The 111,257-nt window shown below is 71.1% G+C and carries 110 protein-coding genes and 2 pseudogenes (1 of these 112 running past the window's edge); 52 read left to right on the top strand and 60 right to left on the bottom strand.

Translation table 11 applies throughout. The annotated features are described in order from the left end of the window. From AB0H84_RS42665 to AB0H84_RS42655, 3 genes are all read right to left on the bottom strand, one after another. On the bottom strand, window positions 1-151 hold the start of the coding sequence (locus AB0H84_RS42665; RefSeq protein ID WP_357617714.1) for an ATP-binding cassette domain-containing protein. 341 nt of this gene lie to the left of the window's left edge; only the first 151 of its 492 coding nucleotides appear in the window; it begins with the start codon at window positions 149-151; the stop codon falls past the left edge of the window. 50 nt (window positions 152-201) lie between these two features. After that, on the bottom strand, window positions 202-1,509 hold the full coding sequence (locus AB0H84_RS42660) for a site-2 protease family protein (RefSeq protein WP_357617712.1): 1,308 nt from the start codon (window positions 1,507-1,509) through the stop codon (window positions 202-204). A gap of 107 nt (window positions 1,510-1,616) precedes the next feature. Next, window positions 1,617-2,732 carry a PP2C family protein-serine/threonine phosphatase gene (locus tag AB0H84_RS42655; protein WP_357617710.1) on the bottom strand — a complete coding sequence of 372 codons (1,116 nt, stop codon included), beginning with the start codon at window positions 2,730-2,732 and terminating at the stop codon, window positions 1,617-1,619. Between the two features lie 118 nt (window positions 2,733-2,850). Here AB0H84_RS42655 and AB0H84_RS42650 point away from each other — a divergent pair, with 118 nt between their 5' ends. Beyond that, window positions 2,851-4,080: a GNAT family N-acetyltransferase gene (locus AB0H84_RS42650; RefSeq protein ID WP_357617709.1), complete on the top strand. Its 1,230-nt coding sequence runs from the start codon at window positions 2,851-2,853 to the stop codon at window positions 4,078-4,080. Between the two features lie 15 nt (window positions 4,081-4,095). Next, the gene (locus AB0H84_RS42645; protein ID WP_357617707.1) at window positions 4,096-4,242 is read left to right on the top strand and encodes a hypothetical protein; all 147 of its coding nucleotides are present in this window, start codon (window positions 4,096-4,098) and stop codon (window positions 4,240-4,242) included. Here AB0H84_RS42645 and AB0H84_RS42640 read toward each other — a convergent pair. Beyond that, complete coding sequence (locus tag AB0H84_RS42640; protein WP_357617705.1) at window positions 4,239-4,706, bottom strand: ribose-5-phosphate isomerase; 468 nt, start codon at window positions 4,704-4,706, stop codon at window positions 4,239-4,241. The genes AB0H84_RS42645 and AB0H84_RS42640 overlap by 4 nt on opposite strands. Before the next feature lie 91 nt (window positions 4,707-4,797). Between AB0H84_RS42640 and def the strand changes: the two genes are divergently transcribed. Then, on the top strand, window positions 4,798-5,283 hold the full coding sequence (gene def, locus AB0H84_RS42635; protein WP_357617703.1) for a peptide deformylase: 486 nt from the start codon (window positions 4,798-4,800) through the stop codon (window positions 5,281-5,283). A 9-nt stretch (window positions 5,284-5,292) separates the two neighbouring features. Then, entirely contained in the window at window positions 5,293-6,024 is a 732-nt protein-coding gene (locus tag AB0H84_RS42630) for an SDR family oxidoreductase (protein WP_357617701.1), read from the top strand. A gap of 39 nt (window positions 6,025-6,063) precedes the next feature. On the opposite strand, the gene AB0H84_RS42625 is transcribed toward AB0H84_RS42630, so the two are convergent. Then, on the bottom strand, window positions 6,064-7,467 hold the full coding sequence (locus AB0H84_RS42625) for an aldehyde dehydrogenase family protein (RefSeq protein WP_357617699.1): 1,404 nt from the start codon (window positions 7,465-7,467) through the stop codon (window positions 6,064-6,066). Between the two features lie 126 nt (window positions 7,468-7,593). Continuing rightward, window positions 7,594-8,214: a disulfide bond formation protein DsbA gene (locus tag AB0H84_RS42620; protein WP_357617697.1), complete on the bottom strand. Its 621-nt coding sequence runs from the start codon at window positions 8,212-8,214 to the stop codon at window positions 7,594-7,596. A 90-nt stretch (window positions 8,215-8,304) separates the two neighbouring features. On the opposite strand from AB0H84_RS42620, the gene pepN reads away from it, so the two are divergent. From pepN to AB0H84_RS42605, 3 genes are all read left to right on the top strand, one after another. Continuing rightward, the gene (pepN, locus tag AB0H84_RS42615) at window positions 8,305-10,869 is read left to right on the top strand and encodes an aminopeptidase N (RefSeq protein WP_357617695.1); all 2,565 of its coding nucleotides are present in this window, start codon (window positions 8,305-8,307) and stop codon (window positions 10,867-10,869) included. A 105-nt stretch (window positions 10,870-10,974) separates the two neighbouring features. Next, window positions 10,975-12,252 carry a protein kinase gene (locus tag AB0H84_RS42610; protein ID WP_357617693.1) on the top strand — a complete coding sequence of 426 codons (1,278 nt, stop codon included), beginning with the start codon at window positions 10,975-10,977 and terminating at the stop codon, window positions 12,250-12,252. A 47-nt stretch (window positions 12,253-12,299) separates the two neighbouring features. Continuing rightward, a complete protein-coding gene (locus AB0H84_RS42605; RefSeq protein ID WP_357617691.1) occupies window positions 12,300-13,250 on the top strand; it encodes a hypothetical protein in 951 nt (316 codons plus the stop codon). Between the two features lie 169 nt (window positions 13,251-13,419). Here AB0H84_RS42605 and AB0H84_RS42600 read toward each other — a convergent pair whose 3' ends face one another. Both AB0H84_RS42600 and AB0H84_RS42595 read right to left on the bottom strand, forming a co-directional pair. After that, window positions 13,420-13,782, bottom strand: coding sequence for a DUF5130 family protein (locus AB0H84_RS42600; protein ID WP_357617689.1), 363 nt, complete (start codon window positions 13,780-13,782; stop codon window positions 13,420-13,422). Between the two features lie 7 nt (window positions 13,783-13,789). After that, window positions 13,790-14,080: a hypothetical protein gene (locus tag AB0H84_RS42595; RefSeq protein ID WP_357617687.1), complete on the bottom strand. Its 291-nt coding sequence runs from the start codon at window positions 14,078-14,080 to the stop codon at window positions 13,790-13,792. Window positions 14,081-14,285: 205 nt separating this feature from the next. Between AB0H84_RS42595 and AB0H84_RS42590 the strand changes: the two genes are divergently transcribed. After that, window positions 14,286-15,110 carry a nuclease-related domain-containing protein gene (locus AB0H84_RS42590; RefSeq protein WP_357617685.1) on the top strand — a complete coding sequence of 275 codons (825 nt, stop codon included), beginning with the start codon at window positions 14,286-14,288 and terminating at the stop codon, window positions 15,108-15,110. On the opposite strand, the gene AB0H84_RS42585 is transcribed toward AB0H84_RS42590, so the two are convergent. Next, complete coding sequence (locus AB0H84_RS42585; protein WP_357617683.1) at window positions 15,107-15,805, bottom strand: TetR/AcrR family transcriptional regulator; 699 nt, start codon at window positions 15,803-15,805, stop codon at window positions 15,107-15,109. The two genes, AB0H84_RS42590 and AB0H84_RS42585, sit on opposite strands and share 4 nt — an antisense overlap. Before the next feature lie 94 nt (window positions 15,806-15,899). On the opposite strand from AB0H84_RS42585, the gene AB0H84_RS42580 reads away from it, so the two are divergent. The 4 genes from AB0H84_RS42580 (at window position 15,900) to AB0H84_RS42565 (ending at window position 20,155) form a co-directional block, all read left to right on the top strand. Further along, window positions 15,900-16,682, top strand: coding sequence for a thioesterase family protein (locus AB0H84_RS42580; RefSeq protein WP_357617681.1), 783 nt, complete (start codon window positions 15,900-15,902; stop codon window positions 16,680-16,682). Between the two features lie 115 nt (window positions 16,683-16,797). Next, window positions 16,798-18,636, top strand: coding sequence for a dihydroxy-acid dehydratase (ilvD, locus tag AB0H84_RS42575; protein WP_357617680.1), 1,839 nt, complete (start codon window positions 16,798-16,800; stop codon window positions 18,634-18,636). 85 nt (window positions 18,637-18,721) lie between these two features. After that, on the top strand, window positions 18,722-19,216 hold the full coding sequence (locus AB0H84_RS42570; RefSeq protein WP_357617678.1) for a WYL domain-containing protein: 495 nt from the start codon (window positions 18,722-18,724) through the stop codon (window positions 19,214-19,216). Between the two features lie 66 nt (window positions 19,217-19,282). Next, complete coding sequence (locus tag AB0H84_RS42565; RefSeq protein ID WP_357617676.1) at window positions 19,283-20,155, top strand: serine hydrolase; 873 nt, start codon at window positions 19,283-19,285, stop codon at window positions 20,153-20,155. On the opposite strand, the gene AB0H84_RS42560 is transcribed toward AB0H84_RS42565, so the two are convergent. The 3 genes from AB0H84_RS42560 to AB0H84_RS42550 are packed head-to-tail and all read right to left on the bottom strand — an operon-like array spanning window position 20,152 to window position 21,709. Further along, on the bottom strand, window positions 20,152-20,355 hold the full coding sequence (locus tag AB0H84_RS42560) for a zinc ribbon domain-containing protein (RefSeq protein ID WP_357617674.1): 204 nt from the start codon (window positions 20,353-20,355) through the stop codon (window positions 20,152-20,154). The two genes, AB0H84_RS42565 and AB0H84_RS42560, sit on opposite strands and share 4 nt — an antisense overlap. A 3-nt stretch (window positions 20,356-20,358) precedes the next feature. Then, entirely contained in the window at window positions 20,359-21,156 is a 798-nt protein-coding gene (locus tag AB0H84_RS42555; protein WP_357617673.1) for a GNAT family N-acetyltransferase, read from the bottom strand. 46 nt (window positions 21,157-21,202) lie between these two features. Beyond that, window positions 21,203-21,709, bottom strand: coding sequence for an HNH endonuclease (locus AB0H84_RS42550; protein WP_344992955.1), 507 nt, complete (start codon window positions 21,707-21,709; stop codon window positions 21,203-21,205). 281 nt (window positions 21,710-21,990) lie between these two features. Here AB0H84_RS42550 and AB0H84_RS42545 point away from each other — a divergent pair, with 281 nt between their 5' ends. From AB0H84_RS42545 to AB0H84_RS42535, 3 genes are read left to right on the top strand one after another with little or no spacing between them, the layout of a single operon-like run. Beyond that, entirely contained in the window at window positions 21,991-24,048 is a 2,058-nt protein-coding gene (locus tag AB0H84_RS42545; RefSeq protein ID WP_357617671.1) for a prolyl oligopeptidase family serine peptidase, read from the top strand. Window positions 24,049-24,058: 10 nt separating this feature from the next. Then, window positions 24,059-24,850, top strand: a complete 792-nt coding sequence (locus AB0H84_RS42540; RefSeq protein ID WP_357617669.1) for an AraC family transcriptional regulator — start codon at window positions 24,059-24,061, stop codon at window positions 24,848-24,850. Between the two features lie 5 nt (window positions 24,851-24,855). Next, window positions 24,856-25,203 carry a VOC family protein gene (locus tag AB0H84_RS42535; protein ID WP_357617667.1) on the top strand — a complete coding sequence of 116 codons (348 nt, stop codon included), beginning with the start codon at window positions 24,856-24,858 and terminating at the stop codon, window positions 25,201-25,203. A 13-nt stretch (window positions 25,204-25,216) separates the two neighbouring features. Here AB0H84_RS42535 and AB0H84_RS42530 read toward each other — a convergent pair whose 3' ends face one another. Further along, complete coding sequence (locus tag AB0H84_RS42530) at window positions 25,217-25,345, bottom strand: hypothetical protein (protein ID WP_357617665.1); 129 nt, start codon at window positions 25,343-25,345, stop codon at window positions 25,217-25,219. A gap of 13 nt (window positions 25,346-25,358) precedes the next feature. Here AB0H84_RS42530 and AB0H84_RS42525 point away from each other — a divergent pair. Beyond that, a pseudogene (locus AB0H84_RS42525) lies at window positions 25,359-25,691 on the top strand (zinc-binding dehydrogenase); the annotation flags it as partial. A 63-nt stretch (window positions 25,692-25,754) separates the two neighbouring features. On the opposite strand, the gene purU reads toward AB0H84_RS42525, so the two are convergent. Beyond that, entirely contained in the window at window positions 25,755-26,609 is an 855-nt protein-coding gene (purU, locus tag AB0H84_RS42520; RefSeq protein WP_357617663.1) for a formyltetrahydrofolate deformylase, read from the bottom strand. 209 nt (window positions 26,610-26,818) lie between these two features. On the opposite strand from purU, the gene AB0H84_RS42515 reads away from it, so the two are divergent. Beyond that, window positions 26,819-27,769 carry an inorganic phosphate transporter gene (locus AB0H84_RS42515; RefSeq protein ID WP_357617661.1) on the top strand — a complete coding sequence of 317 codons (951 nt, stop codon included), beginning with the start codon at window positions 26,819-26,821 and terminating at the stop codon, window positions 27,767-27,769. A gap of 48 nt (window positions 27,770-27,817) precedes the next feature. Beyond that, complete coding sequence (locus AB0H84_RS42510) at window positions 27,818-28,450, top strand: DUF47 family protein (RefSeq protein WP_357617659.1); 633 nt, start codon at window positions 27,818-27,820, stop codon at window positions 28,448-28,450. Between the two features lie 38 nt (window positions 28,451-28,488). On the opposite strand, the gene AB0H84_RS42505 is transcribed toward AB0H84_RS42510, so the two are convergent. Further along, window positions 28,489-29,376 carry a TIGR03620 family F420-dependent LLM class oxidoreductase gene (locus AB0H84_RS42505; RefSeq protein WP_357617657.1) on the bottom strand — a complete coding sequence of 296 codons (888 nt, stop codon included), beginning with the start codon at window positions 29,374-29,376 and terminating at the stop codon, window positions 28,489-28,491. A gap of 33 nt (window positions 29,377-29,409) precedes the next feature. Between AB0H84_RS42505 and AB0H84_RS42500 the strand changes: the two genes are divergently transcribed. Together AB0H84_RS42500 and AB0H84_RS42495 are read left to right on the top strand one after the other, a co-directional pair. After that, the gene (locus AB0H84_RS42500) at window positions 29,410-29,769 is read left to right on the top strand and encodes an ArsR family transcriptional regulator (protein ID WP_357617655.1); all 360 of its coding nucleotides are present in this window, start codon (window positions 29,410-29,412) and stop codon (window positions 29,767-29,769) included. A gap of 22 nt (window positions 29,770-29,791) precedes the next feature. Beyond that, window positions 29,792-30,313, top strand: a complete 522-nt coding sequence (locus AB0H84_RS42495) for an NUDIX domain-containing protein (RefSeq protein ID WP_357617653.1) — start codon at window positions 29,792-29,794, stop codon at window positions 30,311-30,313. Window positions 30,314-30,346: 33 nt separating this feature from the next. Here AB0H84_RS42495 and AB0H84_RS42490 read toward each other — a convergent pair whose 3' ends face one another. The 8 genes from AB0H84_RS42490 to AB0H84_RS42455 form a co-directional block, all read right to left on the bottom strand. After that, the gene (locus AB0H84_RS42490; protein ID WP_357617651.1) at window positions 30,347-31,090 is read right to left on the bottom strand and encodes an MBL fold metallo-hydrolase; all 744 of its coding nucleotides are present in this window, start codon (window positions 31,088-31,090) and stop codon (window positions 30,347-30,349) included. Between the two features lie 29 nt (window positions 31,091-31,119). Then, entirely contained in the window at window positions 31,120-31,917 is a 798-nt protein-coding gene (locus AB0H84_RS42485) for a hypothetical protein (RefSeq protein ID WP_357617650.1), read from the bottom strand. A gap of 15 nt (window positions 31,918-31,932) precedes the next feature. Then, complete coding sequence (locus AB0H84_RS42480) at window positions 31,933-32,550, bottom strand: helix-turn-helix domain-containing protein (protein WP_357617648.1); 618 nt, start codon at window positions 32,548-32,550, stop codon at window positions 31,933-31,935. A 50-nt stretch (window positions 32,551-32,600) separates the two neighbouring features. Next, window positions 32,601-33,053 (bottom strand): hypothetical protein, encoded by a 453-nt coding sequence (locus tag AB0H84_RS42475; RefSeq protein WP_357617646.1) that lies wholly within the window; start codon window positions 33,051-33,053, stop codon window positions 32,601-32,603. Between the two features lie 22 nt (window positions 33,054-33,075). Further along, window positions 33,076-34,716, bottom strand: coding sequence for a tetratricopeptide repeat protein (locus AB0H84_RS42470; protein ID WP_357617644.1), 1,641 nt, complete (start codon window positions 34,714-34,716; stop codon window positions 33,076-33,078). 248 nt (window positions 34,717-34,964) lie between these two features. Continuing rightward, window positions 34,965-36,224: a DMT family transporter gene (locus AB0H84_RS42465; RefSeq protein WP_357617642.1), complete on the bottom strand. Its 1,260-nt coding sequence runs from the start codon at window positions 36,222-36,224 to the stop codon at window positions 34,965-34,967. A gap of 285 nt (window positions 36,225-36,509) precedes the next feature. Beyond that, a complete protein-coding gene (locus tag AB0H84_RS42460) occupies window positions 36,510-36,998 on the bottom strand; it encodes a GNAT family N-acetyltransferase (protein WP_357617640.1) in 489 nt (162 codons plus the stop codon). Beyond that, window positions 36,995-38,545, bottom strand: a complete 1,551-nt coding sequence (locus tag AB0H84_RS42455) for an XRE family transcriptional regulator (protein ID WP_357617638.1) — start codon at window positions 38,543-38,545, stop codon at window positions 36,995-36,997. The genes AB0H84_RS42460 and AB0H84_RS42455 overlap by 4 nt, the downstream gene beginning before the upstream one ends. 278 nt (window positions 38,546-38,823) lie before the next feature. Here AB0H84_RS42455 and AB0H84_RS42450 point away from each other — a divergent pair, with 278 nt between their 5' ends. From AB0H84_RS42450 to AB0H84_RS42435, 4 genes are all read left to right on the top strand, one after another. After that, window positions 38,824-39,108, top strand: coding sequence for a hypothetical protein (locus AB0H84_RS42450; protein WP_357617636.1), 285 nt, complete (start codon window positions 38,824-38,826; stop codon window positions 39,106-39,108). Window positions 39,109-39,585: 477 nt separating this feature from the next. Continuing rightward, entirely contained in the window at window positions 39,586-40,518 is a 933-nt protein-coding gene (locus tag AB0H84_RS42445; protein WP_357617634.1) for a mechanosensitive ion channel family protein, read from the top strand. A gap of 9 nt (window positions 40,519-40,527) precedes the next feature. Next, window positions 40,528-40,908 (top strand): globin, encoded by a 381-nt coding sequence (locus AB0H84_RS42440; RefSeq protein ID WP_357617633.1) that lies wholly within the window; start codon window positions 40,528-40,530, stop codon window positions 40,906-40,908. Window positions 40,909-40,925: 17 nt separating this feature from the next. Beyond that, window positions 40,926-42,434: a glycoside hydrolase family 13 protein gene (locus tag AB0H84_RS42435; protein ID WP_357617631.1), complete on the top strand. Its 1,509-nt coding sequence runs from the start codon at window positions 40,926-40,928 to the stop codon at window positions 42,432-42,434. On the opposite strand, the gene AB0H84_RS42430 is transcribed toward AB0H84_RS42435, so the two are convergent. Then, window positions 42,429-43,592 (bottom strand): MFS transporter, encoded by a 1,164-nt coding sequence (locus AB0H84_RS42430; RefSeq protein WP_357617629.1) that lies wholly within the window; start codon window positions 43,590-43,592, stop codon window positions 42,429-42,431. The genes AB0H84_RS42435 and AB0H84_RS42430 overlap by 6 nt on opposite strands. Then, window positions 43,589-43,960 carry a thioesterase family protein gene (locus tag AB0H84_RS42425; RefSeq protein ID WP_357617627.1) on the bottom strand — a complete coding sequence of 124 codons (372 nt, stop codon included), beginning with the start codon at window positions 43,958-43,960 and terminating at the stop codon, window positions 43,589-43,591. Before AB0H84_RS42425 ends, AB0H84_RS42430 begins: the two co-directional genes overlap by 4 nt. Before the next feature lie 225 nt (window positions 43,961-44,185). Between AB0H84_RS42425 and AB0H84_RS42420 the strand changes: the two genes are divergently transcribed. After that, complete coding sequence (locus AB0H84_RS42420; protein ID WP_357617625.1) at window positions 44,186-45,067, top strand: DMT family transporter; 882 nt, start codon at window positions 44,186-44,188, stop codon at window positions 45,065-45,067. Between the two features lie 239 nt (window positions 45,068-45,306). Here the strand turns inward: AB0H84_RS42420 and ettA are convergent, their stop codons facing one another. The 11 genes from ettA to AB0H84_RS42365 all read right to left on the bottom strand — a co-directional run bounded on the left by ettA (window position 45,307) and on the right by AB0H84_RS42365 (window position 61,387). Continuing rightward, entirely contained in the window at window positions 45,307-46,971 is a 1,665-nt protein-coding gene (gene ettA, locus AB0H84_RS42415; protein WP_357617623.1) for an energy-dependent translational throttle protein EttA, read from the bottom strand. A gap of 533 nt (window positions 46,972-47,504) precedes the next feature. Beyond that, a complete protein-coding gene (locus AB0H84_RS42410) occupies window positions 47,505-48,800 on the bottom strand; it encodes a GGDEF domain-containing protein (RefSeq protein ID WP_357617621.1) in 1,296 nt (431 codons plus the stop codon). Between the two features lie 425 nt (window positions 48,801-49,225). Further along, window positions 49,226-50,059 (bottom strand): single-stranded DNA-binding protein, encoded by an 834-nt coding sequence (locus AB0H84_RS42405; protein ID WP_357617619.1) that lies wholly within the window; start codon window positions 50,057-50,059, stop codon window positions 49,226-49,228. Window positions 50,060-50,308: 249 nt separating this feature from the next. Then, a complete protein-coding gene (locus tag AB0H84_RS42400; protein WP_357617617.1) occupies window positions 50,309-51,931 on the bottom strand; it encodes a GTP-binding protein in 1,623 nt (540 codons plus the stop codon). Then, a complete protein-coding gene (locus tag AB0H84_RS42395; RefSeq protein ID WP_357617615.1) occupies window positions 51,928-54,717 on the bottom strand; it encodes a dynamin family protein in 2,790 nt (929 codons plus the stop codon). Before AB0H84_RS42395 ends, AB0H84_RS42400 begins: the two co-directional genes overlap by 4 nt. Continuing rightward, window positions 54,714-55,946 (bottom strand): uroporphyrinogen-III C-methyltransferase, encoded by a 1,233-nt coding sequence (gene cobA / locus AB0H84_RS42390; RefSeq protein ID WP_357617613.1) that lies wholly within the window; start codon window positions 55,944-55,946, stop codon window positions 54,714-54,716. Before cobA ends, AB0H84_RS42395 begins: the two co-directional genes overlap by 4 nt. A gap of 80 nt (window positions 55,947-56,026) precedes the next feature. Further along, a complete protein-coding gene (speB, locus tag AB0H84_RS42385) occupies window positions 56,027-57,040 on the bottom strand; it encodes an agmatinase (protein WP_357617611.1) in 1,014 nt (337 codons plus the stop codon). 11 nt (window positions 57,041-57,051) lie between these two features. Beyond that, window positions 57,052-58,122 (bottom strand): nicotinate-nucleotide--dimethylbenzimidazole phosphoribosyltransferase, encoded by a 1,071-nt coding sequence (cobT, locus tag AB0H84_RS42380; protein ID WP_357617610.1) that lies wholly within the window; start codon window positions 58,120-58,122, stop codon window positions 57,052-57,054. Between the two features lie 13 nt (window positions 58,123-58,135). Further along, window positions 58,136-58,981, bottom strand: a complete 846-nt coding sequence (locus AB0H84_RS42375) for a sirohydrochlorin chelatase (protein ID WP_357617608.1) — start codon at window positions 58,979-58,981, stop codon at window positions 58,136-58,138. Between the two features lie 70 nt (window positions 58,982-59,051). After that, complete coding sequence (locus AB0H84_RS42370) at window positions 59,052-60,227, bottom strand: SAM-dependent methyltransferase (RefSeq protein ID WP_357617606.1); 1,176 nt, start codon at window positions 60,225-60,227, stop codon at window positions 59,052-59,054. Between the two features lie 80 nt (window positions 60,228-60,307). After that, window positions 60,308-61,387, bottom strand: coding sequence for a GNAT family N-acetyltransferase (locus AB0H84_RS42365; protein ID WP_357617604.1), 1,080 nt, complete (start codon window positions 61,385-61,387; stop codon window positions 60,308-60,310). A gap of 77 nt (window positions 61,388-61,464) precedes the next feature. Between AB0H84_RS42365 and AB0H84_RS42360 the strand changes: the two genes are divergently transcribed. Both AB0H84_RS42360 and AB0H84_RS42355 read left to right on the top strand, forming a co-directional pair. After that, window positions 61,465-61,875 (top strand): DUF2795 domain-containing protein, encoded by a 411-nt coding sequence (locus AB0H84_RS42360; protein ID WP_357617602.1) that lies wholly within the window; start codon window positions 61,465-61,467, stop codon window positions 61,873-61,875. Window positions 61,876-61,878: 3 nt separating this feature from the next. Further along, window positions 61,879-62,892, top strand: a complete 1,014-nt coding sequence (locus tag AB0H84_RS42355; RefSeq protein WP_357617601.1) for a Vms1/Ankzf1 family peptidyl-tRNA hydrolase — start codon at window positions 61,879-61,881, stop codon at window positions 62,890-62,892. On the opposite strand, the gene AB0H84_RS42350 is transcribed toward AB0H84_RS42355, so the two are convergent. Genes AB0H84_RS42350 through AB0H84_RS42340 form a run of 3 tightly spaced genes read right to left on the bottom strand, consistent with a single transcriptional unit; the run spans window position 62,882 to window position 65,545 of the window. Then, entirely contained in the window at window positions 62,882-63,439 is a 558-nt protein-coding gene (locus AB0H84_RS42350) for a lactate utilization protein C (protein ID WP_357617599.1), read from the bottom strand. The two genes, AB0H84_RS42355 and AB0H84_RS42350, sit on opposite strands and share 11 nt — an antisense overlap. Next, a complete protein-coding gene (locus AB0H84_RS42345) occupies window positions 63,426-64,817 on the bottom strand; it encodes a lactate utilization protein B (RefSeq protein WP_357617597.1) in 1,392 nt (463 codons plus the stop codon). The genes AB0H84_RS42350 and AB0H84_RS42345 overlap by 14 nt, the downstream gene beginning before the upstream one ends. Further along, on the bottom strand, window positions 64,814-65,545 hold the full coding sequence (locus AB0H84_RS42340) for a (Fe-S)-binding protein (protein WP_357617595.1): 732 nt from the start codon (window positions 65,543-65,545) through the stop codon (window positions 64,814-64,816). The genes AB0H84_RS42345 and AB0H84_RS42340 overlap by 4 nt, the downstream gene beginning before the upstream one ends. 86 nt (window positions 65,546-65,631) lie before the next feature. Here AB0H84_RS42340 and AB0H84_RS42335 point away from each other — a divergent pair, with 86 nt between their 5' ends. After that, window positions 65,632-66,333 carry an FCD domain-containing protein gene (locus AB0H84_RS42335; RefSeq protein ID WP_357617593.1) on the top strand — a complete coding sequence of 234 codons (702 nt, stop codon included), beginning with the start codon at window positions 65,632-65,634 and terminating at the stop codon, window positions 66,331-66,333. Here AB0H84_RS42335 and AB0H84_RS42330 read toward each other — a convergent pair. Next, window positions 66,327-67,694 (bottom strand): sulfatase, encoded by a 1,368-nt coding sequence (locus tag AB0H84_RS42330; protein ID WP_357617592.1) that lies wholly within the window; start codon window positions 67,692-67,694, stop codon window positions 66,327-66,329. The two genes, AB0H84_RS42335 and AB0H84_RS42330, sit on opposite strands and share 7 nt — an antisense overlap. 148 nt (window positions 67,695-67,842) lie before the next feature. Here AB0H84_RS42330 and AB0H84_RS42325 point away from each other — a divergent pair, with 148 nt between their 5' ends. Beyond that, window positions 67,843-68,844, top strand: coding sequence for an LLM class F420-dependent oxidoreductase (locus tag AB0H84_RS42325; protein WP_357617591.1), 1,002 nt, complete (start codon window positions 67,843-67,845; stop codon window positions 68,842-68,844). A gap of 195 nt (window positions 68,845-69,039) precedes the next feature. Here AB0H84_RS42325 and AB0H84_RS42320 read toward each other — a convergent pair whose 3' ends face one another. Both AB0H84_RS42320 and AB0H84_RS42315 read right to left on the bottom strand, forming a co-directional pair. After that, a complete protein-coding gene (locus AB0H84_RS42320; protein WP_357617589.1) occupies window positions 69,040-69,765 on the bottom strand; it encodes a DUF4328 domain-containing protein in 726 nt (241 codons plus the stop codon). A gap of 46 nt (window positions 69,766-69,811) precedes the next feature. After that, on the bottom strand, window positions 69,812-70,459 hold the full coding sequence (locus AB0H84_RS42315) for a response regulator transcription factor (protein WP_357617587.1): 648 nt from the start codon (window positions 70,457-70,459) through the stop codon (window positions 69,812-69,814). A gap of 92 nt (window positions 70,460-70,551) precedes the next feature. Here AB0H84_RS42315 and AB0H84_RS42310 point away from each other — a divergent pair, with 92 nt between their 5' ends. After that, the gene (locus AB0H84_RS42310) at window positions 70,552-71,232 is read left to right on the top strand and encodes an ABC transporter ATP-binding protein (RefSeq protein ID WP_357617585.1); all 681 of its coding nucleotides are present in this window, start codon (window positions 70,552-70,554) and stop codon (window positions 71,230-71,232) included. After that, window positions 71,229-73,175 carry an FtsX-like permease family protein gene (locus AB0H84_RS42305; RefSeq protein WP_357617583.1) on the top strand — a complete coding sequence of 649 codons (1,947 nt, stop codon included), beginning with the start codon at window positions 71,229-71,231 and terminating at the stop codon, window positions 73,173-73,175. Before AB0H84_RS42310 ends, AB0H84_RS42305 begins: the two co-directional genes overlap by 4 nt. A 190-nt stretch (window positions 73,176-73,365) precedes the next feature. Here the strand turns inward: AB0H84_RS42305 and dnaE are convergent, their stop codons facing one another. Beyond that, the gene (dnaE, locus tag AB0H84_RS42300; protein WP_357617744.1) at window positions 73,366-77,034 is read right to left on the bottom strand and encodes a DNA polymerase III subunit alpha; all 3,669 of its coding nucleotides are present in this window, start codon (window positions 77,032-77,034) and stop codon (window positions 73,366-73,368) included. Next, the gene (locus AB0H84_RS42295; RefSeq protein ID WP_357617581.1) at window positions 77,034-77,300 is read right to left on the bottom strand and encodes a DUF6504 family protein; all 267 of its coding nucleotides are present in this window, start codon (window positions 77,298-77,300) and stop codon (window positions 77,034-77,036) included. The genes dnaE and AB0H84_RS42295 overlap by 1 nt, the downstream gene beginning before the upstream one ends. 194 nt (window positions 77,301-77,494) lie before the next feature. Between AB0H84_RS42295 and AB0H84_RS42290 the strand changes: the two genes are divergently transcribed. Then, window positions 77,495-79,120: a serine/threonine-protein kinase gene (locus AB0H84_RS42290; protein WP_357617579.1), complete on the top strand. Its 1,626-nt coding sequence runs from the start codon at window positions 77,495-77,497 to the stop codon at window positions 79,118-79,120. On the opposite strand, the gene AB0H84_RS42285 is transcribed toward AB0H84_RS42290, so the two are convergent. After that, entirely contained in the window at window positions 79,117-79,704 is a 588-nt protein-coding gene (locus tag AB0H84_RS42285) for a TetR/AcrR family transcriptional regulator (protein ID WP_357617577.1), read from the bottom strand. The genes AB0H84_RS42290 and AB0H84_RS42285 overlap by 4 nt on opposite strands. A gap of 111 nt (window positions 79,705-79,815) precedes the next feature. On the opposite strand from AB0H84_RS42285, the gene AB0H84_RS42280 reads away from it, so the two are divergent. The 5 genes from AB0H84_RS42280 to AB0H84_RS42260 all read left to right on the top strand — a co-directional run bounded on the left by AB0H84_RS42280 (window position 79,816) and on the right by AB0H84_RS42260 (window position 84,553). Further along, window positions 79,816-80,688: a virginiamycin B lyase gene (locus AB0H84_RS42280; protein WP_357617575.1), complete on the top strand. Its 873-nt coding sequence runs from the start codon at window positions 79,816-79,818 to the stop codon at window positions 80,686-80,688. Between the two features lie 258 nt (window positions 80,689-80,946). Further along, window positions 80,947-81,894, top strand: a complete 948-nt coding sequence (locus tag AB0H84_RS42275; protein ID WP_357617573.1) for a quinone oxidoreductase — start codon at window positions 80,947-80,949, stop codon at window positions 81,892-81,894. A gap of 4 nt (window positions 81,895-81,898) precedes the next feature. Beyond that, complete coding sequence (locus AB0H84_RS42270) at window positions 81,899-82,513, top strand: LysE family translocator (protein WP_357617571.1); 615 nt, start codon at window positions 81,899-81,901, stop codon at window positions 82,511-82,513. A 123-nt stretch (window positions 82,514-82,636) separates the two neighbouring features. After that, on the top strand, window positions 82,637-83,491 hold the full coding sequence (locus AB0H84_RS42265; protein ID WP_357617569.1) for a patatin-like phospholipase family protein: 855 nt from the start codon (window positions 82,637-82,639) through the stop codon (window positions 83,489-83,491). 27 nt (window positions 83,492-83,518) lie between these two features. Further along, the gene (locus AB0H84_RS42260) at window positions 83,519-84,553 is read left to right on the top strand and encodes a 1-acyl-sn-glycerol-3-phosphate acyltransferase (protein ID WP_357617567.1); all 1,035 of its coding nucleotides are present in this window, start codon (window positions 83,519-83,521) and stop codon (window positions 84,551-84,553) included. 118 nt (window positions 84,554-84,671) lie between these two features. On the opposite strand, the gene AB0H84_RS42255 is transcribed toward AB0H84_RS42260, so the two are convergent. Next, window positions 84,672-86,159, bottom strand: coding sequence for a cobyric acid synthase (locus AB0H84_RS42255; RefSeq protein WP_357617565.1), 1,488 nt, complete (start codon window positions 86,157-86,159; stop codon window positions 84,672-84,674). Window positions 86,160-86,201: 42 nt separating this feature from the next. On the opposite strand from AB0H84_RS42255, the gene AB0H84_RS42250 reads away from it, so the two are divergent. Further along, window positions 86,202-87,002, top strand: a complete 801-nt coding sequence (locus AB0H84_RS42250) for an MBL fold metallo-hydrolase (protein ID WP_357617563.1) — start codon at window positions 86,202-86,204, stop codon at window positions 87,000-87,002. A 7-nt stretch (window positions 87,003-87,009) separates the two neighbouring features. On the opposite strand, the gene AB0H84_RS42245 is transcribed toward AB0H84_RS42250, so the two are convergent. Further along, entirely contained in the window at window positions 87,010-87,237 is a 228-nt protein-coding gene (locus AB0H84_RS42245) for an antitoxin (RefSeq protein WP_357617562.1), read from the bottom strand. A 114-nt stretch (window positions 87,238-87,351) separates the two neighbouring features. On the opposite strand from AB0H84_RS42245, the gene AB0H84_RS42240 reads away from it, so the two are divergent. Beyond that, the gene (locus tag AB0H84_RS42240) at window positions 87,352-88,254 is read left to right on the top strand and encodes a hypothetical protein (RefSeq protein WP_357617560.1); all 903 of its coding nucleotides are present in this window, start codon (window positions 87,352-87,354) and stop codon (window positions 88,252-88,254) included. Window positions 88,255-88,349: 95 nt separating this feature from the next. Further along, window positions 88,350-89,312 (top strand): D-glycerate dehydrogenase, encoded by a 963-nt coding sequence (locus tag AB0H84_RS42235; protein WP_357617558.1) that lies wholly within the window; start codon window positions 88,350-88,352, stop codon window positions 89,310-89,312. On the opposite strand, the gene AB0H84_RS42230 is transcribed toward AB0H84_RS42235, so the two are convergent. Then, window positions 89,296-90,195, bottom strand: a complete 900-nt coding sequence (locus AB0H84_RS42230; protein ID WP_357617556.1) for a nuclear transport factor 2 family protein — start codon at window positions 90,193-90,195, stop codon at window positions 89,296-89,298. The genes AB0H84_RS42235 and AB0H84_RS42230 overlap by 17 nt on opposite strands. Before the next feature lie 114 nt (window positions 90,196-90,309). On the opposite strand from AB0H84_RS42230, the gene AB0H84_RS42225 reads away from it, so the two are divergent. Continuing rightward, window positions 90,310-90,876 (top strand): helix-turn-helix domain-containing protein, encoded by a 567-nt coding sequence (locus AB0H84_RS42225; protein WP_357617554.1) that lies wholly within the window; start codon window positions 90,310-90,312, stop codon window positions 90,874-90,876. 95 nt (window positions 90,877-90,971) lie between these two features. Beyond that, window positions 90,972-91,166, top strand: a complete 195-nt coding sequence (locus AB0H84_RS42220) for a CsbD family protein (RefSeq protein ID WP_357617552.1) — start codon at window positions 90,972-90,974, stop codon at window positions 91,164-91,166. Between the two features lie 106 nt (window positions 91,167-91,272). On the opposite strand, the pseudogene tnpA reads toward AB0H84_RS42220, so the two are convergent. Further along, window positions 91,273-91,555: pseudogene (tnpA, locus tag AB0H84_RS42215) on the bottom strand (IS200/IS605 family transposase); the annotation flags it as partial. Between the two features lie 79 nt (window positions 91,556-91,634). Here tnpA and AB0H84_RS42210 point away from each other — a divergent pair. Next, window positions 91,635-92,948: a transposase gene (locus AB0H84_RS42210; RefSeq protein ID WP_357617550.1), complete on the top strand. Its 1,314-nt coding sequence runs from the start codon at window positions 91,635-91,637 to the stop codon at window positions 92,946-92,948. 106 nt (window positions 92,949-93,054) lie between these two features. Here AB0H84_RS42210 and AB0H84_RS42205 read toward each other — a convergent pair whose 3' ends face one another. Beyond that, window positions 93,055-93,843, bottom strand: coding sequence for a methyltransferase domain-containing protein (locus AB0H84_RS42205; RefSeq protein WP_357617548.1), 789 nt, complete (start codon window positions 93,841-93,843; stop codon window positions 93,055-93,057). A gap of 119 nt (window positions 93,844-93,962) precedes the next feature. Between AB0H84_RS42205 and AB0H84_RS42200 the strand changes: the two genes are divergently transcribed. From AB0H84_RS42200 to AB0H84_RS42185, 4 genes are all read left to right on the top strand, one after another. After that, on the top strand, window positions 93,963-94,328 hold the full coding sequence (locus tag AB0H84_RS42200) for a hypothetical protein (protein ID WP_357617546.1): 366 nt from the start codon (window positions 93,963-93,965) through the stop codon (window positions 94,326-94,328). Window positions 94,329-94,444: 116 nt separating this feature from the next. Continuing rightward, window positions 94,445-95,008 carry a hemerythrin domain-containing protein gene (locus AB0H84_RS42195; protein ID WP_357617544.1) on the top strand — a complete coding sequence of 188 codons (564 nt, stop codon included), beginning with the start codon at window positions 94,445-94,447 and terminating at the stop codon, window positions 95,006-95,008. Between the two features lie 121 nt (window positions 95,009-95,129). Then, window positions 95,130-96,344: a PP2C family protein-serine/threonine phosphatase gene (locus AB0H84_RS42190; protein WP_357617542.1), complete on the top strand. Its 1,215-nt coding sequence runs from the start codon at window positions 95,130-95,132 to the stop codon at window positions 96,342-96,344. Then, window positions 96,341-97,141 carry an SDR family oxidoreductase gene (locus AB0H84_RS42185; RefSeq protein ID WP_357617540.1) on the top strand — a complete coding sequence of 267 codons (801 nt, stop codon included), beginning with the start codon at window positions 96,341-96,343 and terminating at the stop codon, window positions 97,139-97,141. The genes AB0H84_RS42190 and AB0H84_RS42185 overlap by 4 nt, the downstream gene beginning before the upstream one ends. A 15-nt stretch (window positions 97,142-97,156) precedes the next feature. Here the strand turns inward: AB0H84_RS42185 and AB0H84_RS42180 are convergent, their stop codons facing one another. The 5 genes from AB0H84_RS42180 to AB0H84_RS42160 form a co-directional block, all read right to left on the bottom strand. After that, on the bottom strand, window positions 97,157-98,950 hold the full coding sequence (locus AB0H84_RS42180; protein WP_357617539.1) for a hypothetical protein: 1,794 nt from the start codon (window positions 98,948-98,950) through the stop codon (window positions 97,157-97,159). Window positions 98,951-99,036: 86 nt separating this feature from the next. Further along, window positions 99,037-99,618: an ATP/GTP-binding protein gene (locus AB0H84_RS42175; RefSeq protein ID WP_357617537.1), complete on the bottom strand. Its 582-nt coding sequence runs from the start codon at window positions 99,616-99,618 to the stop codon at window positions 99,037-99,039. Continuing rightward, window positions 99,599-99,949, bottom strand: a complete 351-nt coding sequence (locus tag AB0H84_RS42170; RefSeq protein WP_357617535.1) for a DUF742 domain-containing protein — start codon at window positions 99,947-99,949, stop codon at window positions 99,599-99,601. Before AB0H84_RS42170 ends, AB0H84_RS42175 begins: the two co-directional genes overlap by 20 nt. Beyond that, entirely contained in the window at window positions 99,946-100,371 is a 426-nt protein-coding gene (locus tag AB0H84_RS42165) for a roadblock/LC7 domain-containing protein (RefSeq protein ID WP_344989923.1), read from the bottom strand. Before AB0H84_RS42165 ends, AB0H84_RS42170 begins: the two co-directional genes overlap by 4 nt. Then, window positions 100,364-102,922, bottom strand: coding sequence for a nitrate- and nitrite sensing domain-containing protein (locus tag AB0H84_RS42160; protein WP_357617533.1), 2,559 nt, complete (start codon window positions 102,920-102,922; stop codon window positions 100,364-100,366). Before AB0H84_RS42160 ends, AB0H84_RS42165 begins: the two co-directional genes overlap by 8 nt. A 459-nt stretch (window positions 102,923-103,381) precedes the next feature. On the opposite strand from AB0H84_RS42160, the gene AB0H84_RS42155 reads away from it, so the two are divergent. Beyond that, a complete protein-coding gene (locus AB0H84_RS42155) occupies window positions 103,382-103,957 on the top strand; it encodes an ATP-binding protein (protein WP_357617531.1) in 576 nt (191 codons plus the stop codon). 24 nt (window positions 103,958-103,981) lie between these two features. Here AB0H84_RS42155 and AB0H84_RS42150 read toward each other — a convergent pair whose 3' ends face one another. Then, the gene (locus AB0H84_RS42150; RefSeq protein WP_357617530.1) at window positions 103,982-104,419 is read right to left on the bottom strand and encodes a hemerythrin domain-containing protein; all 438 of its coding nucleotides are present in this window, start codon (window positions 104,417-104,419) and stop codon (window positions 103,982-103,984) included. Continuing rightward, window positions 104,416-105,765: an MFS transporter gene (locus AB0H84_RS42145; protein ID WP_357617529.1), complete on the bottom strand. Its 1,350-nt coding sequence runs from the start codon at window positions 105,763-105,765 to the stop codon at window positions 104,416-104,418. Before AB0H84_RS42145 ends, AB0H84_RS42150 begins: the two co-directional genes overlap by 4 nt. A gap of 22 nt (window positions 105,766-105,787) precedes the next feature. On the opposite strand from AB0H84_RS42145, the gene AB0H84_RS42140 reads away from it, so the two are divergent. After that, entirely contained in the window at window positions 105,788-106,432 is a 645-nt protein-coding gene (locus AB0H84_RS42140) for a helix-turn-helix domain-containing protein (protein WP_357617526.1), read from the top strand. Here the strand turns inward: AB0H84_RS42140 and AB0H84_RS42135 are convergent. Together AB0H84_RS42135 and AB0H84_RS42130 are read right to left on the bottom strand one after the other, a co-directional pair. Beyond that, a complete protein-coding gene (locus AB0H84_RS42135; protein ID WP_357617525.1) occupies window positions 106,429-107,553 on the bottom strand; it encodes a Gfo/Idh/MocA family oxidoreductase in 1,125 nt (374 codons plus the stop codon). The two genes, AB0H84_RS42140 and AB0H84_RS42135, sit on opposite strands and share 4 nt — an antisense overlap. Further along, window positions 107,550-108,335: a ThuA domain-containing protein gene (locus AB0H84_RS42130; RefSeq protein ID WP_357617523.1), complete on the bottom strand. Its 786-nt coding sequence runs from the start codon at window positions 108,333-108,335 to the stop codon at window positions 107,550-107,552. The genes AB0H84_RS42135 and AB0H84_RS42130 overlap by 4 nt, the downstream gene beginning before the upstream one ends. 229 nt (window positions 108,336-108,564) lie before the next feature. Between AB0H84_RS42130 and AB0H84_RS42125 the strand changes: the two genes are divergently transcribed. From AB0H84_RS42125 to AB0H84_RS42115, 3 genes are all read left to right on the top strand, one after another. Then, window positions 108,565-109,578 carry a LacI family DNA-binding transcriptional regulator gene (locus AB0H84_RS42125; RefSeq protein ID WP_357617521.1) on the top strand — a complete coding sequence of 338 codons (1,014 nt, stop codon included), beginning with the start codon at window positions 108,565-108,567 and terminating at the stop codon, window positions 109,576-109,578. A gap of 126 nt (window positions 109,579-109,704) precedes the next feature. Next, window positions 109,705-110,001 (top strand): antibiotic biosynthesis monooxygenase, encoded by a 297-nt coding sequence (locus tag AB0H84_RS42120; RefSeq protein WP_357617520.1) that lies wholly within the window; start codon window positions 109,705-109,707, stop codon window positions 109,999-110,001. Window position 110,002: 1 nt separating this feature from the next. Further along, entirely contained in the window at window positions 110,003-110,827 is an 825-nt protein-coding gene (locus AB0H84_RS42115) for an isocitrate lyase/phosphoenolpyruvate mutase family protein (RefSeq protein WP_357617518.1), read from the top strand. A gap of 48 nt (window positions 110,828-110,875) precedes the next feature. Here the strand turns inward: AB0H84_RS42115 and AB0H84_RS42110 are convergent, their stop codons facing one another. Next, a complete protein-coding gene (locus AB0H84_RS42110; RefSeq protein WP_357617516.1) occupies window positions 110,876-111,061 on the bottom strand; it encodes a hypothetical protein in 186 nt (61 codons plus the stop codon). Window positions 111,062-111,257 lie beyond the last annotated feature (196 nt).

The raw sequence follows: 111,257 nt of genomic DNA, 5'->3' as shown, positions 1-111,257 counted from the left end.
CGCCGTCTCCCAGGGCCTTGCCGAGCCGGGTCTCCTCCCCCTCCGGCAGGCGGGCGAAGACCTGGGCGGCGCCGCCCCTCTCGGCGGCCTCCGCGATCTCGTGGATCCTGCGCAGGTCGCCCAGGAGGCGGCGCTTGGGGGATGCGGGCACAGCTCGGACCTTATCGGCGATCCAGCCGCTCCAGGGTGTCCGCGGAGCCGTCAGCCCGTCAGTGTGAGCGGGTTGACCAGGTCGGCGTAGACCAGCAGGCCCGCCATGATCATCATGACGAACGCGATCGCGTACGTCAGCGGCAGCACCTTGGCGATGTCCACGTAACCGGGCTCCGGCCGTCGCATGATCTTCGCGTACGCCCGCTTGAGTGCCTCCCACAGCCCGCCGGCGATGTGGCCGCCGTCCAGCGGCAGCAGCGGGATGAGGTTGAACATGCCGATCGCCAGGTTGAAGCCGGCCAGCAGGTTGACGAAGATGGCGATCTTCTTCTCGTTGGAGAGCTGGTCGGAGGCGAGGATCTCGCCGCCCATGCGGCCCGCGCCGACGACGCCGACCGGGCCCTCGGGGTCGCGCTTCTCGCCCGAGAAGGCCGCGTGCCAGACGCCGACCATCTTCTGCGGCAGGTTGATGATCGAGCCGGCCACCCGGCCCGTCAGCTCGCCCATGTAGCCGAGCACCTGGCCGATGCTCTGCTGCTGCATGACCTCGGTCGGCAGGACGCCGAGGAAGCCGACGTTCTTGTCGATCTTCTGCGGGTCCTGGAGGTTGGGCCGGTCCTGGGCGATGAGCGTGACGTTGAGCGTCATCGCCTTGCCGTCGCGGACGATGCCGAGCGCGACGGGGCCGGGGCCGTGGGAGCGGATCAGGCGCGTGGCGTCGTCCCACGAGTTGATCTTCTGGCCGTCGAAGGAGACCATGCGGTCGCCGGGCTTCATGCCCGCCTGGGCGGCCGGCGTGGGTCTGTCGGTGGGCTTGCACGCGTTGCGCTGCTCGGACATCGGGATCACGCACGTGTGGGTCTGGGGCGACACGATCGGCGCCCAGGTGGGCAGGCCGATGCCGACCAGCAGGATGCTGAAGAAGATGAACGAGAGCACGAAGTTCATCGCCGGTCCGCCGGACATGATGATGACCTTCTGCCACCACTTCTTCCGGTAGAAGACCCGGTCCTCGTCGCCCGGGCGGACCTCCTCCTGCGCGGCGTCGCGGGCCGACTCGATGAGGCCCTGGAACGGCCCCGTCGAGGTGCTCCTGAGCTTGCCGGGGTCGTCGCCAGGGCGTGGCGGGAGCATGCCGATCATCCGGATGTAGCCGCCGAGCGGGATCCACTTGATGCCGTACTCGGTCTCGCCCTTCCGCCGCGACCAGGCCGTGGCGCCGAAGCCGACCATGTACTGGGTCACCCTCACCCCGAAGATCTTGGCGGGCACCAGGTGGCCGATCTCGTGCAAGGCGATGGAGAACATCAGCCCGAGCAGGAAGATGACGATCCCCACGAGATAGAGCCAGTTCATCTATGCGCGCTCCGTAGCCGACGACAGGGGGCGGACGAAGGTCCGACAGCCCCAGGGTAGTCGAACGGGCCGCCTGTCACGGCTCTGCGCCTTTTACGGCATCAAACCTATGGCCGCCAGATCAGCACGAGCGCGCAGTCGTCGTTGTGCCCCGAGGCCATGGCGTTCACCAGCGCCCTCGCGCCGTCGCGGAACCCCGAGGGCAGCAGCCGCTCCGCCTCCCCGAGCAGCCGGTCGAGCCCCGCGTCGATGTCGCGGCCCGGCTGCTCGATCAGCCCGTCGGTGAACAGCAGCAGCGCGTCGCCCTTGCGCAGGGTGCCGCTGTCGGGCTCGCAGTGCAGATCGGGCACCACGCCGAGCACCACGCCCTTGGCCGAGGCGACCTGCCAGTTTCCGGTGCCCGCGTCGAACTTCACCACCGGCGGATGCCCGGCGGAGGTGATCGTGTAGTCGCCGGTGTCGAGGTCGAGGCGGAGATGGACCGCGGTCACGAACCCCTCGTCGCCCCGCTGCCGGTGTAGGTACGTGTTGCACGCGGGCAGGAAGTCGTCGACCGACCCCAGCAGCCCGCCGAACGTGCCCGACAGCAGCAGCGCCCTGGTGCCCGCGTCGACCCCCTTGCCGGACACGTCGACCAGCGCGATCTCGACGGAGTTGCCGTCACGCATGGAGACCAGGAAGTCGCCGCCGAACGAGGAGCCGCCCGCCTGCTTGAGCACCACCTTGGCGCCCCAGTCCTTGGGCATCGGGGGCAGCTCGCCCTGCCTCTTGAGCCGGTCGCGCAGCTCCAGCAGCATCGCGTCGCCACGCAGCCCCTGAACGCCCAGCTTGCCCCTGGTGCGGGCCATCAGCAGGGCGAGCACCGTGGTGAACCCGACCGTCACCATGAGCCCCAGCCCGATGCGCGCCACGCCCAGCGTGATCGCGATGTAGCCGAGCGCGAGCCCGACCGCCACCAGCAGCTTGATCAGGCTGCGCAGCCGGAGCTGGAGCCCGCCGACCAGCGTGACCAGGATGAGCAGCGACGGCGAGAACCACTCGGTCGAGACCTTCGCCGCCAGGAACCCGATGACCAGCGCCAGCGTGGCCAGCGTGATGAGCAGGTTGCGGTCACGGGCCAACGGTCCGCGACGGACGAACCGCACAGCAGCCACCAGAAAGGGCACCCGCGCCAGGACCGCACGGACCCGTGGCGGGATCAGCGGCGCCGGACGGGAACTCATGATGGCCCTGACTGTATCGGTCTGACCCGTGTTTGGGCAGCCCACTTGACCAATGCCTTGATCATTAAGCACGGATATTGGGTGGCTCTACCCCTTTGCCCGCTCCTACCGTGGACGAATGACGTACCCGATCCGTCCGATTGACGAATCCGAGTGGCCGGCGTACACGCGGGTGCTCGATGAAGGGTTCAACTTCAGGCCACACCCGCAGCAGGCGGAGCGGTGGAAGGCCCAGACCGAGTTCGACCGCACTCTGGCGGCCTTCGACGGCGACCTGGCCGTGGGGGTCGCCGCCGTCATGAGCTTCACCATGACGGTGCCCGGAGGCCGGCTGCCCGTCGCGGGCGTGACGAGCGTCGGCGTGCTGCCCTCGCACCGCCGCCGCGGCGTCCTGTCCGCGCTGATGCGCAGGCAGCTCGCCGACATCCGTGAGCGCGGCGAGAGCGTGGCCGCCCTGTCCGCTTCCGAGGCGGGCATCTACGGCAGGTACGGCTACGGCCGTGCCTCACAGAGCCTGTTGTTCCGCATCGACAAGACCCGCTCCGCATTCGTCGGGAACGCTCCGGCGGACCCGTCGCTCCGGATGCGGGTGGCCGAGCCGGCCGACGTACGCGCGGACCTGGAGACGTTGTTCGTCTCCGTGGCGGCCCGGCGGCCTGGACGCTACGACCGCGGGCCCTCGATCTGGGACGACGTCCTGGCCGACGAGGACGCCGACCAGCGCGGGGACGGGCCGCTGCGCTGCCTCCTCGCCGAGGACGGCGGCGGCCCGCGCGGCTACGCGCTGTTCCGCGTCAAGGGGAGCTGGGACGCCGACGGCATCCCCGCCGGACAGCTGAAGCTGACGGAGCTGGAGGCGACCGACCCGGCGGCCTACGCACTGCTCTGGCGCGGCGTCCTTGACCGCGACCTGGTCTCCACGGTCGATTCGGGCGCCAGACCGGTGGACGACCCCCTGATCGCGCTCCTCGCCGACCAGCGCCAGCTCCGCGCGCGAGTGTTCGACGAGCTGTGGGTACGCCTCGTGGAGGTCGACAAGGCGCTGACCTCGCGCGCCTATTCGGCGGCCGTGGACGTGGTGATCGAGGTCGAGGACGAGGTGTGCCCGTGGAACGCGGGGCGCTGGCGGCTCACCGCCGACCCGACGGGCTCGGAGTGCAAGCCGGTCGAGGACGAGCCGGACGTGACGCTGCCGGTGGCCGCGCTCGGCTCGGCGTACCTGGGCGCCGGCATGCTCACCGAGTCGCTGGAGGCCGGCCTGCTCCGCGAGCGCTCCACCGGCTCGGTGCGCGCGCTGGCCACCGCGATGTCATGGAGCCCGAAACCGTGGGCGGGTCTGGTGTTCTGACGTAGAGTCGAACGCATGGCACTGCAGAGCCTGCCGATCACCGCGACCATCGCCATGCGCGCCCGCGACGTGTCCAGGCCGTCGACGGAGCAGCAGGAGGCCGCCGACCGGCGGCCCCTGCGCGACGAGATGCCCAAGCGCGACGCCAAGCGCAAGGGTTAGGGCATCGAGGGCAGCTGGCCGATCGTCTCGTACGTGGTCAGCTGCGCGATGCGCCTGCTGTGCCGCTCGCTGCCGGAGAAGGTCGTGGCCAGGAAGACCTCGACGAACCTGGTGGCCTCCTCGACGGAGTGCATGCGCGCGCCGACGCTGACCACGTTGGCGTTGTTGTGCTCGCGGGCCAGCTTGGCCGTCTCCTCGCTCCAGGCCAGGGCCGCGCGGATGCCGCGTACCTTGTTGGCGGCGATCTGCTCGCCGTTGCCCGAGCCGCCGATCACCACCCCCAGGCTCGCGGGGTCGCCCGCGACGCCCTCGGCCGCGCGCAGCACGAACGCCGGATAGTCGTCCTCGGGGTCGTAGACGAAAGGACCGCAGTCGGTCACCTCGTGACCGTGGTCCTTGAGCCAGGACACGAGGTGGTTCTTGAGCTCATAGCCGGCATGGTCGGCACCGATGTAGACACGCACCCGCCCAGTCTTCCACAGGCCCCGCCGATGGCACTCGCTGGCTAGAGTAAGGACCCCGAGCGTTGTCCACTCCTTACGAAAGCAGAGACCCATGCGTGAGATCCGCGTCATCGGCGATCCGGTGCTGCGCACGCCCGCCGATCCGGTGACGGACTTCGACCGCGAGCTGCGCCGGCTGATCGACGAGATGTTCCAGGCCATGTACGCGGTCAACGGCGTGGGCCTGGCCGGCCCCCAGATCGGCGTGTCGCGGCGGCTGTTCGTGTACGACATCGCCGGCCGCAAGGGCCACGTGATCAACCCCGTGCTCACCGTCGACGACGACGAAGAGGTGCTGGACGAGGAGGGCTGCCTGTCCGTCCCCGACCGCCAGACGCGCCAGCCGATCTACGCCCCGGTCGGGCGGGCGGCGGGCGTGACCGTCGAGGGCGTCGACAGGCTCCAGCGCCCGGTACGGATCAAGGCCCGCGGCTCGCTGGCACGCTGCTTCCAGCACGAGACCGAGCACCTGGACGGCAAGCTGTACGTCGATCGCCTGCCACGAAACGAGGCGCGCAAGATCATGCTCAGAGCATAGGTTGGGCGAATGAGCATACTTTCCGGCAAAGGCGCATTGGTCACAGGGGGATCCAGAGGCATCGGCAGGGCCATCGTCGAGCGGCTCACCGCCGAGGGAGCAGAGGTGGTCTTCTGCTACGAGCGCTCGGCGGAGGCCGCCGAGCAGGTCGCCAAGGAGACGGGCGCGCACGCCGTACAGGCGGATCTGGGCAGCAAGGAGGATCTGGCGCGGCTGTTCGGGGAGGCCGAGTCGCGGCTGCCCGGGCTCGACATCCTGGTCAACAACGCCGTCGCCATGCTCGGGCAGAAGCCCATGGCGGAGGTCACGGACGAGGAGTACGAGCGGGTGTTCGCGGTCAACACCCGCGCGGTCTACCTCGCCATGCAGTGGGCCGCGCAGGTGATGCGCGACGGCGGGCGCATCGTCAACATCTCGACGCTCAACACCCAGGTGCCCGCGCCGGCCCTGACGCTCTACTGCGGCAGCAAGGGGGCCGTCGAGCAGTTCACCAAGGTGGCGGCGCGGGAGCTCGGCGTGCGGGGGATCACCGTCAACGCGGTCTCGTCCGGCGCCACCGACACCGATCTGCTGCGCGGCACCAATCCGCCGGAGGCGCTGGCGCAGACCGCGGCGCTCACGGCGCTGCAGCGGCTCGGGCAGCCCGACGACATCGCGTCCGTGGTCGCCTTCCTGGCCGGGCCCGACTCGCGCTGGATCACCGGCCAGAACCTGACCGCCAGCGGCGGCCTGCTCGTCTGACCGTCCCCGGGCGCGCCCTGCCCACCACAACGGCGGTGGTCAGAGCTGCAGGGCCTTGGTCTCGAGGTACTCCTCCAGGCCCTGCTCGCCCAGCTCGCGCCCCACCCCCGACTGCTTGTAGCCGCCGAACGGCGCCAGAGGGTTGAACCGGCCGCCGTTGATGGACACCTGCCCCGTCCGCAGCCGCCGGGCGACCGCGACCGCGCGCTCCTCGGTGCCCGACCAGACGGCTCCGGCCAGGCCGTACTTCGTGCCGTTGGCGATCTGGACGGCGACGTCCTCGGTCGTGTACGGGATCAGCGAGAGCACGGGCCCGAAGATCTCCTCCTGCTCGATCGTCATCCCGGGCTCCACCGCCGCGAACACCGTGGGCTCGACGTAGTAGCCGCGGTCGTGCGGCCGCTCGGTGCCCCCTGCCACCAGCCTCGCGCCCTCCTCCTGGCCCCGGTTGACATAGCGGACCACGCGGTCGCGCTGGGTGGCGGAGACCAGCGGGCCGATCCTGGTCGACTCGTCGAACGGGTCGCCGACGCGGTAACCGCGCGCCGCCTCGACGGCCAGCCCGACGGCCTCGTCGTACTGGTCGCGGTGGACGATCATGCGGGTCCACGCCGAGCAGGTCTGGCCGGCGTTGACGAAGCAGTTGGCCACGCCGACCTTGACGGCCAGCGCCAGATCGGCGTCGGGGAGGATGATGTTCGCCGACTTGCCCCCGAGCTCGAGCGCGACCCGCTTGACGGACTCGGCGGCCAGCGCGGCCACCCTGCGGCCGGCGGCGGTCGAGCCGGTGAAGGAGACCATGTCCACCTCGGGATGGGCGGCCATGGCCTCGCCGATGACCGGGCCACGCCCGCTGACCAGGTTGAACACGCCCGGGGGCAGCCCCACCTCGGCGAAGATCTCCGCCAGCGCGTACGCCGCCAGCGGCGCCACCTCGCTCGGCTTGAGCACCACGGTGCAGCCCGCGGCCAGCGCGGGGGCCACCTTGCACACGATCTGGTGCAGCGGGTAGTTCCACGGGGTGATCGCCGCCACCACCCCGATCGGCTCCTTGACCACCAGCGAGTTGCCGACGCGCGATTCGCGGGGGTGGCTCTCGGCCAGCTCGGCGTAGGAGGACAGCACGGTGGCCGGCATGAGCGTCTGCACCTTGAGCGCGAAGCCCAGCGGCGCCCCCATGTCGGTCGCGATGGTCTTGGCGATCTCCTCGGAGCGCTGCTTCAGCAGCTCGGCGGCGGCGCCGAGGAGCTTGCCGCGCTCCGAGGCGGCCAGGTCGGCCCAGCTGGGGAAGGCTCTCCTGGCAGCTGCCACGGCGACCTCGACATCGTCGGGGGACCCCGCGGGCACCCGGTCGATGATCTCTTCCGTGGCCGGGTTGACGACCTCGATGAACTCGTCCGACGCGGAAGCGGTCCAGGAGCCGCCGATGTACAGCTGACGCATACCCACCATCCTGTCAGCACGTCAGGACGCGGCGTAAGGTCTCGCCCCGATCAAGGGAGAAGACTCTTACACCGCAAGCAGCGTTCTTCCGTCAGCGTACGATGATTGACCCCGGAAATGAGATGATCAGTCGAATTGCGGGCGCTTTGTCCGGCTGCGCTTCAGCTCGAAGAAGTCGTCGAAGGACGTGACGGCCAGCACGCCGTCCCAGAGCTTGCCCGCGTCCTCACCCCGGATGATCTTGGTGATCACGGGACCGAAGAAGGCGTTGTCGCCGACGCGGATGACCGGCGTGCCGACCTCCTGGCCGACGAGGTCGATGCCCTCGTTGTGCGAGGCGCGGATGGCCTCGTCCCACTCCTCGGATTCGGCGGCGTCGGCGAGCTCCTTCTCGAGTCCGGCGGCCTCGAGCGCGCGCTCCCTGACCTCCCGCAGGCGCTCCGGCTCCTTGCTCAGGCCCTCGTTGTGGAGGAGGGTGCCGAGCTCGGTGTAGAGCCGGCCGATGACCTGCTCCCCGTGCTTGGCCGCGGCCGCGGCCACCACACGGACGTTGCCCATGGCACGCCTGGTCGACTCTCGGTACTCGTCGGGGATGTCCTTGTCCTCGTTCAGCACGAAGAGGGACATGATGCGCCAGCGCGGCTCAATGGGGCGTACCTTCTCGACTTCGAGAAGCCACCGTGACGTCACCCATGCGAAGGGGCAGGCAGGATCGAACCACAGGTCCACGGGAATCTTTTCAGTCACGTGGGGCCATAACCTGAGGTGGACCAAGGCATATTCCCATCACGGGTACATACCGGCAAACTTCGATGAAGTGGTGAAAAGGAGCGCAACTTGGCAGGCAACCTGACCCGGGACGAGGCTCGTGAGCGTGCCCGGCTGTTGAAGGTCGAGTCGTACGAGGTGGCACTCGACCTGACGGAGGGAGACGAGCGCTTCGAGAGCGTCACGACGGTCCGCTTCACCAGCAGCCACCCGGGCTCGTCCACCTTCATCGACCTGCACGGCGCCAACGTACGCAAGGTCACGCTCAACGGCGAGGACCTCGACGTGTCCGCGTACGACGCCGACAAGGGGCGCTTCCCGCTCCCCGCGCTGGCCGAGTCCAACGAGTTGCGCGTGGACGCCGACTGCAGCTACATGCGCACCGGCGAGGGCCTGCACCGCTTCGTGGACCCCGTGGACAAGAAGGTCTACCTGCACAGCCAGTTCGAGACGGCCGACGCGCACCGCATGTACGCCTGTTTCGACCAGCCCGACCTCAAGGCCACGTTCCAGCTCACCGTGCTGGCCCCCGCCGACTGGGAGGTCGTCTCCAACGCCGCCGCCTCCAAGGTCGCGGAGCTGCCCGAGCAGAGCGGCAAGCACGGCACGGTGCCGGCGGCCAGGCGGTGGGAGTTCCCGCCCACCGCGGTCATCTCCACCTATATCACCGCGCTCGTGGCCGGGCCGTACCACAAGGTGACCTCGGAGCACGACGGCATCCCGCTGGGGATCTACTGCCGCGCCTCGCTGGCCGAGCACCTCGACCCCGAGAACATCCTGGAGGTCACCCGGCAGGGATTCGACTTCTTCCACCGGGTGTTCGGGGTGCGCTACCCGTTCGGGAAGTACGACCAGTGCTTCGTGCCCGAGTTCAACGCCGGCGCCATGGAGAACGCGGGCTGTGTCACGTTCCTGGAGGACTACGTCTTCCGCTCCAGGGTCACCGACGCGGTGGTCGAGCGGCGCGCGGAGACGATCCTGCACGAGATGGCGCACATGTGGTTCGGCGACCTCGTCACCATGCGCTGGTGGGACGACCTGTGGCTGAACGAGTCGTTCGCCACCTACATGTCCATCCTCGCCCAGGCCGAGGCCACGAGGTGGGGCAAGGGCGCCTGGACCACGTTCGCGAACGTGGAGAAGTCCTGGGCCTACCGCCAGGACCAGCTCCCCTCGACCCACCCCATCTCCGCGGACATCCCGGACATGCAGGCGGTCGAGGTCAACTTCGACGGCATCACGTACGCCAAGGGCGCCTCGGTGCTCAAGCAGCTCGTCGCCTACGTCGGGCTGGACAACTTCCTGGCCGGCGTACGTGACTACTTCGCCGAGCACGCCTGGGGCAACACCGAGCTGAAGGACCTGCTCAACGCCCTGGAGCGGACCTCCGGTCGCGACCTGTCGTCCTGGTCGAAGGAGTGGCTGGAGACGTCCTGGGTGAACACGCTGCGCCCCTCGTTCGAGGTGTCCGGCGGCCGGTTCACCAGCTTCGAGGTGCTGCAGGAGGCGCCCGCCGAGCACCCGACGCTCCGCTCGCACCGGGTCGCGATCGGCCTGTACTCGCTGGTGGACGGCGAGCTGAAGCGGACCAAGCGGGTCGAGCTGGACGTGGTCGGCGCCCGTACGAGCGTGACGCAGCTGGTCGGCGAGGAGCAGCCGGACCTGGTGCTGCTCAACGACGACGACCTGACGTACGCGAAGATCCGCCTCGACGAGCGGTCGATGCGGACGCTGGTCGACGGCGGCATCACGGCGTTCACCGAGTCGCTGCCGCGGGCCCTGTGCTGGTCGGCGGCCTGGGACATGACCCGCGACGGCGAGATGGCCACCCGCGACTACGTCAAGCTGGTCACCTCGGGCGCCGGCACGCTCAAGGACATCACGGTCCTGCAGGCGGTGCTGCGCCAGGCGCGCCTGGCCGTGCAGCAGTACGCCGACCCCGCCTGGGAGTCCGAGGGCCTGGCGCTGCTGGCCTCGGAGCTGCGCTCGCTGCTCGGCTCGGCCGCTCCCGGCTCCGACCAGCAGCTCGCGTTCCTGCAGGCGTTCGCGCCGGTGGCCGTCTCCGAGGGGGACCTCGACCTGCTGCAGCGCATCCTGGACGGCTCCGAGGTCCCCGAGGGGCTCAGCGTGGACGCCGACCTGCGCTGGACGCTCACGGGCGCGCTGGTCTCCGGCGGCCGGCTGGGCGAGGCCGACATCGACGCCGAGCTGGAGCGGGACCCTACGGCGAAGGGTGAGCGGTCGGCGGCGCTGTGCCGGGCCGCGATCCCGACGGCCGAGGCCAAGGCCGCCGCCTGGGAGCGGGTCGTGGGCGGCAAGCTGGCCAACCACATCGCGCGCACGACGATCGCGGGGTTCCAGGACCCGCTCCACCCCGAGCTGCTGGAGCCGTACCGGGAGAAGTACTTCGCCGAGGTGGGGCGCATCTACCGGGAGTGGACGTTCGACCAGGCGTCGACGTTCGCGGTGGGGTGCTTCCCCGCGCTGCTGATCGAGCCGGAGACGGTGAAGGCGGCCGAGGACTACCTGGCGGCCGAGCAGCCGCCGCAGGCTCTGCGGCGGCTCATCCTGGAGGGCGCCGACGGCGTCAGCCGGGCCCTGCGCAACCGGGAGAAGGACGCCGCCTCCGCCTGACGCGCCGCTTTCACGGGCCCCCGGCACCGGCGGGGGCCCTCGCGCCCGGGAGAGGGTTCAAAGAGTTGACGATGGCAGCTGAGGTGCGATGTTAGCCTCGATACCGTGCTAGGCGCCGGGACCACCCTCAATGATCGCTACGTGCTCGCCGGCCGCCTGGGCGGCGGCGGCATGGGCGAGGTTTGGCGTGCCGACGACACGGTCCTCGGGCGCGCGGTGGCGGTCAAGGTGCTCATGCCCGCGCTGAGCGAGAGCCCGACGTTCACCCAGCGGTTCCAGAACGAAGCCCGTGCCATGGCCACCCTCCGGCACCCGGGCGTGGTGGACGTCTACGACTACGGCGTCTGCGAGGTCGAGGGCCGCCAGGTGAGCTTCCTGGTCATGGAGTACATCCAGGGCGAGTCGCTCGACCGCGTCCTGCGGCGCGGCCCGCTCGGATCCGCGGCCACCATGCGGCTGATCGCGGAGGTCGGCGACGCGCTGGCCGCGGCGCACGCGCAGGGCATCGTCCACCGCGACGTCAAGCCGGCCAACCTCATGGTCAGGCTCGACGGCAGCGTGGTGCTCACCGACTTCGGCATCGCGCACTCGGTCTCGGCCGGCCACCTGACTGCCACGGGCACGATGCTCTGCTCGGCCGGCTACTGCGCTCCGGAGATGGCCACGGCCAGCGACGTGACGCCCGCGGTCGACGTCTACGCCCTCGGGGTGGTGGCGTACGAGTGCCTGACGGGGCAGCTCCCGTTCCAGGGCGACACGCCCGTACAGATCATCTTCAAGCACCTCAACTCCCCCGTGCCGCGCCTGCCCGACGACGTGCCTCCCGGGCCGCGTCAGGTGGTGTCGCGGGCGCTGGAGAAGACACCCGACCGGCGCTGGATGACGGCCACGCTGATGTCGGAGGCCGCGCGCAAGGCGCTGGCCGCTCCGGAGACGCCGCCCACGCCGCGCGGCCGCCGCACGATGCGGGCGCTGCTCACCATGGCCGCCGCCGTGGTGGTGTCGGCGGCCGTGGCGGGCTCGGTCTGGCTGCGGCCCGCGCAGCCGACGACCAGCGAGGAGGTGCCGTCGCCCGCGGACTCCACCGTGGCCACCGTCTCCCCGCTGCCGCCGTCGAACGCCGCCCGGCCCGTCACCACGCCTCCGGCCAGGCGCGTCCCCACGTCCAAGCCGACCCGGGCCACGCACGTGCCGAGCCCCAGCGCCACGGTGAGCACGACCCCGACCAGGACGCCCACCCCCACGCCGACCACCTCGGAGCCCGACAAGCCGACCGAGCAGCCGACGACGCCCGGCCCCGAGGAGCCGCCCCCGACCGTCGAACCCACGGTCAGCGGCCCGCCGGGGGAGATCCAGTGCATCCGTTCCCCGTGCCCCGGGTGAGATCCGGCGGATAACGGACCGCTCGCCGGCCATGAGAGAGTCGTCGGGTGGACTCGACTCGTGACCTGTTCGTCGCCCTTGCCCGCCGCTACGCCTTCGCCGACCTCGGAGCGCTCGCGCCGGTCGCGGAGGTCGCCGAGGTGTGCGAGTTCGGCCACCGGCTGCTCTCACTCGACGCGGAGGACTTCGCGGCCGAGGCCAAGGGCGTCCCGGCCGACCTGCGGCGGCGTGCGCGGGCGTGCCACATGCCGCAGACGCCGCGCGAGCAGCCCCGCGGGGCGCTCGACTCGCTGCGGCCCGCGTACGGCCTGCTGCTCGAGGTGATCGCCGTACGGTGGCACCGGCGCGAGCTGAGCCCGATGATCGCCGCGGTCCACATCGCCAGCGAATACCTGCCGCTGCTGGCCTTCGAGCCCCACCTCGGCCACGCCGGCGACCCCGCCCGCTGGCCCGACGGGCTGAGCGCGCCGGGGAGCCGCTTCGGCGTGATCGGCGATCGGGAGTGCGACCACACCAAGTCCGAGCAGTCCGCCACCAACCGGACGCTGCGCGTGTCGACGGAGCCGGGCGAGGGCTGGCGCGCGTACTTCGACCGGCAGCACAGCCAGGTGGCCGGAGCGCTCGCCGTCTGCGTCGCCACCTGCCGCAACCCGTGCACGGCCATGGACTGGATCCCGCCCGTGCCGCGCGCCGACCTCCAGGTCCGCGCCCGCACGGCTCTCACCTTCGCCGACACCCCGCTCGTGCGGTTGCGGCACGCGGCTCCGGTGGGGCACGGGTTCGGGGTGCCGTCGCAGGAGGAGGTGCTCGACGCCTGGGAGCGCAGCCGCGCCGCGCTCGACAAGAACGCCGTCGGGGCCTCGGCCCTCAAGGACGACGGGTTCCCGCTGCCTGGGCTGCCCGCGCTCTTCTCGGCCGTCGCGGGCGCGCCGATCGAACCGGCGACGCTGCTGCGCGGGGTCAGCGAGCACATCGTGAAGCTGCTCGACCGCCCCTGACCGGCCCCGCCCGGCACTTCCACGCCTGTCGCCGTCCGTCCATGGGGATGCGCGAGCAAGGGGCCCGGTGCCGCCTCGCGCGGGGCTTACGGCACGCCCCGACAGCAACGCCGTCACGGGCGCGGGCGTCACGAGCAGCGCGCGGCGGCAGTAACGCGCGCCGTGGGGGTCAGTGGCGGGCGGTGGCCTGTTCGGCGAGGGCGGCGATGCCGTACAGGAGGCCGCCCACCAGGTCGCCCACGCTGAACGCCGTGGCCATCGACATCGCCGTCAACCGGCAGGCCCCGTCCGGCAGCCGCCTCCTGGCCCGCTCCCCCGTCACGATCTCCAGGGCGCGGCCGCGCAGGTCCACGAAGATCACCACGGCGCCGTCGGCCTCCTCGCCCAGTGCGGCGTGCAGGCGTTCGGCGAAGTGGCGGCGCGAGCCCACCGGCTCTCCGAGGAACACGCCGAACCGGAGCCCGCTGCGCCGTTCGGCGGCGTGCAGGGCCCGTCTGACGTCGTCGGCCTGGGCGACGCTCAGTCCTCGCATCGTCACCTCACCATCCGGCGGAGGCCCCGCCGACGTGTCTGCCGGGCTCGGCCGTCTCGGCGGCGGCCACCCAGTCGTGCTCGGGGACGTCCGCCCAGTGCGCCGTCCGGTCGGCGAGCACCAGGCCCGAGGTGCTCACGCCGCGCTCGCTCCTGGACGGGCCGCCCAGCCACACCGGGCCCGACTCGGACCGGCGCCGGGTGCCGCGCCCCGGCAGCATGACCAGCAGGCTGATCAACAGGAACAGCCCCAACGAAACCCCGATGAGGAAGAGCAGAATCTCGCCCGCGCTGTGCACACAACGAACGTAATCCCGATGCGCGCGCCGGGCCAGCCCCACCCTGGGAGTGTCCACCAGGTAAGATCAAAAGTGAGACGGCTTCTCTAGAGAAGAATGTAGAACATACCCGCATAACGCGCGTGGAACACGATGAGCTGGGCCATAAAACTATGGACAGGGCAACACTAGGAATCTTTCCGATCTCCGAGCTACGGTGAGTTACGTGGACTCCGACAACCAGCGAGAAGACGGTCACAACGCGTCACCGATCTGGGTGAGCGACCGGCCTGAGAGCGAGCAGACCGCCGCGCAGCCTTCGGCGCCCACCTCCACGTACGCGCCCGTCGAACGGGCGTCCGTACGTAACCTGCTGCAACAACCGAGCTTTCGCCGCCTGCGCAACCGCGCGCTGCTGGCGATCGCCGTCGCCGTGGTGGTGGGCTTCCTCGTGGGCGACTGGCGGGTGGGCGTGACCGCCGGCGTGGTCGCGGCCATCCTGGAGGCGGTCTATCGCGCGCGTTCGCACTCGTCCGTGCCCGCCTGGCGGCGCACGTCCGTGGCGGAGCGCCGCACGGAGGCACAGCTGCGCAAGCTCGAGCGCAGCGGCTACCGCACGCTCCACGCCAGGGCGATCCCCAACAGCGAGGCCCAGATCGACCATCTCGTGGTCGGCCCGACCGGTGTGTACGCGGTCGACTCCGAGAAGTGGGACAAGCGGCTGCCCGTACGCGTGCAGATGGGCAAGAAGCTCTTCCACGGCCCCTTCGACAAGAAGGCCCGCCTCACCGAGGCCAAGTGGGAGGCGTCGCAGGCCAGCGAGCTGATCACCAAGTCGTTCGGCCGCGAGGTGGCGGTCGTGCCCTCGCTCGCCATCTACGGCCCCCCGGTGCCGTGGAAGATCATGACCATCCGCGGCGTGGACGTCTACCAGGGCGACCGCGCCCGTAAGTGGATCACCAAGCGGGAGCGGGCGCTGACCAACAGCGAGATCGACCGGATCTACGACATCGCCGCCCAGGTGCTCCCCGCCCGCTACGGCGACGACTAGATCTCCGACCCCCCGGCGTCCGGCACCAGCCGGGCGCCGAAGTCGTCCAGGGCCTCGGCCAGCTCCGCGCTCGGCGGCAGCTGCTGCGGCAGGCGCGAGTAGAGCGCGGTGCCGAAGCCGGCCATGCGGACGATGTGGTCGATGAGCGCCTCCCTGTCACGCGGCCACGGAAACGACGGCTGGGCGATCAGCAGGGAGACGCAGCCGTGCACGGCCGACCAGAGGCCCAGCGCGAGTTCCTCGGGATCGCCCTCGAGCACGCGTGTCTCCACGCAGGCCGAGACCGCGTTCACCATGTGACGGAAGCACTCGGCGGCGGCCGGGGGCACGCCCGGCCCCGTCGAGGCCCGCATCATCAGCACTCTGTACTGCACCGGGTGGTCCAGGGCGAAGCGGGCGTACGCGCGCGCGCACTTGCCCAGGGCGATGAACGGGTCGCCGCCCAGGTTCTCGGTGAACATCCGGCCGAACTCGCCCCAGACCCGCATGCACACCGCCTCGACGAGCGCGTCCTTGTCGGCGAAGTGCAGGTAGACCGAGGGCGTGGACACCCCCGCGCGCATGGCGACCGCGCGCAGCGTGAGCGCGTCCTCGCTGCCCGACTCGTCCAGCAGGGCCTCCGCCGCCCGCAGGATCTCCTCCCGCAGCAGCACTCCCTCTCCGCGTCGTGCGCGCACGCGTCTGGTGGTGGTCATGGATCTCAGGTTGACGCCGTCAGGTTAACGATGTCAATCTGACTTCCCGCGGAGAGGATTACGAATAATGGGGAATTTTCGGGAAGCGACCGCATTGACCGCTCGCGGCGACGGCGAGTTCGGGGCCGTGCTGGACGCCCAGTGGAGCGTCGGCACCCGGCTGCACGGCGGCTACCTCCTGGCCGTGCTCGCCAGGGCCGCGACCGAGAGCGCGGCGGGCGCGGGTCATCCGCACGTCACGGCGGTCAGCGGCGCCTTCATCGAGCCGCCCGAGCCCGGCGAGGCCCTGGCGCGGGTGGAGACGCTGCGGATCGGCAGGAGCCTGGCCCAGGTCAGAGCCGCTCTGGTGCAGGACGGCCGGACGCGCGTCGAGTCGCACATCACGCTCGGCCTGCTGGACGACTCGGACCCCTGGTGGTCGGCGCACGAGCCGGTCGACCTGCCTCCCGAGGATGAATGCTTCCTGGCCCCGACCGATCCCCCGGGCACGGATCTCACGGTGCCGTTGATGTCCGTGATCGAGGAGCGCGTCGTTCCCGAGCACCTGTCCTTCGCGTTCGGCGCCCCCACCAGGCGCGGCGTCATCGCGAGCTGGCAGCGGCTGGCCGACGGCTCGGACTGGGACCCGCTGAGCCTGCTGGTGGCGCTCGACCCGGTCCCGCCCGTCTCGTTCGACCTGGGGCTGTCGGGGTGGGTGCCGACGATCCAGTTGTCGGCGTACATCCGCAGGCTGCCCGCCCCCGGGCCGATCAGGGTGCGGCTGTCGGCCACGGACGTCGGGGGCGACAGGATGGACGAGGCGGCCCAGATCTGGGACGACAAGGGGCGTCTGGTGGCCCAGTCGACCCAGCTCGCCGCCGTACGGCTCCCCGCTTAGCCACGCTCCTCCGGGCTCGATCCGATAACCGACCGTCCGATGTGTGGACACGTGTCTCAGTCGCCGGGCAGGTGGCCGTAACATGTGAAGACTCGCTAGCGATGGGAGATGCGCAATGCCCGCCCTCAGGTCACGTACAGTCACCCACGGCAGGAACATGGCCGGTGCCCGGGCCCTGCTCCGGGCGACCGGCGTAGCCGGGAGCGACTTCGGCAAGCCGATCATCGCGGTGGCCAACAGCTTCACCCAGTTCGTGCCGGGTCATGTGCATCTCAGGGATGTCGGTGACGTGGTCTCCGCGGCGATCAGGGAGGCCGGGGCGATCCCGCGGGAGTTCAACACGATCGCCGTGGACGACGGCATCGCGATGGGCCACGGCGGCATGCTCTACTCGCTGCCGTCGCGCGAGCTGATCGCCGACGCCGTGGAGTACATGGTCAACGCCCACTGCGCCGACGCGCTGATCTGCGTGTCCAACTGTGACAAGATCACCCCGGGCATGCTGCTGGCCGCGTTCCGGCTGAACATCCCGACGATCTTCGTCTCGGGCGGCCCCATGGAGGCCGGCAAGACGCCCGGCAAGAAGCTCGACCTGATCGACCCGATGATCGCCTCCGCCGACGACTCCGTCTCGGACGCCGAGCTGCTGGAGCTGGAGGAGAGCGCCTGCCCGACCTGCGGCTCCTGCTCCGGCATGTTCACCGCCAACTCCATGAACTGCCTGGCCGAGGCCATCGGGCTCGCGCTGCCGGGCAACGGCACGATCCTGGCCACGCACAAGGCGCGCAAGAAGCTGTTCGAGGACGCCGGGCGGCAGCTCGTCGAGATCACCCGCCGCTACTACGAGGACGGCGACGAGTCGGTGCTGCCGCGCTCGATCGCCACCCGCGACGCGTTCGAGAACGCCATGACGCTCGACGTCGCGATGGGCGGCTCGACCAACACGATCCTGCACATCCTGGCCGCCGCCCGCGAGGCCGGGGTGGACTTCGGGCTCAAGGAGATCAACGAGATCTCGCGGCGCGTCCCGTGCATCTGCAAGGTCGCTCCGGCCACGGCCAAGTACCACATCGAGGACGTCCACCGCGCCGGCGGCATCCCCGCCATCCTGGGCGAGCTCGACCGGGCCGGGCTGCTGCACCGCGACGTGTCCACCGTGAACGGCGGCACGCTGGCCGACATGGTGGCCTCCTGGGACGTGAAGTCGCCGACGGTGCTGCCCGAGGCCGTCGAGCTGTGGCACGCGGCTCCCGGCAACGTCCGCACGGTGAAGGCGTACTCGCAGGACAACCGCTGGGACGACCTCGACCTCGACCGCACGGCCGGATGCATCCGCGACCGCGAGCACGCCTACACCGCGGACGGCGGCCTGGCCGTCCTCTACGGCAACATCTCGCGTGACGGCGCGGTGGTGAAGACGGCCGGTGTGGACGAGTCGATCTGGAAGTTCAGCGGGCCCGCGGTGGTGTTCGAGTCGCAGGACGACGCGGTCGAAGGCATCCTCGGCGGGCGCGTCAAGGAGGGCGACGTGGTGGTCATCCGCTACGAGGGCCCCAAGGGCGGCCCCGGCATGCAGGAGATGCTCTACCCGACGTCCTTCCTGAAGGGCAAGGGGCTCGGCAAGGCCTGCGCGCTGGTGACCGACGGCCGCTTCTCCGGCGGCACCTCCGGCCTGTCGATCGGCCACGCCTCCCCCGAGGCGGCCGAGGGCGGCACGATCGCGCTGGTCGAGGATGGCGACATCATCGACATCGACATCCCCAACCGGTCGATGGAGCTGCGGGTGCCCGAGGCCGAGCTGGTCGCGCGGCGCGAGCGGCTCCTGGCGGACCTCGGCGGATACCGGCCGCGCGACCGCAACCGGCCGGTGAGCGTGGCGCTACAGGCGTACGCGGCGATGACGACGTCCGCGTCCACGGGCGCCTCGCGCGATCTGTCCCAGTTGTCGAAGTGAGTATGGCCTGTGCGGCAGGGCATAAGGTTGTCACCTGCCGCACAGGCTTTCGAAAAATGTCGGTCCTCATCCCTATTCTTGGGGTATGACGACAGTCGTGAAGCACGATACTCGCCCGCTGACGACCGCCGAGATCGCCGCCCTCGCCCTCTCCCTCGCTCACCTCGGAGCGGGCCCCCAGGCCGTCACCGCACGGCGTGGCCTGCAGCACGCGTTCGAGCACCTGGAGCTCGACGACGACGTCATCGCCACCACACTCACGACCCTGACCGAGCCGCTGCCCGTGGAGGTCGCCTCCAGGGCCAGGCTCATGGCCGACGCCATCACCAGCCGCCTCATGATCCGCCTGCACTACCGCGACGCCTCGGGCACCGTCACCACGCGCGACGTCGAGCCGGTGACGTGCCTGGTCCACCGCGAATACTGGTATCTGGTCGGCGTGTGCAGGATGCGCCGGGCGATCAGGGCGTTCAGGTTCGATCGGATCATCGCGGTCGAGCCCACGCTCACGCCGTCCCGCCCGCACCTGGCTGACCGGTTCCTCCCGTTCCAGCGCAGAAAGCGCCCCAGGGCCGCGTAGGAACTGGCCTTCGCTTTACCGGCCGCGCCCCCGGCCTTTGGGATGGTGAGTGGCAGGCTCCCGCACATGCGTGTTCGGACGCTCTGGCTCTCTGTCCTGCTGGCCGTGGCCGGCTGTGCCGCCCCGTCGATCGCCGTACCGCCCCCGGTCGCTCCCGTCCGGCCGCCGGTCGCGGTCGTCGTCGAGAGCGTGCTGCCCGTTGCCGCGCGGCGCGCTCTCGACCAGAGCCTGGATCGCTACCTGCGTGACCGTCCCGGCCGCGCGGCGCTGGCCGTCTACGACCGGACGACGGGCATCAGGTACGCCTTCCGCGAGCGCACGCCGTTCATGCTGGCCAGCGTGATGAAGGTGGACATCCTGCTGGCGTTCCTCCTCACCAAGCGCGGCGAGCTGAGCGACTACGAGCGCGACCTGGCCTCCCGGATGATCCGTGACAGCGACAACGACTGCGCGGGAGAGCTCTACATGACCATCGGCGGCCGGGACGGGTTCGCCAAGGTCCTGCGCCGGCTCGGCATCGAGCACACGGAGCCGGGACCGAGCCTCTACTGGGGAACGACCCTCAGCCGCCCGTCCGACCAGGTGAAGGTGCTGGAGCAGCTCACCGACCCGGAGGGCCCGCTGCCGGCCCCCGACCGGCGCTACGCGCTGAAGCTCATGTCGTCCGTGCAGCCGGCGCAGGCATGGGGGGTCAGCGCGGCCGGGGGCGAGGTGGCGCTGAAGAACGGGTGGCTGCCCGCCGACGCGCACGGCGGGCTGTGGACGATCAACAGCGTGGGCCGCCTGGACGTACGCGGGCACGAACTGCTCATCGCGGTGCTCTCGGAGCGCAGCCCGACCATGGAGACGGGAATCGCCACGGTCGAACGGCTCGCCCGGCTGGCCGTGGACGCGCTGACGGGGTCCGAGGAGACCGTCAGCGCCTCCAAGGTGTTCTAGGAGGCGCAGCACCCTCCGCCGCAGCAGCCGCCGCTCGCCTTGGGCGCGGCCGCGCCGCCCGTCATCGAGACCGTGGAGAGCAGCTTCACCGTGTCGTCGTGCCCCTCGGGGCAGGTCGCCGGGTCGTTGGAGGCCGACATGGGACGGGAGACCTCGAACGTGGAGCCGCAGGCGCGGCAGCGGAAGTCGTAACGCGGCATGAACTAAGAATAGGTCAGGTGCGCGTAGTCGGACACGGGCTCGTAGCCGATCGACTGGTAGATCGCGTTGCTGGTGGGGTTGTTGAGATCGGTGAAGAGCACCACCTCGTCGCAGTGCTCCGCCAGGCCGACCGCGCTGGCGTGCGCCGTGATCGCGGAGCCGTAGCCGTTCCTGCGGCACGAAGGCGGCGTGTAGACCGGGCCGATGCGGCAGACCCCGCCGGCCGCCGGGGAGAGCCCGGCCAGCGAGACCGGCGCCCCGCCCGCCTCCCAGACGAACAGCTCGCGGCCGGCCAGCCGCCGCGCCACCCGGTCGGCCACGTCGGCGTCGGGCATGCCCGCCTCGTCGCCGAACGCGTGATACCAGCTCACCACCAGCGGGAAGTCGGCCGGCACGGCGAGCCTGCCGTGGCCCGGCACGTCGGGCACGGAGAGCGTGCCCAGGCGGTAGAGGCGCTCCGGGACCACCCGCTGGGGCGCGCCCAGCAGCCGCTCGGCCTCCGCCGTCAGCTCGACCCGGCCCACCACGGCCGGGAGCGTGCCGCCGAGCGCCTCGATGAGCGGCGCGACGGCCTCGACGGGCATGTCCGCGAGCCCGACGGGATGCGGTGGCGTGTGGAAGAACGCGCCCCGCAGCTCGCCGTCGACGGTCCACCAGCCGAACCGGGGATCCTTGACGGGCATGCCGGCCCGCAGGCCGGCCAGCACGGTGAGCGCGACCGTGTTACGCACCGGGTCGCCGAGCAGGAAAGGCTCGGCGACCGCGGCGTACTCCTCAACGTCCGAGGTTAAGGTCCACATGCCTGCTCATGGTGTCAGGCAGCGGCCCTCAAGGACAAAACAGTTTTCAGGCAGCGGCCTCGAGGTAAGGCGCCCATTGGGGGTCCCCGGCGAGCGAGGCGCCGATGAGCCTCCAGTGGGCGCCCCTGGGCACCGACGGGTCGAAGCGGAGCGTCCACCCCAGCTCCTCCAGGTACTTGTCGGCCTTCCTGTGGTTGCAGGTGGTGCAGGAGGCGACGCAGTTCTCCCAGGTGTGGGTGCCGCCCCTGGACCGCGGGATGACGTGGTCGATGGTCTCGGCCCGCTGCCCGCAGTAGGCGCAGCGGTAGTCGTCGCGCCGCATGAGGGCGGCCCTGGTCAGGGGGATGCGGGACCGGTAGGGAATGCGGACATATCTCCGGAGCCTGATCACCGAGGGGACGTCGAGCGTGCGGCTCGCGGAGCGCAGCACCGCTCCCCTGCCGTCGCGGTGGACGACGTCGGCCTTCTCCCGCAGCACGAGCACCACGGCGCGGTGCAGCGAGAGGGTGGTCAGGGGCTCGTAGGTGGCATTGAGCAGCAGGACCTGGCGCATCATCGGGCCCCCTGCTGGGCGCGTATCAAAGGGGACATGCCGCGGCATGTCCCGGCTGTCGGCCCCTCCTGGGGCACTACTGCTTCCGTCACGTGGACCTCCGCCGGACGGTCCAGCGGATGGTCACCACGGCACCGTCCTGTCACCAAGTCTGGCGTCTGCAGCGTGGTCCCCGCCACCCCAAAAACCTCTAGCCGGAATGGACCAGAGGGACACGCGATACGTTTTATGCCCGCTTCACCAGCGCTTTACGCATGTCCTTTGGCAGTAGGGTTCCGAGCATGAAGCTGGAGCCGTACCCGACCGCACGCCGCGAAGACACCGTCGACATCCTGCACGGCACGCCCGTGCCCGATCCATATCGATGGCTCGAGGATCCAGACAGTCCAGAGACGAAGGGATGGCTGCTCGCGCAGGCCGAGCTGTTCAGCCGGCAGCGCGGGGAGCAGCGGTTCAAGAGCCGCATCGCCGAGCTGCTCAGGTCCGGCTCGGTGGGCGCGCCCGCCTGGCGCGGCGGGCGCCAGTTCTTCTCCCGCCGCACGCCCGACCAGGAGCACGCCGTCTACTACGTCGTCGAGCCTGACGGCACCGAGCGCGCGCTGATCGACCCGATGGCCATCGACCCGTCGGGTCTGACCACGCTCGACGCCGTGCAGCCCGACAAGGAGGGGCGGCTGCTGGCGTATCAGATCTCGGTAGGCGGCGACGAGGAGTCGATCCTCTACGTGATCGACGTCGCGACCGGCACGCGGATCGAGGGGCCGATCGACCGCTGCCGCTACTCCCCCGTCGCCTGGCTGCCCGGCGGGGAGGCCTTCTACTACGTACGCAGGCTGCCCAGCACCGAGGTGCCGGAGAACGAGACGCAGTTCCACCGCCGGGTCTACCTGCACCGCGTCGGCACCTCCACCGAGGACGACGTGATGATCTTCGGCGAGGGCCTGAAGATGACCAACTACTACGGCGTCTCCGTCTCGCGTGACGGGCGCTGGCTGCAGATCTCGGCGCACGAGGGCACCGCGCCGCGCAACGACATCTGGGTGGCCGACCTGACCGCGTCCCCGATCGACCGGCCCGAGCTGCGGGTCGTCCAGGAAGGCGTGGACGCGCAGGTGGGGCTGGTGTTCGGCCGCGACGGCCGGCTCTACGTCCACACCGACCGCGACGCGCCCAGGGGCCGCGTGTGCGTCACCGACCCGACGACGCCCGGCTTCGAGACCTGGCACGACCTGATCCCCGAGGATCCCGAGGCGGTGCTGAACGACTTCGCGATCCTCGACGACCTGGAGCGCCCGGTCATGCTGGTGGGCTGGACCCGCCACGCGATCAGCGAGATCACCGTTCACGACCTGCAGACCGGCGAGCGCGTCGGCGAGGTGCCCACGCCGGGGCTCGGCTCCATCGGCAGCATCACCGAGCGCCCCGAGGGCGGCTACGAGGCGTGGTTCGGCTACACCGACAACACCACGCCACCCACCGTCCAGCGCTACGACGCCAGGACCGGCGAGACCACGCTCTGGGCGGCCTCCCCGGGCGCGGTCGAGGTCCCCCCCGTGCGCGCCTCGCAGGTCGTCTACCGGTCCAAGGACGGCACCGACGTCCGCATGCTGGTCATCTCCCCCGCCGACGACACCCCGGGTCCGCGTCCGACCATCCTGTACGGCTACGGCGGCTTCGGCCTGTCCCAGACCCCCGGCTACTCCGCCTCCGTCCTGGCCTGGGTCGAGGCCGGCGGCGTCTACGCCATCGCCAACCTGCGCGGCGGCGGCGAGGAGGGCGAGGAATGGCACCGGGCGGGCATGCTCGGCAACAAGCAGAACGTGTTCGACGACTTCCACGCCGCCGCCGAGCACCTCATCGCCACTGGCGTGACCACGCCCGAGCAGCTCGGCATCTCCGGCGGCTCCAACGGCGGCCTGCTGGTGGGCGCCGCGCTGACGCAGCGTCCCGAGCTGTACGCGGCCGTCGTCTGCTCGGCGCCGCTGCTCGACATGGTCAGATATGAGAAGTTCGGCCTCGGCGCCACCTGGAACGTCGAGTACGGCACCGCCGAGGACCCCGAGCAGTTCGGCTGGCTGCTGGCCTACTCGCCCTACCACCACGTCAAGGAGGCGGTGTCGTACCCTGCGACGCTCTTCACCGTCTTCCAGTCCGACACGCGCGTGCACCCGCTGCACGCGTGGAAGATGTGCGCGGCGCTGCAGCACGCCTCGGCGGGTGACCGCCCGGTGCTGCTGCGCAACGAGACCGAGGTCGGGCACGGCGCGCGGTCGGTGAGCAGGATGGTCGACCTGTCGGCCGACACGCTCTCCTTCCTCGCGCGGCACACGGGGCTGTAATCTCGGCGGCATGAGCGAGCTGGGGCTGGCCATGGTCGAGGCCACCCCCAGCGCTGCGCTGCGGCCCTACGTGACGCGGCTGTGCGCGTACCGCGAGCATTACGCGGCCCCCGTCGTCCGCTCGCAGACGGCGATGCCGGGGGCCGTGCTCATCCTCGCGTTCGGCGCGCCGATGGAGGCGGACGGGCGGTGGGTCACGTCGTTCACCGGCGGGCTCGGCGACCGCTTCACGGTCACGCGCACGGTGGGGCTCAGCGAGGGCGTGGAGGTGGTGCTCACCCCGTTCGGGGCCAGGAGGCTGTACGGCGTGCCGATGCGGCACCTGACGAACCTCGTGCTGCCGCTCGACGACCTGCTGGGGCCGTGGGCCGGCACGGCGCTGGACCGGCTGGCCTCGACGCCGTCGTGGCGGGAGCGGCTGGCGCTGGTCGACTCCTTGCTCTGCGCGCGGATCTCGGCCGCGCCCTCCGTACGGCCCGAGGTGCCGTGGGCGTGGGCGCGGCTGCTGGAGTCGGGCGGCCGGCTGAGCGTGGCGTCGCTGGCGGAGTCGCTCGGCTGGAGTCGCCGGCATCTCGTCGCCCGGTTCCACGACGAGGTCGGGCTGCCGCCCAAGGCGGCGGCGCGGGTGATCAGGTTCGGCCGGGCTCTGCGGCTGCTGGAATCGGGCCGGGACATCGCGTCGGTCGCGGCGGAGTGCGGCTTCTACGACCAGTCGCACATGAACCGTGAGTTCCGGGTGCTGGGCGACACGACGCCAGGTCACATTCGTCCAAGATCCCGCGCTGCCGGCCCGGCATGCTGAGGCTCATGCGAACTGTTTACGCGCTGGCCCGCTACCAGGACTGCCAGGCCGCAGTCGACTTCCTGACCGGCGCCTTCGGGTTCCGGGTGCATGAGGTGTCCAAGGACGACGAAGGCGTGGTCAAGCACGCGGAGCTGCTGGTCGGGGACGATCTGATCATGATCGGACAAGGGAGGCCCGGTGGGCCCGGGATCTACGTCGCGGTCGAGGACATCGACGCCCATCATGATCGCGTCAGGGCCGCGGGGGCCGCGATCACCATGGAGCTCGTCGATCAGCCCTACGGGTCACGTGAGTACGCGTGCAAGGACCCCGAGGGCAACCCCTGGTTCTTCGGGACGTACCGGCCCTGACCCGCACGGGGCGTCAGCTCGGAGCCAGGGAGCGCGGGGCGGGGACGGGCAGCGGGCGGGCGGCCTCGGGGCGCAGACCGTCGAAGACCAGGCCCAGATAGCGCCTCCAGAGCTCTGGGGCCGCGTCACCGAGCGGGGCCACCGCCTGGACGACGATCGACTACCGCTCGGCCGACGTCGCCGCCGAGACCCTCAGCCGCCACCCCGGCGGCGTCGACGCCCTGGTCAACCTGGCCCTCCCGGGGTCGGCCCTGCCTGCCGTGGCCCGGGTCGTACGTCCGGGAGGCCGCCTGCTGAACATCGCCTTCCCCGCCCCCGACCCGGCGACCGGCTTCGAGACCGTCTACACCAACGCCCGTCCCGGCGACCTGGAGGAGGTGGCCACCCTCGCCCTGAAAGGCGTCCTGCCCTCCACCGTCACCCGCCGCTATCCGCTGGCGGAGGCGGTGCGGGCGTACAGGGACCTGGAACACACGCACGTGAGAGGAAAGCTGCTGGTCACGGCGGAAGGCGCGTCGTCGGCGATCCCGCCCGGAGCGGGCGTGTGCGCGTCAGCGCGGGAAGACGATCGTCTTGTGCCCGTCGAGCAGCACCCGCTGCTCGGCGTGCCACTTGACCGCCCTGGCCAGGGTCACGCACTCCACGTCGCGCCCGATCGCCGCCAGGTCCTCGGGAGAGTGGCTGTGGTTGACCCTGGCCACCTCCTGCTCGATGATCGGCCCCTCGTCGAGGTCAGAGGTCACGTAGTGGGCCGTGGCGCCGATCAGCTTGACGCCGCGGTTGTGGGCCTGGTGGTACGGCTTGGCGCCCTTGAACGACGGCAGGAACGAGTGGTGGATGTTGATCGCCCGCCCGGCCAGCTTCTCGCAGAGCTCCTGCGACAGCACCTGCATGTAGCGGGCCAGCACCACGAGGTCCACCTGGTAGTGCTCCACCAGGGCCAGCACCTCGGCCTCCTGCTTGGGCTTGGTCTGCGGCGTGACCGGAAGGTGGTGGTAGTCGATCCCGTACGACTGCGTGAGCGGGCGCAGGTCGGGGTGGTTGGAGACGACCGCGACGATCTCGATGTCCAGAGCCTTGGACCTGACCCGGTAGAGCAGGTCGTTCAGGCAGTGGTCGAACTTGCTGACCATGATCAGCACCCGCGGCTTCCTGGCCACGTCGCGGAGCTTGAACTCCATGGCGAAGTCCGGTGCGAGCGCGGCGAAGGCGCCGTTGAGCTCGTCCTCGCCGAGCGGCCCCGCGAACTGCACGCGCATGAAGAAGCGCTGCGCGACCCGGTCCCCGAACTGCTGGCTCTCGATGATGTTGCACCCTCTGCCGGCGAGCAGGCCGGAGACGGCGGCCACCACACCGGGCCGGTCGGGGCAGGACAGGGTCAGGATGTATTCAGCGGAGCTGGTCATGCGGTCACTCTCGCGGGGTCGGGGTCGTCGGCCGCCGCTTGACCGGTCGTGACGACGTACCGGGCGCGCGGCCATCACAGAGAGTACCCGACGGAGCTTCGCGGCTGACCGTCCATCATCGACCCGATCCCGGGTAGTTATCGAGCATCACGGGTTGGCGGAGGGGCGGCCCGGCCCTTCCGCCATGAGGGGGGATGGAGCGCGTCTCTTTGGGTGCCGTCGTACTGATCGTGGTCGCTGGCCTCTTCGCCGTCGTGTCCGGGATCAACGACGGGGGCGCGCTCCTCGCCACCGGGCTCAAGCTGCCCACGATCCGCCCGGCCACCGGCGTCCTCGTGCTCGTGCTGCTCGTCGCGACCGCCCCGCTGGTCACGCACCAGGTGGCGGTGACGTTCGTGACGAGGCTGGCCTCGTTCCACGCCCCCGGCGGGGCGACGGCGATGACCATCGCGGTGATCTCGTCGCTGGCGGTGGTGGCCTGGCTGAGCGCGAAGGGCCGCCCGACCAGCCTCACGCTGGCCATCGTGGGCGGGCTCACCGGCGCCGGGCTGGGCTGGGGGCTGCCGGTCTCGCCCAGGTCGGTGCTGATGGTGCTGGTGTTCGGGGTGGCGGCGCCCCTGGTGGGCGGGGCGCTGGCCTGGGTGCTCATCCGGGTGCTCCTGGTGACCACCTCGGCCCACGGGCTGTGGCGCTGGCACCAGGCGGGGTTCCTTTTGCAGACCGTCGCGTACGCGACCAACGACGGGCAGAAGATGCTGGCCGTCTTCATGGTCGCCTTCGGCTTCTCGGACGCGCCGCTGCCGTACACGTCGCTGGCGGCCGCCCTCTTCGCGCTCGGCACCCTGTACGGGCTCCCCAAGGCGGGCCGCTCGCTCGGCCGCGAGCTCATCGCCTCCCGGCCCCCGCACGGAGTGGCGGCCGAGCTGTCCGCCGGTGTGACGGTGATCGCGTGCGCGACCGTGGGTATGCCTGTGAGCATGAGCCAGGCCATCGCCGGTGGGCTCATCGGCGCTGGTGTGGCACAGGGCAGCGGCAGGGTCCGCTGGTACGCCACAGTCAAGATCGTCATCGCCTGGTGCCTGACGCTGCCGGCGAGCGCGCTGCTGGGCTGGGCGCTCGCGGTGCTCGTGCAGGGGTTCGCGAGCATGGGGGTCTCATGAAGGGACGGCGAACGTGAAGCTCCTTCGCTCTTCGACGGGGGCCGGGCGGTGAAGCGGCTGCGGCGGATCCGCGACCTCTTGACCGGCCGCATGGACAGCGCCCTCACGGAGGCCCTGCTCGGCCAGCTCAAGGCCACCAAGGAGGGCGCCTGGCTGGCGATGGCCATGATCGGCGGCGAGGTCGGCAGGACAGGGGCGCACGAGCAGATGCGCGCCATCGAGCACCTCGGCGACGAGGAACGCGCCCGCCTCATCGAGGAGCTCAAGACCGCCGTGGTCACGCCCATCGACCGCGAGGACCTGTTCCGCTTGTCGCGAGCGATCGACGACGTGCTGGACTCCCTGCGGGACTTCGTCCGCGAATCGCACCTGTATCGGGTCCCTGACCAGATCCGCTTCACTCCCCTGCTCGATCAGGTCATCGTCGGCATCGAGGCCCTGGAGAGCTCCGTCCGCGACCTCGCCTCCCGCCCGTCCGTCGTGGTCCGCGACGCCCTGGAGGCGAAGAAGGCCGGCGGGGCCATCCGGCGGATGTACCAGTACGAGATCTCCCGCATCTTCTCGGAGGAGCTGACGGCTGATGCCATGAAGGAGCGGGAGCTGGTACGCCGCCTGGAAATCGTCGGGGTGGCCATCGGCAACGCCGCGGACGCCATCGCCGACGGCGCGATGAAACGGTGACGGATTCGAGCGGCGTGCGCGGCGTGACCCGAACGGCGCTAAAGACCCAGAGGCCCCGCCAGGTCGGTCAGTTGTCTCAGGGCATCAGCGAGGTCGGGGGCGTCCGGGGAGAGCGGCTGGATGGCCACGTGGTCGGCGCCCGCGTCGAGGTGGGCCTGGACGCGCTTGGCGATGGCGCCCGCGTCGCCCCAGGCCACGATGGTGTCCGCCAGGCGGTTGCTGCCTCCGTCGGCGAAGTCGTCGTCCGTGAAACCCAGCGTGCGCAGGTTGTTGAGGTAGTTGGGCAGCTTCAGGTAGAAGGCCAGGTGGGCGCGGGCGATCTCGCGGGCGCGGGCCGGGTCGGACTCCAGGACGACGGCCTGCTCGGGGATCAGCAGGCGGTCGGGCCCGAGGATCTGACGCGCCTGGGAGGTGTGCTCCGGTGGGACGAAGTAGGTGTGGGCGCCGTCGGCCTGGTCTCTGGAGAGCTCCAGCATCTTGGGCCGCAGCGCGGCGAGGAGCCTGGGGGCCGGGGACGCGGGTGTGGGCAGGGTCTGGCCGGCCTCGTCCATGGCCGCCAAGTAGGAGCGCATCGCGGTCAGAGGCTTGGCGTAGTCGTGGCCGCGGCCGGCGACGAGGGCGCCGTGGCTGACCCCGATGCCCAGCAGGAAGCGGTCGGGAAAGGCGTCGGCCAGCGCGACCCGCCCTGCCTCCATCGCCGTGGCGTCGCGGGCCCAGAGGTTGGCGATGCCGGTGCCGACCGGGAGGCGCTCGGTGGCCGCCAGGAGCAGCGCGGACGTGGCGAGCGGCTCCTTGCTGCCGACACCCTCGTTGACCCAGAGCGAGCCGTAGCCCAGCTCCTCGACCCGGGCCGCCGCGCGCCGCGCCTCCTCGGCGGGGGCCTTGCTGATCATGGGATGCCACACTCCGACGCGCCCGATGTCCACGGCCGCTCCCCTCGAGTACGATGTTCGATCGAGATGGAACACTACACCGGTGTTCGACCGCCGTCGAACAGGACACGCAGTCTGACGCACACGTCCCCGCTCGAGGTCTCGCTGCAGGAGGCCCTCGACGCGCTGGGCGATCCGATCCGCCGCCGCATCGTGCGGGAGCTGGCGGGCGTCCCCGACTGGGCGCGGGCCTGCGGCACGTTCGCCCACCTGCCCGTGGCCAAGTCCACGCTCAGCCACCACTTCTCGGTGTTACGCAACGTGGGGCTGCTCGAACAGCGCGACGAGGGCGCCCGGCGGCTCAACCGCCTCCGCCGCGGCGAGTTCGACGACCGGTTCCCCGGGCTGCTCGCGCTCGTCCTGGACGAAGAGCAGTCTGACGGCTGAGACGCCGTGTAGCGTCTGTGCGGTGAGCGCCGCAGAGACAGCAGGCAGCAGCGACCGTCCCGCCGCTCGGGTCGTCTGCCTCGATCGCGACGGCAGGGTGCTGCTGCTGCACTGGTACGACACGGTCAGCCGCACGCACGTCTGGGAGCCGCCCGGCGGGGGCATCGACCCCGGCGAGACGGCGCTGGAGGCGGCCAGGCGGGAGCTGACCGAGGAGACCGGGCTGCCGGGATCGGCGGTGCAGGAGCGGTTCGTCGAGGTGGCGCGCGACTTCACCTGGCTCGAGGTGCGATACGTGAAGACCGAGCCGTTCTTCCTGGCCACGTTCGACGAGGCCCGGCCGGAGGTGGCTCCGAAACAGCTCACCGACGAGGAGCGCCAGACCTACCGCGGTCACGCATGGGCCGAGGAGCTGCCCGACGGGGTCGACCCGCCCGAGCTGGCCGAGGTGATCGAGAAACTCACGACGGATCAGCCCAGCCGCACCGTAGCCCCCGCCGAGGCGACGGACACATCGATGTCGTTCGGCCCAGGCGCGCCGTAGCCCTCGACGGGGCGGCGGACGGATCGACGCCGTTCAGCCCAGGCGCACCGTGGTCCCCGCCGTGGCGACGGACAGGTCGCCGTCGTAGGACTTCGCCGCCGCCGCCAGCGCGGGCTCGGGCGGCGTGTCGGGCCACAGGTGGGTGAGCAGCAGGCGGGCCACGCCCGCCGACGACGCGGTACGTCCCGCGTCCAGCGCGCTGGACAGATACGGCGCGTCCTCCTCCGGCACCCGTTCCGGATAGGTCGCCTCGGCCACCAGCAGATCCGCCCCCTCCGCCAGCGCCACCAGCGCGGGGGACGGCCCCGTGTCACCGGTGTAGGCGACCACGCGGTCTCCCGCGCTCAGCCGCAGGCCGGCGTTGGGCACGTGGTGCGGCAGGTCGAAGGCGTCCAGCCGGAAAGGGCCGATCTCGTACGGCACGCCGGCGCTCAAGTCGTGCGCCACGAAGCTGCCCGCAAGCATGCGCCGCTTGTCCAGCGCCAGCACGGCATCCAGCGCGCCGGGCGGGGCGTACACCGGCAGCGCCGGAGCCGGGACGTCCGCGAGCGCGCGGGCGCGCAGCAGGGGGTTCAGGTCGGCGCAGTGGTCGGGGTGGCCATGGGTGACCAGCACCGCGTCCACCTGGTCGGCCCGCATGCGTTCGAGCAGCCGCGGCAGAGTGGCGTAGCCGGGGTCGATGAAGACGCGGAACCCCTCCGCCTCCACCACGTATCCGCTGCAGGCCTGCCCGGCCGCGGGCCAAGCCCCACATCCGCCCAAAACAGTAAATATCACGATAAAACCCCTTGCATAGATAAAAAAGCTCAGCGAGCGCGGTCCGGCCCGTCGCGGAAATGGCCGAGCTCCTCCAGCGTCGTCACCATGAGCTCGCGGAGCAGCGTGCCGGCCACCTTCTCGTGCTCGCCCTCCATGGGCAGCCCCTTGCCCACCCTCTCCTGGTACGCCTCGCGCTCACGCAGGTCGGTGTAGGGCAGCGCGGTCATCCCGACGGCCACCGCGACCCTGGTGCCGCCCCTGGGCAGCACGGCCACGGTATGCGTGCGCAGGCACGTCTCGTCCGGCGCGCCGTACCAGCCGCTCTTGACCCCGGCCCCCGGCGACCGGACGGCCTCACGGACGCCGAACGCCTGCGACGCGCTGACCTGCCGCATCCACCCCAGGATGGTCTCCGCGACCCGGTCGCCCGCGACGGCGGCCTGGGCGAGCACCGCGTACGCGGTCGCCACCTCGTCGGCGGCCACCTCGACCGAGCCGAACCGGGAGGGGTCGCCGTTGGGCGGTGACCACGCGACGCCGGTGCGCTGCCGCAGGTCGTCGAGGATGACCCGCGGGCCCACGGCGAGCCACAGGTTGAGCGTGTCGGCGTTGGAGGACACGACCACGGCGGGCTCGGCGTGCCGCCGCCACTGGTCGGCGTCGGGGATGCGGGCCGCGCTGACCCACGCGTACAGAGGCTTGAGCAGGGACGCGCAGCGCAGCCGCGCCAGGCCCGAGGTGACGCTCACCGTGCGGGCCGGTGGCCCGCCATAGCCACGCCTGATGCCCGCCGCCTGGACGCTGGCGGCAGGATCGAGGTCCTTGAGCAGCTCGTTGTAGCCCACGCTCTAACCGTAGACCTAAGGGGCGCTCCCCCAGCGACCTTCGTACCAGTCCATGCCGGGCGGTTCGCCGGGCAGCTCGGTCGCGCCCGGCGCGCGCAGGCCGTCGAGCGCGATGGTCAGCAGGCGCTCCTTGGCGTGCGGATGCTCACCCCCGGGCGCCGGGCGGCTGAACTGCTCCATGAGCAGCGAGATGTCGAGCGCGGTCACGTCGCTCCTGAGCGCGCCGGCCTCGCGGGCCCTGGTGACCAGCCGCTCGGCCAGCTCCGTGGCCCTCCTCGCCGTACGCCACATCTCCTCCGTGGTCGTGATGGTGCCCGCGACCGGCGCGAGGGCGCCCGCACGGTAGCCGACGCACGTGCGTACGTACAGGCACAGACCGTCCCAGGGATCCGGCTCGGCCAGCCCGGCCTCAGCCGCCTCCACCCCGCGCTCCATGGCGATCGTGCACAGGCGCTGGAACAGCTCCTCCTTGGTGCGATAGCGGCGGTAGAGACTGCCCATGCCCACGCCCGCCGCCTTGGCGATGGCCGAGACCGGCGCGTCGAACCCCTGCGTCGTGAACACCTCGTGCGCCGCCCGCAGCAGCCGCAGGTCGTTCCGTCTCGCCTCCGCCTGCCTCCCGCGCGTGCTCATTCCGTCAGCATATGGGAACGGAGCGGAACGCTCCGATAAGTCCGTCAGAGTCAGGCTCCGAACCGCGCCCACGAGACCACGAGCGCCGCGGGGATCAGCGCGATCACGCCCACCGCGGTCGTCACCTTCCACCGCCGCGCCACGCGGGGCTCGGTGCCGAACGCCGCCACGGCCCCCGCGCCCGCACAGGCCGCCCCGGCCGTGACCGCGTGCGCGAACGAGGACGTCCACGACGGCAGCGCCTCGCCGACGAGCCTGAACACCACCAGCACCCCGGCCACCACCAGCGCCACCCGCCGCCCCGGCCGCACGTCGACCCGCTCCAGCGCGAACGCGGACCCGGCGAGCAGGGCCAGCGTGATCACCACCACGCTCCCGACGGCCGGCACCAGGCATCCCCAGTCCTCGCAGCCGATGCCCGCCCAGGCCAGGCGTACGGTGGCCCACCACAGCACACCCAAGGCGGCGCACACCGCGGCCGCCCGCCCCATTCGCCCCCACATAGTCCAATAGTGCCGAAGAAAGTCACGAGAGGCGGCCGGCCCGGCGCTCGTCCAGCTCCGCCTCGGCGTCGCGGCCCAGGGCACGCAGGGCGACGGCGCGGTTGGTGTAGAGGTCGGGCTCGGGCTGCAGCTCGATGGCCCGGGTAAGGTCGTCCACCGCCCCCTCCAGGTCCCCGGCCGCGTACCGCAGCACGCCCCGGTTCCCCCAGGCGGCCGCGAGCCCCGGCGCGCGATCGACCGCCGCGTCCAGCGCCTCCCGCGCCTCCCCGAGCCGCCCCGCCGCTGTCTCCAGCTGCCCCAGCACCGCGAGCAGGTGCGGGTTGCCGGGCTCCAGGCCGAGCCCGGCCGCGACGTCGGCCCTGGCCTCCTCGTCCCGCTCCACGGCGGCCAGCAGCCCGGCCCGGTTGATGTACGCGTCCAGGTAGGCGGGGTCGAGCTCGATCACCCGGCCCAGGTCGGCCAGCGCCTCCTCCATCTCCCCCCGCACGGTACGCAGCTCCGCCCGGTTGTAGTACGCCTCGGGCAGCGGCGGCCCGGCCCGGATGGCCCGCTCGAAGTCGGCCAGGGCCTCCTCGTGCCGGCCGAGCTTGAAGAGCAGGTTCCCCCGCTCCAGGTAGTAGTCGGGGAAGGCCGGGTCCAGCGCGATCGCGGCCGTGTAGTCCTCGAGCGCCTCCTTGACGTGCCCGAGCGCGGCCAGGAGCTGCGCCCGGTTGGCCAGCAGCACCATCCTGTGCAGCGGATGCCGCTCCCCCAGCTCGCGCGCCAGCTTGACGGCCGACTCGACCAGCGACAGGGCGGCGCCCAGCCGGCCCTCCCGCAGCTCGACCAGCGCCAGGCCGTTGCGGTCGAAGCCCAGCTTGAACGCCCGTTCCAAGGGGTCGGGCAGCAGGGTGGAGATGGCGATGGCCTCGTTGATCCAGCGCCTGGCCCGGCCCAGGTCGCGGCGGGCGGGGTCGGGGTCGCGGGCGTCGAGCATGGCGGTGCCGTACGCGGCGGCGGCGTGCATGGCCGGGTCCTGGCTGGCCGAGCGCACCCGGTCCCACACCGCCCGGGCGTCATCGGCGCGGCCGAGCCCGCCGAGCGCGGTCGCGGTGCGCTGGGCGAAGCGCCACCAGCGCTCGCCACCCGGCTCGGTCCGTGACATGCCGCGCTCCCCCAGCTCGGCGGCGGCGTGCAGGAAGCCGTCACGGACGCACCGGTCCACCAAGGCCCACAGCTCGTCGGCACCCCGGGCGTCGGGCGAAGGTTCGGGGCCGCCGGAGTACAGGGTGATCGCGAGCGTTCCGGGCGGGATGCGCCGCATCATGACGTCGAGCAGCTCGGTGTCCGTGGGGTCGGCCTCGGCGCCGTTGCACACCGCGATCGCCTGCCCGGGGCGTACCGCGTCGCGGAAGAACTCCGTGAGCCCGTTGGCCAGCCGCAGCGTACGGCGGGGCGCGGGCACGAGGATGCGTTCGTCGTCGGGCAGGCCGGCGTCGATCGTGACCCGCCTGGCCGGCACGAGGTCGGCCAGCTCGGGCGCCGCCGCCCTGATCTCGATGTCATGGGCCGCCACCAGGTCACCGTCCCGTTCCAGAGCCGTCGGCACCAGGTGGCGCAGAAGGGCGGCGGCGACAGTGTAAGGACCGCGCGGCCGGCGATGTCCGTCGATCAACGGTGTCATCAGCCGCGCGGCCCTCACGTGAGCGGGCGGTTCGCCCTGGACTCTGAGGTGGGACCTCGCCTCGGTCACCCCTTGTGAATGACGCTGGAGGTCCCCGCCAGCCGCGCGGTGCCTGGCTTGCGGACAACGATGCGCTTCATGATGTACCTCTCGCGTGGGGGTAATTAACCATTATTAGCGCACCCCACCGTGAATAAATGGGAGGTCACAGGATCAAAAGCGCTGGCCTTTTGATTGATATTTGTAACCTATTGGGAACGAAACCAGCGCGGCAATGCCTTCGCCCTGGTCTGCTCGGCTTCTTCCATCAAGTCACAGAGGCACCGGCCGAGCAAGGTGACCGACTGGCAACAGCCCACCCCCGGCAGGTTCCGCGCCCGCACGATGAGCGTGGCCCGCGAGATCAGCCGCTCCAGGCTGGGCTCCCCGCCGCCTTTGAGCGAACGGGTGTGCCAGGGACATGATGCGGTGTTCACGCAGGCGCTTTTGTCGATGTACGGGGCGGAGCCGCCGTCGAGCCGCAATTGATCCTCGCGCTTGATCCTCAGGTCGGCCAGCGCCTTGGCCGCCCGCGCCGTGATGGCGCGCAGCTCCCGATCGGCGCCGGAGCGCTCCGCTCGCGGGGACGCCGTCCTGGAGGGGAGGGCGAGCAGCATCGCGCCGCCCATCAGGCTCCCGCCGATGACCATGCTCCAGCCCACCTGCTCGTGGAACCAGATCACCGAGATCGCGGCCACCCAGAGGGGCTGCGACGACATCAGGATCCCGCTCGGCACGGCGGGCACGTGCGCCTGCCCGTAGGAGCGGGCCAGGAACCCCAGCGCGCACGACACCACGGCCAGATGCCCGAGGATCAGCCAGTCGGGGCCGCTCGTCGGCACGGAGATCCCGTCCCGCACGGCGACGGCCCCGGTGAGCAGGCCGATGGTGAAGAGCTGGATGACGGTCAGCGTGTACGCGCGGAAGCCCCCGCGCTTGGACAGGTGCGCGAGCAGCAGCGTGTGACCGGAGTAGAGGGCGGCGGCCGCGAGCGTGACCCCGAGCGCCAGCACCGAGATCTCGTGGTCCTCCACCCCGCGCAGCAGCGTGAACATGGTCATGCCGGCCAGCGCGAGCACCACCCCGGCCCAGATCCGCCGCTGCACCTTCACCTTGAACAGGACGAGCGACAGGATGGGCGTGATCACCACGCTGCAGCCGACGGCGAAGCCGGACAGCGAGGACGGCAGGCTGTGCAGCGCGACGGCCTGCCCCGCCTGACCGACCCCGAACATGACCCCGAGAACGACCCCGTTGATCCACGTCTTACGCGGCAGCCCCCGAAGGCAGCCCGGCCGGATGAGCAGGAGCGTGAGCGCGGCGATCAGGTAGCGCTCGGCGAGCAGATCCTCTACTGCTAACCGGTGAATGAGATCCTTCATCAGCGGGAAGGCCGACCCCCAAGCGGCGCTGACGAACAACAGAAGCACAGCTCCCAGGAGGGGTCGGGGAGCGGGCACGACTGCCATGGCCAAAGCATCTCACTACTATTCGCAGCCGGTGATGTACAGAGAGCCAGCCGGTGAGGTTCCTCTACAACTCGGTGTTAAGACCCTCACCCGCAGGTTCGTACATCCATATCCGCGGCAGCGATAAGGGGCCGTTTTCCGGAAAGGCGGTCGCTGCGCCGATGCGGCACGTGACGGAAGGAACACCGGCGGAGAGTCACGCCGGGAGGGCCCGGGAGTGGGCACCGGGGAAGACAGGCGCACGGCCCCGGAGGGGTGGGGTGGGGGCCTGCGTGCGAAGGGATCTCAGAGTTCGATGACCGCCGGAGGGATCAGCCGTTTCTCCCCGTAGACGACGGTCAGGTCACCGACCCGCTGTCTGGAGAGCTCGCGCCATCCCAGGCGCGCGTACAGCGCCAGTGCGGCCCCCTGGTTGAGCGTGGTGTCGCCTCTGACGCGCTCGAAGCCGAGCTCCACCGCGCGCCCTTCCAGGGCGTGCAGCATGGCCGCGCCGAAGCCGCGCCGCTGGTATTCGGGATGGACCCGCAGCCGGCAGACCTCGGCCGTGCACGTGTCGACCGGTTTCAGCCCGCCCATGGCCACCACCCGCGAGGCGACCTCGCCGACCAGGAAGTCGCCGCCGCAGGCCACGTAGATCTCCTGGATGCGCGGGAAGTCGTCGTCGTAGTAGACGCCGTCGCCCGGCATCAGCCCCACCTCGGCGAGGCAGATGCGATGGAGCGCAAGAATGGTGTCGAGATCGGACCAGCGATAGCGTCGGATCTCCAACTTCATGCACCGCCCCCCTTCAGCTGGGCCCTGGGCCTGCGCAACTCGGCCCTGAACTCCTCGAGTTTGGAATGGTTGGCGTCGCGCCGCGCGATCGCCTGTTCGAGCGCCAGGGCCGGACGCATGATGAAGTCGGTCAGATATTCGTCGCCGACCATCCGCAGCGCGTTGATGCCGATGTCCAGCGCGGCGTCGAGCTCGCCCTCGATCAGGCGGCACTGGGCCTGGTCGAGCCGGATCAGCGTCTGGTCGAGGATGTGGTCCTGGTACTGCTCCAGCGCCTGGTCGAGCACCACCTCGGCCTCCAGCGTCTGCCCGAGCTTGGTCAGCACGTCGCCCTGGTAGAAGTAGAGCTGCTTCTCCGTGTAGCCGAAGGCCATGTCCTCCTGGTGTTCCGGACGCATGGCGGAGAAGGCGGTCCTGGCCCTGGCCAGCGCGCGTTTGGCCTGGTCGACGACCTCTTTCTTGCTCTCTGTGCCGGAGAGCATGGCCAGCGCCCTGGCCTCCACGACCGGCGCCATGGTCTGCGCGGGGCAGGGCGTGGCGCCGGCCAGGTCGCGGCTCTTCTTCGCCAGGTTGAGCGCCTCGCGGGCGTCCCCGAAGTAGAGGGGGACGAGTGACTCGCGGGCGATGATCCACGCGCGCAGCGCGCGGTCGCCCGTCTCGTCGGCCGCGGTGCGTCCGGTCCTGAAGAAGGAGCGGGCCAGCCGGTGGTCACCAAGATTGATCATGATCATGCCGCTCAGCCCCGCCAGCTGGGCCGCCATCCGCAGCAGGCGGTCGTGCAGGTCGATGGGCTGGCGGCGGGAGAGCGCCGTGCGTACGGCGCTCATCTCGAGCAGCACGTCGCACAGCAACCGCAGCGGGGCCGTCGTCGTGTATTGACGGCCGAAGCTGAGCGTGGCGTCTTCCCACTGGTCGAGCATCGCGGCCGACACGGTGGCCGACACCAGCGTCTCGTCCATCCGGCGCCTGATGCCCTCGCACGCGCCGAGCACGGGTCCGTCGAGCGTGGTGATCGAACTGGTCTCCGGGTTGAGCAGGTTGAGCATCGTGCGGCGGAGGATGTTCTCGTCCTCCTCGGCGTCCGGCTCGATGTCCATCGGCCTGAGCACCAGCTCACGCTCCGTCGGCACTAACGGCCGCTCGCTGGCCTCGAGGGCGGGCACAGCCTGCAGGCGGTGCCCGCGGCCACAGATGCACGGCCCGTCGTAGCCGAGCTCGTGCGGCTCGACCCGGTAGACGGTGCACAAGTAGTGCATGTATTCGGGCCCCGGGCGCTTGAGCCCGCTCTCGTAGGCGGACAGCAGCGTCTCACCGATGCCGGGCATCGACTTCTCGTCGCGCTCGAACAGGGCTCTGATCTGCTCGACGACGTCTGCCAACGCGATGCCGTACGACAGGCGGTGTGCCTTGATGCGGCTGGTGCCGAACTGCGACGTGCACTGCTCATGGATCTCGTCAGCTATCTGGGCCGAAGTCCGTCCGGCGGCCAGGCCCTTGGCCCTGACCCGCCGGGCTATCTCCGTCTCCCTGTGCTGTCTGCCGGCCATCCCGGCCCCTCTCGCGCGTGTCTCGACCGGTCCACAACTGGTGACTCAGCGTAGCGTCCACGTCGCTGTGCGCCTACCCATGAGTGTGAACCAATGTCGGCAAGATGGAAACGCCCGTGCCCAAGCCTACGGTTAAGGATCGTCCTCCGAGGGACTGTTTCTTACAACCCATGAGGGAGAAGCAACTCCCTGTGATCGCGGACCACCGTTGCGCGCGCTGTTGACATGAGCCATGTTTGGCGCACCAGCCAGATTCCCAGAGAGGGAGGGGACGAACGGTGGGGGACGACAACTTCGAGCATCTGAAGCGTCTCGTGTCAGAGCTCGGCGCTCATGGACTGCTCGCACGAGTGGTCGAGACACAGGGCGGGCGCATGTTCGCACGGGTCATCAACCCGAAGGCGACGAGCCTGTCGGAGAACGTCACCTGTCGGTCCGGGAGCACATCCGACATGCAGGACTGGTGGTACTGCTGGTCCTGGGGCGAGCGGATGCACAAGGCCGATGACCCGGCTGGCGCGGCCACCAAGGTCGCACGCGTGCTGGCCGCCGTGGGGGAGTGACGACGCGGTGACCCGGGTGGAGCGCAGCCACCACGGCTCACCGCACCCACGACGGCGTCAACGGAGCCGGCGGGGCGGCCGGTGCGGAGGGCAGCCCCCATGCGGGAGCCCTGGTAGCCCCGCCGGTTCCGGCCCAGGCGCGGCCCGGTGTGCCGCGCCTGCGTAGAGCCACCCGCCCGGTCCGCCGGGCGGGTGTTCGGGGGATCCCTCCCGGAACCGGCACGGGACATGCTTCCGGGTGCGTGTCCCGTCCCGAGCCGTCCGTCATCGGAGCGTCCGCTCTCTCCCTCCGCGGCCCAGAGAGCAGACGACCCCGTCTTCCCCGGCGTGATGTGACGGCGGGCGGTCCGGCCGGCTGTATTTTTGGATCGAAACGGTCCAAGCAGCCGACCGAACCGCTTCCGGAGGGGGATCCACCCAGTGCTACCGCTGGTGACACAGTCGCCACCACTCGCTTACCCTGGGCTTCTGTCAGACATGGACAAGGTGACCCAGGCAGTGATCGGGTCCTGCCAGAACGACCCCTTCTGCTCCGCGTTCGCCGGGTTGTTCGACAACGCGGCCTGGGCGCCTCTGGTGGCCAGCGCGATCACCATCGTCCTGATCATCATGCTCGCGTTCGTGCTGCGCAATCTCGTGCACCGGGTCATCACGAGAGTGGTCAACCGGGCGGCCACGGGCGGGACGATCACCAGCAGGTTCCGCAAGAACACGGCTCCCGACGGCATCGACGCGCTGCTGCACGAGCGGCGCAAGCAGCGGGCCGAGACCATGGGCTCGGTGCTCAAGCACGTCGCCTCCATCGTCATCCTGGGCACCGCGACGCTGACCGTGCTCGACCGGCTGACGATCCCGATCGCGCCCCTGCTGACCAGCGTCGGCATCCTCGGCGTGGCCATCGGCTTCGGCGCGCAGGAGCTGGTCAAGGACTTCATCGCGGGCATGTTCATGCTGCTCGAGGACCAATACGGCGTGGGCGACGTGATCGACGCCGGCGCCGCGGTCGGCACGGTCGAGGCGGTCACCCTGCGCGTCACCAGGCTGCGCGACGTCGACGGCCGCGTCTGGTACGTCCGCAACGGCACCATCACCAGGGTCGGCAACGAGTCGCAGGGCTGGTCGCGGGCCTACGTCGACGTCCCGGTGGCCTACGACGCCGACCTCACGAAGGTGCGGGCCGTGCTCGGGCACGTGGCCGAGGAGATCTGGGCCGACACCGAGTTCCGCGAGAGCAAGATCGTTGAGCAGCCTCAGGTGTTCGGCGTCGAGCAGCTCTCCGACAGTTCGCTGGTCTTCCGCATCGCCGCCAAGACGCTGCCCTCGGCGCAGGCCGAGGTGTCGAGAGAGCTCAGGATCATGGTCAAGGCCGCGCTCGACACCGCCGGCATCGCCTTGGTCGCCACCGCATAGTCTATGAACGTGAGCGAGACCTCCTTCTACGACGCCGTCGGTGGCGAGGAAACCTTCCGACGCCTCGTGCACCGCTTCTACGAGGGGGTCGCGGAAGACCCGTTGCTGCGCCCCCTCTACCCGGAGCCCGATCTGACGGCCGCCGAGGACCGGCTGCGGGGCTTCCTGATCCAGTACTGGGGCGGGCCCAACACCTACAGCCAGGAGCGCGGCCACCCCAGGCTGCGCATGCGGCACATGCCGTTCGTGATCGGCGAGCCCGAGCGGGACGCGTGGCTGCGGCACATGCGTGACGCGGTCGACTCGCTCGACCTGCCGGAGGAGCACGAGACCAGGCTCTGGGACTATCTGGTCTACGCGGCCCACAGCCTGGTGAACTCCCCTACATAACGGGCATGACACGCCACATGGAAATCCCCTGGTGGCGTGATGCCGTCGTCTATGAGATCTACGTCCGAAGCTTCGCCGACGCCTCAGGAGACGGCGTCGGCGACCTGGCCGGGGTGCGCGAGCGCCTGCCGTACCTGCAGCGGCTGGGCGTCGACGCCATCTGGCTGACACCGTTCTACCCCTCCCCCATGGCCGACGGCGGCTATGACGTGGCGGACTACCGCGGCGTCGATCCGCTGTTCGGCACGCTGGCCGACTTCGAGTCGCTGGTCGCGGAGGCGCACGACCACGGGCTGCGGGTGCTGGTCGACATCGTGCCCAACCACAGCTCGTCCGAGCATCCCTGGTTCCAGGCGGCGCTGCGCGGCGAGCGGCGTGACCGGTACATCTTCCGCGACACCACCAACAACTGGCAGTCCACGTTCGGCGGGTCCGCCTGGACCAGGGTGGCGGACGGGCAGTATTACCTGCACCTGTTCGCTCCCGGGCAGCCCGATTTCAACTGGCGCAATCCCGAGGTGCACGCCGAGTTCCTGGACATCCTGCGGTTCTGGCTGGACCGGGGCGTCGACGGATTCCGCATCGACGTGGCGATGGGGCTCTACAAGGCCGAGGGGCTGCCCGACGTGGGCGACCAGTCGTTCAAGTCCGTCTCGCCGGTGTGGGGGCAGCCCGAGGTGCACGGCGTCTACCGCGACTGGCGCAGGCTGCTGGACAGCTATCCGGGCGAGCGGATGGCCGTGGGCGAGGTGTGGACGGACAGCTCCGAGGACCTCGCCCGCTACGTACGCCCCGACGAGCTGCACCAGAGCTTCAACTTCGCCTGGCTGCAGGCGCCGTGGTCGCCGACGGCGTTCAAGAAGGTCATCGACGACACGCTGGCCGCCGTGCCGTACGCGACGTGGGTGCTGTCCAACCACGACGTCGTACGCCACCGCACCCGCTATGACGCGGCCGACCCCGGCACAGGCCTCGCGCGGGCCAGGGCGGCGCTGCTGACGATGCTGGCCCTGCCCGGCTCCGCCTACCTCTACCAGGGCGAGGAGCTGGGGCTGCCCGAGGTGACCGACCTGCCCGACGAGGCCAGGCAGGATCCCGTCTTCTTCCAGTCGAAGGGAGAGCTGCCCGGACGCGACGGGTGCCGGGTGCCGCTCCCGTGGACGGTGGACACCCCTTCGTACGGGTTCTCGCCCGGCGGGGTCGAGCCGTGGCTGCCGCAGCCCGCGACGTTCGCGGAGCTGAGCGTCGAGAAGCAGGAGGGGGACACCGACTCGACGCTGGAGTTCTACCGCCGGGCCCTGGCCTGCCGCCGTGACCTGGCACAATCAATTCCTTATACCTTGGAGTGGCTGGATTCCCCCGAGGGTGCGCTTTTCTTCACCCGCGGCTCGCTGACCTGCGCGATCAACTGCGGTCTGGGGCCGGTGCATCTGCCCGAGCACGACGCCGTGGTGCTGTCGAGCGGACCGCTCAAGCGGGGCCTGCTGCCGCCCGACACAGCGGTGTGGCTCCGGCGCGACTCATAACCCGCGCGGGCGCTCGCCACGGAAGGGGATGACGGGCAGCGACAGCAGCGCGCACGTCAGGCCCGCCGCGAAGCCCGCCCAGAACCCCGTGTGCTCGATCACCACGCCGGCCAGTGGCGTGGCGGCCAGGGAGACGGTGTTCTGGATGGTGTTGTGGGTGCCGAGCACCCTGCCCGCCCAGGCGGACCCGGCCAGCTCGCCGGCGGCGAGGTAGGCGAGCCCGTTGCCGGCCACGGTCATCACCGCGGCCAGTGCGAGCATGGCCGGCCCCAGCCACGTGCGCGCGAGGGTGCCGGTGACCAGCAGCGCCAGCACGCCCAAGTTCGCGACGGTGATCAGCAGCAGGGGTCGCATGCGCAGGCCGGTCCTGTCGGACCAGCGCCCTACCGCGATGCGTACGACGGCCCCGCCGATGGCCGCCACCCCGAACAGCTGCCCGGCCGTCACGCTGTCCCAGCCGTACAGGCGCACCAGGCAGCTGACTCCGTACGTGCTGACCACGATCTGCGGGACCACGTGCAGGGCGCTGGTCGCGTGCACGCGCCACAAGGCGGGCTGCCGGTACGGCGTGCCCGCCGGCGCGGTGCCGGACCCGGAGAGCTCGTGCGGCGGCTCGGCCAGGAAGAGCGCGGCCAGCACGGCGGCCAGCAGGCTGACGACGGCGCAGACGGTGAGCACGCCGGGCAGGCCGTGCGCCCGCGCGACGGGCGGCAGCAGGAACGCGCCGACGGCCATGCCCAACGTGAAGGAGACCTGGCGCAGGCCCATGGCGATGCCGCGCTCCGGGGGCTGGAACCAGCGCAGCACGATCCGGCCGCCGCCGACCATCGCGGCCGAGCCCGCGGCGCCGGCCACGGCCAGCAGCGCGATCACCGCCCACGTCTGGCCGACGACGGCGACCGCGGCGAACAGCACGGCCGCCAGCCCCACGCCCGTGCCCAGCACCAGCCGCTCGCCGTGGCGGTCGGCCAGCGCGCCCCAGGCGACGAGGGCCACCAGGATGCCGATGGCCGGGGCGTTCGCGATGATGCCCGCCACCGGCAGCGGAACCCCGAAATGTCGTTGTATTTCGGGCATGACGAGGGGCAGGCCGAAGAGACCTAAGGTGACGCTGGCGTGCGCGTTGACACCCAGCGCCAGCATCAGCCAGCGCTTCACGAGAAGCGTTTGAGATAGGCCAGCTCGCCCTCGGTGAGCCTGCGCGGCCCGGCCCGGTCGACGTCATAGGCGGCCAGGACCGACTTCGCGGTGACGTACACCTCGCTGTCGTCGCGGATCTCGTACTGGAGCGCGAACCGCACCGCCCTGATCTCGGTCACCCACGTCTCGACCAGCACCGGGTCGGCACGGAACCCGAGCGGACGACGGTAGTCGATCTCGTGGCGGGTCACCACCAGCCCCTTGAACGGTTCCTCGCCCGCGGTGTACGGGTCGATGTGGAACATGCCGAAGCGGGCGTCCTCGAGGTAGTCGAGGAAACGCACGTTGTTCACGTGGCCCTGGGAGTCGACGTCGGCGAATCGCACCGTCCGTGGGTAGATGTGTCGCTGGGGCTGGGAACGTTCAACCACGTCCGCCACCGTACCCGCCCGGGACGTGTGGCCTTGCGCCAGGCTGACCCTACATTTCTGGATTTTACGAATGTAGTTCGCCCTCCGAAGGGAAAGCCGGCCGGCAGCCACGCTCGTCCGGGTCAGCGGACGACGACAGTTCGGCATAGCCGGAATCATCGCTCCGATACCGTTTTGTCCATGCAAGAAGTGGAAACGCGGATGGACAGGCGGGCCCTCGCCGCCGCAGGCGTGACGGTCGTGCTGTGGGCGTCGGCGTTCGTGTCGATCCGCAGCGCCGGGCAGTTCTACTCTCCTGGCGCCTTGGCTCTTGGGCGGCTGCTGGTCGCGGCGCTGGCTCTCGGTGTGATCCTCGTGGTGCGAGGCGAGGGGTGGCCCGCACGCAAGGCGTGGCCCGGCATCGCGGTGTCAGGGGTGCTGTGGTTCGGCGTCTACATGGTCGCCCTCAACTGGGGCGAGACGGAGGTGGAAGCGGGCACCGCCGCGATGATCATCAACATCGGGCCCCTGCTGATCGCGCTGCTCGCCGGCTGGTTCCTGCACGAGGGATTCCCCCGCAAGCTGCTGATCGGCATGGCCGTCTCGCTCGCCGGCGCGGTCGTCGTCGGGCTCTCCAAGTCCGACGGCGGCGCCTCCTCGATCCTCGGCGTGGCGCTCTGCGTGGTGGCCGCCCTGTCGTGGGCGGTGGCCATCCTGGCGCAGAAGCCCGCGCTGCGGCACGCCTCCGCGCTGCAGGTGACCACCTTCGGCTGCGCGATCGGGGCGATCGCCTGCCTGCCGTTCGCCGGGCAGCTGGTGAGCCAGGTCGCCCAGGCGCCGACGACGGCAACGCTGAACGTCGTCTTCCTCGGCGTCTTCCCCACCGCCCTGGCCTTCACCACCTGGGCCTACGCCCTGTCCAGGACCACGGCGGGCAACATGGGCGCCACCACCTACCTCGTCCCCACCCTGGTGGTGCTGATGTCGTGGGCGCTGCTCAGCGAGATCCCCGGCTGGCTCACCCTCGCCGGAGGGGTCCTCTGCCTGATCGGGGTCGCCATCTCCAGGCGAACGCGCGCATAGCGCGGATCATCCCCGATTCCCAAGGTTCAGCACCCGGACGCGGGCGGCCGCCTCCATGCTCACCATGGCGGACGTAGACGTGGCACAGGTTGCGCGTAGGCTCGGCCACACTCTCCACTGGATCGACACTGACGGGGCGGCACATGGTGCCGCCCCGTCCTTTGCCGTACAAGATGTGGAGGTCCGACTTTCAGCCGGCCCTCAGTCGCGGTACCGCCCGTGCTCGCACGGGCGGCGGCTCAGTCGCGGTGGAGCTTCCGGTACGTGACGCGGTGGGGGCGGGCGGCGTCAGCACCGAGGCGCTCGATCTTGTTCTTCTCGTAGTCGGCGAAGTTGCCCTCGAACCAGAACCAGTTCGACCCTTCCTCCCACGCCAGGATGTGTGTGGCAATGCGGTCGAGGAACCACCGGTCGTGCGAGGTGATCACCGCGCAGCCCGGGAAGTCGAGCAGGGCGTTCTCCAGCGACGACAGCGTTTCCGTGTCGAGGTCGTTGGTCGGCTCGTCGAGCAGCAGCACGTTGCCGCCCTGCTTGAGGGTGAGGGCCAGGTTGAGCCGGTTGCGCTCGCCGCCGGAGAGCACCCCCGCCTTCTTCTGCTGGTCGGGGCCCTTGAACCCGAACGCCGCGATGTACGCCCTCGACGGCATCTCCACGTTTCCGACCTTGATGTGGTCGAGCCCGTCGGAGACGACCTCCCAGACGTTCTTGCTGGGGTCGATGCCGCCGCGGCTCTGGTCCGCGTACGAGATCTTGACGGTCTCACCGATGGTGATGGAGCCGGTGTCGGGCGTCTCGCTCCCGGTGATCATGCGGAAGAGCGTGGTCTTGCCGACGCCGTTGGGGCCGATGACACCGACGATGCCGTTGCGCGGCAGGTCGAACGTCAGGTCCTCCATCAGCAGCCGGTCGCCGAACCCCTTGGTGAGGTTGGCGGACTTGATCACCGTGGTGCCCAGGCGGGGGCCCGGCGGGATCTGGATCTCTTCGAAGTCCAGCTTGCGGAACTTGTCCGCCTCGGCGGCCATCTCCTCGTACCGCTGGAGTCGGGCCTTGCTCTTGGTCTGGCGGGCCTTCGGGTTGGACCGGACCCACTCGAGCTCGTCCTCCAGGCGCTTCTTGCGCTTGGCGTCCTTCTGGCCCTCGATCTTGAGGCGCTGCGCCTTGGCCTCCAGGTAGGTGGAGTAGTTGCCCTCGTACGGGAACGCGCGGCCGCGGTCGAGCTCCAGGATCCAGTTCGCGACGTTGTCCAGGAAGTAGCGGTCGTGGGTGACGGCCAGCACCGTGCCGGCGTACTTCTCCAGGTGCTGCTCCAGCCACTGCACGCTCTCGGCGTCGAGGTGGTTGGTCGGCTCGTCGAGCAGCAGGAGATCGGGGGCCTCGAGGAGCAGCTTGCACAGCGCGACCCGGCGGCGCTCACCACCGGACAGCTTCGTCACGTCGGCGTCGGGCGGCGGGCAGCGCAGCGCGTCCATGGCCTGCTCGAGCTGGCTGTCGAGGTCCCACGCGTTGCGGTGCTCGAGCTGGTCCTGCAGCTTGCCCATCTCTTCCAGCAACTCGTCGCTGTAGTCGGTGGCCATCTGCTCGGCGATCTCGTTGTAGCGCTGGAGCATCGCCATCGTCTCAGCGACGCCCTCCTGCACGTTACCGAGGACGGTCTTCTCGTCGTTGAGCGGCGGCTCCTGCTGGAGCATGCCCACCGTGAAGCCCGGCATGAGTTTGGCCTCGCCGTTGGACGGCTGCTCCAGGCCGGCCATCATCCGGAGCAGCGTCGACTTACCGGTGCCGTTCGGCCCCAGGACACCGATCTTGGCTCCGGGCAGGAACGACAGCGTGACGTCGTCAAGGACAACCTTGTCGCCGTGCGCCTTGCGCACGCGCTGCAGCGTGTAGATGTACTCCGGCATGCCCTCTAGCTTAGGGGCTCCGAACCCAGGCTTCTGCCGCTCCTCCCGGTACACCCCTGCAAGAGCGAGCACAGCCCACCGCCCACCCTGTCCACCGGCCCCCATGGCGGTCGTCAAGACGCGGCCCCTAGTGACTGCAAGGCCCCACCGCCGCATGAACACCCCGCATGAGGAACGCCTCGTAGCACCGCGACATGAGCACCACCGCTGAGCTCCGCCGCCGAGCACCGCTCCATGAGCCCCGCCACCTGAGCACAGCCGCCGAGCACCGCCGCGTGAGCACCGGTCCATGACCGAACGCCAGATGTGCCGGCGGCGGGAAAGCGGCCTTTGCCCAGCACGACGCGTGCGAGAGGGGACATGGGCAGGCCGTCGGCATCCCACCGTCGGACATGGAGACGGAGCCGACATCCCGAGGTCAGACACCGGCACGGAGCCGACATCCCGAGGTCAGGCACCCGCACGGAGCCGACATCCCGCCGTCGGGCGTCCCTGGCCGGCCGAGCCAGGAAGTGGGCGTGCCAGGGGACGGGTCAAGGGGTGGGGTCGTTGGGGAGGGGGCTTGGGGGCGGTGTTTGGACGACCGGGATGCAGACGCGATCCCGGCCCAGCTCCTTCGCCCGGTACAGCGCCAGGTCGGCGGCGGCCAGCAGGTCGATCAGGTCGTCTCCGTGAACGCTCATCAGAGCCACCCCGGCCGAGATGGTCACCCTGATGAGGGTGTCGTCGACGGGGATCGCCATGTGGCCGATGCGGGCGCGGAGGCGTTCGGCGACCTGGCGGGCCTCGCGGCCGTCGGCGCCGGGCAGCAGGACCACGAACTCCTCGCCTCCGAACCTGCCCACCACGTCATAGTCCCGTAGCTGGGTGCGCAACGTGGACGCCACACCCACCAGCACCTGATCCCCGACCAGATGGCCATGAGCGTCGTTGACCCGTTTGAAGTGGTCGATGTCGATGATCAGGACCGCCAGGGTGCCGCCTGTCCTGCGGGCCCGGACGATCTCGGTGTCGGCCTCGCGCTGCCAGGCGGCGGCGTTCAGCAGGCCCGTCTTGGCATCGGTGCGGGCGGCGGCCTGGAGCTGGGCATGGAGCAGGCTGCGCTGCAGCAGCACCACCGGCGGCAAGGCCAGGATCAGCAGGGACAGGTTGAGGCCGCAGCAGATCGAGACCGTGACGCCCAGGCAGAGCTCGACGATGTCCAGCATCATGCTCTCGCGGTTCCACAGCACCTCCCGCCACGCGATGTCGGGGTCGGCGGTGTGGGCGGCGATCGCGATGAGGGCGATGTTGAGTAGGGAGAACAGCACCGCCGCCGCCACCGCGTACAGGATCGGCGGGCCGCTGCCCTGCGACAGCACCCACGGGTCATTGACGACCCGGTGGAACGCGACGGAGGCCGTACACCCGGCGAGCCCGATGGCCGCCGAGGTGAACACCCGGCGGTAGAGCACGGTTGCCCGCACCCGCACCTGGAGCAGTACCTGCAGCACGATCGGCGCGAAAATGGCGTAGAGCGGCGGCAGAAGCAGCGCCACCGGGAGCCACCACGCCGACAACAGGTCCCGCGAGACCCCGGCGGGCATGCCCAGCCTCCGGGTGGCCTCGATGCAGACCGCGCCGCACGCCATGAGAGCGCCGAACGTGAGCATGTCACGCCACTGGAAGACGGTGGTCACGGCGCAGACCATGATCGCTGCCAGATCGAGAGCGACAATCGCGCACAGGTAGACCACGAGAGGGCGACGTTGCCCCAGCAGCGGCCAGCGGCCCGCCAGGGTTGACACACCGTCGCCAGACCTGATCGAGGCGTGACTGGTCGCGGCCATCTCGTCTCCTCTCTGACTAACGATGTGTAACACAATAATTGCGGAGTGTGCGATGTGCGATGGGAACGGATACGTTGGCAGTGACTACACACACCTGCTCATGCCGAGGGCAGGCCGTGTTGGACAGCCGTGCTGGAAAGGAGCAACCATGGTGCGGGGCGTGATCTGGACCTGAACAGATGCTCTGGCCATCTGCCGTGAGTAACAACACCATCGGTCGGCCCTCGGGGTCAGTCAACGGGAACCACGGCCGGTGCCCCCCTCCTCCCCCCTCCATCCAACCCATCTCCGCTTTTCTGCATCCCTGCAGCGCTTCTCTTTTTCGCGCCCCCCTCCAGGTCGTTCTGCGCCGCTGCGACACCCTGCGCCGGTGGTGAGGGGGCACCGGATGGGCGGTCGATGCCCCCTGCACGTGACGACGTGCGCTACGCCGCTAGGCGTTCCGCCAGCGCCAGTGCGCCGGCGTCACCCTCTCCGTCGCCATCCATCTCGGGCGTCGTCTCATCAGCCTCGGCGCCCAGGATGCGGACTGTGCCATCGCCCACTCCCAGGATGTGCAGAGTCCCGTTCTCCTCCGCTGCGGAGCGCTCCTCTTCCTCCCGGGAACGTGCCGAGCTGCCCTCTTCGTTCAGCGAACGCAGGGTGCCGGCCTCCTCGTTGAGGGCACGTACGGTGCTCCCCGCTGCGCCCGGCGACGGCGGGGTGTCGTCGCCCGCGGTCAGAGTGGGTGCCGCGTCGTGGGCCGTCCCCAGGGAACTGCCGGTCTCCAGGGCGTGGAACGGGTTGGCCTCCGTAGCGGATCGTGAGCGCGGGAAGCTGCGGGTGCTGCCCATGGCCCAGTCGCGGGTCTCCTCGTCCAGGCGATCGCGCATCTCCTTGCTCATCGACGTGACCCCCGAACGGTCCGGCTTGGCGAAGACGCCAGTGCCCCAGCGCAGGTCGTGCCCCACGGCGCTGGCCTCTATCTCGGGCACGAAACGGCGATCACCCTCCGGGCCGAACTCGCGGATGCGCAGCTTGCCCGAGACCACCACAGGGTGTCCCGCCCGGATGGAGGCGGCGACGTTGTCTCCCAACGCGCGCCAGCAGCGGACCGTGAAGCACACCCGCTCGCCGTCCGTCCACTGGCCCGTCTTCTTGTCGAAGTAGCGGTGGGAGGAGAACACCTTCAGCGAGGTGACCCTGCTGCCGTCCTCGAAGCTGTACTGCCTCGGCTCTGCTGCGACGTTGCCGGTGAGCGTGATGTAGATGTCGTTCATCCCGTGCCTCCCATGCGGCGGGCCGGCTGCCCGCGATCTGGGAAAAGGGTGCCGGGGGAAGGACTGCCCCCGGGCTCTGGAACGCGGTTCTGTGGATGGAGGCGTCGTGGTTCACCGGAGGCTGTGGATGGAGGCGTCGTGGTTCACCGGAGGCTGTGGATGGAGGCGTCGTGGCCACCGGGGCTGTGGATGGAGACATCCGCTGTGCGCGAGGGTGACGGCGGTCGCAGCACCCACAGCCGGGGGGCATCAGGCCGACAGGTCTCTCATGGCCGTGTAGAAGGCGTGGTGGCGGGCCAGTTCGCGCTCCACCGGCTCGACGACCATCGTCGCCGACACGGCGGCCACCCGCCGCCTCATCTCGCGCTCGAGCCGCTCACGCTCCCGGGAGGCCCCCAGCTCGACGAAGTTGCGGGACGCGATCCCCGACAAGGCTCCGAGCCCCAGCACCGAGGCCATCATGAGCCCCACCCACGGCAGCGTCGCGCTGTCGCCCAGCAGTTCCAGCGCCGGAGGCAACTGGCCGGGCATCAGCAGGCCGACCCCGAGCCAGGCCAGTCCGGCCACGAACGCCACCACCAGGACGTACTGCCACACCTTCAGCACCCGCCACCACGCGGGCACCCGGTCGAGCTGCGGCGCCACCTCCGCGAGGTCCTCGGACAGGGCCTGCGGGAGCTGGCCCGCGCGGGACCTGGCCGCCTGGTGCACGGCGGTCCGCCACACGGGGTGCATCCCCACGGACAGCCCGTCGGCGAGTGCCTGCACCGCGTTGGCGACCTCGGCCGACTGCGCGGTCACCGAGCCGGTCGTGATGCCGCGGATCTCCTCCCCCACGTCCTGCAGCCGCAGGGTCTTCAGCGGGTCCGAGCGGAACTTCGAGAACCACCGCGGGTACGGCCAGCCGACCCACTGGCTCGACCGCTCCGCGTAGACGTTCTCCATGGCCTCGCCCACGGCCGGCACGCCCACCGCGTCGCACAGCGCGTCCGTCAGCCCCATGCGGCGGGCCTCGTCCACCGTGGACGGCGCCGACAGGGCCTCGCCCAGCGGCATCGCCTTGCTGAGACGCTGCTCAAGCCGGTGCAGGTCGGCCTCGAGCTTCTGGATGGCGGCACGCCGGCGGGCGACCGCCGTCGCGATGACGCTCCTGAGACTCTCGATGCCCCGGCCCGTGACCGCGGAGGTGGGTACGACGCTGGGATGCTCGACGCCCTCGCGGCGCAGCAGGTCGTTGAGATCGATGACCAGCTCGGCCAGCTCTTCCTTGGTGAGCTTGTCGGCCTGGTTGAGCGCGAACACGGTCACCGCCTCGTGCCCCGCCAGCTCCGTCACGTAGCGGCGGTGCGTGGACGCGTCGGCGTACTTCTGCGGGTCCAGCACCCACACCACCAGGTCCGCCAGGCCGATGAGCCGGTCGGCCTCGGTGTCGGTGAGCGCCCTGATCGAGTCGTGGTCGGGCAGGTCGAGCAGGATCAGCCCGTGAAGCTGGCTGTCGCCCTTGTCCAGCGCGCTGGCCCGGGAGAAGCGGTGCCGCCACTGGATCTGCAGCCAGTCGAGCAGCGGCCCCGCGCCCTCCAGCCCCCACACGCAGGCATGCGTGCGGGCGGTGGTCGGCCGGCGTACGCCGGTGGGCGACAGCTCGAGCCCCGAGATGGCGTTGAACAGCGACGACTTGCCACTGCCCGTGCCGCCAGCCAGGGCGACCACGGTGTGCTCGGACGAGAGCTTGAGCCGTTCGCCCGCCTGCTGCAGCAGCGCGTTGGCCTCGTTGAGCAGCTTCCTGTCCAGCCGCCCGGGGCCGTGCTCGACCACCTTGGTGAGCGCGGTCAGCCGTGAAGCCGGGCCTGGCCTGGTGGTCATGGTCGTCATCGGACGACCTCGAGGTTGTACGTCGCCTGGTAGAGGCGGGTCGCCGCAGACTCGTCGGGAATGCCCGCGGAGTCGAGGGCTTGCACGTAACGCATGGACTCCTCGTCGAACAGCATGCCGATCCTGGCGCGCAGATCGCTGAGCGCCTTGGCGCCGATGCCCCGCAGCGACTCCGCGCCGAGCAGGGCGTTGACCAGCCGGTGCGGCACCCCTTCGCCGTTGCTCCCGCTGAACATCGCCACGGTGAAGATCAACGCGAGCGCGTCGGGGTCGAACGACACCAGCTTCGACACCGACCGCTTGGCCACGCCGTCGGTGCGCACCAACTCGCTCAGGTGCTCCTGCCACGACGCGATGGCACGGCCGGTGTGACGTACGAGATTGTCGGACGGCCTGTCGAGGCCCTCACTGAGCTTGGCGCCCAGCTCGGAGCGGTGCCGCCAGCGCGCGGCCACCTCCTCGGAGGCGCGGTTGGCCGCGGCGACGATCACCGATTCGAGCCCGGCGCGGATCGCCGCCTTGAACGCCAGCACCCGCTCCGGGGCCTGCTTGGCCGCCCGGCCGCGCTTGCGCAGCTGCAGCGAGCGCATGAGGTCGCCGGAGCCGGCGAAGTCCTGCCAGCGGGCCAGCACCTCGCCGTGCAGCAGCGAGCCGTTCTTCGACGCCTTGTCGATCTCGCTGAGCGCGCTGCGGAAGGCCGCCTCCACGTCGCTGCGCAGCTCCGTCCTGAACGCGACCTCGCCCTCAAGGTGCCTGGCCAGCGCGGGTACGCGGGTGCGGAAGCTGTTGAGGACACCGTTGAGCGTCTCGCGCACCGCCTGGTCCCTGCGCGCCTCGTCCACCGACAGCTCGGCCAGCCAGAGTCGCAGATCGGTGACCTCGCTGTCGGGCAGCTTGCCGTCGGTGACCTTCGACTCGTTGATGACGAACCTGTCGATCTCGCCCAGGCCGTACTCGGTGAGCATCCGGACGAAATGCTTCAGAACCACATCAGAGGACCTGGGCTGCATCCGCGACAGCACGATCGCGAGCCGGGCGCCGCGCTCCTTCGCCAGCTTCAGCAGGTTCCAGGCGGGGGCGTCGGCGTAGCGGGCCGCCGTGGTCACGAAGATCCACAGGTCGGCGGCGTCGAGCATGCGGTGGGCGATCTCGTGGTGCTCCTCGACGACCGAGTCGATGTCCGGGGTGTCGAGCAGCGCGACGCCCTGCGGCAGCTTCTCGGTCGCGACGACGACCACACTGCCCATTCCGGCCTCGGGGGAGAGCTGGTCGAGACGCTGGAGGCCGCCGAGCAGCTCTCCCTCCGCGAACCACTGCCGGTCCTCCGGGTGGCAGACCAGCACGGGGACGCCGGTGGTGGGGCGGCGTACGCCGGTGCGTGAGACGTTCTTCTCGGCCAGCGTGTTGACCAGGGTGGACTTGCCTGCGCCGGTGGAGCCCGCGATCACGATGAGGGCGGGGGCGGTGCTGGTCCTGACCCGGGGCAGCACGTAGTCCTCTAGCTGGGCCAGGAGTTCGGCTCGCGCCTGCCTGGCCTCTTTGACGCCGGGCAGGTCCAGGCCGAAGCGCAGCTCCGCGACGGTCTCTCTGAGCGTGTCGAGCGCCGCCATCAGCGCCTCGACGGCCTCCGGCGGCAGCTCCTCCCGGCGCTGCTTCCCTGGCTGAGGCTCGGCTTGCGCTTGCTCGTCGTCCGCCGCTGCGGCTTGACCCTTCTCGTCGTCCGCGGCGGCAGTTTGGGGCTGGTCGTCGGCCGTTCCCGTCGCTTGGGGCTGGTCGTCGGCCGCTGCCGTGGCTTGGGGCTGGTCGTCTGTGGACGGCTCCTCGGCGGGCTGCTCTTCGGTGCTCGGCTCCTCCGCCTCGTCCCGCGCACCGGGCTCGTCCAGTACGTCCCCAGTAGGTGGCACATAGTGTGCGGCGGCAGGCGCCTTGCGGGCTCCGGGGCCGCCGAGGGCGGCGGGCTTCATGAAGAGGGAGGGCGGCTCGAACTCGGGCACCTCCGCGAGATCGCCGGACCCTGCGGAGCCGCCTCCAGCTACGGGCTCCTCGGACACGGCGTCGTCGGCCAGAGCCGTGGGCTCCTCGGACGCCGCGTCACCGGCCAGAGCCGTGGGCTCCTCGGACACGGCGTCATCGGCGATGGGCTCATGCGTGGGCTGGTCCGCCGTATCGGCGGACGCAGGCGGATCCGGCGCCACGGCCGGCTCGAGGTCGGTCGGCTCGGAAGCCGCCAGCTCGGGGCCGGTCCACTCAGAAGCGGCCGGCTCGGAGTCGGCCGCGTCAGAGTCCGTCGCCTCCAAGACCGTCACCACGGAATCGGCCGCGTCAGAGCTCGCCGGCTCGGAGTCGGCCGCGTCAGAGTCCGTCGCCTCCGAGCCCGTCGCCTCCGCGTCCGTCACGTCGGAGTCGGCCGGCTCGAAGTCCGTCGCCTTCGAGTCCATCGTCTCGGAATCGGCCGCGTCGGACTCCGGCACCTCGAAGTCCGTCACCTCGAAGTCCGTCGCCTGGGAGTCCGTCGCCTGGGAGTCGGTCGGCTCGGCAGGCTCGGCGGAAGCCCGTGGTTCCTCCGCAGTGGCAGCAACGCCCTCCGGAGCCTCGGTGTCCGACGAGGCCGGAGGCTGCTTGGCGGCGCGCCCGCCGCCCGCGGCCTTCCGTGCGCCTTTCGTGCCGAACGCGTCGAAGCCGTCGTCGTCCGGGGCATCGGCCACGTCCTCGTCACGCACCGCCTGGAAGCTCAACGTCTGCTCCCCCGGCGCCTCCTGCCGCCCGTCATCCATGGCCGTGTTCACGGCAAGCGCTCCGCTCGAACCATCTCGACCTCCTGGCCGACCCTCACGACGTCGCCGACGATGACGATCGCCGGCGGCCGGATCCCAGCCGCGGACACGCGGTCGGCCACGGTGGAAAGCGAAGCGATGACCGCCCGCTGGGTCGGAAGGGTACCGTCCTGTACCACCATTGCGGGAGTCTCCGGGGAACGTCCGTCTCGAAGGAGCGCCTCGACCACCTTCGGCAGCCGTTCGACGGCCATCAGCAGCACCAGAGTGCCCTGGGAGCGGGCCAGCGCGGGCCAGTCGACGGTGGACCTGGGGTCGTCCGGCGGCACGTGCACGGAGATCACGTGGAACTCCTGGCTGACCCCCCGGTGCGTCACGGGGACGCCGGCGGAGGCGGGCACCGCGACGGCGCTCGTGATGCCGGGAACCACCAGCACGGGAATGCCGGAGCGGGCGCAAGCGATCATCTCCTCGCCGCCGCGCCCGAACACGAACGGGTCGCCGCCCTTGAGCCGGACCACGAACTTGCCCTGCCGGGCACGGTCGATGAGCAGCTCGTTGATGGTCTCCTGGGAGAGCGACCGGCCGTAGGGGACCTTGGCGGCGTCGATCAGCTCGACGTCGGGGGCCAGCTCGTCGAGGAGCGCCCGGGGCGCGAGCCGGTCGGCGACCACCACGTCGGCCTGCGCGAGCAGCTGCCGCCCGCGCACCGTGATCAGGCCGGGGTCGCCGGGACCGCCGCCGACGAGGGCCACGCCGACCGGCTTGGTGCGGTTTCGCCGGGCGTCGACCGTGCCGTCGCGCAGCGCGCCCACGACCGCGTCCCTGATGCCGGCGGCCCTGCGCGGGTCGCCGCCCGCGGTGACCGCCACGCTGATCTCGTCGACCCGCCCGGTGGCGGGCGTCCAGGCGGCGGAGGCGTCCTTGTCGTCGGCCCGTACGCACCACACGCGCTTGGCCTCCGCCTCGGCGGCGACCGCGGTGTTGACGGACCTGTCGTCGGTGCAGGCCTGCACGAGCCAGGCCCCGTCGCAGTCGCCGACCTCGTAGGGCCGGGCGTGCCAGGTGACCCTGCCGGTGGCGATCAGGTCGTCGAGCGCCGGCGTCACGCTCGGCGACACGACCGTGACCTCCGCACCGGCCTCTAGCAGCGCGGGCACCCGCCGCTGCGCGACACGCCCGCCGCCCACGACGAGGACCCGGCGGCCGGAAAGCCGCAGGCCGAGGAGGTAGGGACCCATGGGGGGAATCTCCCGTTCGCGAAGGTTTGTGTTAGGACGTAAACCTACCGGCTCTGACTACGTCGTTTGCTGCGCACGGGTTAACGACCGTCGAGAAGGGGCTGCCGTGGATCCCAGCGTGGCCCGCCCTGCTCGTCCTTACGGCGTCTGGCCATCGCTGACAGTGCCTCAAGGATAACCCGGTTGCCGAGGTACGCGGTGATGTCCGCGTGGTCGTAGGGCGGCGCCACCTCGACCACTTCCATGCCGGCCACGGGCAGTTCGTAGCAGATCCGGCGGACGGAGTCGAGCAGCTGCCTGGCGGTCAGTCCCCCGGGCTCGGGCGTCCCGGTGCCGGGCGCGTGACCGGGGTCGCAGACGTCGATGTCCACGGACAGGAAGACCTGGTCGCACTCGTCGAGCGCGATCGCGAACGACTCCGTCAGGCACTCCTCCAGCCCGCGGGCCACGATCTCCGTCATTTCGTACGAACGCATGCTCTGCCGAGCCATCCAGCTCAGCGTCTCCGGCTCCGGCCAGTAGCCGCGCAGCCCGATCTGCAGGAACCTGTCGCCACGGATGGCGCCGGACTCGATGAGCCGCCGCATCGGCTGCCCATGTCCGTAGAGATGGCCGAACTCGATGTTCCCCGTGTCGGCGTGCGCGTCGAAGTGGATCATCGAGGTACGGCCGGGAGCGTGGGCCCTGGCGGTGCCCCGCGCGTCGGGCAGCGCGACCGTGTGGTCGCCCCCGAGCACCAGCGGGATCGCCCCCGAAGCGGCCACGCGGTGCACGGCCTCCTCGATCGCGGCCAGCGAGCCCTCGACGTCGCCCGAATAGCACTCGACGTCACCCGCGTCGAGCACCCGCAGGTCGCGCAGGGCGTCCACGCGCAGCGCCAGGCTGGGCCTGGAGCCGTCGTGCGGCAGGTAGCAGGCCTGGCGCAGCGCCATCGGGCCGAACCTGGCGCCGGGGCGGTTGCTGGTGCCGCCGTCGAAGGGGGCGCCCAGGATCACCACGTCCGCGTCCTCGTACGAGGACGGGTCGCCGAGATCGCAACGGTCCACGCCGAGGAACGTGATGTCGGGGCCGTACATGGGGCCGTAACGGGACAATGGTCAACTCCTCACACGGGCTTCTCGGTCACTCCCGCGGAGTCGAACGTGGCCACGTCGTGCATGACCCGTACGGCCGCGCAGACGACCGGGTGCGCGAGCAGGCCGCCGGAGCCCTCGCCCAGCCGCAGCTCGAGGTCCACCAGCGGGCGCAGCCCGAGGTGGTCGAGGGCGACGGCGTGGCCGGGTTCGGCCGAGCGGTGGCCGGCCACGCAGTGGTCGAGCGCGGCGGGGTCGAGCGCGGCGGCCACGAGGGCGGCGGCGCCGGCGATGACGCCGTCGAGGATCACCGGCACGCGGGCCGCCGCGCCGCCCAGGATGAAGCCGGCGATGGCCGCGTGCTCGAACCCGCCGACCGCGGCCAGCGCCCGCAGCGCCTCGCTGGGCGAGATCAGGGCGCCGGACAGGCCGTTCGTGCGCAGGGCGTCGCGGACGACGTCCACCTTGTGCTGGTACATCTCGTCGTCGATCCCGGTGCCCCTGCCGGTCACCTCGGCCGGGTCCCGGCCGGCGAACACGGCGATCAGGGCGGCTGAGGCCGTGGTGTTGGCGATGCCCATGTCGCCGGTGATCAGGCAGCGGGCGCCGTCCGCCACCAGGTCGCGGGCCACGCCGATGCCGGTCTCCAGAGCCCTGACCGCCTGGTCGACGCTCATCGCCGGGCCCTTGGACATGTCGTCGGTGCCGTACCCGATCTTGCGCTTGACCAGGCCAGGACCGTCGGGCAGGTCGGCGGCGACGCCCACGTCCACCACCGTGACCGACGCGCCGGCCTGGGCGGCGAAGGCGTTGGCGACCGCGCCGCCGGCCAGGAAGTTGGCCACCATCTGCACCGTGACCTCCTGCGGCCACGGGGTGACGCCGCGGGCGTGCACGCCGTGGTCGGCGGTGAAGATGGCCAGTGCGGCGGGCTCGGGCATGGGAGGCGGAGTCACGCCGGCCGCCCCGGCGAGGCGTACCGCGATCTCCTCCAGCTGGCCCAGCGAACCGCGGGGCTTGGTGAGGCGGTCCTGGTACGCCCGAGCCTCGGCCATGGCGCGAGGATCGGCGGGGCGGATCGCGGCGAGCGTCTCAGCGAGCACGGCAAACCTCCACTTACGGGACGAGTTGGAGCGCTTCCTCGTATCGGTCGATCACGACGTCGGCCAGGGTCTCGCAGTCGCCGATCACCTCGGCGCAGCGGATGTCGAGATCGGGGTGTCCGGCGCCGTACGCCAGCGCCTGGGCCCACACGCGCTCGAGCATGCCGCCCGCGAACAGCAGGTACGGCACCACGATCACGCGCTTGGCCCCCAGGCGGCGGCAGCGCTCGAGCCCGCCGGGCACCCCCGGCGGGGTGACCGACACGAAAGCGGTCTCGACCGTCATGAAGTCGTAGGCGTGCGTCTCCCAGAACAGCCGGGAGACCCGGTGGATCTCGGCGTTGGCGACCGCGTCGGTCGAACCCTCGCCGACCAGCACGATGGCCGTCTCGCCCGGCTCGACCTGCGCGAGGGGATCGTCGGCCGGGGGCGTGTCGACCGCGCGGAGCCGGGGCCGGGCGCCCACGAGCTCGAGCGAGCGGGGCTTGGAGATCTCGATGGCCGCCTCGTTCAGCCGCTCGGCCAGCAGCGACAGCACACGGGGGTCCGGGCCGAGGGGGCGGCCGTAGTCGTACATCAGGGTCGGGTGCCGCTTCTGCTCCAGCTCCATCGCGGCGGGGAACTCCTCGCCCATCCTGCTGAGGCTCAGGGGGAGCGCGACGAGCCGGTGGTGTCCCTTGGCCACCAGGGAGGCGACGGAGTCGCTCAGCCGGGGAGAGGCACGTTCCAGGTAGCCGCCGGAGACGTCGGCGCCCGACTGGTCGAGCCGGCAGCGGAGCCGGTGTACGAACCTGCCGAACTCCGCGGCGTAGGCGTCATCCTGTGAGCCCTGCCCGATCAGCAGGAGCGGCGGCTTCATCGTGAGGGAATCTCCGGTCCGGTAGACAAAGACACGCGAGGATAACCGATGCGCCCCGGTAGGGGACAGGTCACGTTGTGTGCGCGGGTGTCGCGTGCACCACGAATACCGGGTCAGATGCGGTCAGACGGTGCGAGCCGTCGGGGTCCAGCGTCAGCTTGGAGGCCAGGATCTGGGTGCCCTCGCCGCGGTAGCCGTGCTCGCGCAGCCGGTCGAGCACGGCCGAGACCTGCTCGACCTTCCTGAACGCGCACACCAGCGTACGCGGGCCGCGCGCGGCGCAGGCGAGCACGACGTCGATGCCTCCGCCGCCCACGAAGACGGCGTCGGGGTCGGGCAGCGGCTCCAGCGCGGGCGGCGCCTGGCCCCTGGTCAGAGCCACTTTGACGCCGTGCTCGAGCACGTTGGCGCGGAGCCTGGCGCACGACTCCTCGTCGCGCTCGACGGCCATGACGGCCGCTCCCATCCTGGCGCACTCGACGGCGATCTCGCCCGCGCCCGCGCCCACGTCCCAGACCAGGTCGCCGAGGCGCGGACCCAGCTTGGCCAGGATGAACGCGCGCACCTCCGCCGGAAGCGCGCTCTCGAACGGCAGCGCCCACTCGGCCGGGCCCGGTTGCGCGCCCGCCACCCAGCCCGGCTCCTTGGACCGGTGCAGCGGGTCGATGACGAGGACCACGTCGGGGTCCTTCCACGGCCTGGTCGTCGCCTCCCCCATGCGGCTGTGCGTGACGCGCTCGTCGGGGCCGCCGAGGTCCTCGCAGACGATCAGCGCGCGCGGCGTGGTCGGCGCCAGCTCCCTGGCGATCTCCCCCGGGCCGACGCCCGGCGCGACCAGCAGCGCGACCTTGGGGTGGGCGCGGCAGGCGTTCACCACCCGGTCGAGCCGGCTCGGGCCAGACGGGGCGACGACCAGCGCGTCCTCCCAGCTCAGGCCGGCGCACGCGAAGGCGCGGGTGACGAGCGAGATCGCCGGCAGCACCTCCGGCTTGAGGCCGTGCGCCCGCAGTCTGCGGACCACGCCGAAGAATCCGGGATCGCCCTCCGCGACGACCACCACGGGGCCCTCGCCGTGCTCGAGGTGGTCGTCGAGGACCTCCAGCAGCGCGTCGTCGGCCACGGTCGGCGCGGTCAGCTTGAGCTGCCCGAGAACGGCGTCGGGGCCCACGACGAGCCGTGCCTCCTGCAGCTTGGCCACCGCCCTGGCCGAGAACTCGTGTCCGTCCCAGCCGACCACCGTGATCATTGCGCCTCACCGTCCTCACCACAAGGGTGACGGGTGCGGAGGGGTTTCACAAAGGGTGCGAGGGTCAGTCCGGTGTCCCCTCAGGCCAGGTCGGACGGGATGAGGCTGTAAACGATCATGTCCTCGCCGCCCAGCGAGGAACGGGCCACGCCCTCGCGGACGAAGCCCGCCTTCTCCGCCACCCGCTGGGAGGCCGTGTTCGTCACGGCCGCGCGGAGCTGGAGCCGGCGGAAGCCGTGCCGCTCGAACAGCCAGCGCGCGATCGCCACCACGGCCTCGCCCGCGTACCCCCTGCCACGGGCCCACGGCGCGGTCATGTAGCCGACCTCGGCCGTCCCGCTCGTCCAGTCGAGGTCCCTGACATCCACGTTCGCGGCGAAACGGCCGGTCTCCAGCTCTTCGACCGTCCAGCCGATCCCCGCGCCTCTCATCCGCATCCGTTCGGAGATGTCGATGAACGCCCGCGCGTGCTCCTGCGTGTAGCCGCGCGGCACGCCCGTGTTGGCCTGGGTGACGGGGTCTGCGGCGGTGGCGGCCAGGTCGGGCACGTCGTCGGCGGACGGCGGTCGCAACCGCAGCCTCTGGGTACGCAGCTCCGTCCTGGGCAGCGCGGCGGAGGGCAGGCCGCCGTCGTCGCGCAGCAGGCCGAAGATGACCAGGTCGTGCGCCCCGTCGCCCTCCAGCACCGCGGCGCGCAGCACGCCCTCCCAGGTGAAGCCGGCTTTGAGCGCCACGCGGAGCGAGGCGACGTTGTCGAGGTTGGCGGTCAGGTCGATCCTGCGCAGCCCGACGGTCTCGAACGCCCACTTCGCCAGCCCTCGCACGGCCTCGGTGGCGAAGCCGCGGCCTCGGTAGAGGGGGTGCACGCCGTAGCCGACCTCGGTCGTGCCCGTGGCCCACGAGGTCTTGAACAGGCTGATCGCCCCCACGACGATGCCCTCGGCGTCGACCATGGCCAGGTGCAGGCCCTGCCCCGAGCGGCGCAGCTCGTGCACGCCGCTCGACAGCCATGGGGTGACGCCGGAGGTCTTCACGGGAGCGCCGGGCGGGAGGAACCGGGCGCCGGACCGCACGATGGAGCGGATCCTGGCGGCGTCTTGGAGGCCGAACGGCCGGAGCGTCAACCGTTCTGTGGCGATGCTCACATCAGCGTCGAACACGCTCGGCAGCGTACACATTCGCGATGTTTGCCCATGAAAGCGGGGGTAGGGGCGCAATTGAGAGGAGTGAGGGGACTATGGAGCAACGTCGGAGCGACAAGCACGGTCCGCGCCTGGACGAGGAGCAGAAGCACGAGACCGAGGGCATGGTTCGCGGCGGCGGCACCACCCACGCCGAGGAATGGAAGGAGCCCGAGGCCATGCCTGCGCCCGGTGAGGAGCCCCAGCGGTCGTACCCGCCGGGGCACGAGCCCGGAACCCCGTCAGGCATCACGCAGCAGGGCGTCGACATGCGCAGTGACCTGGCCAAATGGCTCAGCGACGCGCAGTGGCCCGCGTCCAAGGACGATCTGGTGCAGCACGCGGAGAGCGCCGGCGCACCGGACCAGGTGATGGACATGGCGCGAGCCCTCCCCGACCGCCGGTACGCGAACGTGGCCGACGTGGCCAAGGCCCTCGGTCTCGGCATCGAGCAGCGGAGGTGGTGAGCGGTGCGGCTCGACTTCATCCGCCCGCTGTACGAGCGGCGCGGCCCGTACGCGTCCGTCTACTTCGGCGCGTACACGGGGACGGAGCGGGAGGCCCACTGGCGCGGCGTGCGTGACCAGCTCGAGGACGAGGCCGACAAGGCCACTCTGGAGGCGCTGGAGGAGGAGTCCCAGCGGCCCGCCCCCGGGCGGGCGATGTTCGGCACGCACGGCGACGTGGTGCTGTCCGAGGCGCTCCCCCGGGCGCCGTACGACATGGGCAGCTGGTCGCCGCTGCCGCACGTCACGCCCATGCTCATGATGCGCGGCGAGAACGTCCCGCACCTGCGGGTCATCGTGGACCACGCCGGGGCCGAGCTGACCGTGTTCGGCGGCGGGTCGCCGCGCAGGGCCGTCGTGGAGGCGGCTGACTGGCCGCTGCAGAAGACCGCGCAGGGCGGATGGTCGCAGAAGCGGTACGAGCGCGCGGTGGACGAAACCTGGGAGAAGAACGCCGTGGCCGTCGCCCATGAGGTCGACGAGCAGGTCCGCCGCATCGGCGCGGAGATCGTCCTGGTCGCGGGCGAGCCGAAGTCCCGCTCCTACCTGCTGCACCACCTCGGCACCAAGTCCGCCGACCGGGTCGTGATGGTCGAGCACGGCAGCCGGGCCGACCACGGGCAGTTCGAGGAGGACGTGGAGCGGGCGCTCGACCAGTGGCTCGACCGCAGGCGCGCCGAGCTGCTGGAGCGGCACCAGGAGATGTCGGGGCCCCACGGGATGGCCCGCGTCGCGCAGGCGCTGCGCGAGGGCCGGGTGCACGCGGTGCTCACGCCCGGCGAGCTGCCGAACCCCATCTGGATCGGTGAGGGCGGCACCCAGCTCGCCACCGACCCGGGCGAGCTGCAGCGCTGGGGCGTGCACGAGCCGGTCAAGGAGCGCTCGGACGCCGCCCTGGCCAGGGCCGCCGCGATGACGGACGCGGAGCTGTGGTTCTCCGACGCCGTCAAGGACGTGGCGGCCGTGCTCAGGTACTGATGACCACCTCGAGGGTACGGGGGCCGTGCACGCCCTCGACCCGGTTCAGCTCGATGTCACTGGTGGCCGACGGGCCGCTGATCCAGGTGAGCGGGCGTGCCGGGTCGAGCCGGGCAATGGCCTCCGGCACCCCGCCCACGATCTGGTCGGCCCGCACCACGCACAGGTGGTAGTCGGGGACCAGCGTCTGGGCCCGCGTGCCCTGGCCGGGGCCGTGGTCGAGCACGATGGTGCCGGTCTCGGCGATGCCCACCGCGCAGTACGTGATCACGCCGTCGGCCGTGTCGAGATCGGTCCAGCCGCCCTCGCGGTCGAACCCCTCCGGCACGATCATGCGGCGGCCTGCGACGATCTCGTCGATCTTGGCGGGCACCTCGGCGGCGGGGAGCACGTGCACGATGGCCCGGTAGTCGTCCACCCGCTCGGCGAACAGGCCCACCAGGTCCTCCACCTGCGGCGCCGTCCGGTAGTGCCGGGGGATCTCGACGTCCGCCGCGCCCGCGACCGCCTTGCCGATCCGTGCGAGGATCTCCTCACGCGCGCTCATTCCGCTCCCACCAGTCTCTGAAGGATTCTTCCGGAATTTCCGGCAAGTCCCTGGTGTCGGTCCATGCCGACATCGGCCCGGGCAGCCGTTTCGGTACGAGTCCGCGCAGGCGACTCGCCGCGCGCTGCGCCTTGGCGAGCCGTTCGTGGTCGTTGAGTATCCAGCCCGCCACCTTCATGCCGGCCCGCTCCGCCGCCGCGTGCGGGGCCTTGGCTCGCAGGTCCACCAGGACCTCGGGGATGTCGATGGCGACCGGGCAGACCTCGTAGCAGGCGCCGCAGAGGCTGGACGCGAACGGCAGCGAGGCGTCCAGGTCCGACGACATGCCCCTGAGCTGCGGGGTCAGGATGGCGCCGATCGGGCCCGGGTAGACCGAGCCGTACGCGTGGCCGCCCGCGCGCTCGTACACGGGGCACACGTTCAGGCAGGCCGAGCAGCGGATGCAGCGCAGCGCCTGGCGGCCCACCTCGTCGGCGAGCACGTCCGTGCGGCCGTTGTCCAGGAGCACCAGGTGGAAGTCCTGGCCCTCGACGGCGCCCGTCCACATGCTCGTATAGGGATTCATCCGCTCGCCTGTGGAGCTTCGCGGCAGGAGCTGGAGGAACACCTCCAGATCCCGCCAGGAAGGCAGCAGCTTCTCGATCCCGACGACGCTGATGAGCGTCTCGGGGAGGGTCAGGCACATCCGGCCGTTGCCCTCCGACTCCAGCACGACCAGCGTGCCGGTCTCCGCGATCATGAAGTTGGCCCCGGAGATCGCGACCTTGCTCTTGAGGAAGCGTTCGCGCAGGTGGAGCCGGGCGGCCTCGGTCAGCGCGGGCGGGTCGTCGGTCAGGTGCGGCGGGACCTTGGGCATCTTCTCCAGGAAGATCTCGCGGATCTCCGACCGGTTGCGGTGGATCGCCGGGACCAGGATGTGGCTCGGGAAGTCGTCGCCGAGCTGGACGATCAGCTCGGCCAGGTCTGTCTCGTACGCGGTGATGCCCTGCGCGGCCAGCGCCTGGTTGAGCTCGATCTCCTGGGTGGCCATCGACTTGACCTTGACCACCTCTGTCTCGCCGGTGGCCTTGACCAGGCCCGCGACGATGGCGTTGGCCTCGGCGGCGTCCCTGGCCCAGTGGACGGTGCCGCCTGCCCTGGTCACCGCCTCCTCGAGCTGGATCAGGTAGCGGTCGAGGTTGCGGAGGGTGTGGTCCTTGATCGCCTTGCCGGCCGCGCGGAGCTCCTGCCAGTCCGGCAGCTCGCCGACGACGCTTGCCCGCTTGCCTCGGATGGTGTGAGTGGCTTTGCGAAGGTTGTAGCGGAGCTGCGAGTTCTGAACGGCTTTAGCGGAGTTTTTAGGGAAATTTCCGGGCATGCCGAGGAACGTGGCGCTCATTGGGCCTCCTCCGTGGATGCGAGGATCTCGGCCAGGTGCATCGTCCTGACGCCGGTCTTCTGGCGGCTCAGCGTGCCGCCGATGTGCATCAGGCACGAGTTGTCCGCCGCGCAGAGCACTTCGGCGCCGGTGTCCAGGATGTTGCGGGTCTTGTCGGCGCCCATGGCCGCGGAGACGGCCGGGTTCTTGACCGCGAACGTGCCGCCGAAGCCGCAGCACTCCACCGCCCCCGGCAGGGGGACCAGCTCCAGGCCGCGCACGTTCTTCAGCAGCCTGGTGGGCCGGTCGCCGAGGTGGAGGCCGCGGAGCGAGTGGCACGTGGGATGATATGTCACCCGGTGCGGGAAATATGCCCCGACGTCCTCGACCTTCAGCACATCGATCAGGAACTCGGACAGCTCGTACACCTTCGGCGCGACCTCCGCGATGGCCGCCGCTCCCCTGCTGCCCGGCTTGGCCAGCTTCGGGTACTGCTCCCGGACCATGGCCGCGCACGACCCCGACGGCGCCACGACGGCGTCGTATCCCGCGAACACCTCGGTGAAGTGGCGGGCCAGCCGCACGCCCTCCTCCCGGTAGCCGGTGTTGACGTGCATCTGGCCGCAGCACGTCTGGGCCGCGGGGAAGTCCACGTCGCAGCCGAGCCTGCGCAGGAGCGACACGACGGCCTTGCCGGTGCCGGGGAAGAGCGTGTCGTTCACGCACGTGATGAACAGGGCGACTCGCACGGCTCTCCTTTCGCTCTATGGTCCGACCACAGTATGGTCAGACCATACCGAACCACATCCTTCCCGGCCACCACGAGGGGGCTCCGTTGGACGACGGCGGCTGGCGTCCCGTCAAGCGGACGCGGACGTTCGAGGACGTCCTCGCACAGATCGAGCGGCGCATCACCGAGGACGGCCTCACGGCTGGCGACCGGCTGCCCGCCGAACGCCAGCTCGCCGAACAGCTCGGCGTCAGCCGCTCCTCGGTACGCGAGGCCATGCGCGTGCTGGAGACCCTGGGCGTGGTCTCCTCCCAGGTGGGACGGGGGCCGGACGCGGGGGCCGTGCTCACCTCGCGCCCCGACTCGGCGCTGTCGGACCTGCTCAGGCTCCACCTCGGCCTGGCCAGCCTGGAGATGCGCGAGGTCATCGACACCCGCCACATGATCGAGCAGTGGGCCGCCGGCCACGCCGCCTCCGCACAAGCCGACACATCAGCGCTCGCCGCCGCTCTTTCCGGGATGGACGCGGCGAAGTCCGCGGAGGAGTTCGTGGAGCACGACACGGCCTTTCACTGCGCGATAGCGGACGCGTCGGGCAACCGGCTCATCGCCGCCATCATGCGCTCGCTCCGGGACTCGATGCGGAGGTACTCGGTCGAAGCGGTGCAACGCCTGGGCGACACGTCGATCCTGCGCGCCGACCACGTCCGCATCCTCGAGGCCATCGAGCGCGGCGAGGCGGGCGAGGCCGCCCGGGCGGTCTCCGAGCACCTGGCACACGCCTACCCCTCGCTGTTCGGTCACTGACGCAGGTCGGCCTGCCGGCAGGTGGCGCCCGAGCAGGCCGCCATCGCCGACAGCCGGGCCTCGAGGTCGTCCAGCAGCGCGGGATCGGCGCTCGCGGCCAGGTTGTGCAGCTCGTACGGGTCGTCGTGCAGGTCGTAGAGCTGTTTCTCGCCCGTCTCGTACCGGACATAGGCGTACTGGTCCGTACGCAACGCCCGATAGCCCGGCACCGGCGTCTGGGCGGCCGACGCCGCGTTGGCCGGCCTGTTGAACTCGACCAGCACGTTCGCCCGCCACTCATCCGGCGGCCGCCCCTTCAGCAGCGGCACCAGCGACCGCCCCTCCGCGAACGGCGGCACGGTGGCTCCGCCCAGCTCGGCGAAGGTCGTCGCCAGGTCCACCGTCGAGCCCAGCTGATCGATCACGGAGCCGGCCTTGATGCCGGGGCCGCGGACGACCAGCGGCACCCTGATCGCCTCATCGAACGGGGTGGTCTTGCCCTGCCTGAGCCGATGCGTACCGAGATGGAAGCCGTTGTCCGAGGTGAAGAAGATGTAGGTGTTGTCCAGCTGCCCGGCCTGCTCGAGCGCCGTCACCACGGAGCCGACGAGGTCGTCCACGCCGAGCATGGCCCGCATCCTGGCGCGGTAGCGCTGGTCGATCTCGTCCATGCCCTCCTGCGAGAGCTCGGGCCTCGCGCGCAGCCAGAGCGGCTCGGCGCTCACGTCCGCCTGGTTGAACGAGGGCGTCCGCGGCGCCATGCTCCCGGCGAACGCGTTCGCGTGCCGGACGGCGGGATTGGCCGGGTTGTGCGGGCCGATCGGCGCCAGGTAGAGGAAGAACGGCTGCTCCGCCGATCCGGCGATGAAGTCGGCGGCCTTGCGGGCCAGCACGTCCGACAGGTAGTCCTGCTCGGTCCAGCCGTAGTCGAACAGGGCGCCGTTCTCGTTGAGCCGGTAGCCGTACTCCTCGTAGAGGGCGCGGACCGGCACGTCCCATTCGTCCCACCCGGGCGGCACGAACGCCTCCTCGGCGGTTCCCCCAGGGTAGTGATTGAGGTACTTGCCCATCAGCCCCGTGCGATATCCGGCCTGCTGCATCCAGGTCCCGATAGTGGAACGTTCCAGGCCTAGCTCATGAAAGCGGTCAAACCCCCCTTCGGGGGCGGTGTTCGTCAGAACGCCATGGCTGTGGACGTACTGGGAGCGCAGGATCGACGACCGGGACGGACAGCACCAGGAGTTCGTCACGAAGAAGCGGTCGAAGAAGGCGCCCTGGCGCACGAGGTGCTGGGTGATGTTCGGAAAGTACGGCAACGTCCCCGTTTCGAGGTCGTCGGCCATCACGAGCACGATGTTCGGCCGGGACTTGCCCTCAGCCATCGTGATCCCGGCCGCCGTCTGCAGGAGAAGCAGAAGGCAGGCGAGACGACACAGACCTTTGATCACAGAGTGTCACTTCCCCGCAAGATCCACCATTGACACGTGAGGCCGAGGCGGCCGTAATAGAACTTAATTCCGGAGGTGTCACATGAAACTCGGCCTGAACCTTGGCTACTGGCAGCGCCACGCCGACGACGCGACCGAGACGGTGCTCGCGGCGGAGCGGCTCGGCTACGACTCGGTGTGGACGGCAGAGGCGTACGGCAGCGATGTCTTCACCCCGCTGGCCTGGTACGGAGCACGGACGAGCCGGATCAAGCTGGGCACCTCGATCGCCCAGATGTCGGCCAGACCGCCCGTCACGACGGCGATGACCGCGATGACCCTCGACCACCTCACCGGCGGCCGCCTGCTGCTCGGCGTGGGCGCCTCGGGCCCGCAGGTCGTGGAGGGCTGGTACGGCCAGCCGTTCGCCAGGCCCCTGGCCAGGACGCGCGAGTACATCGAGATCATGCGGAAGGTCTGGCGCCGCGAGGAGCCGGTCACCAGCGACGGCCCGCACTACCCGCTCCCGCTCGCGGGCGGCCTGGGCAAACCGCTCAAGCTCATCACCCATCCGCTCCGCTCCGACATCCCCGTCTATCTCGGTGCGGAAGGGCCCAAGAACGTCGCCCTGGCCGCCGAGGTGGCCCAGGGCTGGCTGCCGCTGTTCGCGTTCCCCTCCAAGATCGAGGAGATGTACGGCGAGGCGCTCGCGGGCGCTTCCGAAGGCTTCGACGTGGCGGCCATGGTGATGGTGGTCATCTCCGACGACGTACGGGCCGCGCTGGACGGCGTGAAGATGATGCTCACGCTGTACATCGGCGGCATGGGGGCCAGGCACCGCAACTTCCATGCCGACATCATCGGCCGGATGGGCTACGCCGAGGCGGCGGAACACATCCAATCGCTCTACCTCTCCGGGCGGAAGGACGAGGCGTTCCGGGCGATTCCGGACGAGCTGGCCGACGGCATCTCGCTCGTCGGACCGCCCGGGCGGATCAAGGAACGACTGGAGCTCTGGCACAAGAGCCCCGTCACGAGCCTCCTGGTCATGGGGCCGCGCGACGAGCCCTCGCTGAAGATCGTCCGCGACCTGGTCCTCGGCTGAGCCGCACGGCCCCGGCCCTGGCCGCCGGGCCCCTGACGTCCGTGCTCCGTGACTCTCCGCACTTCGGCTGGGGTCCTTTGGAAGGAACGACTGCCGGGCGGCCCAGGTCACCCAGGCAGCCGGCGTGACGGCAGCCGCGCCGATGCGGGAAGCGGGCGAGCCGGTCCAGCCGATGCGGGAAGCGGGCGAGCCGGTCTAGCTGGTGCGGCCGATCGGGGTCGAGCCGGGCGCCGGGTTTGGCTGCTGCGGCGAGAACGCGTGCACGGTGCCGGGCCCGGCGGCCTGGGGAGCGCGGGCGGCGCGCTGCAGCCGCGTCAGCTCGCGTACTGTGCCCGCGCAGAGCAGGGCGGCCAGCGCCGAGCAGGCGAGCTCCAGCACCCCCACCCCCGTCAGGCCGCCGCCGGGTGAGGCGAGCGGGACCCGGATGGTGACCAGCGCGAGCGTGGCCAGCCAGGTCAGCCACCACGCCGCCAGCATCGCCACCCACCGCCCGCGGCGGCCCGCGGGCGGCCTGGTGCCGTGCCACACCTCGTCCAGCAGCACCACGGGCGCCACGAGGTTGACGCCGGGGATCAACCAGGCGGCGGCCACGGGACCGGAGGTCGCCGAGCGGTCGTTGGCCTGCCTGGCCCGCACGAGCCAGGTCACGTAGGCGGCGGCCGCCGCTATCGAGGTGCCCGCCACCAGCATCAGGAGGACCGCGAACGCCGTCACCGCCCCCACCACGGCCTCCGCGTCGGCGCCCTGCGGGCGGCCTCCGAAGGCGGCGAGCTGGGCGGCGAGGTGACGGCCGCGGGTCTGCTCGAAGATCACGAGGGCGCCGAGGGAGAGGACCTGCGCGGCGAGCGTTACATAGACGGCAGAAGCGGCTCTTGTCGGTGGTGCCTGGGTGTAGCGCACGTTGTTCTCCCCCCGGGCCATGCGCTGAGGTTCTGATTCACTTTTATCCCGGGAGGCCCGCTGTTAATCAGCTCACGACGCCGGATTCCCACGCCCAAGCTGCGATTTCAACTCGATTGCGGACACCGAGCTTGGCGAAGATGCTGCCCAGGTGCGTCTTCACCGTGGAGAGCGACACGAACAGCTCCGCGGCCACCTCCTGGTTGGTCCGCCCCCTGGCTATCAGGCGCACGACGTCCAGCTCGCGGTCGGTCAGCGGGTCGTTCATGGCCGGCACGGCCCGCTTGGGCTGGGCCAGGTGCTGCAGCAGCCGTACCGTCACCGACGGGGACACCAGCGCGTCGCCCGCCGCGGCGGCCCTGACCGCCTCGATCAGCAGCGTGGGGCCGCTGTCCTTGAGCAGGAAGCCGGTCGCGCCGGAGCGCAGGGCTCCGTAGACGTACTCGTCCAGGTCGAACGTGGTGACGATGACCACCCGCAGCGGGTTCTCCACACCGGGACCCGCCAGCACCCGGGTCACCTCCAGCCCGTCGAGCTTGGGCATCCTGATGTCGAGCAGGCACACGTCCGGCCTGAGCCGCCTGGCCTCGGACACCGCCTCGGCGCCGTCGGCCACCGCGGCGACGACCTCCATGTCCGGTTGAGCGTCCAAAATCATCTGGAAGCCGGTTCGTACCAGTTGCTGGTCGTCGGCGATGAGAACCCGAATAGTCACGGCCCCAACTCTAGGGATCGTCCGTTCGGCCGAGGCGGAAATGGTCGCACGGCCGATCCGCCGCCCCCTGCTCCGCCGGGAGTCTGTACGTCATGAACGACGTACTTGTTGGACGAGCCCTGACCAAGAGGTTCGGGCAGACGGTCGCCCTGGGCGGCGTGGACATCACCGTACGGAGCGGCGAAGCCGTGGCGATCATGGGGCCGAGCGGTTCCGGCAAGTCGACCCTGCTGCACTGCCTGGCCGGGATCATGAAGCCGGACGCGGGCGAGGTGCACCTGCTCGGCCAGCGCATCGACGCGATGGGCGAGCGCAAGCGCAGCGCGCTGCGGCGCACCCGCTTCGGCTTCGTCTTCCAGTTCGGCCAGCTCCTGCCCGAGCTGCCCGCGGAGGAGAACGTGGCGCTCCCGCTGATGCTGGGCGGCGTGCCGAGGGCCCAGGCGGTACGCCAGGCGCGCGAGTGGTTCGCGCCTCTCGGCCTGCACTCCATGGAGGCCAGGCGGCCGGGTGAGCTGTCCGGCGGGCAGGCTCAGCGGGTGGCCATCGCGAGGGCGCTGGTCACCAAGCCAGCCGTGGTCTTCGCCGACGAGCCCACGGGGGCGCTCGACCAGCAGACCGGGCAGGACACGATGCGACTGCTCGTGGAGGCGACCAAGCAGAACCACGCCTCCCTGATCGTGGTCACCCACGACCCGAACGTGGCCGCCTGGTGCGACCGCACGGTCGAGGTCCGCGACGGCCAGCTCATGACCACGAGGGGGGTGCGGGCGTGAACCTCGATCTGACCTGGCGGCTGCTCAAGGGCGCCGGCCGCAAGGGGATGCTGGGCACCTGGCTCACGCTGGGCGCCGTCGCCCTCTCCACGGCGCTGCTGCTGTTCTCCGTGGCCGCGAACTACGCCTTCGAGGCCAGGGCCGACCGCGGCGCCTGGCGCAACCCCGTACCCGCCAAGGAAGGCGCGGTCGCGATCGAGGCGGCCCGCTTCGACTTCGTCGGCGAGCGGGCGATCACGGTCGTCGACCTGGCCGCGCTCAAGGCCGGGGTGCACGCGCCGCCGGGGCTGCCCCGCTTCCCGGCTCCCGGCGAGGTGTGGCTCTCCCCCGCGCTGGCCGAGCTGGCCAAGGAGCTCCCGGCGGACCAGCTCGCCAAGCGCTACCCCGACCCCAAGGGCGTGCTGGGCGACGAGGCGCTGGTCCATCCGGACGAGCTGGTCGCGGTCGTCGGCCACAAGCCGGACGCGCCCGAGATGACAGCACCGCGCAGCGACGACTGGATCCTCGGCAAGGGCCCGTCCCGGGTGGCCGATCTCGCGGGCGCCCCGTCGGAGGACTCCGAGGCGTACCGCGTGCTCACGCTGATCGCGAGCGTGCTCATGGTGGTGCCGCTGCTGGTGTTCGGGGGCGCGGCGGCCAGACTCACGGTCGCCCGGCGCGACCAGCGGCTGGCGACGTTGCGGCTGGTGGGCGCGACGCCGGGCCAGGTGGTCGGCATGACCGTGGCCGAGGCGATGATCGTCGCCCTGGCGGGCGCGCTGCTCGGCACCGTCTGCTACGCGGTCGCCGCGCCGCTGCTGGCCCGCATCTCGATCGCGGGCGGCCCGTCGTTCGTCTCCGACCTGTACCCCTCCCCGCTGATCCTGGCCGCGGTGCTGGTGGCGGTGCCGCTGCTGGTGGGCCTGTCAGCGGTGGCGGGGCTGCGCCGGGTCGTGGTGAGCCCGCTCGGGGTGGCCAAGCGCGAGACGCCGCCCGGCATGCGGTTCCTGCGGGTGATCGTCCTGCTGGTTGTGCTGGCGGCGTTCCCGCTGCTGACCAGGGGAACCAGCGTCGCGCTGGTGGCGGTGGCGCTCGGGCTGGCGTTCCTGTGCATCAACCTGGCCGGTCCGTGGGTGGTCGGCATGATCGGCCGGATCACCGCTCGCGGCGCCCGCGGGCCCGCGCGGCTGCTGGCGGGGCGCCGGCTGGTCGACGATCCGCGCTCCGCCTGGCGTACGGTGAGCGGCGTCGCTCTGACCGGCTTCGTCGCGGGCTTCCTCGGCCTGCTCAGCCCCGGCGTGTTCGACGACAGCCAGGCGCCTCCCCAGCTCCGGGTCTCCGCCCCCGCCGCGCAGGGGCCGGCCGTCGCCGACCAGGCTCGTGACCGGCTGCGGGCGGCCGGGATCACCGCGACGGTGAAGGTCACCGGACGGTCCTCCGCCCCCGCCGTGGTCGCCGCCCTGGGCAGTTCCGCCGACACGGCCACGATCGACCGGGCACGCACCGCGCTCGCCGGGCTCGTCCCCGGGCGCACCCCGACGACGGAGGTCGACGACCAGCGGTTCGGCCTCCAGATCCTCGCCGACGCCCGGGTGGGCACGATCGTGGTGCTGTCGGTGTCGTTCCTGGTGGCCATCGCCAGCTCGGGGATCACGGCCGCGTCGTCGGTGCTGGACCGGCGGCAGACGTACGGGCTGCTGCGGCTGGCGGGCACGCCGCTGGAGGTGCTCGACCGGGCGCGGCGGGCGGAGACGCTCATCCCGCTGACGGTGATGGGAGGCGGGGCGATCCTGGTGGGGGTGTTCTGCGCGGTGCCGTTCATGATCGGCGGGATGAGCACGGTGGGTGTCATCACGCTGGTGGGCTGCGTCGTCGTGGGCTTCGCGGGCGTGATCGCCGCCGGGGCACTGAGCCGGCCGCTGCTCCGCTCGGTGACCGCCGACCCGGCCCCGCGCCCGGACTGACGACCCGCCGGCGCCCGCCACCTCACCGGCCGCCGGCGCGCTTCGAGCGCCATACGCGTCGCGCCGGTCACCACCGCACCACACCTCATCGACCCGGCACGGGTGAGCCGTTGTGGACGGAGGAGCGCGCCGGCGAGACGGCAACCGAGGGGAAGGCGCGCTGCAGGGCGGGCGTTCGGCCGGCGGCGCGTCAGGCGGCTGTGGGGCCGGAGCTGCCCGGGCTGGCGTGCCAGAGCCGCCTGGGCGGGTCGGTGACTGCGGGGCCGAGGTCGGAGTAGGGCGAGAGGCGGAAGCCGTTGGCGTACTCGATCTTGCGCCCCGTCACCCCCGCGGCCTTGGCCGGCGGCTGGGCGAGGAGGGCGCGGACCGCCTCGATGCCCTCCGAGCGCCAGAGCGAGTTCAGCTCCGCCAGGCTCCAGCAGTCCACCGCCCGCAGCGACACCGCCCGCGCCCCCGTGCGCCTGACCACCCCCTTGGCCAGCAGGAGCCACGAGTCGAACACCGTCGCCGCGCACCGCCCCTGCACCGACTCGAAGAACGTCAGGTCGACCGGCCCCGTCGAGTCGTCGAGCGTGGTGAAGATGACCCGCTGCCCCGAGCGCACCGCAGGCGTCTGCGTGGCCACCTTGACCCCGGCGACCAGCACCCAGGCCCCGTTGCGCTGCTTCAGGAGATCCCTGGAACGCACCACTCCGAGCCCGTCGAGCAGCTCGTCGTAGAAGCTGATGACGTGGCGGCTGATGTCGATGCCCAGGATCTCCAGCTCGGCCTCGACCATCTCCGTCTCCGTCATCTCGGGCAGCTCCCCGGGCGGCACGTGCTCGGTGAAGCCCAGCGGGAGCTGCACCGACGGCTCCGCCGCGCCGGCGGGCCGCGAGGAGTAGCGCCTGGAGGCGGGCGCGCCCGACCGCACGCCGATCGACGAGCCCCGCTCGAGCGTCCCCACCTGGGCGATCAGGTCGCGGCGGGTCAGCTCGCCCGGACGCCAGCGGGGGCCGCCCGGGCGCAGGTCGTGGAGCGCGTCGAGCCCGCCGACCTGGACGATCCGCTCGATCGTCGGCCGGGAGGGCCGGGCACGGTCCCAGAAGTCGGCCAGCGACGTGTACGGCTGCCCGGCGACCATGCGCTCGACCTCGGCCTCGCTCACCCCCTTGACCGCCGAGAACGGCACCCGCAGCGCGTACCCCTTGCCGATCTCGCCGATCCTGAACTCCCTGCGCACCGGGGAGGAGGCGCCCTTCAGCGAGGAGGGGCGCACGCGCAGCCCGAGCCGCTCCACCTGCCAGTCCTTGCCCGACTTGTTGATGTCGAGCGGCAGGATCTTGATCCCGCACTGCCTGGCCTCGTCGATGATGACGCGCGGCGGGTACATGCCCGGCTCGTGCGTGAGCACGCCGGCGAAGAACGCCGCCGTGTGGTGCCGCTTGAGCCAGGCCGACTGGTACGTGGGCAGCGCGAACGCCGCCGCGTGCGCCTTGCAGAAGCCGAAGGCCCCGAACGCGTCCAGCACCTGCCAGGCGCGCTCGACGGCCGCGTCGTCGAAGCCGTTGGCCCTGGCCATGGGCACGAACGTCTTGCGCACCAGCTCCCGCCCCTCCGGCGTGGCCAGCGTGCGCCGCAGCATCTCGGCGAACGACAGGTCCCGCCCCGTCATCACCTCGATGATCCTGAGCACCTGCTCGTGGAAGACCACGACGCCGTGCGTCTCCTTCAGCGCCTCCCGCAGCCTCTCGTGCGGGTAGTACGGCTTCCGCCACCCGTGCCTGGCCTCCAGGTAGGGGGTGACCATGTCGGAGTTGACCGGGCCCGGCCTGAACAGCGAGATGTCCACGATCAGGTCGTGCATCCTGCGCGGCTCCAGCTTGGCGACCAGCTCACGCTGGCCCGGCGACTCGATCTGGAAGCAGCCGAGGGTACGGCTGGCGCAGATCATGTCGTAGGTGTCCTGGTCGTCGTGCGGCACGTACTGGACATTCGGCCGGCCCTCGGACCCGTCGCCGCCGCTCTGGGTGTCCAGCTCGACCACGACGTCGTCCACCCGCTTGATCTCGCTCAGCGCGTACGCCATCGCGGACTGCATCCGCACGCCCAGCACGTCGAGCTTGAGCATCCCGGCCTCCTCCACGTCGTCCTTGTCGAACTGCGACATGGGGAAGTCCAGCATGCTGCGCTCCACCGGGGTCCTGTCGCGCAGGCCGCCGTTGCCGACCAGCACGCCGCACGGATGCATCGCGATGTGCCTGGGCAGCCCGTCGAGCTTCTCCGCCAGCCGGAACACCCGGTCGAGCCCCGCCTCGCCGAGCCGGCTCTCGCGCAGCTCGGGCAGGTCGTGGAGGGACGCGGTGATCTGCTTGGCCCTGATGTGCGGGAACGCCTTCGCGATGGCGTCGATCTCGTGCGGCGGCAGCCCCATGGCCCCCGCGACGTCGCGGATGGCGCTGCGCGCCCGGTAGGTCTCCATCATGGACACGCAGGCCACGCGGGCCTCGCCGTACCGCTCGAAGATGGCCTTGTAGCAGTCGAGGCGGCGGGCCGACTCCACGTCCACGTCGATGTCGGGCAGCCCGACGCGGCCCTCCGACAGGAAGCGCTCCATGAGCAGGCCGTGGTCGATGGGGTTCACCTCGCCGATGCCGATGAGGTAGTTGACCAGGCTGCCCGCGCCCGAGCCGCGGATGGCGCAGCGGATGCCCATGCCGCGGATCATGTCGGTGATGCCGGCCACGGCGATGAAGTATCCGGACAGGCGCTTGCGCTCGATGATGGCCATCTCGTCCCCGAGGCGCCGCCTGGCCTCGCCGGAACGGTCGAGGCCGCGCCTGATCAGCCCGTCCTCCACCCGGTGGCGCAGCAGCGGCACCGGGTCGCGGCCGATCTCCGGCAGGTGCAGGTTGGGCGGGTCGCTCCGCAGCGCGAGCAGCTCGACCGGCTCCATCGCGCACGCCTCGGCCAGCCGCCTGGTCGTGAGGAGCAGCCGGGCCACCCGCTCCTGGTCCGCGCCGCAGACCTTGGTCGCCACCTGCCACATCTCCTTGGTGCTCTTGAGGTAGGCGTGGGAGGTCATGCGGTCGAGGTGGCGCGGGTGCAGCGGGACGAGCTGGCGGGCCGCGTCGAGCACGTCGCCGACCTGGTGGTCGGCCGGGTCGAGGTAGCGTGCCGCGTTGGTCAGCACCGCCGGGACGCCCATGGACTCGGCCAGGCCGAGCATGCGCACGGCCGTGGTGGCGTCGCGGAAGCCGTACTGGTCGACCAGCTCGATCACCACGCCGGGCACCGCCGCGCGCCAGAGCCCGAGCAGCGTCCTGGCCTGCTCGTCGCGCCGCTCGGCCACCGCGCGGCCCACGTCGGACCTGGGGCCGAGCAGCACCACGAGCCCGTCCTCGGCGCCGAACCCGTGGTCGCCGCCGCGTCCGTCGTCGCGCCCGCCGGCCCACTCGCCGATGAGCTCGCGGCTCACCTTGGGCGCGCCCCGCTCGCCGGCGTAGTGCGCGGCCGTGACCAGGCGGGACAGCCGGGACCAGCCCTTGGCGCGGGCCAGCACCGTGACGCGGTCCTCGGCGTCCGGCCCGGTCCTGGGGCGGGGCGCGCGGCGTCCGGGCATGTCCAGCCCGGGCACCCCGAGCCCCGGCAGCGGCGGGAGGACGTCGAGCGCCAGGTTGACGCCGAAGACCGCGGAGATCCCGGCGTCGGCGCACGCCTGGGCGTGCTTGACCGCGCCGTAGAGGCCGTCGCGGTCGGTCAGCGCGAGGATGTCCATCCCGTGCTCGACCGCCCGCCTCACCAGCGCCTGCGGGAAAGCCGTGCCGTAGCGCATGGAGTACGCGGAGCAGACGTTGAGGTGCGGGAACGGCGGCGCCATCAGTCCCACGCCCTCAGGAGCAGCCAGCCGTTGCCGGCGGTGTCGTAACGCAGCTCGTACGAGCCCACCTCGCGCCCGGGGCTGGCCTCCACCCGCCAGAACTTGCGCTCACCCGGGTCGCCGTCGCCGGTCTTCCACCACTCGCGCGCGACCACCCAGTGGTCGAGGACCCGGCGGACGAGATAGAGCCGGTCGCGCCAGACGAACTGGGTCGGCTCCCCGTCCCTGGTCCACACCTCTATCGGATCGCCATAGAGTCTGCTCAAGACGCTTTCTCCCCGCGGCTCTGGTCGTATGCTGAGCCACCCGGGGGAAGACGGGTGTGCTTATAAGTCGAACATATGTTCTTACGGGCTCCGGCGCAAGTCGTTCGCGGGGTCCTCACCCCGGCTTCTTCCCTCGTACAGGGGCGTACACGTCCTCCTGCGAGGCCCGCGGCGCATCGGTAAGCTTGCGCGGCGTGAGCGGCGAAACCTCCCACATCGGGCGCTACAGATTACTCAGCGTGCTGGGGCGCGGCGGCATGGGCACGGTCCATCTCGCCGAGGACCCGGCGGGGCAGCGGGTCGCCGTCAAAGTGATCAACCCGGAGCTGACCCAGCACGAGCAGTTCCGCATGCGCTTCCGCAGGGAGGCGGACGCCGCCCGCAGGGTGCGCAGGTTCTGCACGGCCGCGGTGATCGAGGCCGCTCTCGACGGCGACCAGCTCTACGTCGTCACCGAATACGTCCCCGGGCCGAACCTCGAAGCGGCCGTGCTCCAGTCCGGCCCCCTGCGCGGCTCCAGCCTCGACGCGCTGGCCGTCAGCGTGGCCACCGCCCTGACCGCCATCCACGGGGCCGGGGTGGCGCACAGGGACCTCAAGCCGTCGAACGTGCTGCTGTCGCCCGTCGGACCGCGCGTGATCGACTTCGGCATCGCGCGGGCGCTCGACACGCTCGGCGGCGTCACGGGCACCGGCGAGCTGGTCGGCACGCCCCGCTACATGGCTCCCGAGGTGCTGCGGGGCGAGCCGGTCTCCCCGGCCTGCGACGTGTTCTCGTGGGGCTGCCTGGTCGCGTTCGCCGCGAGCGGGAGGGCGCCGTTCGGCGGCGACACGCTGCCCGCGATCGTCTACCAGGTGCTCAACACCGAGCCGAACCTCGACGAGGTCGAGCCCGGCCTGCGCGAGCTGGTCAGGGCGGCGCTGCACAAGAACCCGGCCATGCGGCCCACCGCGCAGCAGCTGCTCGACCACCTCGTCGGGCGCTCGGCGGCGCCCGAGCAGGCGGCGCAGACCGCGCAGGTGACCTGGCAGCAGGCCACGGCGGCGTACACGTCCGTCCAGCGACCGTCCCGGGGCGGCCGCGCCAAGCTGATCGCGGGGCTCGCGGCGGCCGCGGCGGTGCTCGTGGCCGGGTCCGTGGCCGCGTGGGCGGTGTTCGCCCCCGGCGGGCCGCCCGACGACCTGGGCGTGCTCTACCGCGAGGACTTCACGCAGACCTCCGGCGGCTGGAACGGCACCTACGACCCGGACGCCTCCTCCAGCTACGGATATCGGACGGACGGGACGTACGGGCTGGATGTGGAGGACGGCTCCGAGGAGCGGTGGGCGAAGGCCCCCATACCGTTCCTCATCGCCAAGCCGACCGGCACGCCCGACCCCTCGGCCACGCCCACGCCGATGCTGCCCTCCTCCGTCGTCGTCGCCGTCACCGCCGAGGTCAAGAGGCACACCGGCACCGGCGAGTACGGCGTGTACTGCCACAACGCCGACGATGACGACACGTACTACGAGTTCGCCCTGGACACGACGGGGAAGGCCAGGATCCGGCGCATCGTGGACGGGGCGGGCGGCACGCTGGCCCAGCCGGTGCAGGTCGACGGGCTGCCCGGCAAGGCCAGGCTGGTGGCGTCGTGCGAGCAGGACGGGCCGGCCGTGCGGCTGACGATGTGGGTGAACGACCAGCGGGTCCACCAGGTGGACGACCCGAACGGGCTCGGCAACGGGTACGTGGGGCTCTTCGCCCGTACGCCCAAGGACGGGAGGTCCATGCTGAAGACGGCGTTCGACGACTTCGAGCTGCGCGGCCAGAAGGAACCCTAGAGGACTCCGGCGCGGGCGGCGGCCAGGGCCGCGTCGGCGGCGCGGTCGGCGTCCCGCTCGGTCACCGGCTCGTGCGCCACGAACAGCCGGTAGTAGACGGGTGCGACCGCGACCCTGATCACCTCCCTGACGTCGACGATGTCGGGCAGCTCGCCGCGCCCGATCGCCCGCCGGACGACCTCCGCCGACTGCTCGTGCCGGGCCACGAAGAAGTCGTGCAGCGCCCGTGCCGCGTCGGGGTCCTGCACGGCCGCCGCCACGAACGCCGACGAGACCGGCCCCAGCTCCGGATCGGCGAACCCGCTCCGCACGAGCTGGACGATGCCCCGCAGGTCGCCCTCGATCGAGCCGGTGTCGGGAACGGGCCACGGCTCCTCCCTGGCCAGCTCGAGCGCGTCGGAGATCAGCCCGGCGACGCTGCCCCAGCGCCGGTAGACGGTCGTCTTGTGCACGCCTGACCGCTCGGCCACGTTCTCCACGGTCAGACCCCGGTAACCGTGCTCGGCCAGCTCCGCGAGCGTGGCCTGGCGTACGGCGTCGCGCACCCGCGCGCTCCGCCCTCCCGGCCTCTTGTCCGCTGTCAAAAACTACTCCAGTTGCGTTAACACTTGTCCCATGGCAGGCTAACGCTACAACAGTTGCTATTGGAGTTTCATCCAGTGAGCCGCACCAGACCGACCGGGGAAGGGCCGCACATGTTGACCATGATCGACGGAGGATCGCCTTACGGCATCGCCGCCGGACCGGACGGGGCGCTCTGGTTCACGCTCGTGCACGAGGGGCGGATCGGCAGGATGTCGCCCGGCCAGGAGCCCGTGATCCATCAGCTCGATCCGGCGGACGGGCAGCCGAGCGTGATCGCGCCGGGAGCCGACGGAGCGATGTGGTTCACGGAGGGGAAGGGCGGCCGGGTCCGCCGGATCACCGCCGACGGGGAGGTGACCTCCTACGAGGCCGACTCGCCGTACGGGATCGCCGCGGGGCCGGACGGGGCCATGTGGTTCACCCAGATGGGGAGCGGCAGGATCGGGCGCATCGGGCCCGGTGGAGAGCGGGCGGAGTTCGAGGTGCCGGTGGAGGGCGGCATGCCCGCCTTCATCACCGCCGGGCCGGACGACGCGCTCTGGTTCACGATCAACCAGGGCAACGCCATCGGGCGGGTCTCGCTGACGGGGCAGGTGACCGTTCACCCGCTCCCGACGGAGGGCGCCGCCCCGGTGGGGATCACGCTGGGGCCTGATGGGGCCCTCTGGTTCGTGGAGATCGGCGCGGGTCAGGTGGGCCGGATCGACGTTTCCGGAAAAATCACCGAATATCCGCTTCCCGATCGGGCCGCGCGACCGCACGCGATCATCACCGGCCCCGACGGCGCCCTCTGGTTCACCGAATGGGCCGCCGACCGCCTCGGCCGCATCACCACCGACGGCGCCATCGAGGAGCACCCGCTCCCGCCTCTGCCGGTCGAGCTCGGGAAGGAAGGGAAGGCCGAGCCTCATGGGCTGACGATCGGGCCCGACGGGGCGATCTGGGTGGCCCTGGAGGCGGGCGCCCTGTCCCGGCTGGGGTGACGCGAGGCGCCCTGTCCCGGCTGGGGTGACGCGAGGCGGCCGGCCGGTGGCCTGAGCGAGGTGGCCGAGGGCGATTGCGGCCGGTGGCCCGGGCTGGTGACGGACGGCGGGTTGTGGCCGGTGACCACGCCGAATGACGGGGTTGTGGCGGGTGGCCACGCCCTGGTGACGGACGGCGGATTGTGGCGGGCCGCGGTTGGGATCGCCGAGTGTGGCCCGGATGGGAATGAACCAGTGGGCGGGGAGTTGACTAAGGGTATGCATGCCATCATCGTCTCCGCCCAGGGCGGCCCAGAGGCTCTCGAATACGTCGAGCGGCCCGACCCGGTTCCCGGCCAAGGGGAAATCGTGGTCGACGTCGCGGCCAGCGGTGTCAACTTCATCGACATCTACCACCGCTCCGGCACGTACCCGCTCGACGTGCCCACCCCCATCGGCTCCGAGGGCGCGGGCACGGTCTCCGCGGTCGGGCCCGGGGTGGAGGGGGTGGCCGTGGGTGACACCGTGGCCTGGGTCAACGTTCTGGGGAGCTACGCCGAGAAGGCCGTCATCCCGGCCGACCGGGTGGTGCCCGTGCCCGACGGCGTCCCGGCGGACGTGGCGGCGGCGGCGATGCTCCAGGGGATGACGGCCCACTACCTCACCCACTCCACCCACGAGGTGCGGGAAGGGGAGAACGTGCTCGTGCACGCCGGAGCCGGCGGCATGGGACAGCTGCTCATCCAGCTCGCCAAGCTCAAGGGCGCCAAGGTCTACACCACCGTCTCCACCGCCGAGAAGGAGAAGCTGGCCCGGGAGGCGGGGGCCGACGAGGTGCTGCGGTACGACGACTTCGTGGCGGCGCTCCGCAACAAGATCGACGTCGTGTACGACGGCGTGGGGAAGACCACGTTCGACGGCGGCCTGGAGGTGCTGCGCCCGCGCGGCCTCATGGTCCTGTACGGCGCCGCGAGCGGCCCCGTGCCGCCGCTCGATCCCCAGGTGCTCAACAAGAGCGGCTCCGTCTTCCTCACCAGGCCCTCGCTCGTCCACTACATAGCCGAGCGCGCCGAGCTGCTCCAGCGCGCCTCCGACCTGTTCGGGTGGATCGCGGCCGGGCAGCTCACCATCAACGTCTCCCACCGCTACCCGCTGGCCGAGGCACGGCAGGCGCACGAGGACCTGGCGGCCCGCCGTACGACAGGGAAACTCCTCCTCATACCCTGACCGCATGGACATCGCAGGATCGATCGGGTCGTTCGCCGCCGTAGTGGCCCTGCTCACGCTCACCCCCGGCCTCGACACGGCTCTCATCCTGCGTACGTCGGTGCTGGCGGGCAGGCGGCCGGCCTGGGGTGTGACGCTGGGCATCCAGCTCGGCACGCTCACCTGGGGCGTGGTCACCGCGGCGGGGCTGTCGGCGCTCCTGTCCGCCTCCCGGCTCGGCTACGAGATCCTGCGCTGGGCCGGGGTCGCGTACCTGGTGTGGATGGGTCTGCGCATGCTGCTGGCCAGGCAGCCGGCGCACGACGAGCCGGAGCAGGCGGTGCGGTTCATGGGCGGATTCACCCGCGGGCTGGTCACGAACCTGCTCAACCCCAAGGTCGGGGCGTTCTACGTGGCCATGCTGCCGCAGTTCATCCCGGACGGGGCGCCGCACGCGGTCATGGGGCTGCTGCTGGCCGGCGTGCACGTGGCCGAGGGGCTGCTGTGGAGCGCGGTGCTGATCGGGTTCGCGTCGTTGATGAGCGGCTTCCTGCGCACGCCCACGGTGCGGCGCGTCCTCGACCGCCTGACCGGCGTGGTCATCGTCGGCTTCGGCATCCGCCTCGCCGTCACGGACTGAACCCCGCCGACCCCGGCCCACGCCGCCTTCCGGTAAACCGCCCTGGACCAACCGCCCTCCGGCAGACCGCCCCGGCGGACCGCCTTCCGGCAAACCGCCTTTCCGTCGGAAGGCAGCGTGCGGATGGCTTTGCTTCCGGGACGCGGCAACGAGAGGGTGGAGTGCGTGGAGACGGCGTTCGTGCTCGGTGGCGGGGGTGTGCTCGGCGCGCACGAGGTGGGCATGCTGCAGGCGCTCGACGAGGCCGGCATCGGCCCCGACCTCGTGGTGGGCACGTCGGTCGGCGCGCTGAACGGGGCGGTCATCGCCGCCGCCCCCTCCGAGGCGGTCGCCCGGCTGGTGTCCTTGTGGCGCTCCGACGTCGTACGTACGGCGTTCGCCGGCTCCTGGGTGGCCAGGCTGTCCACCCTGGCCAAGACGGGCACCCATCTGCACCCGAGCGGGCCGTTGCGCGAGGTTCTGAGCGAGACCGTGCCGGTCTCCCGGATCGAGGAGCTGGAGGTGCCGTTCCAGTGCGTGGCGGCCTCGGTGGAGCGGGCCGCGGCCCACTGGTTCGCGGAAGGGCCGCTGGTGGACGCGGTGCTGGCCTCGTGCGCGGTGCCCGGGCTGCTGCCGCCCGTCGTGATCGGCGGCGAGCACTTCTACGACGGAGGGCTGGTGCACAGCATCCCCGTCGGGCGGGCCGTACGCCTCGGAGCCAAGCGCGTCTTCGTCCTGCACGTCGGCCGGATCGAACGGCCGCTCGCGCCGCCCAAGCGGTTCTGGGAGGTGGGCATGGTGGCGTTCGAGATCGCGCGCAGGCACCGGTTCGCCGAGGACATGTCCAGCCTGCCGCCGGGGGTGGAGGTGCACGTGCTGCCCGCCGGCGTGACCCAGCCGCTCTCCACGCTGCGCTACCGCGACGTCTCGCAGATCTCCGCCTGCATCGAGCGGGCCTACACCGCCTCTTCGCACTATCTGCGGAACAGAGGAGGATGAAGGGTAGACCGCTCCAGGGAGGCCGCAGTGCTCCCACCACGTATCCTGCGCCGGCTGGTGCTGGCGCCTCTGGTCATCGTCGTGACCGTGTTCATGCTGGTGACGCTGCCGTTCTGGCTCGTCGTCACGGCGGCCGCCTCGCTGCGCCTGCCGCCGCCGCAGCGCAGGGGGCTGCGGTTCGTCTGGTTCGGCACGGCGTGGCTGACGCTGGAGTCGGCCGTGCTGATCGCCTGTCTGTGGCTGTGGGTGGCGGGCGGGGCCCGGCGCCAGGAGCGGCACTACGCGCTGATCAGGTGGTTCCTGTCCGAGGTGTACGCGGCGGCGGTGCGGATCTTCCAGCTGACCCTGGAGATCCAGGAGCCCGAGCCGACCGCCGAGGAGCGGGCCGCCCGGCTGACGCGGCCGGTGATCGTACTGGCGCGGCACGCGGGGCCCGGCGACTCCTTTTTGCTGATTTATCACCTTCTAGCGATCTATGGGCGGCGGCCGCGCATCGTTATGAAGGCCGCCCTCCAGTACGACCCCTCGCTGGACGTGGTGATCAACCGGCTGCCGAACGCGTTCGTCCCCCGCAAGTCCGGGCAGCAGCGGGTCGTCGAGGAGATCCGCCGCCTCGCCACCACCATGGGCGACCAGGACGCCCTGGTGATCTTCCCTGAGGGCGGCAACTTCACCCCGCGCCGCCGCCGGCTGGCCATCAGGCGCCTGGAGGAGAAGGGGCTGGCCGAGGAGGCGGAGCGGGCGCGCGGCATGGACCACCTGCTGCCGCCCCGGCCGAAGGGCGCCATCACGGCTCTCGAGGGGTGCCCGACGGCGGACGTCATCTTCGTCGCGCACACCGGGCTCGACGACCTCATCACGTTGGGGGACGTCTGGCGCAAACTGCCCGTCAGCGCCCACATCACCGCCAAGTGGTGGCGAGTGCCGGCTGCGGAGGTGCCGCGGGAGCGGGGTGAGCGGGTGCGGTGGCTGTACGACCACTGGGAGCAGATCGACGCCTGGATCGACGCCCAGCGCCGGGCCCGCACCCCGGCCGACCACCCGGCACCCGGCCCCGGCTAGCCCGCCCGGCCTGCGCTCCTCTCGTCATGACCGCCGCACTTCGGTGCGGGTCCCTTGGCGGGAGGCCGCGCGGAAGGCAGCAGCTCAGCCGAGAAGGGACGGTGGCTGCGGCGGGTCGTCAGGTGGGTGGTGCGCCCGGGGGCAGGAACGGGACGGCCGGGGGGCCGTGCTCGATGAGGCGGAGCAGCGCGTCCGTGTCGAGGTGCCGCTCCACCAGGTCGCCGAGCGCGTCGAGTCGCTCCTCCCTGAGCCCCGCGAAGTCCGTGTCCGGAGCCGGTACGAAGTCGCGCCCGGCCCGCGCGGCCACGTCGGCCAGGAACGCCCGCCGGAAGCCGTCGTTCTCCAGGGCGCCGTGCCAGGTGGTGCCCCAGACGTTCGCGGCCCGGCAGCCGTCGAGGAAGGGCTCGCCCCCGTCCACCGAGGCCACCCCGTGGTGGATCTCGTACGCTCGCACCGGCTCCCCGTACGCCGTGCCCTCCGGCCGCCCGAGCCGCTTCTCCTTGGCGAACTCGACGCGCACCGGCAGCCTGCCCAGCCCCTCGATCTTCCCCTCCCCCGACTCGACCTCGTCCACGATCTCCCGCCCGAGCATCTGGAACCCGCCGCAGATCCCCAGCACGGGCCCCGCCCGGTCCGCGATCGCCGCCGCCAGCCCCCGCTCGCGCAGCCACGCCAGGTCGCTGACCGTGGCCCGGGAGCCGGGCAGCACCACCAGGTCGGCGTCGTCCAGCTCGACCGGATCGGTCACGAAGCGCACCACGACCCCCGGCTCGGCGGCCAGGGCGTCCACGTCGGTGAAGTTCGAGATCCGCGGCAGCCGCACGACCGCCACCCGGAGGGTCTGCCTGCCGTACGGCTCGCGCACCGCGACCCTGCGGCCGTCCAGGGCCAGCGAGTCCTCGACGTCCAGCCAGAGCCCGTCGAGCCAGGGCAGGACGCCGTAGACCTCGCGCCCCGTCAGCCGCCTGAGCATGTCGAGCCCGGGCTCGAGCAGTTCGCGCGCGCCGCGGAACTTGTTGACGACAAATCCGGAGATGTGTGATTGGTCGCCAGGGTCCAGCAGGCCCACCGTGCCGTAGAACGCGGCGAACACCCCTCCCCTGTCGATGTCGCCGACCACGATCACGGGCAGGTTCGCGGCCCTGGCCAGGCCCATGTTGGCGATGTCGCCGCGACGCAGGTTGATCTCGGCGGGGCTCCCCGCGCCCTCGCACACCACCACGTCGTACCGCTCCCTGAGCCTCTCCAGCGACTCCAGGGCCGTGGTGCGGAGGAGGTCCTTGAGCGCGCCGTACTCCATCGCGTCCACGTCCGCCACCGGGCTGCCCATGAGGACGACCTGGCTGCGGCGGTCGCTGCCCGGCTTGAGGAGGACGGGGTTCATGTCGGCCACCGGCTCCAGGAAGGCGGCCTGCGCCTGCATCGCCTGCGCGCGGCCGATCTCGGCGCCGTCCGCGGTGACGTACGAGTTGAGCGACATGTTCTGCGCCTTGAAGGGCGCGACGCGCACGCCTTCGCGGGCCAGCCACCGGCAGATGCCGGCGGTCACCACGCTCTTGCCCGCGTCGGACGTGGTCCCCGCGACCAGCAACCCGCCTCTGACCATGCGATCACCGTATCGGAGCGTTCAAGGTCATATGCTGGCCGCATGCCCGCCTCGGACCTGCCGATCTGCCGCACCTGCGGCGTCCAGTACGGCGAGCCGCGCCCCGACTGCCCGATCTGCGAGGACGAGCGCCAGTACGTCGGCTGGGACGGCCAGCAGTGGACCACCATGGCGGGCCTGGCGGCCGAGGGCCATCGGGGCCGGGTCGAGGAGGAGGGCCCGGGTGTGATCGGCATCGGCACCGCCCCGCCCACCGCGATCGGCCAGCGTGCCCTGCTCGTCCGCACGCCTGAGGGCAACGTGCTCTGGGACATGGTCTCGTACGTGGACGACGACCTGATCGCGCAGGTCAGGGAGTTGGGCGGGCTGACGGCCGTCGCCATCAGCCACCCGCACTTCTACGGCTCCATGATCGAGTGGGCCCGGGCCTTCGACGCCCCCGTGTACATCCACGCCTCCGACAGGCAGTGGGTGGCCAGGCCGGACGACGCGGTGGTCTTCTGGGAGGGCGACACGCACCGGCTGTCCGAGGACCTCACCCTGATCAACGCGGGCGTGCACTTCGAGGGCGGCCAGGTGCTGCACTCGTCGTCCAAGAACGCGCTGTTCTCGGGGGACATCCTCGCGGTCGTCCAGGACCGGCGCTGGGTGAGCTTCATGTACAGCTACCCCAACTACATCCCCGAACGTCCGCATGTCGTACGCCGTGCCCTGGACCTGCTGGAGCCGTACGGTTTCGAGAGGGTCTACGGGGGTTGGTGGAAGCGCGTCGTGTACACGGACGGCACGGAGGCCGTCCGCCGCTCGGCCGAGCGCTACCTGACCTTCACCGAGGACAGGTGAGCGCGGCTCAGCTCCCGCCCTCGCGCCTCCTCTCCTCCTGACGGCCCATCTCGCCGCTCCCGCCGCCGTAGCGGCGCTGCACCGCGTCGGCGCCCTTCGAGATCTGCTCGTCGTACTTGTGGCCGGTGCGCTCCTTGGCGATCCGCTCGGCTCGGTCCAGCAACTGGTCCGCCTGCTTGGAGTGCCCTCTGGCCAGGTTCTCCGCCTTCTTCAGCCACTCCCCGATGCGGCTCATGGTCTTCCCCTTCCTTCCGAGTGCGATCGTCCCGCCCCCTACCCCCGCATCCAGCACATTCACCCCGGCGGCGGCGGAGCCGATCTGTCGGCGCGGCCCCGTACCATGCGGCGCATGACCACGCACGGCTTCACTCTCACCGCCGAGGGCCCGTTCGACTTCGGCGCCTCGCTCCGCTTCGTCGAGGACTGGCCGGCCACCAGCACCCTGCCGTCCGACGGGCGGGCGCTGCGCTTCGCCTACTGCGCCGAGTCCGACTGGCTGCCGATCGGCGTGCGGGTGAGCGCCGCGCCGGGTGGCGTGGAGGTCGCCACCACCCGTCCGGCCGGGCCGGGCATCCGGGGCGAGGTGGCGCGCATCCTCTCCCTCGACGTCGACGGCTCCGGCTTCGCGGCGCTCGGCGAGAGCGACCCGGTCCTCGGCGACGTGCAGCGGCGCTCCCCCGGCCTGCGCCCGCTCTGCTTCTGGAGCCCGTGGGAGGCCGCGTGCTGGGCGGTGATCGTGCAGCGTTCCTCGATGCTCATCGCCTCCCGGATCAAGCAGCGCATCGCCGACCGCTACGGCGCGCAGGTCACCGTGGACGGGCGGACGTACGCGGCCTTCCCCCCGCCCGTGACGCTGCTGGAGGCCGGCGGCCTCGGCCTGCCCGCGCAGAAGGAGGAGTGGCTGCGCGGTCTCGCCCAGGCCGCGCTCGACGGCGTGCTCACCTCCGAGCACCTGCGCGCGCTGGACCCGCAGGAGGCGCTCGCCGAGCTGCGTGCCCTGCCCGGCGTCGGGCCGTTCTCCGCGGGGTTGATCCTGATCCGCGGCGCGGGCGCCCCTGACGCGTTCCCCGGCGACGAGCCGCGCCTGTTCGCCATCCTGCGGGAGGCGTACGGCCTGCCCGAGGACGCGCCCCCGGCCGCCTACCGGAAGCTGGCCGACGCCTGGCGGCCCTACCGCTCCTGGGCCTCCTTCCTGTTCCGGGCGACCGCCTACGGTGTCACGGACGATCAGGAACGCGTGCCGGCCCGGTGAGGCGGGGCTCTGACCGGGTCCCGCCACCTCCCGCCAGGGACGGTGGCGGCATAGTAGGGGGAGCCGACGGCACCCCCAACGACGGAGAAGGGCAGATGGACAACCACATCTATGTCACCCGCACGCTGACCGACGCTGCCATGGCGAAGGTCCGCGAGCTCAACCGTCCCGTGATCGTCGGAGGGGAGGAGCCGCCCGACCGCGCCACGCTGCTGCGCGACGTGGCGGGCGCGGGGGCGGTGGTGTGCACGCTGACCGAGCGGATCGACGCGGAGGTGCTCGACGCCGCGGGGCCCGGCCTGCGCGTCGTCGCCAACACGGCCGTCGGCTACGACAACATCGACGTGGCCGCGGCCACCGCGCGGGGCGTCCGGGTGACCAACACCCCCGGCGTCCTGGACGGCGCGACGGCCGACCTGACCTTCGCGCTGATCCTCGCCGCCTCCCGCCGCGTGCTCGACGGCGACCGGCTGATCCGCGAAGGGACTCCCTGGATCTGGGGGCCGCGGATGATGCTCGGCATCGACCTCAGCGCGGGCGCGACCCTCGGCGTGGTCGGGTACGGCCGGATCGGGCGGGCGGTGGCCCGTCGCGCGCGGGCGTTCGACATGTCCGTGCTGGCCACGCCCACGTCCTCGCCGCTCACGGAGGAGGACCGCCTCGGCGTCGAGTTCGTCGCGCTGCCGGAGCTCCTGGAGCGCAGCGACGTGGTGACCCTGCACTGCCCGCTGACGCCCGAGACCCGCCACCTCATCGACGCGGCCGCGCTGCGCCGCATGAAGCCCACCGCGGTCCTGGTCAACACCGCGAGGGGCGGCATCGTCGACGAGCAGGCCCTGATCGAGGCGCTGCGGTCGGGGGCGCTCGCCGCGGCCGGGCTGGACGTGTTCGAGGGCGAGCCGCGGGTCGACCCCGAGCTGGCCAAGCTCCCCAACACCGTGCTCACGCCGCACATCGGCAGCGCGGGGACGGCGACGCGCGAGCGCATGTGCGGCCTGTCGGTGGCCAACGCGGCCGCCGTGCTCGCCGGGGGCGCCCCGCTCACGCCGGTGAACTGAGGGCCGACAAGGGGTTGCCGTAGTCGCGCGAGTGCGCGATGAGCCCGTCCCGGACCGTGATGATCATGACGTACGTACTGGAGAACGGCCGGCCCGTGGCGGTGATGGACCCGTGCAGGGTGAACTCGGCCACCACCACGTCCGGGTCGGCGGTCTCCAGCAGGTTGATCGCCTCCGCACGCTCGAAGCGCCGGAGGCCGGCCGCCGCCTCGAGCCTGTCGCGCAGGTGATCGCTGCCTGTCGAGCGGGTGGGCACTCCGGGCGGGGCGAACGGGATCTCGATGACGACGTCCGGCGCATACAGGGCCACCAGCGCGGCGTGGTCGTTGGCCACCGAGGCCTCGATCAGCCGCGCGGCGACCTCCTTGGCGGTGGCGGCACCCGGCGTCAGCCGCGCGGCGACCTCCTGGGGGGTGAGGGTGCCCGGCGTGGGCTGGGCGGCGGCGAGCATCGCGGCCAGTTCGGGCAGCAGGCCGACAGCTTCGGCGGCGCCCACGGGGTTGGGATAGTCGAGGTAGGAGAGCACGGCGCCGTCGCGGACGCGGATCACCCCGAGGGAGGAGGCGAACCGGAACGGCGCGCCACCGTCGCGCACGCTCCCGGCGGGCTCGAACTCGACGACGGCCACCTCCGGATCAGTGGTCTCGTAGACGGTGGCACGGACGTCGTCGAAGCGCAGCGCCTGCGCGATGCCATCGGAGGCACCCCGCTTCATGTGCTCGCGGATGACCTGCGCGCCCTCGAACCGGCGCGGCTGCCCGGGCATGCCGAACCGCAGCTCGTAGACGGCGTCGTCGGCGAACACCGCGGTGAAGGCGTCGGCATTCCTATGTGCCAGGGCTTGACGCAGGTGCTCGATGACCGCACGGACGTTCTCGGACATGGCGAATCTCCTGTGGAAAAGGAACCGGCATATAATCGGAACGCGCGCCCCGGTTTCGTGGTCGACAATACGGAACGCGCGCCCCGCTTGTCTACCTGAATGGAGGCTCCCCTCATGACGCCGGACAAGCCGCTGCGCGCGGACGCCCGCCGCAACCGCGCCCGCGTGCTGGCAGCCGCCGAGGCCGCGTTCTCGGCCGAGGGCATGGCGGTGCCGCTGGACGAGATCGCCCGACGGGCAGGCGTCGGCGCCGGAACGGTGTACCGGCACTTCCCCACGAAGGAGGCGCTGTTCGAGGCCGTGATCCACGAGCGGATCGAGCAGTTCGCCAAGGAAGCCCGCGCGCTTTCGGCGGCCGAGCGGCCCGGAGCGGCGTTCACCGCGTTCCTGACCCGCCTGGTCGATCAGGCCATGCTCAACAAGGCGCTGTGCGACGCACTGGAGGCCGCGGGGTCGCCCGTCAAGCCGCTCGACGGCACGCAGCGTGACATCTGGGCCGCCTTCGCCACCCTCCTGGCCGCCGCCCAGCGCGACGGCACCGTCCGTACCGACATCGACCTCTCCGACCTGCGGGCCCTGCTGTCGGGCGCGCTCGCCATGGAGCGCCACGCCCGCGCCGGCGACCGCCCGCCGGGCCGGATGACCGAACTCCTCTTGGATGCCCTGCACGCCCGGCGGTGACGACTCCCCTCGCGACGCAGGGTTTCTCTCCCTTCTGTTCGGAAAGTGGGAGTGCGTCCGGAGCTTCCGGGGGGATACGACCAGAAAGGCATGACATGAGCGCCAAGGACAAGCTCCGCCACAAGGCGGAGGAGCTCAAGGGTCGGGCGAAGAAGAACGTCGGGGACGCCACCGACGACGAACGGATGCAGTCCAGGGGACGCACCGAGCAGACCAAGGGCAGCATGAAGCAGGCGGGCGAGAAGATCAAGGACGCCGGCAAGAAGGTCAAGGGCGCCTTCAAGAAGTGACGGTCGCCCAGGGTACGGATCCGCCCTCGTGTCTCATGGCGCGAGGGCGGGCCGACTGAGCACGGTGAGTGGAGCCCTGCCTACGAACCCGCAAAGTAGGATAACCAGACCAGAAATGTCCGCCCCACAGGAATGTGCCGACGTGTGCGCTGTATTCCTTGCGCAGCATCCGGGCCAAGACTCCCTTCAGTGAGCTGACGAGTGCGGACAGGGCGCCCTTGGGCGGGTAGTGAACCAGCAGGCGGACGTGGTCGTGCTCGCCGTTGAGCTCGCACAGTTCGACCTCGAAGTCGGCGCATACCGCGCAGTTCTTCGCAGCGGATCAGCATTTCGTCGGTGAACACTCCACGCCGGTACTTTGCCACAAACACTAAATGGGCATGGTGGATATAGACGACATATCATTCCCTTTCGCATCGGGGTTCGAATTCCAACGCGGGGACATAAACCAAACGATATGATCCGTGCGTGGAGAAGGTGAAACGAACTCGTGCGCACACGGCGCGACTCGACCTCAGTCCGGCCCAGGCGGCCGTTGTGGACGGGCAAGCCCACACCGCGCGTGCCTTGTGGAATCTGCTCCACGAGTTCACGACCTTCCACCAGGGCCGCCTCCCGTCATTGAAGGAATGCGACGCGGCGATTCGCCAAGCCCGCCACGAGATCGACTGGATGGGGCAACTCCCCGCTCAGGCCGCGCAGGCCGTACTGAAGACCTACCGGCAGGCGTGGGCGAACTTCTTCAACCCCGACCACTCGGCCAAGCGCCCAACGTTCAAGGCACGCCTCCGGTCCCGGATGGCCGTGGACGTCCCCCAGGCCCGCGACTTGCAGATTAGCCGAATCAACCGCAGGTGGGGCGCGGTGAACCTGCCCAAGGTCGGGCGGGTGAAGTTCCGGTGGACAAAAGAACTGCCCGGCCTAACCAAAGGCGGACCCTCCGGGAGGGTCACTGGTGCTCGCCTGGTGAAAGACGCCTACGGGTGGCACATCGTCTTCCGTACCGAACTACTCGGATCCGCCCCCGTCCCGCACACCGGGCCGAAGGTCGGCATCGACCGGGGCATCACGGTCCCCCTGGCCCTGTCCAACGGTCAACACCTTCGGCACGGCCCGCGGCTCACCGAGGGGGAGAACGAGCGGCTGCTGCGTCTGGAACGCAAAAGCGCCCGTCAGCGTGCCACCCGCAAGAAAGGCGACCCGGTATCCAACCGGGAACGCCGCACCTACGACCAGATCGCCCGGCTCCGCGCGACAGCCAAGCGCCGAGCCGTCGACTGGCAGCATCAGAGCACGACCGACCTTGCACGGCGATTCAGCGCGATCGTGGTCGAAGACCTGAACATCACCGCCATGATGGCCTCAGCGTCGGGGACTGTGCAGGAGCCGGGCGTCAACGTCGCCCAAAAGCGGGGCCTGAGCCGCTCGATCGCGAACCAGGCGTGGGGCCGAACGGTCGAGTTCCTGACCTACAAGAGCGCCGACCATGGCGGTCTGCTCACCAAAGTGCGTCCGCACGGCACCAGCCAAGAGTGCCACCGCTGCCACACCACCACCCCAGGATCACGCGAAACGCAGTCCCGGTTCGTGTGCAAGAACCTGGCGTGCGGATGGACCGGCAACGCCGATACCAACGCCGCCCGAAACCAGCTTCATCGGTACAACTCTGCCGCCGGACGGGCGGTCACAGGACGTGGAGACTCCGGGATACCGGGGCCTGTGAAGCGTCAAGCATCCTGTCCCGCAGTCTCGCCCGCACCCGCGCTGCGAGCTGCTGCGTAAGCAGCGCAGGAACCCTCCACATCCATGTGGAGGAGCACGTCAAGTCACTTACGAGTGGGCCGGCAAGCCCTCGTACGGCTCCGTCGCCTGACCGTGCGGCGCCTGGTCACCCGTCCCGCCGGGAGACGGTGAGCATGTGGTTGCTGACCCCGAGAAGCGACGGCACGGACTCCATCGAGCGCTGGGCCTCGAGCAGGAGCGCCCGGCGTTCCGGGTCGTCGAGCCAGTCGTCGACGTCGCCGTAGAGCGCGAACGCGCCCTCCAGCGCGTACCGCTCGACCTCGGGGAACCCGGCGTCGGCGAACTCCCCGGGAACCTCGTCCGGATCGTGGAAGTAGCCGGTGAAACCGCGCGCGGGAGAGAGCATGATGCCGTCCACCATGGCCGCGTGTGCGGCCCGCCGCTGCGGTTCGTCCAGGTAGGCGCCTGTGTAGACCGTGTCGTGCACGGCCGCGTAGCGGCTGATGGTCGCGGCCGCCACCAGACCGCCGGGCCGTACGGCACGGCGGGCCTCCGCCAGGGCCCGCACCCGGTCGGCCCGCTCGTGCAGGTGGTAGAGGGGGCCGAGCAGCAGGACCGCGTCCACGCTCGCGTCCGGCACCGGCAGTCGCCGCGCGTCGCCCAGCCGCGCGGTCACGCCGGTCAGCTCCCCGGCGCGCGCCACGTGCAGCGGGATCGGGTCCAGCAGCTCGACCTCGTAGCCGTCGGCGCTCAGCCACTCGGCGTGCGCACCGGGGCCGCCGCCCACGTCCAGCACCCGGGCGGGCGGCGGCGGCAGCGTGCGGCGCAGCACGTCCTGCGTGCGCCAGAACTCCAGCCGGTTGCGCCCTTCGCGCAGCCGGGCGTGCTCCCTGTCCTGCTCGTAATAGGCGTGCAGCTCCCGTGTCACCGTCATACCTGATCTTGACGGGCCGCCTGCCCGGCTCTCAAACGGTTTACGTACAGGGGTCAAGTTCTCACCGCCGCCAGGCGTGCCGTCCGGCCAAGTCGCAACGGCGCGCCTAACGTGACCGGATGGAGACACCGGATGGGGCTGACATCGCCGACGTGACCACGTACGTCATCGGTGAGTGCGCGCGGTTCGGCACGCGGCTGCGGACGCTGACCCGCCGGCTCGGCCCCGCCGCGGCGGTCGCGGCCGAACGCGAGGAGCTGACGCAGGCCATCGCCTACGCCAGCGCCGCCCTGGCCGATCTGCTCCTCACCGTGCACCCGGTCCAGCACGAGGACCTGCAGCACCTCCTGATCGATCGCGCCAACGGTCACCGCCACCCGACCCGTGACCGCGGCCCTCGGGAGCCCGCCGACGCCGGAGCGCCCGGCCCGGCCACCCGCCAGCACCCGTCGGTCCGTGACCTGCCATGGGTGGCCACGGCTTGACGGGAAGTTGGCGCCCGTCGTCCCTCCGGCACGTTTCGGCGGCCGTCACCGGGCACGGAGCACGGTAGGCCCGCCGGCGTGCACCGGCGCGGCCGCCCGACGGAGGGGAGCCCGCCATGGCCACGCAGGACGATGTGATCGAGGTCCTGGTCAGCGATCACCGCGAGGTCGAGCAGTTGTTCGGCGAACTGGAGCAGATGACCGGCAGCATCGGCGAACAGGCCAAGACCCTGGCGGAAAAGGTGGTCATCGAGCTGGTCAGGCACTCGATCGCCGAGGAGTGGTACCTGTATCCGGCCGTGCGCGAGCACGTGCCCGGTGGCGACAAGCTGGCCGATCAGGAGCTCTCCGAGCACGCCGAGGCCGAGCGGACGATGAAGCGGCTGGAAGGGCTGGAGCCCGGCGAAAGGGAGTTCTGGCCCACCATGGAGCTCCTGATGAGCCAGATCAGGGAGCACGTCCGGGAGGAGGAGAGCGACCTGTTCCCGCGGCTGCGCCAGGCCTGCCCGCCCGAGCGGCTGGCCGAGCTGGGCGGCAAGGTCGAGGCGGCCAAGAAGCTGGCGCCCACCCGCCCGCACCCCCTGGCGCCCGACAGCCCGCCCGCCGGCAAGCTGCTCGCGCCGGGAGCCGGACTCGTGGACCGCATCCGCGACGCCATCACCGGCCGGGGCCGCTCCTGACCTGTGGATCACCCAAAAGGAATTGACGTGCCCGTTCCGCAATCGTCGACCGGGCCCGTGACGATCGAGGCGGGGAAGGGGAACGGAAAGGGGGGCCACGAGAACGTACCGGCAGGGAGGCATGACCGAATCCAGCGGAATCGAGCGCATGCTGGTCGCACTGCTCGAGGCCAGTCACACGAGCACGCTGGAGCGCCTGCCGGCGCTGGCCACCGAGTACGGCGCGCACGCCGGCCTCGGCGAGGTGACGATCTACCTCGCCGACCTGCAGCAGATGACGTTGCGTCGGCTGCGCTGCCCCGGCGCCCATGACCGGCCCGCCGAGGAGCTGCGCGTGGACGGCAGCCTGGGGGGACGGGCCTTCCAGGAGGTACGCTGCCTGCCGCAGAGCGGGGAGCACGGCGAGCGCCACTGGTGGATCCCGCTGCTGGACGGCACCGAACGGCTGGGACTGCTGCGGATCCGCAGCGACGCGGACGACGTCCCGCCGGCCGCCGTCCACCTGGCCAGCCTGGTCGCGCTCCTGGTCGTCAGCCAGCGCCCGCAGAGCGACGAGTACCAGCGCCTGCTGCGTTCGCGACCGATGAACGTGGCAGCCGAGATGCAGTGGCAACTGCTCCCGCCGCTGACCTTCTCCACCCCTGAAGTGACCGTGGCAGCCGTGATCGAGCCCGCCTACGAGGTGGGCGGCGACGTGTTCGACTACGCCCTGTACGGCGACACCCTGCATCTCGCCGTCTTCGACGCGATGGGCCACGACGTCTCGGCGGGCCTGACTGCCAACCTGGCCATGGCCGCCAGCCGCAACCACCGCCGCCAGGACATGGACCTCACCGCCAACAGCAAGGCCATCGAGCGGGTGCTGATCCAGGAGTTCGGCCGCGGCACCCGGTTCGTGACCGCCGTCATGGCCGACCTGAACCTGCGCACCGGCCTGCTCACCTGGATCAACCGCGGCCACCCGCTGCCGGTGCTGATCCGCGGCGGCCGCTGGATCACCACGTTGACGTGCCCGCCCGCCCACCCTCTCGGCCTGGACCTCGGCATCCCCGTGACCGTCTGCCAGGAGCAGCTGGAGCCGGGCGATCGGCTGCTGCTGTACACCGACGGCATCGTCGAGGCCGGCGCCGCTCAGGGCAGCGAGTTCGGGCTCGCCCGGTTCGTGGACTTCATCATCCGCCACAGCAGCTCCAGCCTGCCCGTCCCCGAGACGCTGCGCCGGCTGGTCAAGAGCATCCTCGACTACCACCACGGCGAGCTGCACGACGACGCCACCGTGGTGGTGACCGAATGGCATGGTTTCGCCGGATCGGCTCTCCCGGAGGGAACATCATGAGTGACGCGTACGACCAGGTGGCGATCGTCACCGGGGCGGACTCCGGCATCGGCAAGGCCACCGCCGTGGCCCTCGCCGAGCAGGGGTTCGACGTCGGCATCACCTACCACACGGACCGCGAGGGCGCGGAGGACACGGCGGCCCAGGTACGCGCGCTGGGCCAGGTGCCGGCGGTGCGCGGGCACGACCTGACCGATCCCGAACGGGCGTCGGCGGTCGTCGACGAGCTGGCCGAGGAGCTGGGCGGGGTCGGCGTGCTGGTCAACAACGCGGGCACCGGCACGAGCGAGCCGCTGCTCGAGATGGGCTACGAACGCTGGCGCTCCGTCCTGGCGGTGGACCTCGACGGGGCGTTCCTGTGCGCGCAGCGGGCCGCCAGGCGCATGGTCGCGTCGGGCAGGGGCGGCCGCATCGTCAACGTCACCAGCGTGCACGAGGAGTACCCGAGGGTGGGGGCGGGGCCGTACTGCGCGGCCAAGGGCGGGCTGCGCATGCTCAGCCGGGTGCTGGCGCTGGAGCTGGCGGAGTACGGCATCACCGTGAACTCCGTGGCGCCCGGCGAGATCGCCACCCCGATGACCGGGCAGGAGGACCTGCCGCCGCAGCCCGGCACCAGGCCCGGCTACCCCGTCCCCCGGCCCGGGGACGCCCGCGAGGTGGCCGCGGTCGTGGCCTTCCTCGCGAGCCCGTCCTCGTCATATGTCACCGGGACGACCGTGTTCGTCGACGGCGGGCTGGGGCTGATGGGGCCCCAGGCCGCCGGCTCCCTCGGCTCAGGCGACTGGCGTAACGGTTGAGCCCAGGGCGGCCGCTCAGCGCTCGCAGCGCACCGGATAGGTGGCCTGGGCCGCGGGCTTGTTGTGGTTCAGGACCTCGATCCTGACCGTTCCGTCGGTCCTGGCCGGCCGGCTCCAGCTCCAGGCCTGGATGCCGAGGACGCCGCTCTCCGGGATCTTGTGGGTGAACGTCTCCCGGTCCTGGCCGTCGATCACCCACTTGTAGGTGACCTCCGTGCCCGGCGCCGCCCTGAACTCGCCGAAGGCGGTCATGTACGGGTCGGCCACGCAGTCCCCGTAGTAACCCATGGGCTCGATCTGGGTGATCTGCACCGTGCCCGGGGAGGGTTCGGCCGGCACGCACGCCCAGCTGTACGGCTCCTGCTTGGCGGGCTTGTTCTGGTTCAGGATCTCCAGCCGGACCACGCCGGTGCCGCCCGACTTGGCGTTGCTGTACCAGAAGTCGCCGATCCTGCTCCGGACACCCGGCTTGAGCTGGGCGGTCCTGAGCGTGCCCGGCTTGCCGTCGACGACCAGCCGGTACTTGACCTCCGCCTCGCGATCCGTCGTGACCATCGCGTCGGCCCGCAGGCTGAACGCGCTGTCGCACCGGCCGTGGAAGTGGGAGGTCAGCATGTACTCGAAGGTCAGCTTGGCGTCGCCGCCCGCGTCGGCGCAGGCGAGGGTGAACGTGCGCTCCGCCGGCTCGGCGGGGCCGCCCTCGGCCATGAGACCGAGGGTATGGGTGCCGTTCCTGGTGGAGTCGAGGCTCCAGGCGGCGGAGACCTCACGCGTGCGGGGCTGGTCGCCGGCTGGGAAGTCGACGACCTGCTCCTGCCACTTGGAGCCGTCGAGGATCCACCGGTACGTGACCTTCCGCGCCGGACCGGCCGGGAGCGAGACGCGGCCGGTCGCCTGGTAAGCGATGGGCTCCAGGCAGTCGCCCTCGTAGTCGCCCGGCGTGACGTCCACGATCTGCGGCACCGGCTTCTGCGCGGGCGGCTCAGTCGTCGGGGTCGGCGTCGGGGTCGGCGTCGGGCTCGTCGTCGGCGTGGGGGTGGGGGTGGGCTGCGGCCCGGTCCCGCAGGTCACCTGGTACGCGGCCCGTCTCGAGTCGTGACCGCCGGCGGCGAGGATGCGGATGGCCTTCCAGCCGCTGCCGGAGCTGCCCACGGCCAGCGGCAGCGTGACCTGCCGGCTGCGGGGCCCGCCCGCCGCGAAGAAGAGCGACTCGGGCCGCCCCTCCCCCGCGCTGCTGTCGATCCACCGGTAGTCGACCCTGGCGGGCGTGCGCGACACCTGGATGGTGCCGGTGAACGTCACCGTCGTCGGGCAGGCGCCGCGGTAGGTCGCCGGGTCGGCGGTCACGTCGGCCGCGGCGACCAGGGGCCCGCCGGGCCGTGCGGGCAGCGGGTGGGAGACGTCCCACACCTCGCTGGGGCCCGCGCAGACGACGCTGAACCGCGCCTTGGCCGACAGGCCCCTCCTGCCGACGATCTCCACGGCCTGCCAGCCGGAGGTGCTGCGGTCGAACGTCTGGCGGTCCGTCACGGCCACCCTCCGCGTGCCGTTCACGCGGAAACTCTTGATGGCGCCCTTGCTGCCGTCACCGCGTACCCAGCGGTAGCGCACGACTCCCCTGCCCTTGGCGGCCACCACGGCCGAGAAGCCGACCGTGGTGGGGCAGGCGCCGGACTGCTTGGCGGGGCTCGCCTTGACCTTGGCCACAGCCGTCCTGACGGCCGGGGCGGCGGGGGCGGCGAGCGCAGGTGGGGCGGCCAGCAGGCTGCCGAGCAGCGCGGCACCCAGCAGCAACGCTGTCCTTCTCATCGGGGGTCCCTTTCTCTTCATCGAGCGGGACCATGCTCCACGGAGCGGCTTGGGAGTCACTTGGACCCCTCTTGTAACGCGCGAAGTCAGACGCCCTTCACCGCGTACGTGACCAGCGTCGTGAGCACTTCCTTGACCGACTCGCGCTCGCGCACGTCGCACAGCACGATCGGGATGCTCTCGTTCAGCGCGAGCGCCCGCCGTACCTTGGCCGGGTCGTAGCGGCGGGCGCCCTCGAAGCAGTTCACGCCCACCACGAACGGGACCCCGCGCTGCTCGAAGTAGTCCACCGCGGGGAAGCAGTCCTCCAGGCGTCGGGTGTCGGCGAGCACGACGGCGCCGAGCGCGCCCAGCGCCAGTTCGTCCCACATGAACCAGAAGCGGTCCTGCCCGGGGGTGCCGAACAGGTACAGCCACAGCCCCTCGCGGATGGTGATGCGGCCGAAGTCCAGCGCGACGGTGGTCGTGGTCTTGGACTCCACGCCTGAGGTGTCGTCCACCCCGATGCCCCGCTCGCTCAGCAACTCCTCGGTGTGCAGGGGCCGGATCTCGCTGATCGTGCCGACCATGGTCGTCTTGCCGACGCCGAAGCCACCGGCGATGAGGATCTTGATGGCCAAGGCGGAGGCGACCGCCGTCGCCCCCGGCTCAGAGGCTGCGTAGTCCATGCAGAACTTCCCTGTAAATCCGTTCGTCGATCGTCTGCGCCACGGGGCGCGGACGTTCGATGGTGACAAGCCCCTCCCGCCGCAGATCGCCCAGGATCACCCGGGTGATGTTGAGCGGCAGCTTGAGGTGCGCCGCGACATCCGCGACGGGGGTGGGCTTCTGGCACAGCGACAGCACGGCGCGGTGCTCGGGGATCAGTTCCGCGGGCTCGTAGGAGCCGCTGACTGTCGTGACGATGGCCACCAGGTCGAACGTCTCTCCCTGCGGCCGCGCCCGGCCCCCGGTGAGCCCGAAGAGCCGGAGCAGCGGCCCTGGATCCTCTCCGGTCACAGTCTCGCGCCGTTCCAGGCGGGTGCCGGCGCCGCTCCCCTCGGCTGGGAGGAGAGGTGCTCGCCGACCCGCTTGACGAGGAGGGCCATCTCGTACGTGACCATGCCCAGCTCGGCGTCGCCCGAGGCGAGCACGGCCAGCCGGGCGCCCTGTCCGGCCGCGGTGACGAAGAGGAAGCCCCCCTCCATCTCGATGATCGTCTGCCGCACGCCGCCGAGGGCGAAGTGCCGTCCGGCGCCCATGGCGAGGCTGTGGCTGCCGGCGGAGATGGCGGACAGGTGCTCGGCGTCCTCCCGGGTCAGGCCCCGGGAGCCGCCCATGGCCAGCCCGTCCGCGGACAGCACGATGGCGTGCCTGATGCCGGGAACACGCTGGGTGAGGTCGTCGAGCAGCCAGCTCAGTTCGCTTCTGGAGTCAGGCATCGGGATGGTCGTCCTTTCGGTTCCGCAAATCTCGTCCCTGCTCGGCCTGGCGGCGACCTTGCTGCCAGCCGCGTTGCATGGACGACATGATCTGGGCGAGCTCTTCCGGCGAGCGCGCCGAGACGGCGCGCCGGTCCCCGCTCCTGGCGGCGGCACGGAGCTGGGGAGCCATGTTGGTCTGCGGCACCCGCATCGGCAGCCCGTCGAGGTCCTCCTCCGCCGCCGGGGCCAGGTCCGTGACGCTCCACTCCCCCGGCCGGCCGGAAGAGGCGGCGGGGCCGGGCACCGGCGTCGGGATCGGCCCGGTGACGTGCTCGCCCGCCGGCCCGCGCGCCGACCCGTTCGCAGGGCCGTACCCCGACCCGTTCACTGGGCCGTGCCCTGATCCGTGCCCTGATCCGTGCCCTGATCCGTTCACAGCGCCGTTCACAGCGCCGTTCGCAGCGCCGTGCGCCGGTTCGTGAGCGGGGCCGGTCGCGGGCTCGGGCTGGGGCGCGCTCTCGGTCATGGGCTCCGTTCTCTGCGCGGGGGCTTCGAACCAGGTCCCGCGCTCGACATCGGTGACGGCCGTCCCGTTGGCCCGGCCCTCGGCGGGGCCCGTGCCGAGCGCGCGCATGGGCCTGCTCGCGCGGGCGACGACGTGCTCCGCCGGGGCCACGGCCGGCGGCTGGGTGTTGGCGAGCAGGGTGGCGGGCAGCAGCACGATCGCGGTGGTCCCGTCGTACGGCGAGGGGCGCAGCGAGACCTTGATCCCGTGCCGGGCCGCGAGCCTGGACACCACGAAGAGGCCGAGCCGGTCGCTGTCGGCCAGGTCGAACTCCGGCGGGTCGGCCAGCCTGGCGTTGATCTCGTGGAGGGTGGTGGGGTTCAGGCCGAGGCCCCGGTCCTCGACTTCGAGCGCGAAGCCGTTGGCCGCCGTCATGCTGCGGACGTGCACGGTCGTGTCGGGCGGGGAGAAGGCGGTGGCGTTCTCCACCAGCTCGGCCACCAGGTGGATCACGTCGGTGACCGCGCCGCCGACCAGGAGCGGGGCGTTCGGCATCGGCACGACCGTGACGCGGGTGTAGTCCTCGACCTCCAGCACCGCCGCGCGTACGACGTCGAACAGCGGCACCGGGTCGCGCCAGCGGCGCGCGGGGACGGAGCCGGACAGGATGATCAGGTTCTCGGCGTGCCGCCGCATGCGGGTGGTCAGGTGGTCGAGCTTGAACAGGTCCTCGAGGACCTCCGGCTCGTCGACCCGGCGCTCCATGGTGTCGAGCATCGCGAGCTGGCGGTGGAGCAGCGCCTGGTTGCGCCGGGCCAGGTTGAGGAAGACCTGGCCGACGCCCTTGCGCAGGGTCGCCTGGCCCACCGCGGCCTCGACCGCCGTGCGGCGTACGGCGGAGAACGCGTGCACCACCCGGTCGACCTCGGCCGTGTCGGCGGCGTCGAGGTCGGGAGCCTCGGTGGCCGGGTCCACGTCCTCGCCTCGGCGCAGCCGCTCGACCAGCCAGGGCAGCCGCTTCTCGGCCAGTTCCACCGCCGACCCCTGCAGGCGGCTGAGCTCGGCGATCAGCGAGCGGCCGAACCGGTACGACAGCGCCACCGACGCCAGCACCGCCGCCAGGCCCAGGACGAGGACGAGCCCGATCCGCCAGTACGCGCCGGTCTTCAGCGCGTCGGCCTCCGCCGTGGTGCGGGCCAGCTCCGTCTCGGTGTCGCGGTTGATCGCACCGAGGAGGGCGTCGATGTCGCTCCGCCACTGGGAGGGGTTCACCGGCGGCGCGCCACCGCTGGTGTCCCACGTGAACAGCAGGTCCTCTGTCTCCAACAGCCTCCGGTACGGGCCGCCGTCGACCAGCTTGTCGTAGTTCACCCGCAGCTCGGGGCCGATGTCGCGCTCGGCGTTGGCGAAGATGAGCCTGCGGCTGGTGAACGCGGCGACGAACGCGGCCCGGTCGACCGGCGTCATCCTGCGGTGCACCATCGTGCTGGTGAGCACGGCGTGCTCGCGGCCCAGGTACTCAGCCGTGGCGCTGTAGGCGGCCATGCCGCGCACCGATCGGAAGGACGAGACGTCGCTCAGCGCGTCGCGGTCGTTGAACTGCTTGTTGGCCACGCTGATCAGGTTGTTGTACGCGTCGATCATCGCCACCGGCGGAGCGAGCACGCCGCCGTCGGCGGACTCGCGCAGCGCCTGCAGCCCGTCGAGCGCCTGAAGCAGCGCGTGCACCTGGGCCGGGGTCCCACCCGCCTGCCCGTCAACGGATCCGACGATCTGGCGCAGGCGTTCGGCCTTGGCATCGGTGGCCCGCCGCTGCGCGGCCAGCGGCGCGTACCTGGCCGTGCCGCGTGGCGCCTCGGCCGAGAGCTGCCGCTCCCTCTGTAACTCCACGATGAGCTGGTGCACCGGCGAGCCGATGGCCTCCCAGCGGTCCTGTGCCTGGGAGACCGTGACGATCTCGTCCACGCTCGAGTAGGCGATGAAGCCCCACAAGGCGACCATGGAGACCAGCGGAAGCAGGAGGATCCTGAGCAGCTTGGTACGGATCGGTGGGGGCGAACTCATCCTTCATGTCCAATTCCGCGCATGGCGATGCGCTTCTGGGCAGTCGTGAACCGGCACCGCCCCCGAGAACCTCTGCCACGACTGGCATTGTGGTCCGTCCACTATGCCGATGGGGCAGAAGTACTTCAAGGTACAGATGCGAAGATTCACCGCGAATGGCGGGTTGACTCTTTGTCAGCACACGGTTCGTGACCGTGACAGTTGGCATCTCACGCAGAGTTACAGAACGGGACTCGAAATGACGGCCGGTCAGGCCGGCCGGCGGCAGCTTGATCGTTTCCGGATGTCCGATAACCTCGGCCGGCCGCCGCATGCCGGCAGCCCTCATTCCAGCTAGCTAGCACGCCGAGGTGCCGTTTCCCGGGATCGAAGATGGGTGCTGGTGGTGAAGACGGCGACCCTCCGCAGCGGGAATCGTAGGGCAGTACGAGCAGGCTTCTCAGCCGAGGAAGGGAGGCGATGACCATCGACATCCACGGTCTGCCGGTCATGGGTTACGTCATCTTGCGCTGTTCCGGGCCGCGCCCGCTGAGCAAGACGGACACACTCCACCGTGACCGACCATTCATCCCGAGCCCGGACGGTGACCGCACGCGCGTCCTGGAGACGGCGGCCCGCCGGCTGCGCGGGCTCGTGCACAGGGCGAGATCCGTGCTCCAGGAGCACCACGCGTCGTGGGAACTGCCACAGGATCCGGCCTCGATACCGGCCGGGCGTCACCTCATCAGCAACAAGCTCAGCGAATGGGGAGTCCATCGGCGCAGCGAGATCATGGACACCATGCAACTGCTCGCCAGCGAGCTGCTCACCAACGCCGTGGAACATGCCCGTGGGGACCCGGTCCTCACCCTTTCGGCCCGCGGCGACACCCTTCGCTGCGAGGTTTGGGACGAGGACCCGCGGCTCCCGTGCACCCGGCGGCACGGCCCCACCGACGAGGGCGGGCGCGGCCTCTTCATGGTCCATCTGCTGGCCAGGCGCTGGGGAGTCGATCTCACTCACACGGGCAAGGCCGTGTGGTTCGAGACCGGCTGACAGCCGCCGGGCCTGTTCGTGACCCTAGAGGTCCTCAGGAACGTCGATCATCTTGTTGAGCAGCGGCACGAGCTGCTCCTCCTCGTAATCCAGGTGCGCCTCCAGCTCCGCACCGAGCCGGTCGAGCTCGGTCGCGAGTCCGGCGGGGTCGCCGGTGTCCAGCAGGGTCCGGATCTGAGCCAGGATGCGCGCCACCACCTGGTGCTCGCCGCGCAGCCGGGTCAGCACCGTGGCCAGCTCGGGGTGCAGGCCGTCCAGGTGCGGGAAGAGGACGTCGTCCTCGCCGGCATGGTGGGCGTGCAGGGCCTGGCAGAAGGTCAGGCAGTGCTCCCGGAGGCCGGGGCTCCAGCTCGCCGTACGCCGCAGTTCCGCGAGGTCGCGGCGGAAACCGTCGTGCAGTTTCACCAGTTCGTCGCCCCATGCGATCAGCCGCTGTCCGGCGGCGCCGCCGTCGTGCGTCATGCCGTCTCCTCCCTCACCAGGCCCGGAACCCGGGCCAGAGCACCGTGCGCGTAACCGAAGATCGCAGAGACCAGGGCCGCGAGCGCGGAGGTGCCGAAGCTCCATCCCGCCCCGGAGCCGGACATCACGGCCGCGGTCACCGCGCCGGCCAGGCTGCTTCCGACGAGCCGCACCAGGGCGTTCACGCCTCCGGCCGCCGCGGTCTTGGCGGGTTCGACGTGTTCGACGGCCATCGTGCCGAGCGCCGCGTACCCGAGGCCGAGGCCCACGCCGAGGACGACTGACGCCCCGTACAGGTCGAACGGCCGGTGGTGCGCCACGCTCAGCCACAGGGTGGCCACGGCCACCAGCGAGGAGCCGCTGCCGACCAGCGACGAGGCCGAGAAGGCGCGCATGAGACGGCCCGCGAACAGCGAGACCACCAGCATCAGCAGCGCCGCCGGCAGCAGGTACAGGCCGACCTGGAGCACCGAGGCGCCCAACTCGGTCTGCACCACGGCCGACAGCGTGGTGATGGCCCCGAACAGCGCGAACCCGAGCAGCAGCGACGCCACCGTCGCGCCCACCGTCCCCCGGTGCGTCAGCATGGGGATCTCGATCAGCGGCGACGCGGCACGCCGGGCCGTCGCGACCCAGAGGGCGAACACCGCCACGGCCGCTCCGAGCAGCCCCAAGGTGGGCGGGGACGTCCAGCCCCAGGCCGCGCCCTTGGTGATGGCCAGCAGCAGGCAGACCAGCCAGGCGGCCACCAGTGCGGCGCCCACGAGATCGGGACGCCCGTCGGGCGCGGGCCGGGCCGGTTCGGGGACGAAGAGGGCGACGAGCACCAGCCCGACGGCGCCGAGCCCCGCCAGGATCCAGAACAGCGCCTGGTACGTGCCGCCGACCAGGCCCGCGAGGATCATGCCGGCGCCGCTGCCGACTCCCATCATGGCGCTCAGCACGCCGATGGCCGTGGGGAGCCGGTCGCGTGCCACCTGCTGCCTGGCCACGCCCATGGCCAGCGGCAGCACGGGCGCGGCCACGCCCTGCAGCACGCGCCCGGCGATGACCAGGGCGAGCGTGGTGGCCACGGCGCTCAGCAGGGCGCCGATGATCAGCAGGCCGAGGGTGGCCATGACCACGCGCCGCCTGCCGTACAGGTCGCCGAGGCGCGACAGCAGCGGGATGGAGACCGCTCCGGACAGCAGCGCGGAGGTCACGGTCCAGGAGGCGGAGGTGAGCGGCACCTCGAGCTGGCGCTGCAGCACGGGAAGCAGGGGCACCACCGCGGTCATCTGCAGGGTTCCCACGGCCACGGCGAACGCGAGCACGCCGACAGCCGCCCAGGAGGACTTTTTATACATGTATAGAAAGTAACATGACAGGATGCCGGCGCGTACGGGGCGGCCCCCCAAGATCTCCAGAGCGGACATCGTCTCCGCGGCCCACCGCATCATCGGCGAGGAGGGCGTACCGGGCCTGACCATGCGCAGACTCGCCCGCGAGGTGGGCGCCACGCCGATGGCTCTCTACCACCACGTCCAGGACAAGGACGAGCTGCTCCTGCTGCTCCTCGACGACTACGCGAGCGGCATGCCCCGGCCGGAGCTGCCCGACGAGCCCGGGGACGAGCGCATCGTGGCCGCCGCCGTCGCCATGCGGCAGGCGTTGACCGGCGTGCCGTGGGCCGTCGAGGTGCTCAGGGCCGACGACCTGATGTCCGTGCACGCGCTGTGGTATCCGGAGACCATCATCGACGCGGCCGTACGCGCCGGGCTCACCCCGGAGGCGGCCGTGGACCTCTACCGGATCATCTGGCACTACACCGCGGGCGAGATCACCGCGCGGGCGGCCGCCGCCCGCAGGCGCGAGGGCGGCCGGACGACGTACCGCGGCCGGCTCTTCGCCGACCTTGACGCGGCCGAGTTGCCGCGCCTGGCCGCGCTGGGCGAACGCTGGGAAGAGCTGACCGCCCGCGACACCTTCGAAAAGGGGGTACGGGCGGTCGTGCGCGGCCTGCTGCGTCCCTAGCTCGTGACGGCGCGTTCCTCCGTGAGCGCGGCCGTCGGCGTCCCCCAGGACTCGAGTCTCGTACGGATCTCCTCGGGCACGGGGTGGGCCAGCGCGTCGCGGTAGGCCTCCTCCAGGAGCGCGTCGATCTCGACGCGCCTACCCGACTCCGCGGAGCGGACGGCCGCCGCCACCATGGCGAGGCTGCGGATGTTGCCGGCGATCGTCCCCGAAGGCGCCACGCCCGTACGCAGCGCCGCGACGAATTCCACGAGCGCTCCGGCGATCTGCTCACTGCCGCCGGGCGGCACGGCGACCGCGCCGCTGACGCTGGAGGCGACCCGGTCCTCGCCGTCCCAGGTGGCCGTGCCCTCGGAGCCGGAGGCTCGCCACTCGCCGTTCCAGGACGTCTCCAGGCCGTCCGCGCACCAGCTCCCGGTGAACACGTAGCGGGCGCCGTCGTCGAAACGGAAGTTCGCCGTCGCCGCCGCGTCGCCCCGGTACCAGCTCCAGGCCGGATTCCAGCTCTCGCAGACGACGGAGACCGGCTCCGCGCCGAGCAGGTACCGGGCGGCGTCGAAGGCGTGGATGGCCATGTCGACCAGCAGCGGCTGCTCCATCTCGTCGCGGAAGCCGCCGAACCTCGGGCCGCGGAAGAAATCGGTGGTGAGCAGCCCGACCGTGCCGAGCTCGGCGAGCCGGCGCCGGTACTCCGCCAGGGCGGCGAAGTACCGGCGCGACTGGCTGATCATCAGCAGCTGCCCGGACGCCTCGGCCGCCGCGGCCTGGACGAGCGCCTCCGCGAGCGTCGGCGCCGCCGGTTTCTCGCACAGGACCGGCAGCCCGGCGAAGAGCGCCTCGGTGTTGACCGCGCCGTGCGCGGCCGGAACGGTGACGTTCACGACCGCGTCCGGCGCGGTGGGCGCGAGGAGCTCGCCGAGCGAGGCGCCCACCTTGATGTCGCCGCCGACCGCCCGTACGGCCTCCTGTGCCAGCTCCGTGTCGAGGTCGACCACTCCGACGAGCTCGACGTCGTCGGAGTCGGTCAGGGTCCGTATCCAGGCGCGGCCCATCGAGCCGGCCCCCACCTGGACGACGCGGAGCGGGCGCGCCGGATCGGCGGCACGGGCGAAACCGCTCACTCGGCGCTCTCCTTGTTGTTCATGGCGCCGCGGTAGCCGTGGCCGCCGAAGAAGTCGCCCATGTCGTAACGGAGCAGCGTGGGCAGCTCTCGCCGTGACCGGTCACCGGCCGCCCATTCGACGCCGTTGGCGATGACGTGCAGGACGTCCGGGTGGTGGTACACCGGGTAGTCCTGGTCGCCCGGGCTGAAGTAGAAGATCTTGCCGTTGCCGCGCCGGAAGGTGCAGCCGCTGCGGAAGACCTCGCCGCCGGTGAAGGAGCTGATGAAGATCAGCTCGTCGGGCGCCGGGATGTCGAACTGCTCGCCGTACATCTCCTGGGCGGGGATCTCGATGGGGTGCGGGATGCCGCGGGCGATGGGATGGGTGGGGTTCACCGTCCAGACCAGCTCGCGGTCGTTCTCGCTGCGCCAGCGCAGGGTGCACGTGGTGCCCATGAGCTTGACGAAGATCTTCGACCAGTGGCCGGAGTGCAGCACGATCAGCCCCATGCCCGACAGGACGTGCCGGTGCACCCGCTCGACCACCTCGTCGGCCACCTCCGCGTGCGCGGCGTGACCCCACCAGATGAGCACGTCGGTGTTGGCCAGCACCTCCTCGGTCAGGCCGTGCTCGGGCTCGTCCAGCGTGGCCGTGGCGACGGTCGCCTTCTCGCCCAGCCAGCCCTCGATGCCCCGCCGGATGGCGTTGTGCATGCCGTCCGGGTAGATCTCGGCCACACGGGGTTCGACCTGCTCGTGGCGGTTCTCGCCCCATACGGTGACGTTCAGCTGCACGCGCATTCCTTTCTCATTTGATCGCGCCGTTGATGGTGCCCGCCGGGATGGAGGGGGACGCATCGCTCTCAAGGGATGGACAATAGGGATGTAAAGCGCTTAACCGATCTCGTTCGTGATGCATGGTGCGCCTGTCGCTCTGTGATGTCAATAACTAGTTAAGCGATTTACCGAGGCAGCCACGAGAGGGTTACCCTGCTCTTCTCGCGCCCTCACGAGCCGGGAGGCAGCATCCATGGTCACGATGCGCGACGTCGCGGAACGCGCCAATGTCTCCATCGCCACGGTCTCCTTCGTCCTCAACGGGACCAAGCGGGTCGCGCCGGAGACGCGCGCCCGCATCGAGGCGGCCATCGAGGAGCTCGACTACAAGCGGAACGTCGTCGCCCGCGCCCTGGCCAGCTCGCACACGCGCATCCTCGCGCTGCTGCACCCCTGCCGCGAGGCCTGGCCGAACGCCACCGGCAACCAGTTCGTCATGAGCGCCGCCAACGGCGCTCGCGAGCGCGGCTACGACTTCGTCCTGTGGCCCCTGAACGACGACGAGCAGATGTCCCACCTGCTCGCCGGCGGTCTCGTCGACGGCGTGCTGCTCATGGAGGTCCAGCTCCGCGACCCCCGCGTCGACCGGCTCATCGCCTCCGGGCTCCCCTTCGCGCTGATCGGGCGGACCGAGGACGAGGAGCTGCCGTACGTCGACATGGACTTCGCCGCCACGATCGACCAGGCGGTCGAGCATCTCCGCTCGTTCGGCCACCGGCGCATGGCGCTGGTCACCCTGCGCATGAAGGACCCGGCCGGGAACGAGCCGGGCTGGATCACGCGGGTGAAATCCGCCTACCTCGACGCGATGGCGGCCCTCGGCGAGCCGGCCGCCGTCATCACCGTGGAGGGCTCCTCGGCCGGAGGACGGGAGGCGGCCCACCGGCTCAGCGAGGACTTCACGGAGGCGACGGCCGTCATCCTGGTGAACGAGCGCGCCTCGGCGGGACTGGTCAAGGGATCACGAGCGCTCGGCCGCACCGTGCCGGACGACTTGTCGATCATCTCCGCGGCGACCAGCGCCGAGTTCGGCGAGATGATCGAGCCGTCCCTCACCGTCATGGCGGCACCGGCCGCCCAGCTGGGACGCCTGGGCGTGAACGCCCTGATCGACCAGCTCGAAGGGGCCCAGGACGCTCCCCCGCACGTCCTCATCCCCTGCACCCTGGTCCCGGGCCAGTCAGTCGGCCCCGCCCCGACCCGCTAGCCGCCATTACAGAGCGGAGCCCGCCGCACATGTCCGGATCCGGCCGGACGTGCCCCCGTGCCACGGAACATCCTTTCTTCTCGTTGACGCGCGGCGCCGCCGCGCCCCGATCGAGAAGGATCTCTCATGCTCGCCAAGGTGTTCCCCATCAAGCTCAAGCCCGGCAAGCAGGCCGAGGCGGAGGCCATCGTCCACGAGTTCGCGCCGAAGGGCCCCGAGCAGGAGGACGGCACGCTGTCGTTCCGCGTCTACCGTGACCCGGCCAATGTCGACTACTTGCTCTTCGTGGAGCACTTCGCCGACCAGGCCGCCTATGACGCCCACACAGGCTCCCCCGCCTACCAGGAGCTCATCGCCGGCCGGTTCGCCGAGCTGATCGTGGAGTTCGTCGAGATCGACCACGAACTCCTGGTCGGCATCTAGCATGACGCCGACCACGAGGACGCGGGCGGCCCGCTTCAGGGCCCTCCACCAGGGCACGGTGCTCGTGCTCCCCAACGCCTGGGACGCCGCCTCCGCCGCCCTGATCGAAGCCGCGGGGGCGCGGGCGATCGCCACGACGAGCGCCGGCGTCTCCTGGGCGAACGGGGCGCCGGACGCCCACGGGCTCGGCAGGCAGCAGATGGTCGCGGCCGTCGCCCGCATCGTGGCGGCCGTGACCGTGCCGGTGACCGCCGACATCGAGGGCGGGTACGGCCCCGGCCCCGGCGACGTCGCGGCCACCGTCCGGGCGGTGGTCGAGGCCGGCGCGGTGGGCGTCAACCTCGAGGACTCCCCCGGTACCGACGGCGCGCCCTTGCTGGCGCCGCAGGACCAGGCCCGGCGCATCGCCGCGGCGCGGGCGGCGGCGGAGGAGGCCGGCGTCGATCTGTTCGTCAACGCCCGTACCGACGTCTACCTGGCCGGCGTCGGCGCGCCCGGGGACCGGCTCGCCGACGTGGAGAGGAGGGCACGGGTCTACGCCGACGCGGGCGCCGACGGGCTGTTCGTGCCGGGCCTGCTGGAGCTGGACGCCGTCGCCCGCCTGGCCGGCGGGCCGTTGCCGCTGAACGTGATGACCGGGCCCGGCGCCCCGCCGGTGCATGAGCTGGCGGCGGCGGGAGTCGCGCGGGTGAGCGTCGGCTCGGCGATCGCCCAGTCCGCGTACGGGTCAGCCGCGCGAGCGGCCGCCGAGCTGCTCACCGGCGGCACGTACGCGGCGCTGGCGAACGGCCTCGACTACGGCGCGCTCAACGCCGTCTTCCGGTAAGGGGCTCCGTGGGGCGCCGGCGCGTGCCGACCCCCACGGAGCCCCGTCTCAGCCGGTCGGCGGGGTGTAGGTCAGCTGCGCCACCCCGTGGTCGAAGCCCCGGCATCCGGCGAGGGCCGGCGTCGTTCGCGGCGCGCCCTCGGGGAAAAGCCGTGCCCCGGTGCCCAGCGCCACCGGGTAGACGGACAGGTGCAGCTCGTCGACCAGCCCGTCCGCGTCGTAGCCTCCGAGCACGGTCGAGTGCCCGTGATCGCGCCGATGGCCTCGCCCGGCGCGGGCGTGAACCCGGCCTGCCGCACCTCTCGGCGCAGCTGGGCGGCGGGCGATCCGGCGATCTAGGGCCTGTTCTGAGTTCGGATCTCTATGTGGGCTGCAGGCTTCGGATCCACAAGATGGCACCACGTAGGTGGAGCCCAGCGAGATAGCTTTC

This window comes from Nonomuraea sp. NPDC050786, assembly GCF_040654115.1.
Lineage (GTDB): Bacteria > Actinomycetota > Actinomycetes > Streptosporangiales > Streptosporangiaceae > Nonomuraea.
Note: the sequence above shows the minus strand (reverse complement) of the source record. Positions and strands in the feature narration are given on the sequence as shown.

Bases quoted from the DNA above. Each gene is read 5' to 3' on its own strand.
- AB0H84_RS42660 (WP_357617712.1), bottom strand. From the start codon at position 1,509: ATGAACTGGCTCTATCTCGTGGGGATCGTCATCTTCCTGCTCGGGCTG.
- AB0H84_RS42655 (WP_357617710.1), bottom strand. From the start codon at position 2,732: ATGAGTTCCCGTCCGGCGCCGCTGATCCCGCCACGGGTCCGTGCGGTC.
- AB0H84_RS42650 (WP_357617709.1), top strand. From the start codon at position 2,851: ATGACGTACCCGATCCGTCCGATTGACGAATCCGAGTGGCCGGCGTAC.
- AB0H84_RS42645 (WP_357617707.1), top strand. From the start codon at position 4,096: ATGGCACTGCAGAGCCTGCCGATCACCGCGACCATCGCCATGCGCGCC.
- def (WP_357617703.1), top strand. From the start codon at position 4,798: ATGCGTGAGATCCGCGTCATCGGCGATCCGGTGCTGCGCACGCCCGCC.
- AB0H84_RS42630 (WP_357617701.1), top strand. From the start codon at position 5,293: ATGAGCATACTTTCCGGCAAAGGCGCATTGGTCACAGGGGGATCCAGA.
- AB0H84_RS42625 (WP_357617699.1), bottom strand. From the start codon at position 7,467: ATGCGTCAGCTGTACATCGGCGGCTCCTGGACCGCTTCCGCGTCGGAC.
- AB0H84_RS42600 (WP_357617689.1), bottom strand. From the start codon at position 13,782: ATGCGAGGACTGAGCGTCGCCCAGGCCGACGACGTCAGACGGGCCCTG.
- AB0H84_RS42585 (WP_357617683.1), bottom strand. From the start codon at position 15,805: ATGACCACCACCAGACGCGTGCGCGCACGACGCGGAGAGGGAGTGCTG.
- ilvD (WP_357617680.1), top strand. From the start codon at position 16,798: ATGCCCGCCCTCAGGTCACGTACAGTCACCCACGGCAGGAACATGGCC.
- AB0H84_RS42570 (WP_357617678.1), top strand. From the start codon at position 18,722: ATGACGACAGTCGTGAAGCACGATACTCGCCCGCTGACGACCGCCGAG.
- AB0H84_RS42565 (WP_357617676.1), top strand. From the start codon at position 19,283: ATGCGTGTTCGGACGCTCTGGCTCTCTGTCCTGCTGGCCGTGGCCGGC.
- AB0H84_RS42560 (WP_357617674.1), bottom strand. From the start codon at position 20,355: ATGCCGCGTTACGACTTCCGCTGCCGCGCCTGCGGCTCCACGTTCGAG.
- AB0H84_RS42555 (WP_357617673.1), bottom strand. From the start codon at position 21,156: ATGTGGACCTTAACCTCGGACGTTGAGGAGTACGCCGCGGTCGCCGAG.
- AB0H84_RS42550 (WP_344992955.1), bottom strand. From the start codon at position 21,709: ATGCGCCAGGTCCTGCTGCTCAATGCCACCTACGAGCCCCTGACCACC.
- AB0H84_RS42545 (WP_357617671.1), top strand. From the start codon at position 21,991: ATGAAGCTGGAGCCGTACCCGACCGCACGCCGCGAAGACACCGTCGAC.
- AB0H84_RS42540 (WP_357617669.1), top strand. From the start codon at position 24,059: ATGAGCGAGCTGGGGCTGGCCATGGTCGAGGCCACCCCCAGCGCTGCG.
- AB0H84_RS42535 (WP_357617667.1), top strand. From the start codon at position 24,856: ATGCGAACTGTTTACGCGCTGGCCCGCTACCAGGACTGCCAGGCCGCA.
- purU (WP_357617663.1), bottom strand. From the start codon at position 26,609: ATGACCAGCTCCGCTGAATACATCCTGACCCTGTCCTGCCCCGACCGG.
- AB0H84_RS42500 (WP_357617655.1), top strand. From the start codon at position 29,410: ATGGAACACTACACCGGTGTTCGACCGCCGTCGAACAGGACACGCAGT.
- AB0H84_RS42480 (WP_357617648.1), bottom strand. From the start codon at position 32,550: ATGAGCACGCGCGGGAGGCAGGCGGAGGCGAGACGGAACGACCTGCGG.
- AB0H84_RS42475 (WP_357617646.1), bottom strand. From the start codon at position 33,053: ATGTGGGGGCGAATGGGGCGGGCGGCCGCGGTGTGCGCCGCCTTGGGT.
- AB0H84_RS42470 (WP_357617644.1), bottom strand. From the start codon at position 34,716: ATGACACCGTTGATCGACGGACATCGCCGGCCGCGCGGTCCTTACACT.
- AB0H84_RS42465 (WP_357617642.1), bottom strand. From the start codon at position 36,224: ATGGCAGTCGTGCCCGCTCCCCGACCCCTCCTGGGAGCTGTGCTTCTG.
- AB0H84_RS42460 (WP_357617640.1), bottom strand. From the start codon at position 36,998: ATGAAGTTGGAGATCCGACGCTATCGCTGGTCCGATCTCGACACCATT.
- AB0H84_RS42455 (WP_357617638.1), bottom strand. From the start codon at position 38,545: ATGGCCGGCAGACAGCACAGGGAGACGGAGATAGCCCGGCGGGTCAGG.
- AB0H84_RS42445 (WP_357617634.1), top strand. From the start codon at position 39,586: ATGGACAAGGTGACCCAGGCAGTGATCGGGTCCTGCCAGAACGACCCC.
- AB0H84_RS42435 (WP_357617631.1), top strand. From the start codon at position 40,926: ATGGAAATCCCCTGGTGGCGTGATGCCGTCGTCTATGAGATCTACGTC.
- AB0H84_RS42420 (WP_357617625.1), top strand. From the start codon at position 44,186: ATGCAAGAAGTGGAAACGCGGATGGACAGGCGGGCCCTCGCCGCCGCA.
- ettA (WP_357617623.1), bottom strand. From the start codon at position 46,971: ATGCCGGAGTACATCTACACGCTGCAGCGCGTGCGCAAGGCGCACGGC.
- AB0H84_RS42410 (WP_357617621.1), bottom strand. From the start codon at position 48,800: ATGGCCGCGACCAGTCACGCCTCGATCAGGTCTGGCGACGGTGTGTCA.
- AB0H84_RS42405 (WP_357617619.1), bottom strand. From the start codon at position 50,059: ATGAACGACATCTACATCACGCTCACCGGCAACGTCGCAGCAGAGCCG.
- AB0H84_RS42400 (WP_357617617.1), bottom strand. From the start codon at position 51,931: ATGACGACCATGACCACCAGGCCAGGCCCGGCTTCACGGCTGACCGCG.
- cobA (WP_357617613.1), bottom strand. From the start codon at position 55,946: ATGGGTCCCTACCTCCTCGGCCTGCGGCTTTCCGGCCGCCGGGTCCTC.
- AB0H84_RS42375 (WP_357617608.1), bottom strand. From the start codon at position 58,981: ATGAAGCCGCCGCTCCTGCTGATCGGGCAGGGCTCACAGGATGACGCC.
- AB0H84_RS42370 (WP_357617606.1), bottom strand. From the start codon at position 60,227: ATGATCACGGTGGTCGGCTGGGACGGACACGAGTTCTCGGCCAGGGCG.
- AB0H84_RS42360 (WP_357617602.1), top strand. From the start codon at position 61,465: ATGGAGCAACGTCGGAGCGACAAGCACGGTCCGCGCCTGGACGAGGAG.
- AB0H84_RS42350 (WP_357617599.1), bottom strand. From the start codon at position 63,439: ATGAGCGCGCGTGAGGAGATCCTCGCACGGATCGGCAAGGCGGTCGCG.
- AB0H84_RS42345 (WP_357617597.1), bottom strand. From the start codon at position 64,817: ATGAGCGCCACGTTCCTCGGCATGCCCGGAAATTTCCCTAAAAACTCC.
- AB0H84_RS42330 (WP_357617592.1), bottom strand. From the start codon at position 67,694: ATGGCTGAGGGCAAGTCCCGGCCGAACATCGTGCTCGTGATGGCCGAC.
- AB0H84_RS42325 (WP_357617591.1), top strand. From the start codon at position 67,843: ATGAAACTCGGCCTGAACCTTGGCTACTGGCAGCGCCACGCCGACGAC.
- AB0H84_RS42320 (WP_357617589.1), bottom strand. From the start codon at position 69,765: ATGGCCCGGGGGGAGAACAACGTGCGCTACACCCAGGCACCACCGACA.
- AB0H84_RS42310 (WP_357617585.1), top strand. From the start codon at position 70,552: ATGAACGACGTACTTGTTGGACGAGCCCTGACCAAGAGGTTCGGGCAG.
- dnaE (WP_357617744.1), bottom strand. From the start codon at position 77,034: ATGGCGCCGCCGTTCCCGCACCTCAACGTCTGCTCCGCGTACTCCATG.
- AB0H84_RS42280 (WP_357617575.1), top strand. From the start codon at position 79,816: ATGTTGACCATGATCGACGGAGGATCGCCTTACGGCATCGCCGCCGGA.
- AB0H84_RS42275 (WP_357617573.1), top strand. From the start codon at position 80,947: ATGCATGCCATCATCGTCTCCGCCCAGGGCGGCCCAGAGGCTCTCGAA.
- AB0H84_RS42270 (WP_357617571.1), top strand. From the start codon at position 81,899: ATGGACATCGCAGGATCGATCGGGTCGTTCGCCGCCGTAGTGGCCCTG.
- AB0H84_RS42265 (WP_357617569.1), top strand. From the start codon at position 82,637: ATGGCTTTGCTTCCGGGACGCGGCAACGAGAGGGTGGAGTGCGTGGAG.
- AB0H84_RS42255 (WP_357617565.1), bottom strand. From the start codon at position 86,159: ATGGTCAGAGGCGGGTTGCTGGTCGCGGGGACCACGTCCGACGCGGGC.
- AB0H84_RS42250 (WP_357617563.1), top strand. From the start codon at position 86,202: ATGCCCGCCTCGGACCTGCCGATCTGCCGCACCTGCGGCGTCCAGTAC.
- AB0H84_RS42245 (WP_357617562.1), bottom strand. From the start codon at position 87,237: ATGAGCCGCATCGGGGAGTGGCTGAAGAAGGCGGAGAACCTGGCCAGA.
- AB0H84_RS42240 (WP_357617560.1), top strand. From the start codon at position 87,352: ATGACCACGCACGGCTTCACTCTCACCGCCGAGGGCCCGTTCGACTTC.
- AB0H84_RS42235 (WP_357617558.1), top strand. From the start codon at position 88,350: ATGGACAACCACATCTATGTCACCCGCACGCTGACCGACGCTGCCATG.
- AB0H84_RS42230 (WP_357617556.1), bottom strand. From the start codon at position 90,195: ATGTCCGAGAACGTCCGTGCGGTCATCGAGCACCTGCGTCAAGCCCTG.
- AB0H84_RS42225 (WP_357617554.1), top strand. From the start codon at position 90,310: ATGACGCCGGACAAGCCGCTGCGCGCGGACGCCCGCCGCAACCGCGCC.
- AB0H84_RS42220 (WP_357617552.1), top strand. From the start codon at position 90,972: ATGAGCGCCAAGGACAAGCTCCGCCACAAGGCGGAGGAGCTCAAGGGT.
- AB0H84_RS42205 (WP_357617548.1), bottom strand. From the start codon at position 93,843: ATGACGGTGACACGGGAGCTGCACGCCTATTACGAGCAGGACAGGGAG.
- AB0H84_RS42200 (WP_357617546.1), top strand. From the start codon at position 93,963: ATGGAGACACCGGATGGGGCTGACATCGCCGACGTGACCACGTACGTC.
- AB0H84_RS42195 (WP_357617544.1), top strand. From the start codon at position 94,445: ATGGCCACGCAGGACGATGTGATCGAGGTCCTGGTCAGCGATCACCGC.
- AB0H84_RS42190 (WP_357617542.1), top strand. From the start codon at position 95,130: ATGACCGAATCCAGCGGAATCGAGCGCATGCTGGTCGCACTGCTCGAG.
- AB0H84_RS42185 (WP_357617540.1), top strand. From the start codon at position 96,341: ATGAGTGACGCGTACGACCAGGTGGCGATCGTCACCGGGGCGGACTCC.
- AB0H84_RS42180 (WP_357617539.1), bottom strand. From the start codon at position 98,950: ATGAGAAGGACAGCGTTGCTGCTGGGTGCCGCGCTGCTCGGCAGCCTG.
- AB0H84_RS42175 (WP_357617537.1), bottom strand. From the start codon at position 99,618: ATGGACTACGCAGCCTCTGAGCCGGGGGCGACGGCGGTCGCCTCCGCC.
- AB0H84_RS42165 (WP_344989923.1), bottom strand. From the start codon at position 100,371: ATGCCTGACTCCAGAAGCGAACTGAGCTGGCTGCTCGACGACCTCACC.
- AB0H84_RS42160 (WP_357617533.1), bottom strand. From the start codon at position 102,922: ATGAGTTCGCCCCCACCGATCCGTACCAAGCTGCTCAGGATCCTCCTG.
- AB0H84_RS42155 (WP_357617531.1), top strand. From the start codon at position 103,382: ATGACCATCGACATCCACGGTCTGCCGGTCATGGGTTACGTCATCTTG.
- AB0H84_RS42150 (WP_357617530.1), bottom strand. From the start codon at position 104,419: ATGACGCACGACGGCGGCGCCGCCGGACAGCGGCTGATCGCATGGGGC.
- AB0H84_RS42145 (WP_357617529.1), bottom strand. From the start codon at position 105,765: ATGTATAAAAAGTCCTCCTGGGCGGCTGTCGGCGTGCTCGCGTTCGCC.
- AB0H84_RS42140 (WP_357617526.1), top strand. From the start codon at position 105,788: ATGCCGGCGCGTACGGGGCGGCCCCCCAAGATCTCCAGAGCGGACATC.
- AB0H84_RS42130 (WP_357617523.1), bottom strand. From the start codon at position 108,335: ATGCGCGTGCAGCTGAACGTCACCGTATGGGGCGAGAACCGCCACGAG.
- AB0H84_RS42125 (WP_357617521.1), top strand. From the start codon at position 108,565: ATGGTCACGATGCGCGACGTCGCGGAACGCGCCAATGTCTCCATCGCC.
- AB0H84_RS42120 (WP_357617520.1), top strand. From the start codon at position 109,705: ATGCTCGCCAAGGTGTTCCCCATCAAGCTCAAGCCCGGCAAGCAGGCC.
- AB0H84_RS42115 (WP_357617518.1), top strand. From the start codon at position 110,003: ATGACGCCGACCACGAGGACGCGGGCGGCCCGCTTCAGGGCCCTCCAC.